The sequence below is a fragment of the Paenibacillus pedocola genome (assembly GCF_031599675.1).
GTDB lineage: Bacteria > Bacillota > Bacilli > Paenibacillales > Paenibacillaceae > Paenibacillus_AQ > Paenibacillus_AQ pedocola.
On record NZ_CP134223.1, the window covers coordinates 922,745 to 1,038,087 of the forward strand.

Sequence of the window (115,343 nt, forward strand, 5' to 3'; positions counted from 1 at the left end):
TAAAAGAACAGCAGACGGCTCCTCGATATGCAGCAGGGAGAGCAGCAGCCCGGAGCGCTGGCGTTCTTCTTTGTCCCGCTGCAGCCTCCGTTCCTGATCCAGGGTATAAAGCACTTCGAAGAGCTGTTCTTTGTTGATCGGCTTGAGCAGGTAATCCACGGCTGAGCTGCGGATGGCTTCCCGGGCATAATTGAATTCAACGAATCCGCTCATCAGCAGTGTGCGGATCTGCGGGTGGCTGGCTTTTAGCCGCTTGATCAGCTCCAGACCGTCGATCTGCGGCATACGGATATCGGTAATGACAACGTCCAGCTGAAGGGAAGGCAGCTCATCCAGCAGATGCTTGCCGTCCGGATAAGTACCGACGACACAAAAGGTGCGGCTCTCTTTGCTGATCATCCGGGCCAGGCCTTCGCGAATCAGAACCTCATCATCTACAATCACAATACGCAGCAATCCGGATATCCCCTTTCCTGACTATATAGTCCAGCTCATATAGTATTATTCCTCAACGCGGGCGTCCGAGAGGTCGTCAATTCTTAGAATAACGCGGGTGCCCCGGCCAGGCTCGCTGTATACACGCAGCCCGAAAGCGCTGCCGTAATGCAGGCGGATCCGCTCATTTACATTGCGCAGGCCGATGCCGAACATTTCACCGTCGGCCCCGTTCATCAGATTATTGTTCAGCAGCCGCAGGGTACTCTCGTCCATGCCTACACCATCATCCTCAACGCAAAATACTTTTTTGCCATCCTCAGTCCAAGCGGTAATATGGATTGAACCCGGACCCTCTTTAGGCTCCAGGCCGTGAAACACGGCGTTCTCGACAATCGGCTGGAAGACCAGCTTAATGACCGGAAGCGGAAGGAATTCCTCCGGCACTTCAATGTTCAGGCTGAATTTATCCGGGAAGCGGATTTGCAGCAGATGCAGATAATTGCGCACATGATCCAGCTCATGCCGGATTGTTACCATTTCATCGCTGCGGACAATCCCGTAACGCATTTGCAGGCCGAGCAGATAAGTCAGCCTGGCCACACGCGGATCGTCACTGCTCTCTGCCAGCATGCGGATGGATTCCAGCGTGTTGTAAATAAAATGCGGGTTGATCTGATTCTGTAGAGCACGCATATCGGCCTTTTGCTTGCGTTTCTCCGTAAGCGATACTTCCTGGAGCAGATCCTTGACCCGGATGATCATCCGGTTGAAGTGGCTGCCGAGCATTCCGATTTCATCGTTATATTTGGGCGAAAGCCAGACATCCAGATTGCCATGCTGCACCTGCTTCATCAGGCGGACCATCGATTTCAGCGGTTTGGTCAGTGCATAGGAAATGAACGTCGCCACAACCAAAGCAAAGGCTACAATCGCCAAAGTCGTCAATATCAGCGTATTTCGGGTCTTCTGCACCGGGGTAAGGATCTTTTCCAGCGGAATTGTAACCATGGTCGTCCACCCGGTTTTCGGTGACACGGTATAGACTGCCAGATAATCCCGGCCCTCCAGGTGAATCTGGAAATGCCCCTCCGGCTGAGCCGTATTCTGCAGCAGCAGGGGGATATCATGCTGCTGCAGAACACGGCTCTGAGAATCTGTATTTAAACTGCCATAGATAAGCTGTCCTTGATCGTCCACAATCAGGGTATTGCCCTGGGTGACGGTATTGACCGGGTCGGCAATGCCTTTGAACAGGCTGATGTCGATATCAAAGACCAGCATACCGATCGGCTTCAGCGTGCTGACCGAGGTGATCGTCCGCAGGACACTGAAGACTTCGCGGTGACCGCCGGCGTTCACCCGGATCGTATGCCGTCCCTGGACAACAGGCGCTACCCCGGCTCCCTTGGTAAGGGTCTGCCACTCGTTCATCCGCTCTGCGGGGAACAGTTCATTAATGCCGGGAGCTCTGTCGTAGAAGACAGAACCGTATTTGTCCACTAAGTATACGGCAATGATCTCGTCTTTCGTATGGTTCAAATAGCTTAGGAACATCGACATGCTGGTGTTCTTATCCCAGTCGGCATACTGCTGCTCCAGATAAAATTGAACATCCGTATTATACAGCGGCAGCGCTGTATTTCTTTTTAAATCAGCAACATACCTGTCTATGGTATCCGAAGCGCTGCCCGCCATCTGCCCGGCACTCTTCGTTCTGCTCTGCAGCACCGAATTATAGGTGGAGCGGGAGGAAAGGTAGCTGACATAAGTAATCGGCAGAGAAAGAAGAAAGACGAATACGACAATCAGCTTGCGCTCCATCGGCAGGTTGGCGAGAAACAGCCATAGTCTGCGCGGGATTCTCAGGATGTATGATACCACGGTAGTATTCCTTTCCGTACATCCCCCTATTTCACGGCCCCGCTGGTTACCCCCTCAAAGATATAACGCTGCAGGAAAAAGTACAGGATGACTGTCGGCAGCAGAATCAGCAGAATTGCGGCACAGATCAGGTTCCATTCGCCCGAATTGACTCCCTGGAAGCGCATGAGAATGGTGGTGACCACGCCAAGGCTTTGTTTGGGCATATAAAGGTAAGGGATGTACATGTCATTGTAGATGCTGATCGTCTTCAGAATCACCAGCGTAGCTGTTGCCGGAGTTAAAAGCGGGAAGATGATCGAACGGTAGATTTTAAACAGGGATGCACCTTCCACCATGGCACTCTCATCGAGGTCAAAGGGAATGTTGCGGATAAACTGCAGGTACAGAATGATCTGGATAACGTCTGCGCCGATGTAGAGCACGATAGGAGCGCCGAGCGTGTTGTAGAGGCCCATGCTTTTGATAATGCCGAAGGTGGCGACCTGTGTGGTAATGCTCGGAATGATAGTGGCTACCAGATAAGCTCCGAATACAACCGGCTTCAGCTTAAAAGAGAAGCGGCCCAGCACGTATGCCACCATTGTGCCAAACAGAATGTTCAGGGTCAATGTAATTATAATGATGACCAGGACATTGCCGAACCCGCTGAGGAGACCTCCGCGCTGGAAGACGGCGGTAAAGTTGTCGAAGTTCAGGAAGCTTTTGGGCAGAGCCATTGAACTGCTGGAGTTGAACTCGTCGGTAGATTTAAAGGCATTAACGATGACCACATAAGGAGGGAAAAGGACGACAAATACCCCGATCAGCAGCGTGAAGTATTTGAAGAAATCTACGAAACGAAATTTGGTATGTGCCATGTTTATTTGTCTCCTCCCCGGTTAAGTACCAGCTGCTGCACCAGCAGCACAATGACGACAAAGAAGAGCAGGATGATGCTCATTGCCGAGGCCAGGCCGTAATTGTTAAAAGCAAATGCCGTATCGACTACTTTCTGCACGTAAGTCTCACTGGCACCGGCAGGGCCGCCTTTCGTCAGCACGAACGGCAGGTCGAAGACTTCAAGCGCGCCAGTTACCGTCAGGAACAGATTCAGCTGGATCACAGGCTTCATATTCGGCAGCGTAATTCTCCATAAGGTCTGGAAGGAGCCTGCGCCGTCGATTGTGGCCGCTTCGTAAATATCTTTCGGAATAGCCTGTAACGAGGCGATGTATATAACCATGTTGTAACCCATAAACCGCCAGAAGCCGGTGGAGGCAAGGGAGTAGTTTACCAGCCCTTCGGTACCGAGCCAGCTGGTCTGGGCCAGGTGGTGCAGCCCGATGTTGTCTAAAAACAGATTCAGTGATCCGTTAGTGGTGTCAAAAACATAGCCGAACATAAAGGCTACAGCGACGCCGTTCATAATGTAAGGCAGGAACAGCATAATCCGGAAGGCATTTTTGCCCCGCAGCTTGCTGCTTAGCACGACGGCGAAGTAAATGGCGACGATATTCTGGACGATCCCCATCACAAAGTAGGCAAAGTTATGGGTGAATACTTTGAAAATATCCGGATTGCTGAATACCTCGCGGTAATTGTCCAGGCCGACCCATGGCTTCTCGGGGCTGTAACCGTCCCAGTTGGTGAAGCTGTAGTAAACAAGCTTAATCGCCGGGTAATAGGTGAACGTTGCCAGCAGCAGCAGCGGAATCAGCAGAAAGGATACAATAATAATGGTCTTCTGTTTGTTATAGGATAATGTTCCGAACATTTCTCAGCCTTCCTTCCGTAAAAAGCTCTCTTTAGATTGACGACAAAATGGATTATCCAGAGAAGGCATAATCCATTTCGCGCCGATGTTTATGCGGAGTTACCGTGCAGCGTGTTTATAGGATCAATAGCCGAGGTCTTTTTTAGCTTTCGCCCATGCTTTGTTCCATTTGTCGAAGACGGTTTGCGGATCTTTAGCCAGGACGAACTCCTGAGCCATAGCCGGCAGGTCGAGCTGTGCTTTGTTGGTGATTTCAGTTACTTTAGCGTCATCCACTGTACCTTCTTGCAGAACTACACCAGTAGCCTGGAATTCTTTAAGCTGCGTCAGATTGGATTCTTTGCCCTTCAGCGGAGAGATGAATCCGGCAAAATCCTCATATCCGGAATCTTCGATCATCCATTTTACGAAGGCTTTGGCAGCGTCTACATTTTTGCTGTTCTTAGCAACAGCATAGAAGAAGTCAGGGCTCAGCGGAGCTGTAAGTGTGCCTGAGTTGTCATAAGGAAGCGGGAAGAAGCCTACATTGTCCGAAGTGGTGCCAGCGCCGATAACCTGGTTGATAACCCAGTTACCCAGGTAATACATGGCGAATTTGCCGGAGGCGATGTCCTTCTTCGATTGTTCCCAGTTGGTGGAGTTGATGTCTTTTTCCAGATAGCCCTTTTCATTCAGCTCTCTAAGCAGGCTGAGCGATTTGCCGTAGCCGTTGTCCATTGTGAAAGGCGTGTCGGTATTCAGCTTCTCATTCGGGAAATCAGGGTTTCCGGCAATAATGCGGGGAACGGAGTATACCCAGTCGTTAAGCGGCCATTTGTCTTTGAAGTTGGAAGCGAGCGGCACTACACCGGCGGCTATCAGCTTTTCGCAGGCAGCGAGGAATTCATCCCAGGTCTTAGGGATTTCGGTGATGCCGGCATCGGCGAAGGCTTTTTTGTTATAGACAATTCCTGTAGTGGAGTTACCGGTAGTAATTCCGTACAGCTGGCCTTCGAAGGATTTGAAGTCTTTAAATGTAATTTTATCGGTGAGGCCGAGATCGTCCAGCGGTGCGAAATATTTTGGCAGATCGGAGTTAGGGATGTTAGGAATGAACATGACGTCGGGAAGCTCGCCGCTGGCCATTCTGACCTTAGCCTGCTGGTTGTAGTCGGTTTGGGAAGCTTCAAATTCAACCTTGATGTTCGGATATTTCTCATTAAAGCGCTTTAAATATTCGTCATACTCTTTGCCGATCATGTCGGTTCTGTTGGTCAGGAAAATGATTTTGCCGCTGATGTCAGATCCGCTGGCTGCTGCTGGTTCAGTGGTTGCTGCTGCGTCGGTGCTCTCTGGCGCTGTTGTTGCTGCAGGCTCATCAGTTGCTGTGGCTGCATTATTATTATTGTTGTTCGAACCACAGCCTGTCAGGGATAGAGAGAAAACCATAATGATAACAAAACATAACGAAAATAACTTGTTTCTCATTGCATTGTCCCCTTTTCGTGTTATTGTTAGCGTTTACATGAACATTATAGCGCGATTTTCCGGATGGATAAATGTATTCAATTATTATTTATTGTCTTTATTTGTTTTCTTTCTAGGATTATAATTGGTATATCACTAACAATATTATAACAAAATACAATGAATCCAAAATGAATGTAATGAAAAGTAAGCGTACACATGCTATTTTGAGGATGCGGCGCAAACCGGTGAATTAGGGTGTAGGCTCACAAAACTTAAGCGTATGCTTCCGGAGCGAGTTTTGTTCGAAGCGACTCATGGATGCATAAGCTCACAAAACTTTAAGCGTATGCTTCCGAAGCGAGTTTTGTTCGAAGCGACTCATGGATGCATAAGCTCACAAAACTTTTAGGAGGACTCATGACTCAATTACAGCTTGATTTGAAGAATTGGGAATTTAGGGCTAGCGGGGATGAAGGATGGCTGCCGGCAGTGGTGCCGGGAACGGTGCATACCGATCTGCTACGCAATGGGCTGATTTCGCAGCCATTTTATGGAAAGAATGAGCATGAGCTGCAATGGATCGATAAGAAGGACTGGGAGTACAGAACGGTTCTGCAGCTGGACGAGGGCTGGCAGAATCTGAATGTTACGGAGCTGACCTTTGCCGGGCTGGATACGTATGCCGATGTGTATGTGAACAATGTGCATGCGCTTTCAGCAGACAATATGTTCCGGGCTTGGACCGTAGATGTCAAAGGTCTGCTGCGGACCGGAGACAATGAGATCCTGGTGAAATTCCGCTCCGTGGTGAAGGAGGATCTGCCGAAGCTGGAACAGCTCGGGTATGACCTGCCCGCACCGAATGACCAGTCTGAGCTGGGCGGTTTAGAGGAAAAGCGGATCAGCGTGTTTGCCCGCAAGGCGCCTTATCATTACGGCTGGGACTGGGGCCCGAGATTTCTGACCAGCGGCATCTGGCGTGAAGCGGTGCTTACGGGACGTAATGCTGCCGCGATTTCGGATGTGTATATCCGTCAGGATGTTATCAAGAAGGAAGAGGCTCGTTTGACGGCAATTGTTGAAGTGGATGCGCCTGAGGTATGGGAAGGAACGCTGCGGATTACAGCAGACGGCCAAGAGTGGACACAGACAGTTACTTTGGATGCCGGCATACAAGCTGTGGAACTGGAGCTGGTGATCGGTCATCCGCGTCTATGGTGGTGTAACGGACTGGGTGCGCCTGAATTAACCTCATTCCAGGTGGAGCTGCTGCAGAACGGTACGGTACAAGATACTGCCGAAGTGACTACCGGCCTCCGGGAAATTAAGCTGATCCGCAAACCTGATGCGAAGGGTGCTTCGTTCCAGTTCGAGCTGAACGGTGTACCGGTGTTCGCAAAGGGTGCGAACCATATTCCAAACGACAGCTTCATCACAGAGGTTACCAGTGACCGCTACCGTCATGAGATTGCCTCAGCCGTAGAGTCGAATATGAACATGCTGCGTGTATGGGGCGGCGGCTTCTATGAGGAGAAGGAATTCTACCGCTTGTGCGATGAATACGGCCTGCTGGTCTGGCAGGACTTCATGTTTGCCTGCAGCATGTATCCGGGGGATGAAGCGTTCCTGGAGAGTGTGCGGAAGGAAGCGGAATATAATGTGAAGCGGCTGCGCAATCATCCGTGCATCGCACTGTGGTGCGGTAACAATGAGATCGACTCCGCCTGGGCCCACTTCGAGGAGAACATGGGCTGGGGCTGGAAGGAAAAGCTCAGTTCTGAGATCCGCGACACGCTATGGGCAGCATACGAAGAGATTTTCCACCGCATTCTGCCGGAGGCGGTAGCAGCCTATCATCCGGGTGTTGATTACTGGCCGTCCTCTCCGCTCCGTGAACGTACTAATAATATAGACCAGCATTCGACGCGGATTACGGGCGAAGGGGACATTCATTATTGGGGCGTATGGCACGGTATTGAACCTTTTGAGAACTATAACGTCAAGGTGGGCCGCTTCATGAGCGAATACGGCTTCCAGTCCTTCCCGGAGCTGAAATCGGTGCTGAGCTATGCGGAGGAAGCTGACATGGAGCTGGAATCGGAAGTGATGCTGGCGCACCAGAAGAACGGTCGCGGGAATCTGCTGATTAAAGAATATATGGACATCTATCTGCCGGAGCCAAAGGATTTCAGCTCATTTCTGTATATGAGCCAGATTCTTCAGGCGGAGGCCATGAGGGTCGCGATTGAAAGCCACCGGAGAAACAAGCCGTACTGCATGGGTACCTTGTACTGGCAGATGAACGACTGCTGGCCCGTAGCTTCCTGGGCAGGGATGGATTACTACGGCCGCTGGAAGGCACTGCAATATACCGCTCGCAAAAGCTTCAAGGATATCCTCCTCTCCATTGAGGAAATGGACGGGGTAAACCTGCAGGTGCATGCAGTATCTGATCTGCGGGAAACGCTGGCCAGTGAGCTGGTGCTCCGGTTGTATGATTTCAGCGGTTCGGTTCTGAAGGAATGGAATCAGTCCGTGCAGCTGGCTGCCGATTCGGCGGCGGTGGTATTCACCGTGCCTGCTGCCGAATTGCTGGAGGGCAATGATCCTAAGCAGGTGGTGCTGGTAGCTTCTTTGCTGGCCGAGGGCTCCCTGCTGGAGCAGAAAGAGCATTACTTCGCTGCGGCTAAAGAGATCAAGCTGAGTCAGCCTGCACTTACAGTGGCTGAGGTTCCGGGCAGCGGCGGCCTAAGCTTCACGGTCAGCAGCGATGTGCTGGCCAGAGGGGTGTATTTGACGGCGGAAGAGGAAGGCATCTTCTCCGACAACTTCTTCGATCTGCTTCCGGGCGAGCCAAAGACGGTGCAATTCTCGCTGCGCGGCAGCGGAGAGCAGGACTTTATCCCGGCTGCACCAAAAGGTCTTGAAGTCCGCTCGATGGCTGATTATGTGAAAGAAGCCTGATACGCCTGGACCGAGGCTGAACAGAGCAGTATGCATCTCTGGGCGAACTAGCGGAAATAGAGGGAAAAATCCCTCTGAATCCGGCCTAGGCGAGGGGATTGGCAGAAATAGAGGGAAAAATCCCTTTGAATCGGGCCTAGGCGTGGGGATTGGCGGAAATAGAGGGGAAAATCCCTCTGAATCCGGCCTGCGCGCGTGGATTGGTGGAAATAGAGGGAAAAATCCCTCTGAATCCGGGCTACACGGGCGAAATGGCGGAAATAGAGGGAATAGTACCTTTGATTTTGGACTGCGCGCGGGAACTGGCGGAATAAGGGGTAGCTGAACAAATTGCACGCTGCCATTAAAGAACATATAACAATATTCAGGAGAGAAGGAACCGGACCATGGCCATTTGGGTACAGGAAGACAAGGGGACATTTCATTTACAGAGTAAGGGTATGAGTTATATTATCGGTCTTTTTAATAACTATCCGATGCACGTGTACTGGGGCAAAAAACTGCGCCATGACAGCAATCTGGAGGGCTTGCCGCATTTGGGGGTGGGCACTGCGCTGGACCGGCTTCCGCAGGAATACCCGCAGTACGGTACTGGGGATTACCGTGTGCCGGCTTATCAGGTCAAGCTGGAGGACGGCACGCGAATTACTGAGCTGCACTATACCGGTTACCGTGTACTGCCGGGCAAGCCGCAGCTTGCCGGACTTCCGTCCGTGTATGTGGAGTCCCCGGAAGAAGCGGATACGCTGGAAATTACGCTGCGCGATGATTACGCGTCGCTGAATGTCATTTTGCGTTATACCGTTTACCGCGACACGGACGTTATTGCCCGCTCGGTAGAATTCGTCAATGACGGCGGGGCGCAGCTCGATCTGCTGCGCGCACTGAGCGCTTCCGTTGATTTTCCGGAGGACAGCCAGTTTGACCTGATCTATCTCTCCGGCGGCTGGTCACGGGAGGCGGACCTGACCCGCAGACGGCTGGAACAGGGCACGACGGCGCTGCAGTCCCGCCGGGGAATGAGCAGCCATCAGCACAACCCGTTCGCCGCACTGGCTAAGCCGGGTACCGACGAGCACCAGGGCGAAGTGTACGGCTTCTCACTGGTCTATAGCGGCGGATTCGCAGCTGAAGCCGAGGTGGATGCCTTCGGACATACCCGTCTGTGCATGGGTCTGAATCCTTTTGATTTCTCCTGGCGTCTGGCTCCGGGCGAACGCTTCCAGACTCCCGAAGTCGTTATGGTCTACTCAAATGAAGGGCTCGGAGGCATGTCGCGGACGTATCACCGCCTGTACCGTACGCGCCTGGTGAGAGGAACATTCCGTGATAAGGAACGGCCAATCCTCGTGAATAACTGGGAAGCGACCTACTTCAATTTCAATGCCGACAAGCTGGTGGATATTGCCGCCGAAGGCTCGAAGCTGGGCATTGAGCTGTTTGTGCTTGATGATGGCTGGTTCGGCAAGCGCGATGCTGACAACTCCTCGCTCGGCGACTGGACCGAGGATCTGCGCAAGCTGCCGGGTGGACTGGCCGATGTGGCGAAGCGGGTCAACGACCTGGGCATGCAGTTCGGCCTTTGGGTAGAGCCGGAAATGATCTCGCCAGATAGCGATTTGTACCGCGCCCATCCGGACTGGTGCCTCCATGTGCCGGGACGCCGCCGCACCGAAGCCCGCTGGCAGCTGGTGCTCGATCTTACGCGCGCAGAAGTGCGCGAGTACGTTTACAATGCACTGAGCAAAATCTTCTCCACGGTGCCGATTGCCTATGTCAAATGGGATATGAACCGCAACCTGACGGAGATAGGTTCGGCTGAACTGCCGGCGGAGCGCCAGGGGGAAACTGCCCACCGTTATGTGCTCGGGCTGTACGAGCTGATTGATCGCCTGACGGCGGACTTCCCGCATATTCTGTTCGAGAGCTGCTCCAGCGGCGGCGGACGTTTCGACCCGGGTATGCTCTACTATATGCCGCAGACCTGGACGAGCGATGACACCGATGCGGCGGAACGCCTGAAGATACAGTACGGCACCAGTCTGGTGTATCCGGTCAGCGCAATGGGCGCGCATGTCTCCGCAGTTCCGAATCATCAGGTCGGCCGCGTTACGCCGCTGTCCTTCCGCGGGGATGTCGCCATGTCCGGCAACTTCGGCTATGAGCTTGACCTGACGAAATTCACCGACGAGGAGAAAGAGCTCGTTAAAGAGCAGGTAGCGAATTACAAGGAAATCCGCAGTCTTGTGCAGCAGGGCAACCTGTACCGTCTGCAAAGCCCATTCGAGGGTAATGAAACGGCTTGGATGTTCGTCTCGGACGATCAGAGCGAAGCATTGGTCTATTACTTCCGGGTCATGGCTGTGCCTTACCCGGCACGCCGGACGCTGAAGCTCCGTGGCCTCAACCCGGACACCGATTATACGGTGCTGGATAGCGGTGAGGTCTTCGGCGGCGACCGGCTGATGCAGGCCGGGCTAGCGCTGCCTGATATCCAGCGCGACTACGTGAGCGGATGCTTCCACCTGAAGGCACAATATAATTAGCATCTCAGGGAATGAGGGAAGCCGGGGAAACCTGGCTTCTTTTATTTTGGACGAGGACAATATGGTGAAATTAAAGGTAGAAGTGCTTTTGATTTCAGCACATGTGGCCAATATGGTGGAATAAGAAGCTTAAGTGTTTTTGAATTTGCTATACGAGGACAATATGGTGAAATCAGAAGCAGAAGTACCTTTGATTTCAGCGCACGCAGGCAATCTGGTCAAATGAAGTGTAAAAGTACTTTTGAATCTGGCGTATGCGGTCAGATGGCGACCGAGCGCTGAAACTACTGGCTTTTATGGGCAAACGGGGACGGTTTTTCCTGATCAATCCACAATAACATAACGGTTAATGTTCGTGTTTGGCGTTACTTTCATGTTAGATTTAGCTTTTTTCTTGCTGGAAATACGATAGTTATGTATAATAGCAATTAATCTCGATGTGATTGTACGATATTCTGTTTTCGAAGGTGGTTTCATGGCAGAACTGGAAAACAGCGAGCAGAAGAAGAAGATGTGCCAGATCTACAATGAGATCTCCAAGGAATTGTTTGGTTTCGGGACGACCTTGCTCCGCGTAACTGTCGATCAGCGGGTCATTACCTTTCACGCCAAGCACCGCAGATCTCCCCGGTCGGCTGCCCTTGAAGGCGAAGCGCCGGAGCTGAAGCAGGAAGTGGATTTTCGGATGTCGATGCTGTTTAAGAAGAGATTCAAGGAAAGACTTGAAGCAGAAATGGGCTTAACGCTTGAGGTTCTGCTCAGGGATTACGATGCACCGACCCAGTGGGCTTTTACGAACATGATACTGGCCGGAGATTGACAATTTAAACATGATATTAGCGGATTTTTGCTTTTGATCTATCTTAAGCGAAGACCGTCCTTTTATAACGGGGTAGCTCTTTTGCTTTGTTTACACAAAGAAAAGTGTTCTTGTTCCTACAAGAATGCTTTTCTTTTTTTTATGAAAAAATAAGGGGAATCAGATGTTTATTACCAACAGGGGGTGCTGCTGATCCGTTTTACGCTGCCGATTGCTTCGATAAGAGACTGACAGAACATGCCGGATTTGCAGGAAGAACGCTGGATTTGTACACATATTAGGACTACATTCGGGAGGTTATTTACTAATGAAAAAGATCATGACTACCGGCCTTGCACTGGCCCTGACTTCAATGCTGGCCGCTTGCGGCGCAAACAATACTGCGACGAACAACACCAGTACTAATAATGCGGCTGCACCGGAAGCTACATCAGCGGGAGAACCGTCAGAGTTGGTGATTTCCACCTGGGGATTCTCGGAAGATTTCTTCAAAGAATCGGTCTATGCGCCGTTTGAGAAAGAGCACAATGTGAAAATTGTGGTGGAAATCGGCAACAACGCCGAGCGCCTGAACAAAATCCGCCAGGGCAGCTCCGATGTGGATGTGGTGTATCTGTCCGACTATTATGCGCAGCAGGCGATTAATGAAGGGCTGTTCGAAACGATCGACAGCAGCAAGATCCCGAATATCCAGAACATTTATGATATCGCCAAAGCGCCGCTGGGTGCAGAATATGGCCCTGCGTATACGATCGGACGACTGGGAATTGCCTATAATCCGGCTCTCACCCAAGGTGACGTAACGACCTGGAGCGATCTGTGGACCAAGTTCGATAAGAACCTGGCGATGCCGGCAATTACAGCTACAGCAGGTCCGATGGTGGTAGATGCGGCCTCTCTTGCAGCAGGTAATGCGGACTTCAATGAAGATACTGCGTTCACAAAGCTGAAAGAGCTGGACAAGAATGTTGTGAAATATTACAGCCAGACCTCCGAGTATGTGAACATGTTCGGCCAGGAGGAAATCGCCGGCGGCCCGATTATGGAAATGTACTTCAAGGATCTGCAGGCTGCTGTGCCTGATGCCAAATTCGTAGCACCATCTGACGGCGCCTATGCCGTAATGAATACTGTTAACGTCGTTAAAGGCAGCGACAATAAAGAGCTTGCCGAAGAGTTCATCAACTGGCAGCTGAGCGAGGAAGTGCAGACAGCATCTGCCAAAGCCAAGGTGGATTCCCCGGTAAACACGAAGGTGGTGCTGACAGCTGAAGAAGCGGCAGGTGTGACTTACGGAACGGATGTTATCAGCAAGCTGCGCAAGCTGGATATGTCGTTCGTGAATGAACACATTACGGAGTGGACCGACCGCTTCAACCGCGAGATTGGCGGCTAAGGATGAAGGGGCGTAAAAAAGTCATTCTGGATGTAGATACCGGAGTGGATGATGCGCTGGCCATTATGCTGGCAGTGACGAGCGGGCAGCTCGACATTGTCGGAATCACCACGGTTAGCGGCAATGTCTCGCTGGAGCAGGCAACCCTCAACACCTGCAAAATTCTCGAACTGCTCGGCGTATCCGGGCAGATTCCGGTCTACCGCGGAGCTGACAAGCCGCTGGTCCGCGATACTATGTTCGAGCATCGCGTACACGGTTCGGATGGTATCGGCGGTGCACTGGGCGATATGCGGATAACGAAGCAGGCAGAAGCAGAGCGGGCAGAAGACTTCATGATCCGCCAGCTACAGGAGCAGCCAGGCGAGATCACGCTGATTATGACTGCGCCGCTAACCAATCTGGCGCGTGCATTGCACAAATGCCCGGAGCTTACGCAGTATGCCGCCGAGGTCATTGTAATGGGCGGCGTCGTACAGGGCTTCGGCAATATTACGCCGACAGCGGAATACAACATGTATGTTGATCCGGAAGCGGCCAAGCTGGTGCTGGCGGCCGGGTTCCCCCGGCTGACGCTGGTCGGGCTGGATGTTACCCGCCGGGCGCTGCTAAGCGCAGATGATATACAGAAGCTGCAGATTCCGGCAATCCGTGAGTATGTGGAGGGAAGCACTGCGGACTACCGCACGCGGTACTTTGAACGAAACGGTGTGCAGGCTTGTGCCCTGCATGACCCGCTGGCAGTTGGCGTGGCGCTGAACCGCGGGTTCGTCACCGCGCACGATTACTATGTAGACGTGGAGACCCGCAGCGAGCTGTGCGACGGCCAGACGGTCTGTGATTTCCAGAACCGGCTGGGTAAGCCTGCGAATGCCGCTGTCTGCCTGGAGGTGGACGCGCCCGCTTTTCTGGAATGCTTCATTAATAGCTTGAACAAGCTTGAACCAAGAGCCTAAGAGCCGAAGAAGGACGGAAGTCATTAGAATGAACAAACGAGCCATATATCTGCTGCTGCCGGGCCTCTTGTTCCTGGCGGCCTTCATGCTGGTCCCGATTACGCTGACCATCGCCTCTACTTTCGTGCAGGACGGGAGGCTGACGCTGGAAGGGTATCTGCATTTTTTCCGCGACGGGTACTTTAACCGCATCCTGCTGACTACGCTTCGGGTAAGTGTTGTGACCACGCTGGTCTGTATGCTGCTCGGGTATCCGGCGGCTTATTATATCTCGCGGACCAGCGCCCGCAAAAAGAGCCTTCTGCTGGCGCTGTCGATCTTTCCGCTGTTGACCAGTCCCGTTGTGCGCTCCTTCAGCTGGATGATTATTCTCGGCAAAAAAGGGCTGATTAATTCCTTTCTGGTCAATACCGGACTGGTCGCGAAGCCCCTGGACATTCTCTATACACCTGCGGCCATGATGATCGGTCTGGTGCATCTGTTCCTGCCGCTGATTATTATCACTCTGCTTGGAGTGATGGAGAATCTGGATCATGAGCTGGTGCGGGCGGCACGCAGTCTGGGTGCTTCCCCGTTTGCCGCGTTCCGCAAAATCACCTTCCCGCTGACGGTGCCGGGGCTGATCATCGGCGGAATTCTGGTCTTCGTCGGCAGCCTCACGGCGTATACCACGCCAGCACTGCTTGGCGGTAAGGAACGGGTAGTATCAACCTTTCTGTATCAGAACGCGATGACGCTGAATGACTGGCAGGCCGCTTCGGTTATCGCTGTCATTATGATTGTTATTACATTTGTGGTGGTGGGGCTGATGAATGCCTGGGCCAACCGCTTAAATCCGAAGGGGTGAGAACATGAAGGAAGGGAACCGCATGCTGTCACTGTACACGCTGCTGGTCTTTATATTTTTGCTGGGTCCGCTCATCATCATTTCCATTACTTCCTTTGAGCCGGGCACCGTCCTGAAATTCCCCCCTGAGGGCTTTTCACTGAAATGGTATCAGAACATCTTCGAGGTCAGCGCATTTATGGAGACCTTCAAGACCTCGATTATCATCTCGCTGCTCGGCAATCTGCTGGCGCTCCTGGTGGGTGTGCCTGCGGCCTACGCGCTGAGCCGTTACCGGTTCCGCGGGCGGGATACGCTGAATGCGATTTTCCTGTCCCCGGTGCTGATTCCCGGCATTGTGCTGGGCTTCACGCTGCTGCGCTATCTGATTGTGGTGTACGGGCTGCCGATTGTCGCCGGACTGCTGATCGGGCATACGGTGATTATGCTGCCTTTTATTATCCGGGTGATCGCTTCGAGTCTGGAGAATTTCGATTTCGCCGTGGAAGAAGCGGCGCAGAGCCTGGGGGCTTCCAGATTGTATACGTTCTTCAAAGTGGTGCTGCCTAATATCCGTTCCGGGATTCTGGCGGCCATTCTGATCGCTTTTCTGGAATCGTTCAACAACGTGGATATATCCGTATTCATGACCGGTCCGGGGATTAGTACCCTGCCGATTCAAATGCTGACCTATGTGCAAAATTACTTCGATCCCACGATTGCCGCGATTTCGGTCATTCTCATGGTGCTGACGGCAGCGCTGATGTTCATCATTGAGCGGCTGATGGGATTCGCTTATTTCACCAAACGATAGCCTATTACATGATACGGAGGCCTAACGCAATGTCACTTTTAAGTCTTGAGCAAGTATCGGTTGCGTATGACAACCGTCTAATACTGGAGGATTTCAATCTGTCGCTGGAAAAGGGGCAGCTCCTCTCGCTGCTCGGCCCCAGCGGCTGCGGCAAAACAACCACGCTGCGGCTGATCGCCGGATTCCTGAATGCGCAAGCGGGCAATTTCATGTTTGGCGGGAAGGACTACACCAAGGTTCCGGTGGAAAAGCGGAATTTCGGTTTCGTGTTCCAGAGCTATGCGCTGTTTCCGCATCTGTCGGTCTATGACAATGTGGCGTTCGGCCTCCGGCTGCGCAAGGTGAAGGAGGCGGAGGTGAAGAAGCGTGTGACCCGGATGCTGGAGACAGTCAGTCTGGGCGGCTTCGAGAAAAGACTTCCGGCTGCCCTCTCCGGCGGACAGCGTCAGCGGGTAGCAATCGCCCGCTCACTCGTCATTGAGCCGGATCTGCTATTGTTCGACGAGCCGCTGAGCAATCTCGATGCCAATCTGCGGGTGAACATGCGGGTAGAAATCCGCCGCATCCAGCAGGAGCTGGGCATCACGACCGTCTATGTCTCCCATGACCAGGAGGAATGCTTCTCGATCTCCGATCAGGTGGCCGTCATGAACAACGGCAAGATTGAGCAGCTCGACAAGCCATCGGCGATCTTCAAATATCCGGCCAGTGAATTTGTGGCCCGGTTTATCGGGTTTGGGAACTTTATTGCTTTTGACGGACGGAATGATGAAGGTTCGGATATTGAGCTCAGCCGCGGTGCGCTGAAGTTCCTGGCGGCGAAACGGCCGGAGGGGCTGGGCAACACCGGATTACTCGGGGCTATCCGCCCTGACGATCTGCAGTTGTTTGCTGCTATGCCTGAGCCTGGTACAACCCGTAACACACTGCCCGGAACAGTGCAGATCAGCACGTATCTCGGCCGCAGCTATCAGTACCAGGTGGAGACGGAACTCGGTGTATTCACCGTTAATCAGGAAATGGAGCAGCCTTTCATTCAAGGACAGCAGGTCACGGTTTATTTTCCAAAAGAGAAGCTGGTGCTGGTGCAGTAGCGCTTCATAAGGAGCAGACATGATGATTACAGATCAACTTATACTGAACGCTAAAGTGTACAACAGTTACTATAAACGATTCGAGACAGCGAATGTTGCCGTCAAGGAAGGGCGTTTTCTCTATGTAGGACCGCTTGGTGCGGAGACATTCATTGCTGCAGAAACGATTGACGCAGAGGGGCAGTATCTGGTGCCCGGGCTAATCGATATCCACCTGCATATTGAGAGCACAATGATTACTCCGGAGACTTTCTCTTACGGCGTCCTGCAGCACGGGGTAACGACCATTGTTCCCGAGCCGCATGAAATGGCTAATGTATTTGGTGTAGAGGGGGTCCATGAGATGATCCGGGCCAGCCGGGACTGTAAGGTGGACATGTTCTACGCGATTCCGAGCTCGGTGCCGGCGACGCCGCTGGAGACAACGGGCGGCTCGATTGAAATTGCCGATATCGATGAGCTGATGGAGACAGAGCAGATGATCTGCCTGGGTGAAGTGATGAATTTCGTCGATGTGATCCGAGATCCGGACTCTAAAAGCAACCAGATCCTCCAGCATGTCCGCAGCAAGTATCCCGGTCTTGTCATTGAAGGCCATACGCCCAAGCTGCTGGACCTGGATCTGCATCAGCTGATCTTTGCCGGGATTGATTCCGATCATACCCATCAGAGCATCGAAGGCCTGACCGCGCGGATCGCAGCCGGGATGTTCATCGAGATCCAGGAGAAATCGATGACCCCGGATGTAGTGGACTATCTGATTAATCATCCGGTCAGCGAGCATTTCTGCTTCGTGACCGATGATGTGATGACCGATTCGCTGGTAGCGACCGGCCATCTGGACCATCTGGTCCGCAAGGCTATCGCTATGGGTATGGCGCCGGAGGACGCGGTCTATGCGGCTACGTTCACGCCAGCCCGGCGGATGAAGCTGGACGACCGCGGCGTGATAGCGCCGAACAAAACCGCCGATTATCTGCTGCTCTCGGACCTCAGCAGCTTCACGATTGAGGCGGTCTACAAGCGGGGCGCCCAGGTCTATGACCGCAAGCAGCCGCTGCCGCAGGCAGAACAGGAGCCGCGGTTTCCGGCTCATTTCTACCAGAGCGTGCAGCTCACGCCGCTAGCGGCCGCTGACTTCGCGGTGCCTGCGGAGCTTGCAGACGGCCGCTATGGTGCCCGCGTGATGATGGTCAACAACGTGTCCACGTTTACCGAAGAGAAGCATGCGGAGGCCGGGGTGAAAGACGGCCTGCTGCAGTGGCGGGAGAGCGGCTTCGGCCTGATCGCCACCTTCGAGCGGTACGGCAAGAACGGCAACCGTGCCTACGGCCTGATCGGCGGCGACACGATTAAGCGCGGCGCAGTTGCAACCACGTATTCGCACGACAATCATAATCTGCTTGTGGTCGGCCATAACGCCGAGGATATGGTGCTTGCTGCCAATACTGTGATTGCCGCGCAAGGCGGCTTCTGCGTCGTCTGCGATGGCGAGGTGCTTGCACTGCTTGAGCTGCCGGTCGGCGGCATTCTGACCGAAGCGCCGCTGGCTGAGACAGCGGAGCGCGTGCTTGCGCTGCGGACAGCGATGGAATCGCTGGGCTATGATCATTACAACCCGATCATGTCGATCAGCACGCATTCCCTGCCGGTCAGCCCGGCGCTGAAGATTACGGACCTTGGACTGATTGATGTCGGCGCAGGCAAGGTCGTGCCGCTGCTGTTCCCGCTTGGGGAAGAATAGAGAGTGATTTAGTGTAACCAAATATGCTGTAGAAAGGGTGTCCGAGAGGGCGCCCTTTTTAATACGGGGATTTACGAGTTCTTATCCTATGGATGTGAATGTATGGATATGAATTCTTGGAGTGATTGTACTTTCTGCAATAGAATGCTCAATATTGGGCTGAAAATCGCATTCTGCTGTATTTCGTGCAATGGAAAATCAAGATTTGGAGGTAAAGAGGCTTCTTTGCTCAATTCTGCTGTACAGAGTGCAGTAGTTTCAGTTTTCCGGTAACGAAAGGGTTCATCTGCTGCAGAAAATGCAATAGAATGCACTATCACCGGTCATTTGTGATGGATTTTTCTCGTCCAAAATGGACGTAATGCAGGGAGGGGACGAGCTATGACAGATAAAGCGATGCAGCGCCAGTTAAAGCATTCAGCAGATGAACGGGATCATTCATGCAGCAGCTACATCATACAGGCGAAGCTTTTCGCTTTTACGATTGACTTGCGTATGACACGACCCTATGATGATAAATAATATAAAAATATAAGCGGACCGTACGAAGAGGAGAGAGCGAGCAGCATGGGGATGGAGATTGAACGCAAGTTTCTGCTGCCGGAATATCCGGAGCAGCTGATTGAGGGAGGACAGCTCAAAGTGCTTACCCGGCACAGTATTGACCAGACGTATCTGGCGATTGAGGACGGGCAGGAGCTGCGGGTGCGCAAAATAACCGATCTGGATTCCGGTGAGGTTACCTTCACACACACCTTCAAGGATGGCAAGGGCATCAGCCGGAAGGAGGTCGAATACGACATCTCCGAAGGTTTATATAACCAGATGATTGAGGCCGTGAAGGCCGTGCCTCTGGTCAAAACCCGCACTACTGCCGTATGGAACGGCACCACGGTCGAAATCGATGTCTACACTCAGCTTGAGCTTACGGTGATCGAGGTTGAATTTGATTCGCTGGAGGAAGCGGAGGGCTTCACCGCCCCTGAATGGTTCGGCGAGGATGTCAGCGTAGCGAAGCAGTACAGCAACAAAACCGTCTGGAAGCAGCTTCAGCATAAGTGAGGCACGGCAGCCGTATTTTTTTCACCAAAGTTGACACGGAAGTAACGGACTTTAACGCTTAAACGTGTTAATATGTAAGATGAACTTAAGAATGAATTCAGTTTACATTCTTAAGTTCACATTCTATATATGGTATTCACGTTCTACACAGGGTAAATAAAGAGGGGTTCAGGAGGATGAGACAGGTATGGAGTATATAAGCACAAGAGGAAATGTGGAAGCTAGAGGCTTTATTGATACAGTTCTGATGGGGCTGGCGGATGACGGCGGGCTGATGGTTCCGGTGCAGATCCCGGTAATTTCCCCGGACACGCTGGAGGAATGGCGGAAGCTTAGCTTCCAGGAGCTGTTTCTGGAGATTTTCTCCCATTATACTAACGATGAAATTCCTTACGATGATCTCAAAGAAATGGTGTACACCAGCTACGGCAATTTCCGTGCGCCGGAGGTGACACCTCTTCATAAAGTGAATGATTCCTTATACGTGCTTGAGCTGTTCCATGGACCTACGTTCGCGTTCAAGGATGTGGCGCTGCAGTTTATGGGCGAGCTGTATTCCTACATTGCCAAGGTGCGGGGCGAGATTATCCATATTCTCGGGGCGACCTCAGGTGATACCGGTGCGGCGGCGATTCAGGGCGTACGCGGCAAAGCAGGCATCAAGATCTGTATCCTGCATCCGCATAATAAGGTGAGCAAGGTACAGGAGCTGCAAATGACGACTGTGGATGACAGCAATGTGCTGAATCTGTCCGTCGAAGGCAACTTCGATGATTGCCAGAAGGTGATCAAGGAGCTGTTCGCGGATCTGGACTTCAAAGGCAAATATCACCTGCGGGCGATCAACTCGATCAACTTCGTGCGTATTCTGGCCCAGACGGTTTATTATTTCTATGCTTACCTGCAAATCGAGAACAGCGGTGGAAAGAAGATCAATATCAGCGTGCCTTCGGGCAACTTCGGCAATATTTTCTCCGGCTTCCTGGCCAAAAAGATGGGGCTGCCGATCAACAAGCTGATCATTGCCACGAATGAAAATAATATCCTCGAACGCTTCGTGCTGACCGGTGAATACAAACCAGGCGGCTTTACGAGCACATACAGCCCTTCGATGGATATCCAGGTGGCGAGTAATTTTGAGCGCTATCTGTATTATTTGCTGGACGAGAATGCGGTCAAGCTCTCGGAGTATATGGCGGGGCTTGCGGCAGAGGGCAAAATTACGGTGGATGGCGAGCTGTTCACTCAGGTGCAGGCTGATTTTGCCGCGCTTGGCGTGAAGAACGAGCAGTGCCTCGAAACAATCAGCAAATATGAGCAGGAATACAGCTATCTGCTTGATCCGCATACAGCCTGCGGGATCGCGGCATATGAGGCTTTTGGCGGACCGGATGAAGTGACGGTTACTTTTGCTACGGCGCACCCTGCGAAGTTCGATGAAGCGATTGCCCTGACCGGGATCAAGCAGGAGTTCCCGGCGCCAATTTCCGCATTGTTCGAGATGCCGCAGCATATGACGGTTGTGGAGCATGACAAGGCGGCGATTGTGCGCGAGCTGCAGGCTTTTTACGGATAACTAGCGCCGGGATGTTCACTGCTTGAACCTGCTTCTGCACCCTATACGAAAGTACACGCAAAAGGCCCCGTTTCTCGAGAAGAACGGAGGCCTTTTTGGTCGTATAGCTGGAGTTAGCCTGTAACTGCGGGGGGCCCGCAGAACATCGTTACTTTTTTCACATAAATAGGCTTGCAGGATTTGTCGTAAATTCTGATTGAAAAGTGGACATACCTATCACGGAATGAGAAAATAGCAGGTAGAGAGCAGCAAAGAAGCGGAAGCGTGTCCGCGGGAAAAGAAGGAACTTATAATCATCCGGCATCAGTCGTATATTTAAAAAAAGGACGGGATCACTCATGACAATTCGTTTCGGGGTCGTAGGCACCAACTGGATTACAGACCGCTTTATTCAAGCCGGGCTGGAGAATGAGGAATTTATTCTGACAGCGGTATATTCCCGTACAGAGGAAAAGGGCCTTGCTTTTGCCGCCAAATACGCGGGAGCCGCCATCTATACCAATCTGGAGGATATGGTGTCCAGCGGAGAAGTGGATGCCGTGTATATCGCAAGTCCCAATTCGATGCATGCTGAGCAGGCGCTGATCTGCATGAATCACGGCAAACATGTGCTGTGCGAAAAACCGGCTGCCTCCAACAGCAGCGAGCTGCAGAAGATGATCGAGGCTGCGCGCAGCAATGATGTGCTTCTAATGGAAGCGATGAAATCGACCTTTATGCCGAATTTCGGCGTAATTAAAGATAATCTTTATAAGCTGGGCAGGGTACGGCGTTATTTCGCCAGTTATTGTCAGTACTCGTCCAGATACGATGCGTACCGGCAGGGAACGGTGCTGAATGCTTTTAACCCGGAATATTCGAACGGCTCACTGATGGATCTGGGGATCTACTGCCTGTATCCGATGGTGGCGCTATTCGGCAAACCGGATTCGGTAAAGGCTACGGGCATTATGCTCTCTTCCGGGGTGGACGGCGAAGGCAGCATGGTGATGCGCTACCCGCATATGGATGCTGTCGTGATGCATTCCAAGATTACCGATTCCTATCTGCCGGCAGAAATTCAGGGGGAGAACGGGACCATGGTGATTGATAAGATCAACCAGCCGTACCAGGTCAAAATCCAATACCGCGACGGAACGGTGGAGGAGCTCACCCTGCCGCAGGTGTTCGAGCCGATGTACTATGAAGCGTATGAGTTTATTAATCTGCTCAAAAACGGACAACGTGAGAGCACTGTCAACAGTCACGCCAATTCCTTGGCGGTAGCAGAGATCATGGAGGAAGCGAGACGGCAGATCGGCCTCCGCTATGCCTCGGATATATAGTGAAATGGGGAGCAGCACTTGAAGACTTTTAAAAAGGTATACATCGAGATTACAAGCGTCTGCAACCTGGCTTGCAGCTTCTGCCCGCCAACCGAGCGGCAGAAGAACTTCATGAAGCCGGATACCTTCAGCACTATTCTTGATGAGATTAAGCCGCACAGTAATCATATCTATCTTCATGTCAAGGGCGAGCCGCTGCTGCATCCGAAGATTGGTGAGCTGCTGGACATTGCAGATGCCAAAGGCTTCAAGGTCAATATCACGACCAACGGAACGCTGATCCATAAGGCGGGGCCGAAAATTATCGGCAAGCCGGCGCTGCGCCAGATGAACTTCTCCCTGCACAGCTTTGACGGGCACGAAGGCTCGGAGAACCGGGAGGGGTATTTGAAGGAGATTATTTCTTTTGTACAGGAAGCTTCGGCGCAAGGGGTCATCATCTCCTTCCGGCTCTGGAATCTGACGGAGGACAACCAGACCAATCTGACGCGGAGCCGCAACCGAGAGACGCTGGCTGTGCTGGAGGAGGCGTTCAATCTGGACTTCAAGATTGAGGAGAAGGTCGTTCCGGGCAGCGGCGTCCGCATTGCGCCGCGTATCTATCTGAACCAGGACCACGAGTTCAAATGGCCGGCACTGCATGAGCCGGAGGATGACGGCAAAGGCTTCTGCCACGCGTTGCGCAGCCAGGCGGCGGTGCTGGTGGACGGCACGGTGGTGCCGTGCTGTCTGGATGGCGAGGGGGTAATCAACCTCGGCAACATCCATGAGCGGCCGTTCTCCGAGATTGTCGAGGGCGAGCGGGCCAACAATCTGTTCTACGGCTTCTCCCGCAGGGAAGCTGTAGAAGAGCTGTGCCGCAAGTGCGGGTACCGGCAGCGGTTCGGTACGTAGGCAGGAGGCAGATGAGGTCGCTGTCAGCAGCAAGGGCAGCCGGGTGAACATTCCAGCAGAGCTGCAGCTGGCAGCAGTCACATTCAGTAGCAACCGTAGTTAATAGCGGAAATAGGTAGAAGAATGAGGTAGCTGATAGTATTCGAAGCCATCTGCAGCCCTGTTTGTAATCGTAAAGCAAACCATAGCAAGCCTCCGCCGGAAGCTTGCTATTTGGCGTATGGTACCTGTAGTTCTCGCGAAAAGACGCATTATCTCAAAATGGCGTAATGAACATTCATAGCTTTGCCCACCCTACCCATCTTATGCTCTAAAAATCCTGCTATAGCCCCTATAACCGCCCGATGAACGCTACCGGATACGTGTAACTGGATTCCGTACAATTAAATTAAGAATATTTTGCCCTGCTGTACGACTAATTGCATTTGCTGCAGTTAAAATTCAACAAAAGCAGGTTTACAGTGGTTTGAGAGAAATATAATTTTAGAAATTGCAACTAAACTACAATTCGGCTAGGCAACGCCTGATTTAACTGTAGAGAATGCAGTTAAATATTGCTGTACGCTTAAACTTCTGATATCCGCAGAAAAGGCGATTGCCAGCACCAGTAAGTACTATAACGGTTTACGTACTAATAGGTTCCTATCTACATTCGCCAATCAAACAAGAGATTATCATACCAGGAGGTGCAGGATGCTGAAATCGTTGCAGGCTATTGAAGCATACCGTGAAGGGGATTATTTGCCTGAGGAGGAGCTTGTGTGGCTGAAATATATTGTTCAGGCTGAAATGCCGATAGTCAATCTGGAGCGCGTGGAATCGCTGCGGGAGCTGGACCATCGGAATCCCGTGCTGGACTATGTGGAACGGAGTCTGCGGCTGCTGGATAGTCTGCCGTTGTCCTACTGGATTAAGGAATTAGCCGAAGAGACGCTGGTCTGGTCGGAGACGGCCAAAGGCGGGACCTCCCGCCAGCGCCGGAAGTGGCAGGAGGAAGGCATTAATTGCTTTGCCCATAATATAGGGTCAGCGCAGCTGTACTGGCAGCATGCCGGAGGCAATGCAGCCGCTGTAGCCTCCGGGCCTCAGGCGGCGCTGCTTAAGGCGGCGGGTGTAGCGCATGCGGAGAAGATTCTGATTGTGCACCGCCTGATTGAAACGCATGGCCTCCTCGGCCAGCAGATCCGCGGCGAGGTTCCGCCAAGTGTTAACCGCCCGCTGGCCGGTTTGGTCGAGGAGGGGCTGCTGACCTCCGACGAGCTGGAGCGGCTGCTGTTTGCGCTGAATCATTGTATCATTGGCGCTGTCTCGCCGGTACTGTGGCAGGAGGTTCGCAGTGAGGTGATGGAGCTGATAGCTGTGATCGCTTCAGGAAGCCTGGATACCCCATTGCCAATGAGGGAGCGGCTGCACCGCATGCGCTCCGGTCCAATCTCCCGGGGTGAGGATTTCGCGGCGGAGTGGAGCAGGCTGGAGCAGGAGGGCATGGATTCCGCATTGCTCGAAGCCATGCATCCGGTAACGTTCTGGTATGTGGAGTCGGCACTGCAGACGTTTTCGCTGGAGCAATTTCTTAAAGTGCTGGCGCTGGCCGCACAGGGCAGCGCCAGCAGCGGCCTGAACCATATCAGCTTTGAAGCCGTCATGAATTCAATCTACTATGACTATAAAGGCGTAAAAAAAATCAACGTATATAAGAAACGGATTATCGAAAAGTATCTGTCTGAGTTTAGCTGGCAGGACATTACCGCCGGAAACAGCACTTCCGGCAATCCCCATCTGATTCACCGGCTGCGGCGGCAGAGACATCTGCCGGATACGGTGTTTTTTGACTTTGAATTCTCCCCCGCAGCAGAGAAGCTGATTGAATTCTGTATTGAGGCCGAGAAGTCAGCGCTATACGAGCGGGCGGTGCTGCTCTTATTCGATTTGTTCGATCTGCGGCGCGACGCATTCGACCGCTTCCATAACGAGGATAGCTACCTGAGCCAGATGAACGATACGGCTGATTATAAGGCTGTTATGCTGGATTATGTCACCGGCAGCAAGGTGCTGGATATCGGCCCAGGCGGCGGTGTGCTGCTTGATCTGATTGAAGAGCGGATGCCCGCTGTCACTCCGGTCGGCATTGATATATCCAGTAATGTAGTGGAAGCGCTGCGCCAGCGTAAACAGCGGGAAGGCCGCCGCTGGGAGGTGCTGCAGGGTGATGCGCTGAACCTGAAGGATTTTGTGGAGACGGGCAGCGTGGATACGGTGATTTTCTCGTCCATTCTGCATGAGCTGTATTCGTATGTGCCGATGAATGGCGTGAAATTTAATCATGAGACGGTAGCCGCAGCGCTGGTAAGCGCGTTTGAGGTACTTGCCGAAGGCGGTAAGATCATTATCCGGGACGGGATCATGACTGAACCGGAGGCATTGCAGCGGAGAATCCGGTTTCTGGAACAGAGCGGACTGGCATGGCTGGAACGGTATGCCGGGGATTTTGCCGGACGCAAAATCCAGTATGAGGTGGTCGGTGAGCAGGAGGTGCTTATGCCTGTTAACGATGCCATGGAATTTCTGTACACCTACACATGGGGTGAGGAAGCTTACGTCCACGAGGTCCAGGAGCAGTTCGGTTATTTTACACCTGAGCAGTATGTGAAGTTTATCAGGGATCATCTGGGAGAGCAGGCGCAGATTGAGGTGTTCCGCCACTATCTGCAGGAAGGCTATACCCTGGCACTTCAGGAACGGGTCGTTATTATGGATGAGCACGGCAATGAGACGGCTTTGCCGGACAGCACCTGCTTCATGGTAATCCGTAAGGCTGGCAGCGCGGCAAGGTAAGGGATTAAAGTATGTAAGGCAAACACCGGCAGCCAAGAAGAGGAGCGGTGTTTGCCTTTTTTGTTAACAGACATGGGTTACCGGGAAACTCTCATTGCCCTCTCACGGATACAGCTGACCCTGCCCGGCCCCCTGCATGGCTCCCAGCGCGGCTCCTTTGCGGAACTCCGAGGGTGAGCATTTCATCGCCTTACGGAACACCTTAATGAAATAGCTGACGTTGTCAAAGCCGACCTCCAGTGCGATGTCCGATATTTTACGTTCACTCTGCTGCAGGAGATCGGCCGCCTGGCGGATACGGTAGGAGTTGATATAATCGACGGGCGTCTTGCGGGTCATGGCTTTGAAGAAGCGGCAGAACTGGCCCTCGCTCATCGGAATCAGTTCGGACAGATCGCGGGTGCGGATCGGTTCCTGATAGTTGTCCTGAATATACAGAATGACCTTCTTCAGCCGGTTGATCTTGGTTGTATCAGCGCTCTCCGACTGGCTGTGGTTCACGGAACGGTCCGGGGTGGCAATCTGCGAGAGCATAATGAGCAAAGTTCCTTTCATAAAGGCCTCGAATCCGGGCATTTTATTAGCATATGCTTCCATCATCCGCTCCAGGTGGTGCAGCAGCTCCTGCTGCCAGGGAACAGCGGGTGTAATGTGCCGGGGAAAGCTCTGGCGCTTCTCCTGAAGCGGAAGAATCACATTCTGCTGGATCGTATCGTACTGGGCGCTGGCCAGAAGGTCAGGGTGGAAGACGAGCGCACAGAACCGGCAAGGGCCTTCCTTCAGGACGTAGGCGGCATGAATATCACCGGATTCGATAAAGACGGCTTCACCTGCGCGGAGCGGAAAATAATCGGTGTCCACCTGAAACAGGATCTCTCCCTCCAGCAGCAAAAAGAACTCGGCCTCCTCATGCCAGTGCGTATCCAGGACATGCGTTCCGGCCGGAAGTTCGATCCAGTAAGCAGCCAGCGGAAACATAACATCACCATGTACGCGGTCTTCTTTGAGCAAACGCTGGGACGTGCGGTCCATTCCTAGGCCTCCTTTAGTTGAAACGTCAAAATAGTGTTATAAACGAGCTATATTTTATTAGTTTTGTTGTTTTATTATCGTTATAATGCAACTATAAACACCAAATTGAAAGGTGGCAAGTGCACACATGAAATTTACAGACGGCCTCTGGCTGGTTCGTGACGGAATCAACATCAATGGCGCAGTACAAAACTATGTAGTAGAAAAAACATCCGAGGGTTTGACAGCAGTCACTCAAACAACTCCAATTACAGGACGCGCAGCTACACTGAACTCAACGCTCCTTACCGTTAAATTCCATTCCCCGCTTCCTGGTGTAGTGGGTGTGAAGATCATTCATAATGACGGCGTGATCGACCGCGGTCCGGCTTTTGAATTGACCAAGGGAACCGGCGACCATGTACAGATTGAAGAAAACGAAGCCCAAACCGTGCTGATCAGCGGCGGACTCCGTGTGGTTATCAATAAAGGCACTCAATGGTCCGTGGATTTCTACCGCGGTGACGAGCGCATTACAGGCAGCGGTTACAAATCAATGGCCTATATCACCGACCAGGACGGCAACACGTTCATGCGTGAGGAGCTGGATATCGGCGTAGGCGAATTCGTGTATGGTCTGGGCGAGCGTTTCACTGCTTTTGTGAAGAACGGCCAAGTCGTTGATATCTGGAATAAAGACGGCGGCACCAGCTCCGAGCAGGCGTACAAGAACATTCCGTTCTATGTAACCAGCAAAGGCTACGGCGTATTTGTGAACCAGCCTGAACTGGTTTCTTATGAAATCGCTTCGGAAAAAGTGAAAAAAGCCCAATTCAGCGTAGCTGGAGAGAGCCTGGAATATTTCGTGATTGAAGGGCCTACGATCAAAGAGGTCATCAGCAAATACACTTCGCTAACCGGCAAGCCTGCCCTTCCGCCGGCATGGACCTTCGGCCTGTGGCTGACCACTTCGTTCACTACAGACTATGATGAAGCAACGGTTAACTCCTTCGTTGAAGGTATGGCTGAACGCGATCTGCCGCTGCATGTCTTCCACTTCGACTGCTTCTGGATGCGTGAATACCAATGGACCGATTTCCAGTGGGACGAGCGCGTATTCCCGGACCCTGTAGGCATGCTGAAACGCCTGAAGGAAAAAGGACTGAAAATCTGCGTCTGGATCAACTCCTATATCGGACAGCGTTCACCGCTGTTTGAAGAAGGCAAGAAGAACGGCTACCTGATCAAAAAAGCCAACGGCGATGTATATCAAACCGATCTATGGCAGGCAGGTATGGGACTCGTAGACTTTACGAACCCTGCGGCTTGTGAATGGTATGCAGGATACCTGCGTGGTCTGGTGGATATGGGCGTAGACAGCTTCAAAACAGACTTCGGCGAACGGATTCCTACAGATGTCGTGTACTTCGACGGCTCCGATCCGCAGAAAATGCATAACTATTACACTCAGCTGTACAATAAAGTGGTCTTTGATGTATTGGAAGAGAAGCTCGGCAAAAATGAAGCAGCTGTCTTCGCACGTTCGGCCACAGCCGGCGGGCAGCAGTTCCCGGTACACTGGGGCGGCGACTGCTACGCAGATTATGAGTCCATGGCAGAAAGCCTGCGCGGCGGCTTGTCGCTCGGTCTGTCCGGCTTCGGCTTCTGGAGCCATGATATCGGCGGCTTCGAAAATACCGCTCCGGCGCATGTCTTCAAACGCTGGCTGGCCTTCGGCCTGCTCTCCAGCCACAGCCGTCTGCACGGCAGCACCTCGTACCGTGTGCCTTGGGCTTACGATGACGAAGCGGTGGATGTTACCCGGTTCTTCACCAAGCTCAAATGCAGCCTGATGCCTTACCTGTATGATGTGGCCGGACAGGCGCATGAACAGGGCTGGGCTTCGATGCGGGCCATGGTCATGGAATTCCCTGAAGATCCTACCTGCGAAGTGCTTGACCGTCAGTACATGCTTGGTGACAAGCTGCTGGTAGCTCCAATCTTCCAGGAAAACGGCGAAGTGAAATACTATCTGCCGGCTGGACGCTGGACTCACCTCCTGAACGGTGAAACGGTAGTGGGCGGATCATGGCGCAAAGAAAAGCATGACTTCTTCAGCCTTCCGCTGTTCGTACGCCAGAACTCGCTGCTGGCCACAGGCAGTGTCGATAACCGTCCGGATTATGATTTTGCTGACGGCGTGAAATTCGGCCTGTACTCCCTGGAAGACGGCGCTACAACAGCTGCAACAGTCCGTGATATCAACGGCGCTCCTGAACTGACAGTGACAGCTGAACGCACAGGCAGCACCGTTAAGGTAACTGCTGAAGGCAGCGGCAAACCGTTCACATTTGCTGTGAAGGATCTGGGTGCTATCGCTTCCGTAGATGGTGCAGAGCAAGCGGATGAAACAACTGTACAAGTTAACGGCGGCAGCAAGACCGTATCGTTCACGATTACATTGAAATAAGTTATACCGTCAGTATCAGACTCTCTAATGGCCGGGGACACATTGTCCCTGGTTCATTAGGGAGTTTTTTTAGAAAAACAAAATATCTATATGAATGCGGATCAGGACAGGAGAATTGATTACTATGATTATTAAAAATAACAACGGAGTGCTCAGCGAAGCGGACTACTCTTCGGCCACGGCGCTGTCCACTGCGGCCAATTATATTATGAATGCGCCGGAGATGTTCACTCATACCTACCGGACATACATCCGCCTGCGGGAAAACGGCAGTTTGACGCTGAAATTCTGGCACAGCAACAGTGTCGATTCCACCTGGGATATGGGGCAGGAGGCCAGCGGCAGCGAACCGGGCGGGGAGTGGAGCATAGAAGCCGCGTACATCGCTGACGGCGGACTTGTGCCGGACGGTGCGGTAGCTCCAGGCTCGCAGGTTCCGGTTACCTTTGCAGGAGAGAACAGCAAGCATGTCGCCGCAGGTGAAATGTTCTGGAGCGACGAGGCCAGCCTGGACTTGCCGGAAGGTCATTATCTGGTCTTTACCTGGACCCTTAGAACAGCCGCGCCGGGCAAGTCCTTCCCGTTCAACGTGGAAGGTATTCTCGTGTCCGCATATGATGCAGACGGCAATCTGGCCGGGCAGGAATCTGCGGATACCTTTGCCGAATCGGACAAGCTGCTGGTCATGCCAAGCTATATCGGATACAAGAAGCAGGTGGCGAAGAAGCTGGTATTCCTGGGGGATTCGATCACACAGGGAGTCCGGACAGAGAAGGATGCCTACAGCTATTGGGCGGCGCGGATCGCCGAAGGTCTGGGGACGGATTACGGACTGTGGAATATCGGTTCAGGCTGGGGCAGAGCTTATGACGTTGCTGCCGACGGGGCGTGGCTGAATAAGGCTAAGCAGGGCGATGAGGTACTGATTGTACTCGGGGTCAACGATCTGGATATCGGCAAGCGCAGTGCAGAGGAACTGCTCGGCGACCTGACGGCGATAATCGGGAAGATTAAAGAGGCGAACACCAACGCAGAGATTATCCTCAGCACCGTGCCGCCGTTCAATTTCGAAGAAGAACGGGAAGTATCCTGGCGTAAGGTGAATGAGACGATTCTCACTAACCCTCCGGCTGGTGTGAACCGTGTGTTCGACATTGCAGCAGTACTGTCTGTACCGGCTCCGGCTGATCACAGGATCAAACCGGAATACATGAGCAATGAGTTTGATCCGCATCCGAACGGGAACGCCGGCAAGGCGGTAGCAGAAGCTTTTCTGGCTTGGTACGGGAAAAATAGATAAAGAACACTACAAGCTTGCTAGGCATACTATGTATTACTTTTAACAGAAGGGTAGTGTGCCTGCAATGGGTATTCAAGTGGGAATGCAGCCGAAAGTGCTGTATCAGGCAGATCAAAATTATGTTCAAACCATGAAATCGGTTAGACATCACTTACACGGTATATGTAGACAACATGTAAACCAATTCGTCCGGGTGCAGACAATTGACGGTCAGGTCGTAACGGGAAGAATTTTGGGCTGTGATAGAGGGATGTTATATTTGGGCGTGCAGAGTCATGGAGGACAACGCGCCTTCTTTGGGGGCAGCGATGAAGCGATTCTAGCCCTGGTGCTTTTCGAATTGCTTGTTATTACTTTATTGTACACGTAATTCCCAGTAGAGCCTGCAATTGCAGGCTCTACTTTTTTAGGCTTACAACACTTAGAATGTTTTAAGAATGATCACCAGCAGAATATAAAGCACCAGGATTGTAGTAGTAGAAGTAATCATACCACCTACATTTGCGCAACCGCTCATTGCTTTACCCCCTTCGCATTATCATCTTACAAACCCATGATATGCACCTTCCCCCATTCGTGTATGGACAATTGCCCCATTTGAAAATTAAAATCGTATAGCCTGTTAAAGCGGGATTTGTGTACGATAGTCCTTGGGTGAGCTGCCGACCTGCTTCTTGAACACTTTACTGAAGTACTTCACATCGTGGAAGCCGACCATTTCCGAGATTTGTGACAGCTTGAGGTTCGGATTCTGCAGCAGCAGCTTAGCTTTATTGATTCTGACGCTGCCGATGTAGTCGGAGAAATTAATGCCGTATTCCTGCTTGAATTTGCGGGAGACGTATTCGCGGCTGACATAGAATCTGCCGGCGACCTCCTGCAGCGACAGGTCGGACTGATAGTTCTGCTCGATATATTTGACGATTTCTGTTAGCGGGTTACGTTCCTTGATCTGCCTTGCCGACAGCTCCTGCGACAGGCGCTGCATCAAGGCGAAGGACCAGTCGCGCCAGGCGAACAGCGAGAAGGAATAGCCATTGGCATAAGGAGCAGGATTGTGCCGGTCGGCCAGCTCCAGTTCAGCCAGAGCACTGTCGGCTTCCCCGCCCAGCGCTTCGCGTACGAGCCGGGAGCGGAACAGCAGGGCATCGGCTTTCCAGGAGCCCAGCATTTCCGGCGTTACCACGCCCCCGCGGCTCAGCTCATCAATCCAGTGCTGGGCTGCAGCGGACAAGGCCTCTGTATTCCCGCTGATAACGGCCATCCTCCAGTCCTCCTGGACATGGGCGAAGATCGCCCTGGAGCCGTCGGCTCCGGCTGCTTGTTCAGCCTTGCTATGCTCTCCGGCAGAGGAAGCGAAGTGGCAATAATCCTCATGCCGGAGCAGATTCCGCCGCATCAGGGCATCCAAAGCTTCCGATCGCTGCTGTGCAAGCTGGCCTGGCAGGCTGCCCGCACTGCTGATCCCAAAATGCATCCGGAACTGCAGCGTCCGGAAGATACCTTGATTGATCCGGCTGATCAGCTCCAGTACCGATTCCTGGACATCCCATAGCAGGATGGCGATTTCCGGCGGCCCTCCCCAGTAGCGGAAAGCGATCCCTTTCTTCTGGGGCTGCAAGAACTCATTGCAAATATTGACGATGGCATAATAGAGCAGCTCGCTGTCTCCGCCGAATCTTTTGAGCAGCTGATTATTGCCCGCATCGGTCTGTACAAGAATTAGCCGGGAGGACCCTGCATTACCGGGAATGACGTTCTCAGCGACAAGCCGGCGGAGGGAGGTCTCAGAAGTAACGGGATCATCAATCAGTGCCGACAGTAGCCGTTCCCCGTAGATCGGTTTGATCTCATTCAGCCGGATGCTCTGCTGCTGCCGGTGGCTGCGTTCTTCTTCCTCTGAGCGCCAGGCGGCAACCGCCTTGGACACGGCTGTATTGATGGCATCCGCCTCAATGGGCTTGAGAATATAGTCGATTCCTCCATGCCGGACCGTCTGGCGTACAAACTCAAAATCATTATGCCCGCTGACTACAATAAACTTCGTATTCCCGGCAAACTCATTCACCCAGGTCATCAGCTCAATGCCGCTCCCCGATTCCATCATCATATCCATGATCACCAGAGCCGGCTTTTGCCCGCGGATCACTTCAATGGCTTCATTGCCGTTTCCCGCTTCCAGAATTTCATCGATCTGATGGGCGTCCCAGTCGACCAGCAGCCGGACCGCCTTTCTGACTCTCGCTTCATCATCCACAATCAGCGCCTTCATATCCGTTCACTCTCCGTTAGTATTTCAATTTCCAGTCTTATCAGGACCCCGCCCTCAGGCAGATTGTCCACTGTCAGCGCAGCGTCATCCCCGCAGACAAGCCGCAGGCGTGCGAGTACATTGCCAAGGCCGATTCCTGCGCCTGGCGCATCCCGCCTGCTGTCACTGCTCTTCACGGCGGTGACGTCGAGCGGAGCAGGCTGCTCCAGCTCCTGCCGGAGCTTTTCTAGTTTTGCCAAAGGGATGACGTTGCCGTTATTCCGAATCATGATTTCCATTCTTCCTGTTGCCAGCCGGGCTGCCGTAATCTCGATTGATCCATCACTGCGCGACAGATTGAAGCCGTGCTTGAAGTAATTTTCAACAATCGGCTGGAGGATCATTTTGGGCATCAGCGCATTCAGCAGCGGCTCCTCCATATCGTAGCGGAAACTGAATTTATTTTCAAAACGCTCCTTTTGCAGCTCGATGTAAGCTTTGACATGCTCCAGTTCATTTTGAATAGTGACAATCTTCTCGTCATTGTACATGCTGTAACGCATCATCTTGGCTAGCGCTGACAGCAGGGCATAGATTTGCGGCACTTTCATCTCAAGGGCAAGCGTACCGATAATCTGCAGGGTGTTGTTGAGAAAATGCGGATTGATTTGCGACTGCAGTGCCCTTAGCTCATTGGTTTTATTGGACAGCTCCAGCCGGTATTCCCGCAAAATCAGATTGTTGATCGTATCCATCATGCTGCGGAAATGCTCGGTCAGCACACCGATCTCATCATTGCCCGCCGGGCTGATCTCCACCTCCAGATTACCGGTCCGTACCTGATTCATGTACCGGGTCAGCTGCTTGATCGGGGCAGTGATCCGGAAAGAGATGAAGATGGTTAGAGCAATAATCATGGTCATTAGGAGGAAGAGGAGCAGCAGGTTGATGCCTGCGGCTTCCTTCGCTTCGCGGAACAGGTAGGACACCGGGATCTGCTTGACCAGCGTCCAGTTCAGGCCGGTGCCTTCCACCTTTTGATAAATGAACACAGACCCGCCTTCCTCAAAATAACCCTGAGCCCCAGCATTCGCAGCAATCTGCTTACTGTACCATGCTGCATTCAGCGGCTTGCCGAGCGAATCGGCATCCTGGCCGTACACCAGTGTACCGTCACTGTCCACTACATAGGTCTTCTCCTGATCCTGCTCATACAGCTGGTCGACAATTTCGGCAAGCGCCGTCAGCTTGACATCAATCGACAGATAGCCGAGTGCTTCCGAAGAAGGAATGAGCTCAATTCTGCGGTGTAAGGTAAAGACCGGCTCAGGCGTGAACTGGATCAAAGGCAGGTTCAGCCCGTAAGCATTGCTGATGTGGGTACTCTGGACACTTACCGGAGAACTGCCAGTAATGTTGGATTCCAGATACGGCATGTTCACCAGCCAGCGCTTGGGCGTTGTGTTATCGGTAATCAGCGTGGCTTTGCCGTCCTTGACACCGTATAAGTATACCTGCGAGATGTCGGGCAGCGAAGTAGAGATGTAACTAAGTGAATTATAGATTGCGATATCGGAAGACAGGTCATCATAACCGGCTTCTAGCAGACGGTAAAAATCCGAATCGGAGTATACGCTCAGCGACAGCCGGTTGACCTCCTGAATCAGGCTGTTAATATTTTTGGAGCCTTGATAGAGCAGGTTTTTGTTCTCGTCCACGGCTCGTGTTCTCAGCGACTGGGTTGTATATGAATAGCTGATATACATCGTCGCCATAATACAAATCAAGGTTGGAAGGAGTAAAAAAAGGATCAGTTTGGTGCGGATATTGTTCCATTTCATCGATTCTTGTCACATCCGATCAATATTTTACACCTGAAAGATCACTTGCGTAGGTGTAAGAGGTCCGCAAAAAAACGGATAATATCTTTAGATCATAAACAAGTGAGTGAGTAAAAGAAAGGGGGGGCCAATTCATGCGAGGTCATAAGTTGTCCCAATTCGGTCAACAGCTTTTTTTCGTTGGTCCGGCAGTTCTGTTTTTCTCTGTAGTCATGATTATTCCATTTCTGATGGGGATGTATTATTCCTTCACCGACTGGAACGGAGTATCGGGAAATGTAAGCTGGGTAGGATTTGATAACTTCAAAAATATTTTCACGAATGACCCTGACTTCTGGTCATCGTTCTGGTTTACCGTTAGATTTACTCTGTTAGGTGTTGTTTTGACCAACGTGGTCGGCTTTTTCCTGGCGTACCTGTTGACGAAACCTCTGAAAACACGCAATATGCTCCGTACGATCTTCTTTATGCCGAATGTTATCGGGGGCTTACTGCTTGGTTTTATATGGCAGTTTATTTTTATCAAAGGTTTTGCCACTCTCGGTGAAACTACAGGCTGGCCGTTCTTTAATCTTCCTTGGCTTGGTGATGCAACGACCGGCTTCTGGGCAATCATCATGGTATTCGTCTGGCAGTCCTCCGGTTATCTGATGGTTATCTACATCGCTTCGCTCAGCAACGTATCCAAGGAAGTGCTTGAAGCTGCTGACATCGACGGCGCCTCGCCGTTCCAGGTGCTCCGCAACATCGTTGTTCCGCTGATTATGCCTGCGGTAACTATCGGCTTGTTCCTGGCCATTTCCTGGTCGTTCAAAATGTTCGACCTTAACCTGTCGCTGACCAAAGGCGGACCGTTTAAATCAACGGAATCTGTAGCGATGAACATTTATAATGAAGCCTTCCTGAACAACCGTTACGGTCTGGGTACGGCAAAAGCGCTGCTGTTCTTTGTAATTGTAGCGGTAATCACGATGATTCAGGTCCGTGTAACGAAGAGCAAGGAGGTTGAGGCTTAATGAATGCAAAGTCAAAAAGCAGATGGAATATCGGGATTGAAGTGCTGATGATCCTGCTTGCCCTGCTCTTCCTCGCTCCGTTTTATTTCCTGCTGGCGAACTCCGTGAAATCATTTGGCGAAATTCTCAGCAATGCGGCAAGCTGGCCGCAGGAATTCATGTGGTCCAACTATTCCAATGCCTGGAAGCTGGCCCGCTTCGGTGAAGCGTTCCGCAACTCCCTCATTGTAACGGTAATCAGTGTCATCCTGATCTCTTTGTTCAGCGCAATGGCTGCGTACCGGATGGTCCGTGCGGATACGAAGTTCAATAAGATCCTGCTGCTGCTGTTCGTGGCGGCAATGGTGGTACCGTTCCAGACCATCATGATTCCGATCCTGAAGGTTGTAAACGTCCTGGGTGTGAACAACTCCATTCCGGGTCTCTTGATCACCAACTTGGGCCTCAGTATTCCGATGGCGATCTTCCTGTTCCACGGGTTCATCAAATCGGTACCGCTTGAAATCGAAGAGGCGGCTACAGTCGACGGCTGTAATCCGATTACGGTGTTCTTCCGGATTGTGCTTCCACTGCTGAAGCCGATGCTGATGACAACCATCGTCCTGAATGCACTTGGGATTTGGAATGACTATCTGCTGCCGTCTCTGATTCTTCAGGCACCTAATCTGCGGACCATTCCACTGGCAACCTTCTCGTTCTTCGGCCAATATACGAAGCAATGGGATATGGCGCTCCCGGCACTTACGATCGGCGTAGCACCTATTGTAATTTTCTATCTGTTCATGCAGCGTTACATTGTTGAGGGAATAGCGGCGGGCTCGGTGAAGGGTTAACCTTCACGGAGTCCACGTTCCAAATAATATTTAGGCAGTTAAACTTATCTAGGGGGAAAATAGAATGATGAAGAAACGTTCTGCAGTGATGATGTCCAGCGTTATGCTGATGTCTGTCGTACTCGCGGCGTGTGGCGGTAACAACAACACCGCTTCAAATAACACACAAAATGGAAGCGCTGGCAACGCTGCTTCCGGAGAAGTGAAAACGGTTAAGATCTTCCAGTTCAAAACCGAAATCGTTGAAGGCCTCAATGAGCTGAAAGTAGAGTTTGAAAAGGAATATCCAAACATCAAGCTGGACATCCAGACTGTCGGCGGCGGAGCAGACTATGCAGCAGCCCTGAAAACCAAATTCGCTTCCGGCGATGCTCCTGATATTTTCAGTAACGGCGGTTATGCCGAAATGAATCTTTGGGCAGACAAGCTGGAGGACCTGTCCGATCAGCCATGGGTTAAGGATCTGATTCCTTTGGCCGCTGAGCCAATGACCAAAGACGGCAAAACCTACGGTATGCCGATGAACCTTGAAGGTATCGGTTTTGTATACAACAAAGACCTGTTCGCAAAAGCAGGTATCACTGAAACTCCAAAAACAATCACCGAGCTGGAAGAGGCTGCCAAAAAACTGCAGGCGATCGATGTTATTCCTTTCGGCAACGCGTATCAGGAATGGTGGCTGCTGGGTATCCAGGGCATCAGCGTAGCTTTTGCGCAACAAGACAATGTGGATGAGTTCATCAGCGGACTGAATGCAGGAACTTCCACAATCGTGGGCAACGAGAAATTTAAGGATTGGAGCAATCTGCTCAACCTGACTGTAAAATACGGACAGAAAAATCCTTTGACTACAGATGCTAATACTCACCTGGCTATGTTCGCTAATGGCGAAACGGCTATGATGCAGGAAGGCAACTGGGCACAGACTCTGGTTGACGGCATCACTCCGGACATGAACATCGGTATGTTCCCTATGCCAATCAACGACGATGCTGCGATGAATGATAAGCTGTCTGTAGGCGTTCCGGCTAACCTGGTCGTTAACAAGGATTCCGGTTCGAAGGAAGAAGCTAAGACTTTCCTGAACTGGCTCGTAACTTCTGACATGGGTAAAGAGTATATCGTGAAAAAATGGAAATTCATCCCTGCCCTGTCCACTATTCCAGCAACACCTGAAGATATCGGTCTTCTTGGTGCTGATGTATGGAACTATGTCAAAGAAGGTAAAGTATACGGACTGCAGGCTTCGAAATTCCCTGATGGTGTGACCCAAGAATTCGCCAGCTCGATTCAGCAGCTGATTGCTGGTAAAGTCGACGAAGCCGGCTGGGAAGCTTCTATGCAAGCGGCTTGGGACAAGCTGAAGAAATAAAGATCCCGTGACCATAAAGAGAGTCCTCTAAAGGACCGGTAATTGGATAAAGTGGATTTGCCAGGGCGCTACCCGTCTAACTCATTATTGATGTGAGGCGGGGGCGCCTTTTTGGTAAGATGGAGCGCATACGGGAAGGGAGAAGGGGAGATGGAAATGCTCAGCTACAGCAATGTTCAAATCGGTGTCGATTATTACCCGGAGCATTGGGAAGAATCCTTATGGGAAGCGGATATGCAATTAATGAAGGAGACCGGAGTGAAAGTGGTCCGGGTGGCCGAGTTCGCCTGGAGCCGGCTGGAGCCTGTCGAAGGAAACTTTGATTTTGCCTGGCTGGACCGGGCGATTGATGCTCTGCACCGCTATGGGCTGCAGGTGGTGATCGGAACACCTACAGCAACACCTCCGCGCTGGCTAACGACAGGATATCCCGATGTGCTGCCGGTATTTGCAGACGGACAGACCTTTCATCCCGGCGTGCGCGGGCACCGCTGTTACAATAGCGGGTCACTGCTGAAATACGGCACGCGGATTGTCAACAAGCTGGCCCGTCATTACAGCAGTCATCCCGCGGTCATCGGCTGGCAGACTGACAATGAATTCGGCATGATTGACTGCCACTGTGACAGATGTAATGAGGCTTTCCGCGACTGGGTGCAGGACAAGTATAAGACGCTCGAACATGTGAATGCAGAATGGGGAACGGTAGTATGGAGCGGGGAATACAGCGACTGGCAGGAGCTGACGGTCCCTTATGGCGGATCTCCGTTCCAGAATCCTTCGCTGCTGCTGGACTTCCAGCGGTTCCAGTGGGATTCGGTGGTGAAGTTCCAGCAGACGCAGATTGATGTGCTGCGTGCGGAGTGTCCGGATCATTTCATCACCCATAACTTCCACAGCTATCCCCAGCGGCTGGATATGTATGCGGTCGGCGCTGGGCTGGATGTGGCATCATTTGACTATTATCCGAATACCTCTCCTAACAAGCAGGCAACGACGCCCTACAGCGGAGCCTTGTCGCTGGATGTGACAAGGGGAATCAAGCGGAAGAATTTCTGGATCATGGAGCAGCTGAGCGGTCCGCCCGGGTGCTGGATGCCGATGTGGCGCACACCGTATCCCGGCTTTATCCGGGCTTATGCCTGGCAGGCCATCGCGCGTGGAGCGGATACCGTGGTCCACTTCCGCTGGAGAAGTGCGGTTGCGGGTGCAGAGCAGTACTGGCATGGCCTGATCGACCACAGCAATGTGCCGGGCCGCAGGTTTGCAGAGTTCGGCCGGCTATGCTATGAAGTAAACGCGTTAGCCGATAAGCTTAAGGGAACGGAGCTTAAGCATGAGGTGGCCATACTTCATTCCCATGAACAGAAGGCGGCGCTGGACATCCAGCCGCAGGCCGAGGGAATGGATTACTACGAGAATATCAAGCAGTATCACCGTGTACTGACCAAGCTGGGTATCGGATGTGATGTTATCCAGGCAGGTGAGCCGCTGGAGAAATATAAGCTGGTCATTGCACCAAGCCTTTATCTGTTAAGTGAGGAGCTGGCTGCGCAGCTTGAAGCTTTTGCTCTTAAGGGCGGTACCTTGATTCTGACAAACCGCAGCGGTGTGAAGAATATCAATAATATTTGTGTGATGCAGCCGCTGCCTGGCATGCTGAGCCGTGCAGCCGGAGTGTGGGTCAAGGAATATGATCCGGTTGGCGGGGATGTGCATATCCTCCTGGACGGGCAGGGCAATACCTTCGAATGCAGCCAGTGGTGCGACCTGCTCACTCCGGTTACCGCAGAGCCCATCGCCTGGTATAACGATGATTTCTATGCGGGAACTGCGGCGATCACGGTCAACAGCTTCGGCAAAGGCCAGGTCTATTACTTCGGGACCCATGCCGGAGAAAATTATTGGTCCATGCTGCTGGCGGGGCTTGCAGACAAGCTTGGCCTGCTGCGCTTTGCTGGTCTGCCGGAGGGCGTCCAGGCTACGGTCCGCAGCGGAGAGAACGGCAGCTTCCTGTTTCTGCTGAATCTCAGCAAGGCAGAGCAGACGGTGAAGCTGGACAAGCCTTATCGCTGTGAGCTGACCGGAGCCGTACGTTCAGGGCCGGTTGTGCTTGCCCCGTACGGCGTAGAGATTCTCGGGACAGAAGGCTGAAGCATCCGGGTAACCGGGATCATGCGGATGGATGGCGTCTTTTATCCGTCATACGTGAGATGAAGGGAATCAGCTTGGCCATCGGCTTGGTATTCAGCCTTGAAGCCTGTATCTGCGGTGTGGTCTGAACTTCGTCCTTCCGCATGAGATCCAGCAAATCATAAACACTTTTGATTTCGCTGATATCGATATCCTTAAGGCTGCCTTCCGGGTCTCCGGGAATTCTAAAGCTCCAGCGTTTGTTTTCCACTTTACTCACTCCTTAAAAGTTTTGATAGCATAGACTTCCTTGAGGTACTTCGCAAAACTCGCTTCGGAAGCTTATTCTTAAAATTAATTTGATTTATATTTTCATCATATTCCATGGACCAGTTCCTGTATAATGAAGGGAAATGATGGAGGGCATCACTGCGGCTGATGGCTGATCCGAGGGGGAGAGGGCGGATGATGGATATTGGACTTCTTAAAGTGTTTCAGGCGGTTGCCGAGGAAGGGAGCATTTCCAAAGCGGCCCAAAGCCTGAATTATGTGCAGTCGAATGTGACGGCGAGAATTCAGCAGCTGGAGCAGGAGCTGAGGACTCCGCTTTTTTACCGGCATAGCCGGGGCATCACCTTGACTTCAGCCGGACAGACGCTCATGGAATATACGGTTAGGATATTTAATCTGCTGGAGGAAGCACAGCAGGCAGTTCTTGATTCGCCGGTTCCGAAGGGAACCATTACGGTTGGCTCCGATACGACTGCTGCCGTACGGCTGCCTGCGATCCTGTCCGCTTACCGCGGCTGTTACCCGGATGTCGAGGTTCATCTGCAGATCGGACGGGCGGCGGATCTGATCGATTCTGTCCTGCAGCATGTGGTACACGGGGCGTTCATGGACGGGCCCGTCGAACATCCGGAGATCGTACAGGAGCTGGTCATCCACGAGCAGCTGGGACTGGTCATTCCAGATACGATCGGTTATCGGGGGCTCTCTTCGATCCATGATAAGACGCTGCTGATACTGAATGCAGAATGCCTCTACCGGGCGAGGCTTGAGGAGTGGCTCAGGGAAGAAGGCTTCCGGCTGGGGAAGGTAATGGAGTTCGGGACCATGGAAGGTTTGCTTGGCTGCGTAAGGGCCGGCATAGGATATGCAGTGCTGCCGGTATCTTATTTCAGACGGATGAATATTACGGAAGGCATCTCCTGCTATCCGTTTCCGGAGCGGTACGCCGAGGTGCCGACAGTATTCATCCGGCGGCGTGATCTGTATATAACGAGTGCTTTCCGGGAGTTCATGGAGGAGCTGAAGGTGCATCTGCCGGAAGCGGTATGCAGGACAGACATTCTGGCGGCTGAAGGCAGGGGAACGGCTAGTAATTAGAGACGGGGCAGGCATTGGGCTCAAACCGTCCACATAAACGAAAACAGCGGCACCCGGGGATTATCACCCGGGTGCCGCTGTTTGTATGTTCTCATGAATTCAGTGCAGCCGCCGGAACTGATCCGGCGTCGTCCCCGACTGCTTGCGGAAGGTGGCCACAAAGTGACTGACATCGCGGAAGCCGACGAGCTGGGAGATCGCTTTTACTGTCAGGTCCGGCTGGCTTACGAGCAGTTCCTTGCTCTTGCGGATGCGTAAGCGGACGAAATAGGCGTAGGGAGATAGCCCGAAGGTCTGCAGGAACAGGCTGTTGAGATACCGGCCTGATACCTCAAGCTGGGAAGCAAGGTCATACAGCCCGATGCGGGGATCACCGTAGTGGCTGTCCATCCATTTCAGGAGCGGCTGCAGCTTGTCTACGTTTCGCGAAATTGCAGTGTTGTTATGCAGCTGTCCGTATTTACTGAGAGTGAGCAGGAAGCGGTAAGCATCGGTGGACACGCCGAGGCTGAACATGTCTGCGGCTGCATCGTACCGGTCAAGCATTTCCTGCAGCATGCGGGTTAGCGGTGCTTCACTTTCCCAGCGGTAGAAAGAATTAGAATGCATACTTAAAGACTCAAGGATGTGCCGGGATGAGCTGCCGCCGAAAGTGAGATAATAGGTGCACCAAGGCTGGGAGGAAAGGGATTCATACCGGTGCGGGGTACCCGGCAGCAGCAGCACACCGCTGCCTTCGGCAAGCGTGAGTTTTTTATTCTCGAAATGAATAATCCCTTCACCCGCAGCCGTCTGCAGCCAGTGATAGACATGATAGCCGTCCGGCCGCGATACCTGTTCCTGTTCCTGATACGGATTGTACCCCATGCTATCCAGAGTGATTGGCAGCTGCTGGCCGCTCTCCTGGGCAAATACAATTCTGCGGGGGGCTGACATTAACAATGAGAAGCACCTCTTTGTAGTACCATATTATTATATCCGATGGCAAAAATTTTATATTTATCGCACTAAGTTTAAAGGTTAAACTAAGAATATACTTATACTATAAAGGAAGTGCGATGTGTGATCAACGATAAATTGCCGAAGATTTGGTATGGTGGAGACTACAACCCCGAGCAATGGGACGCCCCGGTTTGGGCAGAGGATGAACGGATGTTCAAGCTGGCGGGAATCGACGTCGCGACCATTAATGTATTTTCATGGGCCCTTATTCAGCCGTCTGAGGACGTATATGATTTCACCGGACTGGATGAACTGATGGACCGCCTATATAAGAATGGAACCTATGTATGTCTGGCCACAGGCACTGGAGCGCATCCGGCATGGATGGCACACCGCTATCCTGAAGTGACCCGTGTGGATGTACAGGGCAGAAAGCGCAAATTCGGCGGACGCCATAACTCTAATCCGAACAGTCCGGTGTACCGCAAATATGCAGCCAAACTGGCCGGCAAGCTGGCTGAACGCTATAAGGATCATCCAGCTCTGGTGGCCTGGCATATCTCCAATGAATATGGAGGCTATGATTATTCCGAGCAGTCTGCGGCGGCTTTCCGCGTCTGGCTGAAGGAGCGTTACGGCTCACTTGATGCCCTGAACAAAGCCTGGAATACCCGCTTCTGGGGCCATACCTTCTATGACTGGGAAGAAATTGTTGTTCCAAATGAACTGAGTGAAGAGTGGAACGGCAACCGGACTAACTTTCAGGGGATTTCCCTCGACTACCGCCGGTTCATGTCTTACAGCCTGCTGGAGTGTTACAAAATTGAGAAAGAGGCGATCAGGGAGCACAGTAAGGATATTCCGGTAACGACCAACCTGATGGGCTTCTACCCGGAGCTGGATTATTTCGAGTGGGCTAAGCATATGGACATCATCTCATGGGATAATTATCCGGCTCTGGACACTCCGGTCAGCCATACGGCAATGACGCATGATCTGATGCGCGGGCTGAAGAACGGACAGCCGTTCATGCTGATGGAGCAGACGCCGAGCCAGCAGAACTGGATGCCGTACAACTCACTGAAACGTCCCGGTGTGATGCGTCTGTGGAGTTACCAGGCGGTAGCACGCGGTGCGGACACCGTGCTGTTCTTCCAGCTGCGCCGCTCCATCGGTGCCTGTGAGAAGTATCACGGTGCGGTCATTGAGCATGTGGGTCATGAGCATACCCGGGTCTTCCGCGAATGCGCAGAGCTGGGCCGGGAGCTTGAGCTGCTTGGCGACAAGCTGCTGGATGCACGCAGTGCAGCGCAGATCGGCATCATCTATGACTGGGAAAACCGCTGGGCGCTTGATCTGTCGAGTGGTCCTACTGTAGCCCTTGATTATGTAAAAGAAGTGCATAAATATTACAATGCTCTCTATCAGCAGAATATCGAAGCAGACATGATCGGTGTTGAAGAGAACCTGTCCAAGTACAAAATCGTAATCGCACCGGTGTTGTATATGATTAAGCCAGGCTTTGCCGAGAAAGTGGAGGCCTTCGTTAAGGCAGGCGGGACATTCGTGACAACCTTCTTCAGCGGGATCGTCAATGAAAATGATCTGGTTACAGTTGGAGGATATCCGGGTGAGCTGCGCAAGGTGCTTGGCATCTGGGCCGAGGAGATTGATGCGCTGCTGCCGGACATGAGCAATGAAATCGTGATGAACGGGGAGTGGGGTTCGTTAAGCGGAACCTACAAATGCGATCTGCTCTGCGATCTGATCCATTCCGAAGGGGCAGAAGTGCTGGCTCATTACGGTACCGATTTCTACAAGGGCATGCCGGTATTGACTGCGAACAGCTTCGGTGAAGGCAAAGCCTACTATGTAGCATCGAGCCCCGAAGCGGGCTTCCTGCGAAGCTTCCTGGGAAATCTGTGCGAAGAGAACGGCATCGAGCCGCTCGTAAACGCACCGGAAGGAATCGAATCGGTACAGCGTGTGAAAGACGGCGTATCCTACCTGTTCCTGCTGAACCATCACGAAGGCGAGCTGAGCGCAGTCATTGGTGCAGCTGAACGCACCGACCTGCTGACCGGCAAGCGCTTCAGCGGCACCGCTGTTGTTCCGGGCCGCGGCGTACTGATCTTGTCCGATAAGAAATAGAACGCAAATAGCCCAAACCCCGGCAACTCTCCTGAAAGGGAGGGGTGCCGGGGTTTTTTAAAATATAAGAATTTTATATGTTTTACTTAATAAATTATCCTTCTATTTCTCGCAGAAACGGATACCCTCCTAACCAGGACGGCAAAGCCGTTTCTTCTTACAGCTACTCGGTAAAGGAACCGAAATCGGTTATTTTCAAATCATATTTAAAACGGACTACGGAGCGGCTGAATGTATCGTCCCACTGGTCCTGGACCTTTTTCCACACCCGGGGATACTGGATGCTGAGCGCTTCTCCGAAACCGGCTACATCGGCTTTATACTCTTTTTGCAGCTTCTCCATCATCCTCTCCATCATCTTCTCAAGCTTAACTTCGAACATACGGCCTACCTTCTCTGTATATTCTGTTGAGTCGGCATCACTTGAGCTGCTCCAGGTTTCGATCAGCCGGCCTTCCGTCTCGATGGAGACATCAAACGAAATGTCATCCCCGTCGATACGGGCTTTGATTTTGCTTTTCATGTCCTTCATTTCATAGGTCATCGGCTCGTCATCCTGGTCATAGGCTTTGATAGTGCCAGCCTTGCCATTATTGGTCAGCCAGGTTAGGCATTCGGTATCTTCCTGGGACAAGGTGCCGATCCAGTGCCCCGTGTCTCCTTTCACCACAGCAGCTCCGGAAAACTCGGTTTCCCCACCCGCGGTAACGAGGTTCTGCAGAGCATAACTTCGCTTTGCATGCATGAGTGCATCCAGTTCGGACAAAATGACCGGCTTCATCACCTTACTTGTTCTTTTCTGGCCGTGGATCATATCTCTGAGGTGAAAGGAGGGGATTTCATCGGTCCGCTTGGAGACAAGCGTCTCCTCTGCCCTGCCTTGACTGATAAAAACCATAGTGCTGGGGCGGATATCATTATCGCGGAGTACAAAATCCATCAGCTGTTCCATGGATTGCCGCTTCAGCAATTCCGTTGAGACCACAATGACCTTCAGATGATGACCGACGATCGGCCGTTCGTTTCTCAAAGAATATTGACGGAAGACTTCAAGCACGGAATCTCCGGTTCCGGATATGTTGAGATAAGGTGTAGGCTGTGGACCTCCCTGCTGTTTTTCCATGCCTGCGTGTTTCACCGGTACAATCTGGACCGTCGCTGTAACTTTATTCCGTTTAGAGTAGGTAATGTCTTGCGCTTCCAGCTCTTGTTCAGCCTTTGTCAGCTTGCCCGTATCCAGAGCGAGTCCGGTATAAAGTGCCAGGTCCTCAATTTCTTTGCTGCTCCAGCATCCGGACTGTGTCATAGCAAGCAGGAAAAGACAGAGAAGAAGCGGCATTAATCGTCTATACATGCTGCTTCAATCCTTTCGTACGGATGAGCCAGATGACCGAGAGCAGCAGGGGCAGAAGCAGAAACAGGACAATTCCCGCTTTGCCGATCATATCCCCCAGGCTGAACAGCTCGTTAACGGACTTAGGCACCATCGCAGAGATGAAAATGACCGGCACCAGCAGATAAATGACCGCATGAACCTTCAGACGGAAAATTTGGGAGATACCGAGAGAAGCCTGGAAAAAGAAACTGCAGAAGTTGCAGAACATTTGCATCAGCCAGATCACCATTAGCGGAAACTCCATCCGTTCGAATAGAAATCCGGGGATTTCAAAGCTGCGGATCAGATCGATGGTCGGCCAGGTGCTCGTGATCACAGAATCGATAGAGAGTCCGCCTATGACCATAATTACTGTCAACAGATAGAGTCCGATCGGGATGCCGATTCCCACCAGCATTACTTTTATAGCCTGACGGGGCTGCTGCATGAACGCTACAAGCGTCATCACGACCTCACACCCGCTATAGACAAGCACCGTTGACTTCAGGCCGCTGATCACTGGCATAATGCCGCTGCCGAGGACAGGACGCAGGTTGTTAATATCAAAAAGCCGGAGGCTGAACCCGTAGCAGATGAGCAGAATCATGATACTGATCGGAAACACAATCTGAAAGACCCTGGCGATGGCATTGATTCCGCCGTATACGAGATAGGTTCCCACCCAGATGAAAGGCAGGATAATCGCCCAGATTGGAGTGCCTTCCAGCAGGAAGAACAGCGTAACCTCGGCGAGCGAGCGGATCTCAAAGCCTGCGAGAGTTAGAAAATAGATAATCAGCAGCAGGCACAGGAAAGCTCCCGGTATCCGGCCTACGATTTTTCCGGCATACTGGAAAATGGTTTTTCCGGGAAACTGCTGGCTGATCTTCACCATCAGGACAATTACAGCCATCACGATGATCCCCCCGAGCAATACGGACATCCAGGAATCCGGAGTCTTTACAGCTTCGCTTACCCCCCGTGGCAGTGTCAGAATCCCGGCGCCAAGCACTGTGTTATTGAGGAATACCGCTGCTTGTGTAGCAGTGATTTTGTCGTCTGTACGGGTAAACATGATACTGCCTCCTCTCTTAACATGTGTTTACGATTTACGTTTGCTGTCCTGCGTCTTCATCATCGCCGGTCTGCGTTTCATCAGGGTAAGCGGTGCCCGGAAGAACAGGTCCTTCCAGTCCCTTGCCCGAAACGGGGATACAGGCGTCAGGTACGGCACCCCAAAGCTCTTGAGCTTGGTAAGATGGCTGCAGATCAGCAGGAAGAAGAGGATTGTACCGAACATCCCCAGCAGGGCCGCAAATCCCATCCCGACAAAGCGGAGAATCCGCAGCGTTATTCCGGCACTGTACATCGGAATAGAGAAGGAGGAGATCGCGGTGACCGCAACGACAATGACCAGAAAGGGGCTGACGATCCCTGCATTTACGGCGGCATCGCCAATAATGAGACCGCCGACGATACCCATTGCCGGCCCGACCGGTTTAGGCAGCCGGATGCCGGCTTCCCGCAGAATTTCAATCGAGATCTCGAGAATCAGTACTTCGATTACAGACGGAAAGGGGACTCCCTGGCGGGTCTCAATAATGGAGAGTGCCAGCTCCGTCGGGATCAGTCCGGGATGAAAGGAAATGAACGATATATAGAGAGCCGGAGCCATCAGCGCCAGAAAGGAAGCAGCGAAGCGCAGCATCCGCAGAAGCGATCCGGGCAGCCAGCGTTCATAATAGTCTTCCGGAGATTGCAGCAGCATGCTGAAGGTAACCGGAATAATCAGCGCGAAGGGCGTTCCATCCAGCAGAATCGCAATCCGTCCTTCCAGTAGCGCACTGATCACCCTGTCAGGACGTTCGGTGTTCTGGACCTGCTGGAAAGGACTTAGGTAGTTGTCTTCGATTAGCTGCTCGATGTATCCCGATTCTGCAAGAAAATCGATATCCAGCTTGGAGATCCGTGACTCGACTTCCTGAAGCAGCTCCGGATTAACAATATCCTTCATATAAGCGATTGCCAGATCCTTCTGAATCCGGTTGCCGGCCCGGTGAGTTACGATCTCCAGCTGATCACTCCTGCCCTGGCGCCGTAAGATGGAGGTGTTCAAATTTAATGACTCGGAGAAACCCAGCCGGGGCCCGCGCAACAGCGCTTCTGAGACAGGCTCGTCCAGTGACCGGCTGTCTGCTTCCGGCGGCTGGATCAGCAGGCCTTGAGGAAGCCCTTCAATCAGTAGGCCGGCATATCCATACAGGACTGATTGATTGAAGTCCGTCAGATCACTGGCCTCGCTCAGCTGGCTGAACGGCAGCCGCTGTCCGGCTAATCCGGAAGCGGAGAAGGAATCAGTTGTTGCCTCGAACATTAGAAACTGCATGATCTTTAAATTCAGATTTCTATCGTTCTGCATGCCGTCTACATAAATAAGCGCCGCCTGTTTCTGCAGCCTGGTTATAGTAAATTCCTTGAAATGAAGATCAGTGTTCCTTCCGATAGCCGACTTAATAAACTGAAGGTCTGTGGTATAGTTTCCGCTGAAGCTTTGCCGGGCTTGCAGAGGGGGGGACACCGGAGCATCAGATAACCCCTTGCGCTTCTTCCCGCTGCTGCCCGGCGACTCCACCGCCCTGCCGCTGCCTACCAGGGAATACAGTGCTTTATAGAGACGGCTTACAGCTAGAGGAAAGAGAAGTGCAATTCCCGCCTGAAAGAAGACATCCCAGCCGGGGATGTGGGAAATAACGAAAGATAGCAATGAAATCAACCCCAACTTTCTGTATAAATTGCTGTGTACATGAAGTTTTCCAAAGTCTGCTTTCGTTTAGTCATTTCTGTAAAAATAATTGTCCGCAAAAAAACGGATGCGCCTCTTTTCAGGACACATCCGCTTGAATTGGAATATTCAATAAGGGTTATTAACTACCCGAGCCGGCAGCAGCCGAACCGTTGTTGCCTTGGCCGTTGCCGCCTCCGGGGGCTCCACCCCGGCCGCCCCCTCCGAAGCCGCCTGCTCCTAGCGTGATCTTCTCTGCATTGGTGGTGTCTGTCTTCAGCGTGTACTGGATGATATCCTCAGCCTTGAGGTCAGCCAGGCTGATCACCGTTTCCTTCTGCTCACCGTTATCAAAGGTAACGGATACAAACTGGGTATCGCTCTCGACAGTAATATCCGTAGTCTCCCCGGAGAAATTCTGCATCATGCCGCCGCCCGGCATCCCGCCTTGGCGGCCGCCGCCTTGACCTCCCTGAGCGTCTTGGGCAGTACCTTCCGGAGGCTGCCCGTCTTTACCACCCTCCGGCGGAGTTCCCTGGCCTTCCGGTGCAGTGCCGTCGGCGCCATCACCGTTATTTTGCGGCCGTCCAGCAGGCATTTCGGCTGTATAGATCGTGATGGTGCTGCCACTGATGCTTTTGATTTTACCAATATTCATGCCGGCTCTGTTCATACCTCTGTCCCCGGCTCCGGGGGAGGCGGCGGGTTGTGCGGCTGTGCCGTCGCTCTGGGTTTGCGCGGTTTGGCTGTCTGCAGCTGATGAGGACGCTGTATCCGTGTTTGAACTGCAGCCTGCAAGCAGGATGGCTGCGATCAGGCTGCTGGCCATCATATAGGGTACATTCCTTTTCATTTCAATTCTCCTCCTTGATGAACTACACAACTTTCTGCGGACAATATATCAGAGCGTCCTGAATGTCAGCTTAAAGTTTGGTAAATATTTCTGAAAAGATTGACAGAAACAATTGATATATAATGGTTATATAAATTGAACCTGTGATTCTTCTATTTTGGGAATGGCCGTGACTACAGAGAATATTTGGACTTCCGGCCGCTGTTGTCTGCAGATTTCTTGATTTAAACCGCTACTAGCGGTAGAAATCCACAGACTGCTTATGCTTCCGAAGTGAGCTTTCCTACGGAAAGCTTTTAGGCGGACGCTATCGCTCCTACAGTTCCAAAATTCCCCTCCGCCACTTTTCCCTAAATGTATACTTTCAAGTTCAATCTATATAGTGGAGTACAGAGACGAAACCTTCAAGGAAAGAGGCAACACATGACAACCCTACTGGTAACAGGCTACCGTGCGCATGAGCTCGGGATTTTTGACAGCAAGCATCAGGGCATCCCCTATATCAAAAAGGCGCTCGCCGCAAGGCTGATTCCCCTCATTGAAGACGGAGTGGATTGGGTCATTACTCCCGGTCAATACGGTGTAGACCTTTGGGCCTGCGAGGTGGTACTGGAGCTGAAGCGTAAATATCCGCTCCTGAAGCTGGGGATCATTACCGCTCATGCCAACCCGGAAGAGAAGTGGAAAGAGGACAAGCAGAACGAATACCGGGGAATTGTGGCCGGAGCAGATTATTATGGAGCGGTAAGCAATGCCCCTTATGACGGCAGCTGGCAATTCCGGGCCAGAGATGATCTGCTGTTCCGCAAAAGCGATGCCATTCTGCTGTTCTATGATGAGGATGCCGCTGAAGGAAGTGCGAAATATTTTAAGGAACGGGCATTGAAGCTGCATGCGGAGGGCGACTATGGTCTCTATCTGATGTTTGCGGAGGAAATTCAAAATATTGCTGACGAGGAAAACCAGCGTGATTACGAGTGACAAGAAGCAGTGAGTGAAGCGGAGGGGGATGGAAGATGAATTCTGTTCAGGCGGAAGAAGATATATGTTATGTCATTCTGTTAAGCCCCACGCAGCAGGACCGCAGAGATATGGAGATCATCCGCGGGCATGTGCAGCATCTGCAGCAGCTGGAACGCAGCGGCCAGCTGGTGCTGTGCGGGCCGTTTAACGATGCTCCCGGCGGGATGGTAATTATCCGGGCAGAATCCCGGGAAGAGGCAGAGGCGGTTGCGGAGCGTGATCCGTATGTTCTCTCAGGCATCCGCAGCTACGAGCTCCGCACCTGGAGCCTGTCACATGCAGGCAACAGACACATGGGCATAGCCGCGGATTGACGAGAGCTGCTGTTTAAATAAAGCTCTGCAGCGAAGGCGCTTTGCGGATCTTGTAATTCTGCTCATAGGCATAGGCCAGCTTGATCAGCAGCGGCTCCTGATAAGCCTGGGCCGAGAACGTCACCCCGAACGGGGCACCGGCCGAGGTGTAGCCGGAAGGCACGACGATGGAGGGATATCCTGATCTGGAGGTGATCCGTGCTCCAAAGTCGGCCGGGAACAGCAGGGCGTCCAACTGGTGCTCCTTCATGGTGGCGTCGATGCCCTGCTCCTTGCAGAGCTTCAGATCCGTGGCGCGGTCACGCAAGTACTGCGGCTCTGTCAGAGTGCCTGAAGAGGTATATTCGGCATCGATCAGTGTAGCTTGTCCATAGCGCAGCGTCTCTACCGGATGGGCATGGTTGAAGTCAATGATATCCTTAAGGGTTCGTATCTTCGCACCCGGGCCGAGCCGGGCCAGATAAGCGTTAATGGAGGTTTTGAACTCGTTCAGCACTACGGAGGAATATTTGATCTCGCGCGCGGTGCGGATATCGGCAGGGTCGATGATGGTTGCGCCAAGCTCACGCATTCTGTCCACGGAAGCGTTGAACAGTGCCAGCTGTTCTTCTGTTAATTCTTCGAAATAGTAGTCCCGGGGAATGCCGATCCTCGCACCCTGCAGACCGTTCAGATCAAGGAATTCCGTATAGTCCTCATGCAGCCTTCCCTCGCTAGTGCCCATCGCCGCATCACTGCTGTCCCGGCCAAGCATGGCATTCAGCAGGAGTACTGCGTCACGGACAGTTCTACCCATTGGCCCGGCAGTATCCTGCGTGTTCGACAGCGGAAGAATGCCGGAGCGGCTGAGCATGCCTACCGTCGGCTTAATTCCCACAATTGACCCGAGATTGCCGGGATTGAGGATGGAGCCGGAGGTTTCGGTTCCCACCGATACTGTGCAGAAATTACAAGCGACGGCTACTGCGGAGCCGGCACTGGAGCCGCCGGTAGGTGTGGAGATATTGTAAGGGTTCAGCACCTGGCCCCCGCGCGAGCTGTAGCCTGACGGCATGCCATTCGTCATGAAGTTGGCGAATTCCGTCATGTTCGCTTTGCCCATGATGATGGCTCCGGCCTCGCGCAGCTTCGTAACGATAAAGGCATCTTCCCCGGCAAAAGAATCCGCCAAAGCCAGCGATCCCGCACTGGTATGCATTTTATCCCCTGTATTGATATTGTCCTTGAGCAAGACCGGAATGCCATGCATCGGTCCTCTTGGACCCTGCAGCGCACGTTCCACATCCAAAGATTCCGCAATGAACAGCGCATCCGGATTGATCTCCAGCACAGAGTTAATCGTCAGGCCGTTTTTGTCATGATCGGCAATGCGCTCATAATACATGAGAACCAGTTCTTTGGAAGTGATCTCTCCGGCTGCCAGTGCGGCCTGAATTTCCGGAATTGTAGCCTCTACGATTTCAAAACTCATGCGGGTTCACGCTTCTTTCTCTCTTTGGTTTGGCCTTCTCCTTCATCTAACCATAGTTTACCGCGTCTTGATAGAGTTCATTTTGGATTTTTTTTGATAGTTGGCATTCCATATCTGGTGTATAATCCCATGTGAAGCTCACACGGGAGGATTTCATTTTGAATAAATGGGGAAAAGGTTTAATGGTTGTGGTTATGGCGCTTGGTCTGGCTGGCTGCGCGGATGATGGTATTGTCAAGGAGAGCCGTGTTCAAGAACCGGCTATGCCTACAGCAGAGCAGTTAATCGCGAAAATAACAGAAGCCAGTGAAGGGCTTAGCAGCTTTGTGCAGGAGACCCAGTCCTGGCTGAATACAGATATGGCACAAGCTGAAAGTCAGGTGAATCAAACTGTAGAAACGAAGTCAACCACTGAGGTTGTAATGGCCCCCCTGCAGATGCATCAGGTGAGCCAGTTACAGATTTTGGGCAAGGAGGAACAGAAGCTGGAGATATATCTTGTTGAGGGAGGCTATTTTACCTCTATGAACGGCTACTGGCGAAAGATGCCTGAGAGTATGTCTGAGCTAATAATGACGCCTTTGCAGCTGGAGGCAAGCCCCGGACGGCGGATGGAACAGTTTAAGACGATCCTGCCTTATTTATCGGTGACGGAGGAAGGCGGCGACTACGTGCTGAAGGCCCGTGCATCCGGTGAGCAGATGAAGGATTTCACAGCCTATTACAGGTTGCAATATGGCAGCGGAGAGCTGGCAGAGCAGCAGATATCTGCTGTGAAAAGTATGAGCATATTGTACAGCGTGGACAAACAGACCTACTGGCCAACCCGGACAGAAGATGAAATGGTTACTGACGACAGAAGGGGCGGCCAGGGGATGTACTCTAAAGTCAAAAGGAGAACCGATATAGGGAAATATAATACCCTCTCAGAGATTGAGCTTCCGGAGGAGGCCCTGAATGTTCTGCAGTAAACAACGGAGGTTCAAGAAACACAAAATCAGCCAAAAAGCCTGTATGCCGCTAAGGAGTAGTGGTGTCCAGGCTTTTTGGTGGGCAAATATCGGAAATCTAGTCCTGCGCCGGGCGGAAGCCCTCTTCCGCCAGATAATCGTGGGCTTCTTCAAGGGTCTCGAAGGCCATTTCCAGCTGGAGTCCGGCATAGAGATACCATAAGTCTTCTTCGAATCTCAGACTAAGGCTGTTGCCGTCCTCATTCACCCAAATCGTCTCAGCCGAGTCTGCCGCCAGTTTCTTCTTGCGCTTACTTGGGGCAGGCGCTTCCGGAATGTACATGGTCAACGAGGCAATGGATGCCTCAATCAGCTCCCGCAGTCCGGCTTCGGAATAATCGCGGATATTTACAAGACCCTTGTTATCCGTTTCATAGCCCCGCAGCAGCCCTGCGTATACAAAGCCGTTACCGTTAGGATGCAGATGGGAAGCAACGGTTTTTTTGTCATGCCGGCTGCCTTCGTAATGATAGTTCACCCGTCCAAGCGAGACATTCCTCCGCTCAAGCTCTGGATAGGAATCAAATATTGCCAATTTCTGTTCAAAAGTAAGCATATACAGCCTCCGGTTCACGGTTCTTCTAAGGTTAATGTTACGTCGGTGCAAGTGATTATACCACGTTAAAGACCCGCGGGACTACAGCTGCCGCTTCGCCACTGTATTAAGCATGGAGCGGCAAAATCAGCTCGAAGGTGGAGCCTTGGTCGGGACTACTTCCCAGCACCAGGCTTCCGCCCATCGCTTCGGCCAGCAGACGGCTGAATGTTAGGCCCAGCCCCAGGCCGCGAAGCGTGCTCTGCTTGTCGCTGCTGCGGAAGAAAGCTTCGAAGATTCTGCCGCTGATGTCCGAAGGGATGCCCGGCCCGTTATCGGTGACGGTAATTTCAGCATATCCCTGCGGAATTACGGTTAGGCTGATGGTCAGCTGGAGATTTTGTCCAGGCAGTGAAGCCTGTACGCTGTTGTTCAGCAGATTCACGATGATTTGCTGGATGCGCAAGGGGTCTCCCCGCACATAGAGCGGCTTCTCTGGCAGCTGAAGCACCGGTTCATTAACTGACTCACACTGCGTGAGCTTCCACTGGTAGACGATCTCCGCCAGCAGCGGAACGGCATCCAGCCGGTCATGCCGGACGGCCACGATGCCGGCGGTGAGGGCGTTGTAATCCAGCAGATCGGCCACCATGCGCTGCAGCCGGCCCGCTTCCTGCAGGGCGATGTCGAGGAATTCATCGGCTTCATCGCCTTCAACGACACCCTCGCGGACGGCATGAACCAGTCCTTTGATCGAGGTGACCGGTGTTTTCAGCTCATGGGATACTCCGGCCAGCATAACCGCCCGGGACTGCTCGAACTGCTGCAGCTTGCCCGACATCTCCTGAAAGGAGAGCAGCAGCTCGTGAATTTCCCGCTCTTTGGCCCCTGTGTCCAGAATGATATTGTACTCCCCGCTGCTAATCTGTGCTGCTGCGGCAGCTACCCGCTGAATCGGTTTTGCCAGCTTGCTCGATAAGAGGTAGATGGTCAGCCAGCTCAGGATGATCAGGAACAGGATCAGAATGGAGAAGAACGTAATCTCCTCCTGGGGAATATGGCGCAGGGAACGTTTGGACTGAAGCACGATAACCTGCCCCAGGGTTTCGCCGCCTTGCTGAATCTGGGCCACCGCAGCCTTGAACTCTGGACTGCGTGAGCCGGATAGCGTGTCATTGAGCTTATGGTTCATCTCTTCCTGGGTCAAGGCTGGCTCAGAGAAGAGTAGTTTGCCCTCCGGGTCTGTAATAATCACGCACATTTCCTGCGTTAATTTGAAGAAGCGTTTGCGGTCTTCGACCAGCTTAGCCAAGGTTGGGCTGATCTGCATGGTTCCTTCGCTGCTTACGCTGCGGTCGGCAATCTCCTGGGCGAGCAGGGCGGTGGTCTGCATGCGGTTGTTCATCGCCTCCTGCTGAATCCACCAGAAGGTCACCAGTGCGGTGAGCAGAAGCCCGATGCTGATAATAATAAGATAGCGGAGCGTCCAGTAGGAGAGGATGGAGGTGCGTCTCTGCGCCTGCTTCATACGGTCCATAACTGGTACCCGGTCCCGCGCAGTGTGCGGATCTCCCCTTCCTCAGCCGGCCAGTGCGAGAGCGCCTGGCGCAGTCTCTTGATCGACAGGTCGACCGCCCGGTCGCTGCCCTCATAGTCCATCTCCCACACCTGTTCAATCAGCTGGTCTCTGGTGCAGATCTGATTCGGGCGTTCGGCCAGGAACAGCAGGACAGACATATCGCGCGGGCTCAGACTGACCTCGGCGTTATTCAGGAAGACGCTGCGGGCGCTGAAATCGACAAACAGGCTGCCGAAATGGCGTTTGCCGCTGCCATCGGACCACTGGGAAGGGCGGCGCAGCACGGCGTTTACCCGGGCGACGACTTCTTCGGGGATGAATGGCTTGGACATATAGTCGTCGGCACCGCCGTCAAGTCCGGCCAGCCGGTCCTTAATTCCGTCCCGGGCGGTGAGCATGATGACGGGGCAGCTGCTGATTTTGCGGATCTGGCCCAGCAGTTCAAAGCCGTCCATGTTCGGCAGCATAATGTCGAGCAATATAAGAGAAGGAGGCGATGCCTCGAACACTTCAAGTGCGGCTATGCCGTCGGCGGCATGGGTAACCTGGAAGCCGGCTTTTTTAAGATAGGCGCCAAGCACACGGGCAATTGCTGCCTCATCTTCAACAATCAGAATGGATTTCATGGGAAACAAGCCTCCTTTAGCGGACATTTTACCACAGAACACCGGACGGTGCTTTGACTTATTCCCGACATATTGCTTTGTTAGAATGGGAGCTAGCCGGACAAGGCAGAGAAAAATTTCTAGATGGAGGGAATAAGGATGAAGAAGAAAACATGGGTGTGGGCAGCCACGGGCGTCGTAATCGCGGGGGCAATCACAGCATTTACGTTACTGAACAACAGCTTGGGCAATAACGTGGAAATCGAGTCCGTCATTCCTGCACAGGAACAGGGAACGAATAACTCTGGAACGGCGGTAGCGAATGCGGCGGCGGCAACAGGCGCTGCAGTTACAGCAGAACAATTAAACGGTGCCTGGAGTATTGCCGACACTTCGAAAGTATACTGGTCGGTTACGACCTCCAAAGAAACGGTCAACTTCGTAAATGCCTCCGTTCAAGGGACATGGAATGTCAATCTGGATGACACAGCCTCTATGACTGGCGAAGGTTCCATTGAGATGAGTGCGCTGGATTCCGGAGAAGGACAACGGGACGAGCACGTAAAAAGCGCAGATTTCCTGAGTGTAGAAGAGTTCCCGCAGTCGACATTTAAGGTGAGCTCCTTTTCTGAGCTGCCGGCAGAATGGACGGAGGGTACTGCGGTGCCGGTTCAGATGACAGGTACGCTTACCGTAAAAGGAATTGAGAAAGAGGTTACCTTCGATTCGCAGGCGGTGTACAGCGGTGGACAGCTGATGCTGTCGGGAACGACAACCGTAACCTTTGCAGACTTCGGTATGAAGAATCCGCACTCGATCGTGCTGGATACTGAGAATGATCTTGAAGTGCGTCTGGAGCTTGTACTAAGCAAGTAACATAGTGAGCAGGCCAAGTTTCATAAGAAGATCTTCTAACCACCATAAATTAGCTGTTATCGGCAAAACAAGCCCATTCCGTCTATGGAATGGGCTTGTTTTTGTTCTTGGATAAGCGTGCGTAAGCTTGAGCTGTTTGGCGAAAAACCTTCCTCCATATCCCGAAAGAGAGCTTACATACTCACGCCTGTATGGTTTTTTTGTCCACAGTAGAGAGCAGTACACGGAAACCGACTAATGCGTCGATTCCACAGCTGCCCCATCTCCGGCAGTCTGCTTAGCTTTATCCTCCACAGGCGGAATGCTCTTCTTCGGTATACCGTCCAGCCCGTATTCCCAATCATAGGCGTCAAAAATTTTGCGGGCAACGGGCGCGGCGCTGTTGGAACCGAATCCCCCTTCGGGAATAACGACGGCGACGGCCAGCTTGGGATTCTCGCGCGGGGCGAAGGCAATAAACACGCCGTTGTCGGCCAGGTAACTGCTCTTTTTAACCGTATATTGCTGCTGGGAAGTACCGGTTTTACGTGCAAAGTCATAAGGGAAATCCTCAAATGCAGTCACAGAAGTATTCATACCCTTGATGACTTCACGCCAGTATGCTTTATCGAACTTCACTTCGTTCAGCACTTCCCTGCCGAAGGTCTTGACGGTGTTTCCGGCCTGATCTGTGATTTTGCTGACAAGCTGCGGCTTAATCCGGACTCCCTGGTTCGCCAGCGTGGAGGCATACTGGGCCAGCTGCAGCGCCGTGTAACGGCCTTGCTGTCCGAATGACGCAAAGACCAGCGCTGACTGGGCGCTTCCGCTTTTTGCCTCTTTCACATAGTTGATAAGGCCTTTATGCTCATTCGGTAGTCCGCTGCCCGGCCGCTCACCCAGCCCGAACTCCCTCATGTATTTATCCCAGACATTGACTCCTTCAGAGCCGTACTTCTCATAGAGTTTCTTGCCGACCATATCGATCATGAAGACGTTGGAGGACTTCTCTATGGCTTCAGCCGGAGAGTTGAAGAATCCATAGGCATGGCCGCCGGCGTTGCGGACGGTCGTCTCATAACCGGCTCTGCCGAAGGTTGTGCTGCCTTTGTCGGTATAAGTTGTTCGTGTTGTAATGAACCCTTCGTTCAGGCCGATCAATACGGTCAGCGGCTTGATCACTGAACCGAGGAACACAGCGGAATCGAAATTGTGCCCGGACCGTCCGGAGGAAATTGGCGTGACGGTACCGTTCTGATAATTCAGCTGAATCTGGTTATATACCTCTGTAGGCAGAGTGCCTGTAGTCCAAATATTGGTATCATAATCCTCCATGCTGGCCATCGCTACAATATTTCCGGTATCGACTTCCATGGCAACGGCGTAACCGGTCTTGGCATCAGGGTGAACCTTGCCCTGCACCGGATTCCTGTGAACCCACTTGATCTGATCCAGGATCGCCTGCTCCGTCTTCAGCTGAATGTTCTTATCGATGGTGGTCCATACATCATTGCCTTTGACAGGAGGTACAATGGCTTCAATGCCCTCGGCCATATTCTTGGCATTAACACCTACGGTCAGGTAGCCGTTGCGCCCCCGCAGCTCCCGCTGGTACTGCAGCTCCAGCCCGTCAAAGCCGACAAACTCATCACTCCGGTAAGAGAGGCCCGGGTCAGTGTCATTTTTCATGGCTGCCAGAATGTTCTTATAAATATCTAAGCTATCCGCTTTCTTGAAGGTTTTGATATATCCGACCGTCTGTACAGCTACTGTGTCCGGATCATAGTGGCGCTCGTCCTCCTCGCTGACAGTGAGATTCGGATACTTGTCCTTATGCTCCATGAAGTAGGCAATTTCCTCTTTAACCAGACCGCGTTTGATCGGCCGCAGCATGAAGCCCGAGTAGACTTTGGAGTCAAGGTCCATGGCTTTCAGCACGGCATCCTTCGTAATCACTTCATCTTCCGGCACCTTGGCCCCGTATTTGGCGAAATCCGCAGCAAGGTCGGCGGCAAGCTGATTAGCTTTGGCGGTAGCTTCGGGCGACCGTGAGGTTAATTTGGTTTTTTTGTCCGTTACGGTTTCTGTATAGTCAGTGGTCAAGGAGAAATAAAGCGTTTGCACCGAGGTGGAATAGGCTAGCTTTTCTCCGCCCTTTGCCAAAATACTTCCGCGTATCGAAGCAAGCGGCACGTTTTTGGTATCACGGCTCGTTTCAACCTCGGTGAGCGTGGGGCCTTCAACAAATTGTACAATGGCAAGACGGACAATAATAATGCAGAATATAATAAAAGTGCCGAAGAAAAATATATTGATGCGCAGACTAAGCGACGGGTTCGCGCTCTGATCCTCATTCCTGGCATCCGGCCTGAAAATAGATTTCACGTTTAGCCTCCCCGAAAAAAATACATTTTTACTCTATGAAGCTAGTGAACAGTTAATTAGTATGCAATTCATATTTTACCATATAAAACCACAATATGGCATCTCTCGTAAATGTTGAGTGCCGGTCCGGAGGAGCAAAAATGAGGATTGAAGTAGCGGCGGCGATTATCCATAATAAAGAAGGAAAGCTGCTGATCGCCCGGCGGAAACCTGGCAAAGCGCAGGCAGGGCTGTGGGAATTCCCCGGCGGCAAGCTGGAGGCCGGTGAAGATGCCGTAGAGTGTCTGCGCAGAGAGCTGATGGAAGAAATGAGAATCGCCATCCGGCCTTATGAAGCATTCGGAAGCCATGAGCATGATTATGGCAACGTACAGATTACGCTGATAGCCTGGAAGGCGGAGTATCTGGACGGGGAGATTGCGATGAGTGACCATGATGCCTGCAGATGGGTGGAACGGGGCGAGCTGGCGGAATACGACTTTGCCCCGGCGGATATTCCTTTTGTGGAGCGCCTGAGGAAGGAGCTTAGCTGAGGGTAGCCGATTATAGAATGAAAGGCGGCTGATTGATTTTGACCGAGTATTTCAAGCTTGTAAGAGATGGTATTCCGGCGCTGATTGCATCGCAGGGGAAGACCTGTGCCACCAGAATACTGGATACCGGGGAATACATAGAGGCGCTGCGTGCGAAGCTGCGCGAGGAAGCAGAGGAATACTTCCGGGAAGAGCAGGACGGGCATGCGCTAGAGGAGCTGGCAGATATGCTTGAGGTCATCCGGGCATTAGCCGTGATCCATGGCGGAGACAGTGAGATGCTGGAGGCGATCCGTGCCGAGAAGGCAGAGCGCCGCGGCGGATTCAAGGACCGTATTCTGCTGCTTCGGACAGAAGGGGCTGCAGCTGATGTTCAAAAATAAAATGACGATCACCCTAAGCAGTGTTGCTGCCATCATTCCTGTATTGCTGTATATGTATCTCTACCGGGAGATGCCTGATTTTGTACCTATTCATTACAATGGTGAGGTGGCGGACCGGTTTGTGGACAAAGGGAGCTATGAGGTCCTATTAGTGAGTTTATTCGGCTGGTTTAGCTTCGGGTTCATCCGTCTGCTTCAGCTGCTGCTGCGAAGGCTGTTCCTCCGCAGCTATATTGAGAATCTCGCGCTGAACCACCGGATCTGGAATGCCGCTACGCTTCTGGTGACGGTCGGATTTTCTGTAATTAGCGTGTTTGCGCTGCTGGCAATGGTCTAAGCTTAGCGGTGAATCTTTTACACAAGAAGCACAGTTTGATAGAATCAAATAGACTGAAACTATTGCAGGAGGAGACTTTAATGCCAATGGATAACGCTTACAAGGTGAAATGGGGAATTCTCAGCACCGGCTGGATTGCCCACCAGTTCGCAACGGATCTGGCCCATGCCAGTAACGGTATTGCTTACGCTGTCGGATCACGCACCCAGGAAAGCGCGGATGAATTCGCTAAGAATCACGGCATTCCCGTCGCCTATGCTACTTACGAAGAACTGGTGAACGACCCGGAGGTGGATGCCATCTATATCGGGACGCCGCATCCGTTCCATAAAGAGAACGCCCTGCTGGCCCTGCGCGCCGGCAAGGCTGTGCTGTGTGAGAAGCCGTTCACGGTGAACAGCGGGGAGCTGGAAGAAGTCGTGGCCTATGCCCGCGAGCATAAGCTGTTCCTGATGGAGGCCATGTGGAGCCGCTATATCCCGGCTAACGTCAAAGTCAGAGAGTGGATTGCTGCAGGGAAGATTGGGGACGTCCGCCTGGTCCAGGCAGACCTTGGCTTCCGCGCCGACTGGAATCCGGAAAGCCGCCTGCTGAATCCGGCGCTGGGCGGCGGAGCATTGCTGGATGTCGGCATCTATCCGATATCCTTCGCTTCCATGGTTTTAGGGCCTCATCCTGAGTCCGTATCCAGTACGGTACATATCGGTGAGACCGGGGTGGATGAGCATTTCTCACTGCTGTTATCCTATGGCGGCGGAAAAAGCGCTTCGCTTAACGGGGGAATCCGGCTCAAGCTGCTGGAGGAAGCTCATGTATTCGGAACCGAGGGCCATATTATTGTGAAAGGCACGCTGGTGAATCCGCGTGCGGCCGAGCTGTATATCGGCGGTGAACTGGCAGAGACCTTTGAGGATGACCGTGCTTCTGTCGGCTATTCGTTTGAGGCGGAGGAAGTGGGCCGCTGTCTGCAGGCCGGTCTGACGGAAAGTCCGGTTATGACGCTGGATGAATCCGTAGCGATTCTGAAGCTGCTGGATCAGGTCCGGGCACAGTGGGGACTTAAGTATCCTGGCGAACAATAATTAAATGCTTCTGAAGAAACCGGCGGTCCCCAGAGAATATTGTTAACTCTGGGGACCGTCAGTGCATAAGGAGGATGCAGTATGACTTTGAATGCGGATCGATATCAGGGGTGTCTGCATGGGCTGGCGGTAGGGGATGCGCTCGGAACCACGGCCGAATTCAAGGCCCCCGGCACCTTTGCACCGCTGGAGGATATCATAGGGGGCGGCGTCTTCGGCTTGCAGCCGGGACAGTGGACAGATGACACATCCATGGCACTATGCCTGGCGGAAAGCCTGCTCTCAAAGCAGGGATTTGATCCTGCAGACCAGATGCAGCGTTATTTGAAATGGTTCCGTGAGGGGCATCTGAGCAGCACCGGGGAATGCTTTGACATCGGCAATGCTACGCGGGCGGCGCTGCTTCAATATGAAGCGAGCGGAGAGGCCTACAGCGGTTCGGCCGATCCGTTTGCTGCGGGGAATGGCTCGATTATGCGGCTGGCTCCTGTCGTTATGTATTACGCTGCCCATCCGGCGGATGCCATCCGATATGCGGCCAGCAGCTCTAGAACGACACATGCCGCAGCGGAATGTGTCAGCGCCTGCCGCCTGCTGGCCGCTTATATTCTTGCCGGACTGCACGGGTGGAGCAAACAGGAGATGCTGGCCCCGGAGGCCTTCGGCGGCTGGCTGCAGGAGGATCAGCTGACACCGCATATCCTGGGCATTATGAATGGCTCTTACAAGCTTAAGCAACCGCCTGAAATTCAAGGCTCCGGGTACGTGGTGGAATCGCTGGAAGCGGCGCTGTGGGCGTTCCATAACTCCGCCAGCTTTGCCGAAGGTGCGCTGCTCGCTGTCAATCTGGGCAATGACGCCGATACGACCGGGGCGGTCTACGGCCAGATTGCCGGGGCCTTTTACGGATTAAGCGGCATCCCGGAGCACTGGATCTCTATACTTGCGATGCGCGGGCTGATTGCCGACTATGCGGGAAGACTGTATGCGGATGAAACAAGGGACCTTGGGGAAAAGTAGAGGAAATACACCAAGGGAGTGATCTGGATGGCAAGAAGAAACCGGAAATATGCAGTACCGGGAGCAGCACAGGGAATGCAGACCTTCAAAGCGGATGTGATGAGGCGCGAAGGGTATACCGTTGATCCGAACCACCCGGACGATGTGAAATATGAAGTCGCCAAGGAGCTGGGCATCCCCCTGCAGCCGGGCAATAATGGCGGTCTGACTACGGAATCAGCCGGCCATATCGGCGGCAAAATCGGCGGCTCCATGGTCCGTGAAATGATCCGCCTTGCCCAGGAGCAGCTCGCGGAGAAGGGGAATTCTTAGGAGCTTGCAGGGCCTGCGGTGGCAGTTCTTGTTCTGTGGGGGAGCGGTAGTTCAACTGTGATCTGCAGAATCCCGCCTAATCTAACAATTATAAATGTTGTTGTAGACCCAAAAAAGAGCTCCCCGCCACGGGAAGCTCTTTTTGTCATCTATACCGGCTGATCAGCGCGGATTTAACTTCACCTTCGAGCCTTTGCCGCCGGTCTGGAGGCCGGTTTCCTTGACTCCGGCTTCCTTCAGGTCGGTGACCAGCCGTTCAAGCACGGACTTGGCCGCGGCGGCTTCCTTGGCGCTGGAGGCCTGCACAACCAGCTGCACCGGCTTGCCGGAGCGCAGATGCTTGTCCGCCTGGCGCAGCTTCGTCTCGTAATCATGCTCCTCGATATGGGCAGTGAAGCGCAGCTCCTTGACCTTCTCCTTGCTGCCGCTCTTTCCGGCTGCCTGGCCGGGGGATGCCTTGCGTGCCGAAGCAGCTTCCTTCTGCGCGGCAGCCTTTGCTTTGCCTTTAGCCATCAGGCTGCAGGGCGGGGGGCTGCTCATCAGCGAGGTGCAGACCAGATCCGCCCCTTGGGACCGGGCAATCCCCAGTGCCTCCTCTCTGGAGACTATACCGAGCTTCTCGCCTTTTAGTCCGGTGAGCACGACCTCGGATGCTCTTATTTGTTCATTCATGAATACTGCCATTACTATGAAACCTCCTGCTTGAGCCATGATACTGATATCATAACGGGAAGTGGCCTGCTGTTCAATCGGTTAGCAGCTGCAAGTCCTGTATATTAAAAAAGAACCCGGCAGACTCTGCCGGGTTCGGTCTATAAAATAAATTGCATACAAAAAGACGGTATGATATAGTTAAATACGTATCGGTTTTTTAGATCGAAAATCTCATAAGTATTGCATCTTATTTACATCTTAATCTTACCATGGGGATTAAGGGTTTGTCAAACTTTCTTTTTGATCCCGATTAGACTGAAAAGGAGCGTGTTCAGGAGAATGATTAACGCGAATGATTGGCAGCAGGAACAAGACCGGCTGGAGCTGGTTGAAGAAAGGCTGCAGGCGGCAATCAAGGGGTTGGAGCCGGAGGTAACCGGGCTGCACGAGCAGGCGGCGGATATCCGCAAGCGGTTCTGGGAGGAAGTTACGGTCAATACCAGCACCCATGAAGATTTCGAAGAGACCTTCTATAGTATCAGGCAGCAGGAGGCGATGCTGTCTGAACGGGAACGGAGTCACCGGCTTCGGCTGCAGCGCTACAGAAGCATGCAGCGGCTGTTGCCGTCCCCCTATTTCGGACGGATTGATTTTCGTGAGGAGGGCTCCAGCAGCAGTGAGCAAATATTCATCGGTGTAGCCTCATTCGCCGATGACGATGGCATGAGCTTTCTGGTATACGACTGGCGGACGCCTATTGCAAGCATGTACTACGATTATTCCCCCGGGGCAGCTGCTTACGAAACGCCGGGTGGATCAATCACGGGCGAGATGACGTTGAAGCGGCAGTATCAGATCCGCGGCGCACAGCTCCACAATGTGTTCGATACGAGCCTGACGATCGGCGATGAATTGCTTCAACAGGTGCTCGGTAAAGGTGCAGACTCACAAATGAAGAGCATCGTGGCGACGATTCAGAAGGAGCAAAATGCTATTATCCGTGACGACAAGAGCCGTATGCTCATCGTGCAGGGGGCGGCCGGAAGCGGCAAGACGTCCGCTGCGCTGCAGAGGGTAGCTTATCTGCTTTATAAACACCGCGGCCGGATCAGGGCCGATCAGATCGTGCTTTTCTCGCCGAATCCGATGTTTAACAGCTATGTATCCACAGTGCTTCCCGAGCTGGGTGAGGAAAACATGCAGCAGACGACCTTTCAGGAATATCTTGCTCACTGGCTGGGCTCGGCGTTTCGGCTGGAAGACCCGTTCGAGCAGATTGAATATGCCATGAATCCGGAGTCTGCCTCCGGGTATGAAGCACGGATGAGCGGGATGCGGTACAAGGCTTCGGAAGATTTCCTTCAGGCTCTCCAGCACTACGCATTGTGGCTCGGGAATGAAGGTATGTTATTCCGCAGTATCCGTTTCCGGGACCGCGAGCTGATTGCCGCAGAGCAGATGAAATTGCAGTTTTACAGCTACGACCGCTCCATCCGCCTGGCTAACCGAGTTGTACTGCTGCAGGAATGGCTGCTGCGGGAGCTGGCTTCGCTTGAGCTTAAGGAGCAGGAAGAGCCATGGGTTCAGGATGAGCTTGATTATCTCGACAACGAGCAATATGCCGAAGCTTACAGCGCCTTGCTCAAGAAAGTTCAGCGGGAGACCGTCGTCTTTGATTTTACTCAGGAGTACGTGGAGCAATATGGAGACCTTCGCGGACAGGAGCAGGGAGAAGAGAATGTCTTCGACTTCGGCCTTCAGCAAGAAGAACTGCTGCAGCGGATGATCGTGAAGGAACATTTCAAACCGCTGAAACGGGAAATTAAACGGTTCATGTTCGTAGATGTGACTGGGCTCTATAGCCAGTTGTTTGGAGAGGAGGCAGCTTACCGGATGATGACGGATGAGGCCGGGGTGCCTGATCATTGGACTGAAATCTGCAGGCAGACGAAAGAGAAGCTGGAGCGCAGCGAGCTTTTCTATGAGGATGCAACCCCGTTCCTGTATTTAAAAGAACTCTTGGAGGGTGTACGGACGAACACAGTGGTCAGGCATTTGTTTGTCGATGAAGGCCAGGATTATTCGCCGTTCCAATATGCCTATCTCAAACGGCTGTTTCCCCGCGCGCGAATGACCGTGCTGGGCGATTTCGGCCAGGCGATTTTTCCCCAGGCCACGAATCTGCATGAGGCGGATTCCTCGCTGATCCGGCTGCATGGCGAAGAAGACACAAACCTGATCCGGCTTGTCCGGAGCTACCGATCAACACGGGAGATTGTTGAATTTACGAAGTCTATGCTGCCAGGCGAAGAGATCGTGCCGTTCGACAGACACGGCAGTAAGCCGTGTCTCACGCAGACCGGCGGGATCGCCGCGCGGGCGGAACGGATCCTTGAAGATGTCGCAGCACTCCAGGCAGAGGGCTACGACTCCATCGCCATCATTACGAAGACCGCTGCCGAAAGCTGCGAGGCCTATGAAGCATTGAAGGCGCAAAGCCCAGGGGAAATACGGCTTATTACCAAGGAGACTCTTACCTTTGAAAAAGGGACACTGGTTATTCCCGCTTATCTTGCCAAGGGAGTAGAATTCGACGCTGTGCTCATCTATGATGCTTCTTCGCAGACGTATCACAGGGAGAGCGAGCGGAAGCTGTTTTATACCGCATGCACTCGGGCAATGCACCGTTTAATGCTGTACACCACAGCGGACTGGACACCTTATCTCCAGGCAGCGGATGCTTCGTTGTATGATGTAGGTTCTTTGGCACGTATATAATCATTCTCTGCCTTGGAATCCTCAAAGATTTAAGTCCGATGCCGCTCCATCCAGGCCGTTGCCCAGTCGACGAGCGGACGCTGTTCCAGCAGCCGGACCTCAGCGTTGCCGATGCGATGAACCGGAAGCTTCATTTCCTCCTCGTAGGCGGTTCCTAACCGGACAAAATCGCTGTCATCCACGGCCTGGGTGGGGTAGGTGATCCACTCCCGCTTCCCGTCTAGCATAACTGCGCTGCTCTCATAGACCGTTTGTTTGCCGGGGAAGGAAGCGCGGGTCTCCGCTAAATGCAGTGAAGTGTTCTTGTCATGGCCGACACCGACCAGGAGCACGGAGCCGTTCAAGCGGTAGAGCTTATCCAAGGGAGAGCCCTCGCCAAAAATATTGCTCAGATCGTGATTCTCCGTAAGGTAGGACGCATGTTTGCCAACCGCTGCGACAGAACGGGCAGGATGATCCGATCTTTGGGCTCCCGGCCATTTGCGGAGCATTTCGGCGGCAACACCCATGCCAATGGCCGGGGTAACCTCTTTATCATACGCCGGCCAATGCTCCCGGATGACGGGCCACCATTCTGCAGGCGCTTCCCAATGCACACCGGTAGCGGGATCGAGATTCTTCCACGTCTGGGATGGCATCATTAAGGTGCCCTCAGGTCCGACGATTTCCAGAAGGGCCCGGATAAGAGTCTCCGCTCCGCCAACGACAAACCCCAGCTTGCTGAGAGAGGTATGCACAAGCAGGTGCTGTCCTTCTTTGACTCCACAGCTTTTGAATTGACTGATTAACTCTTCCCTGGTAAAAATAGCTCTTGGTTCTTGCTCCATACTCATCTTTACCTCACCTTTCATAGCCTCAAAATATCTATACAAAAAGACAACCCCGCAGCAGTCTGCGGGGTTGTCTTCGGATAGTCTGAAGAACATTGCCCTTCGGTTAATATGATTAGATTATATCATTCAGCTCTGTTACGGATGACAAAAAGTTCATTTTTCAGCATGTTATTTCCAAAGCAAGCTATGGATTGAAACTTTACTTTTTATAAATGTGAAATAAAACTTCCGGGCCGCGCTTGTTTTGATTCGATGCTAAGAGTGCGCAGGAAGAGCAATTTTAACGAAAGCTGATATTAGTGCGAAGAAAAATAAGTTCGGAAAAGATATTTACAATGTAAGCGATATCACATTTTGGACAAGGAGAGGTTTAGTATAATTTATTGTGAATAAATTCATACATCAATTAATCAAAGGAGCGTGGGAAATGATTAAATCCAGGAAAAGAGTTTTCGTACTGCTGCTGTCTGTCTTCCTAATTTTTTCGACCGTATTTCCTGCAAGTGCAGCAACATGGACATTAACGGGAGACACGAATGTTCATGATCCGGCGTACATCAAAGAAGGCAATACCCATTGGGTATTCAGCACAGGCTCCGGGCTTCAGGTACTCTTTTCAACGAATGGTACCAACTATGTCCGCTCATTACCGATTTTCACCTCAGAACCCTCCTGGTGGGATACTTATGTTCCGAATCACGTAGAGCTCGATGTCTGGGCACCGGATATTTTCTATTATAACGGCAAGTATTATTTGTATTATTCAATCTCAACGTTTGGTTCCAGAGTTTCCGCGATTGGACTGGTAACAACCTCATCGATCTCCGGGGGAGTATGGACGGACCAAGGAATGGTTATCAGTTCCACGGATGCCTCCAATTACAATGCCATCGACCCTAATATTACTGCGGATGCCAACGGGAATTTGTGGATGGTCTTCGGTTCCTGGAGTAATGGAATATATGTTACCTCTATCAGCAAAACAACCATGAAGCCGACGGGCAATTCCTACCGGATCGCAACGAAGTCCGGGGGGATTGAGGGAGCGAATCTTGTCTATAACAGCAGCACTGGCTACTACTATTTGTTCGTATCCATCGGAGTGTGCTGTCAGGGCACCAGCAGCACTTACAAGGTTGCAGTCGGCCGGTCAACCAGTGTCCTTGGACCGTATTATGCCAAGGATGGTACGGCGATGAAGGATGGCGGCGCAACAGTAATCGACAGCGGCAACAGCAGCTGGGTGGGGCCGGGCGGCCAGGATGTCTACGGCACGGGTGTGATTGCCCGCCATTCCTATAGTGTTGCGGAGAACGGTGCTCCCAAGCTGCTGATAAGCGATTTGTATTGGGATTCCTCAGGCTGGCCGTACTACAACTGATCCTTTGAACATATCGGCTATCTAGAATGAAGCCGCAAGCTAGAAGTGTTTTTTGCTTCTTTCTGCTTGCGGCTCTTGTGTTATTTATGTCATATTTCATAACATTTAAAGTGTTTTTCTACCTGGATGTCATTTATTCTTACGTATTAGATGTTGACAACTCTATCAATTTATCTATAATGATGTATAAGTAATAGGCGATTATGGATTATCCAGAATGTTAGTCAGATATTATAACATCATCAATAGCTATGAAGGAGTGATCGCTATGATCGCTTCCGCCGGACAATGGAAACAGGATATTCTAAGGATTTACAACGAAATCAATAAGAGGTTATTCAACGCCGGTGTTAAGCAGCAGAAGGTTGATTTTGTCGGAAACAAGATTATTATCTTATCCATTAACAGCCGGGTCCCTGTACTGAAGGTGCTGGATACCCATGATGCTGCGGCCAGCCGCGGGATTAATCTGGTGCTGCATGAAGTGTTCAAGACTCAGATTAAGCAGGCTTTTATGGATGAGTTTCAATTGAATATCAAAGCCGTTCTTAAAGATTATGATGTGGAGACCGAGTATTCCGGTACGATCATAATTTTGGAGAAAGACTTGGAGCATTACCTGAACGTTACGTTGGAACTCTGAAAGTGGGAGAGCCGACCTGCCGTCAGTTTTCAGACATTAGCCCTGGGGCTGTGTCTAAAACTGGCGGCTTTTTGTTTATCAATCCAAATCCGGGAGGGTCCAAAAAAATGAAAACGAAGATTGAAATTGCCGGTGTAAGCAAGTGGTTCCGCCGTGACGGGCAAGAGATCATCGCGATGCAGGAAACGAATCTTACCATTGAAGAGGGCAGGTTTGTCAGTATTATCGGTCCCAGCGGCTGCGGAAAATCCACCCTGTTCAACATCATCGCCGGACTGATGCCTCCATCAACCGGCCGGGTGCTGGCGGATGGAGAGGATATAATCGGGAAAACCGGGCATGTCGGCTACATGCTGCAGAAGGATATGCTGCTGCCCTGGCGGACCATTCTGGACAATATTATTCTCGGGATGGAAATTCGCGGCGTGCCGCGCAAGGAGGCGGTTGCCCGGGCCCAGCCGCTGATGGACCGCTACGGGCTGAAGGGCTTTGGCGGCCATTATCCTGCGGAGCTGTCGGGCGGCATGCGGCAGCGGGCGGCGCTCCTCCGTACACTGCTGTATGACCGGGACATTATTTTGCTGGATGAGCCGTTCGGGGCGCTTGATGCCCAGACCCGGCTGACGATGCAGAACTGGCTGCTGGAGATTTGGGAGGATTTCCGCAAGACGGTGCTGTTTGTTACGCATGACATTGATGAAGCCATCTACCTGTCAGACGACATCTATGTCTTCTCCGGGCGTCCGGGACGGATTATTTCGAAGATTTCTGTGGACATGCCGAGGCCCCGACATCAGGAGGATACCGTATCAGCTTCCTTTATGGAGCTGAAAGCCCATCTGCTTGCTCTGCTGTCAGGGGGCCATGAGGAATCGGCGGCGCATATTTCTTGAGAAACAGTAAGGCCAAGCTAATCAAACTTTGAGGAGGAGAACCGGATGGAGAGTGTGCAAAAGAAAGGGTACGTCATTCACAAGCTGGAGGCGTCCGGGAATAGTGCGCTGAAAACGGAAAAAAGGCAGGCAGAGCCGTTCATTCAGGACGAAGAGGCGCTGGCCCGCCGTAATAAGCGGATCATCAGTCTCGGACGATTGTCTGTAGCAGTCCTTATAGTGCTCTGCTGGGAGCTGTTTACACGGATCGGCTGGATGGATGCTTATTACTGGAGCAGTCCTGTCCGCATTCTGAATACCACGTGGACCCAGATTACAGAAGGGACGCTGCTAGAGGATGTTGCGTATACCTCGAGTTCGACCATTCTTGGGTTCATAGGCGGCACTCTGCTGGGTTCACTGCTCGGCCTTTCCTTCTGGTGGTCGCGCAGATTTGCCGGAATCAGCGAACCCTTCCTGATCCTGCTGAACGCCATGCCCAAGCTGGCGCTGGCACCTGTACTGGTTATACTGCTGGGCATCGGGTTCTTCTCGAAGGTGGCGCTCGCTTTTGCCATGACGGTGGTGGTTGCAGCGCTGTCTGCGCACAGCGGGGTGCAGAGTGTGGACAAGGATATGGAGAAGCTCATGTACTCTCTTGGGGCCAAACGGCATCAGGTTTTTACGAAGGTCGTCATTCCCTGGGCGATGCCCTGGATGATCAGCAGCCTGCGGATTAATATCGCCCTCTCGCTGGCCGGGGCAATTGTCGGAGAATTCATCGCTTCCAGCCACGGGATCGGCCGCATGGTCATTTATGCCGGGACGATTCTCGATATCAATCTTGTCTGGGTGGGCGTTGTGGTCTTATCGGTGCTGTCCATGGTGATGTATACAGGCGTTGTGCTGCTGGAGAAATGGCTGTCTAAAGGGTACGGAATGAAGAAGGTGTAAGGCGGATAGAACGATTTTTAAGAAAAAGGGGAGAAACTACTCATGAACATGAAAAAAGTAAAGCTGTCTGCCGTCCTGACGCTGGTCTCCGCGATAATTCTGCTTTCAGGCTGCGGTTCTAAAAGCAACACCGGTGCCGAAGCCGCTGCCGCCGAAACGGAAGGGCTGAAGAAGTTGGTCATTTCCGAGCCTTTGCACTACACCGGCTATCTGCCGCTTTATGTGGCCCAGCGCGAGGGGTATTTTGCAGAAGAAGGACTGGAGATAGAGATGCTGCAGGCGGCCGGGGGCACACATGTGACTTCGGTGGTCAGCGGAGATGCCTGGGGTGTAATCGGCGGGCCGGAATCGAATGCACTGGCGAATATCGGCAACTCCGACCCGATTGTTTCAGTGAGCAATGTTGTGAACCGTGCAAATGTATATCTGATGGCTAAAAAGGGAACGGCTCCGGTAAGCGCTTCGGATGAAGACCTGAAGGCGTTTCTCCAGGATAAAAAGATAAATGCCGGCCGGCATGGCGGAACACCGAACCTGCTGACCCAATATCTGCTGCTGGAGCTGGGGCTTGATCCGCAGAAGGATGTGCGGCTGCTGGAGCCGGCGGACGGCTCAACCGTGGTGGCAATGGTTCAGCAGGGCGCGGCAGATATAGCCAACGGCGCCGAACCGCAGATCAGCGACGGGATCGATAAAGGCGTATGGGACGAGCCATTTTACAAATTCCATGACCTGGGCGATTATGCATATTCCGTGCTGAGTGTGAAGAAATCCACGCTGGAGAAGGACCCGGAAACGGTCCAGAAGGTGGTTAACGCTGTAGTCAAAGCCCTCAAAACGATTCAAAAGGACAAAGAACTGGCGATGGAGGTGCTGAAGGCGGAGTTCCCGACGCTCTCTGCTGCATCGGCGCAGGCGGCGCTTGACCGGGCTTATGCAGACCAGCTGTGGAGTCCGGACGGAATCATTTCGCAGGAAGCGCTGGATAAAGATATGAACGTCATGATCAAGACCGGGATTTATAAAGGGGAATATACGTATGACGGGCTTGTCGATATGCAGTTTGTAAAGAAGACGGCAGGGAACTGACAGGCGGATGGCCTATTAAACAATGAGGTGACGAGAATGGAATTGACAGCAGATTTAATTATGCCGGAGAAAAGCGCGCTGATCATCGTAGATGTACAGAATGATTACTGCCACCCGGAGGGTGAGCTTGCCGCACGCGGAAATGATGTGGCAGGAGTCAAAGCGATGATGCCGCAGCTGCATGGCCTGATCGCCGCGGCGAGGGCGCATGGGGTTCCGGTTATTTATATCCAGACCTTTCATGAGAAAGCGACCGATTCACCGGTGTGGACCTCGCGTTCCGGGCGCGGTTCGCTCGGAGTCTGCCGCCGTGGGAGCTGGGGGGCTGAATTTTTTGAGATCGCTCCGCTTCCCGAGGATATTGTGGTCAATAAACACCGGTACAGCGCTTTTATCAATACCCGGCTCGATTCCGTCCTGCGCTCGCAGCGGATAGAGACCCTGATCATGACGGGAGTCAGCACCAATGTATGTGTAGAATCGACGGCCCGGGACGGCTTCATGCTGGACTACCACATTGTAATGGTCGAGGATGCCTGCGCGTCCTACTCCCGGGCGGCGCATGAGATGACGCTGGAGAATATGAAGGGTTATTTCGGAGTGGTTGCTTCAGCCGCGGAAGTGGAAGACAACTGGAATATCTGGCATCAGACCGCGCTACAAAACATCCTATGAGTTTCTCGGTCACGACGTCCAGTCGGCCGGCGAACCTTCCGGCGGTTAAGGTGGTCATCTGCCTGGGTGCTTTTCTGTCCAACCTTTCTGCCGGAATGTTTAATATCGCACTTGTCGATATTGCGGATGACCTGCAGATTCCGGTGGCTTCGGCACAGTGGATAGTTAGCATTTATCTGCTTGTTATTTCTGTGCTGCTTCCAGTGATGGGCAGGCTGGGGGATATGCTTGGCCGCCGCAAGGTGCATAACTTGGGCTTACTCGCATTCGCCCTGGGGGCGCTCGGCTGTGCGCTGGCTCCGAATGCTGTGCTGCTCCTGGGGTTTCGGGTAATTCAGGGCATAGGTGCCTCGATGTATCAGGCCACCAATATGGCGCTTATCGTTTCCGTGTTCCCCAAAGAGCAGAGGGGGAGAGCGCTGGGGCTGATGAGCACATTTGTTGCCGCAGGCTCAATGGCAGGTCCGGGGCTCGGCGGCTTCCTAATCCAGTGGTTCTCCTGGGAGAGCAATTTCTGGTTACTGGCCGCTGTCGCAGGTGCAGTAGGTCTGCTCGCTCAAAGGCTGATTCCCCGGGACACGGAAACCGCTGGAGGCAGGCTGGATCCTGGCCGGGCCGTATGGTTTGCCATCGGTCTGTCCTCGCTGATGATCGCTGTCGATCTCGGCGGACGTTCCTCCTTCCTGTCCCTGCCGGTGCTGCTGCTGTTCGCAGCTTCAGCCGGTACGGCAGCTGCTTATGCCGCCCATGTACGCGCGTCCCGACTGGGAAACGGGGGCGGCCACCATCCTATGGAGGATGCCGATGCAGCCGTTCCCGGACGAAAGCTATTTGCTGACCGGAACTTTGCCGCCGGCATTGCCATAACGGTCATCACCTATATGGCGGCATTCGCCGCACAGCTTGCCTTGCCCTCGCTGCTGCGGCTGTCCGGTTCCGAGCCTGCCTGGGTCGGGCTGATCATGATGGGGTATCCGCTGGCGCTGGTAGTGACGGCGCCAGTCAGCGGCAGCTTTGCTGACCGCAAAGGGCCTGCAGGGATTCTGGCCGCAGGGCTTCTGCTTATGAGCGTCACGCTGCTGGCTCTGGCCTTTAGCGCTTCCTTGTTGAGTGCAGTGATGATGGTTCTGCCCGTTGTACTGCTGGGCTGCTCGATGGGGATGATTACCTCGCCCAATACGAGCCTTGTCATGGGACTTGCTGCCAAGCCTCAGCTTGGCATGGTCAGCAGCCTGCTGGCCTTGTCCCGAAATATCGGGATGATGTTCGGCACAGCCGCCGGCGGACTGGTAATAGGGGCCGGAGCTGCCGGGCAAGGCCGGACGTACATGGCGGTGTTTCTTGTCTGTGCGGCGGGTGTGGGGATTTTCTGTGCCTGGCTGCTGTATTCCTTTCGCCGCAGCGGCAACTATATGCAATCTTTCCGCACAGCTGATAAGGAGTAGCTAGCGTGATAACAGTTCTTCAGCAGTTACCGGGAATAATGTCTTCACCATGCTGAGTATGGCTTTGGCATAATCCTGAATTTCCTTCTGGGCGTCATGCTCCAGCCGCTGATGGAGAAAGTGGGCAGCGGATTGCAGCGAAGCTGTCCAATACCAGCGGACATAAAGTCCGTAAGCAGGAAGAAACAGCCTTGCCTGTTCGGCGCAGATGCCGTCCGACAAGGCTGCTTCGTATTTTTGCATGCCGAGTTCGGTGTAGTCCATCAGCTCCTTTGTGTATTTCTCTCCAAGCTCCCAGGAGATCAGGCTGCCGCTGCCCTGCTTGGAATTCTCCGGTGCACTCCGCCACTCCCCGCCCGAAGGCAGATAAAAGGCAGGTTCCTCCGTAATATACCTGCGGCTGGATTCATTCCAGGCCTCCAGACTGTCACCGGTGCCTTCATAATGGGCCGAGCCCACCACATACTTCCACCACTGCCTCGCTACCATCAGCGGAGCATAGATTTCAAACTGGATTACAGCATGCCTAAAGGGTGAAGTATGTCCTTCCCGGGCCAGAAACTGAATCAGCCGGATGTCTTTTTCACTCAGTTCATCTGATTGTTTGGCATAGGAGACCCGCGCCGCATTCACAACGGTCAGATCGCTGCCCATATGATTAACCAGCCGGACATATCCTTTATCGAGCACATTGATTAACATGTAATGACCTCCAATGGATTAAGCTTCTACACTTATTCACCCGTCAGGGTCAAATTCCCTGCAATATCATAATTTGTCACCGTCTATTCAGATTTTGCATGGTATAATTTTCCTGTGCGTTGTTGTGATATGGGATATAGCATAGTGTTTATCCGTGACTGGAGTGATTAAGTATGCTGCTCAGACAAATGGCCGTTGCTTTTTTATTTAATGAAGCGGGGGAAGTGTTATTTCTGCAAAAAAAGTCCGCAAGCCGGTTTCTTGGCGGATATCTGGTCCCTATCGGAGGGCATCTGGAGGACGGGGAATACAATGATCCGAGGCGTGCCTGCATAAGAGAGATTGAAGAAGAGACAGGATTAACGGAGCAGGCGGTCCGCGGCCTGACACTTCGATACATCGTTAACCGGAACAAGGGTGATCAGGAAATCCGTGTACAATACGTGTATATGGGAAGTGTACCTGCAGACAGCGGACTGGTGGAAAGTGAGGAAGGAGAGCTGCTGTGGATAAATAACAGCAAGCTTGCCGAGCTGGAAGTGACCGCGTCTACGAGAGCCATTATGGAGCATTATCTGGAGACAGGAATACATAACAAGCAGATTTATACGGGAACGATGTACCCGCTGCAGGGGGAACCTGCGGTGGGCTGGAATGTGCTTAAAGACTGGGAAGGCAAGTGATGATGGGGAATTAAGTTGTCTACCGGACGATCATCAGAAAATAATGGATAAGGGGCAACCGGAGTGATGGATGAACGTGATACCCGGATTTTGCAGCTGATTTCGCTGATTTCCACCGGGGCTGTGAAATATGTCCGGTCCGCCTTCGCAAGAGAGGCTGTTCCGGTTCTGTATTATGGGGATTCAGGCGCCAATCAGGGCGTGTTCTGTGTGGCGGAGGATGAAGGCTGTGTGATTGCCTACGCGGCATTCAGGAAGTACGATGAGCCGGATGTGCTGCTGGAAGTAATGAAGCAGAAGATTAGCCTTTATTTGCAGGCAAGTGAGCAGCGGGAGATCTGCTTTAATGTATATGGAAGCAATACGGAAATTGTTCAATTTGTGCGGGGGTTAGGCTTCGTGTCCGATTTGGAAGGATATCAGCTGCAGTATGTGAATGACCGGCCGGTTTATGCCGAAGAGGCCTCCTTGCTCCAGGAACAGGGATTTACACCGGATATGCTGGAGCCGTTCATTGCTTTATTTGATACAGCCTACGAGCAGCTGAGCCTTGAGAACGGCTGGAGGACGGATAGATACCGGAGGGAGCCTGAAGTGTTTTTGCGGATGCTGGAGGGGTATGAAGCTTCTGGACAGGTACGCTCATTTTGGCTGCAGGACAGCTTGGCAGGCGCGTATATTACAGATGGCGCGTATATCCGCGATCTTGTCGTTGCCCCAGAATTTCAGAATTGCGGGTATGGCAGGACTATCCTGCAGCGCTGTGTGAATCACATGAGGAGCAGGACGGAAGGAGGTAACATCTATTTACGGGTAGCGGAGAGCAATGTGGGAGCCAAAAGATTTTACGAACGTAATCAGTTTGTTGCTATAGCAAGGTTTGCTGAACATACCTATCGCCGGCAGGAGCAGTAAGCACAATTTAAATAAGGAAGAGCGCCTTATGGATATGAGCAATAGCAGAAGGATTGACTTGATTAAAGATACCGTATATTGCTTTGTTTGTCCTGAAGCGGAGGTGCTGAGCGTAGAGAGCGTACCGATGCATGCAGGGTCCCGGGCCGTTGAGCTGATGCGCAACAAGGTAAGGCTGCAGCGAAAAGCAGGAATAAAGACGGGTCCGGATGCGGCCGAGGAGGTCTCGCTTGTTACGAAACAGGCTACTTTTGTGGAGCGTTCGGCACTTTCGCGGCTGTTCTCACAGGCTGCCAATGTTCCCTTCAGCCTGTCGGGCCAGCCTTTGCATGAAGGGCGAAGCCTGCTGTGCATTGAGGACGTGGACTACCGGACGGATTACGGCAAGCTGGATATAACTGCGCTCCAGGAAAAGGAATTGCGGGCGCTGGCTTATATTCATTACGCCAATCTGGGCTGTACTTGTGACCTGCCCTGGCTGCCGAAGGTGGATGAAGATTACATTGCCAAATGCATCAATGAATGGTGGAGACCTTCCTGGGAGCGTGCCAAGGAGAACCCCGTCTTTGCTGATACGTTCGGGACGGAGATCATCTCCAGGATTGAGGATATTGCCGGACGGATCGTGGAAGACATGGCACCTGTGATTTATGATGAAAGCACCTATACGATGATCCATAATGATCTGAATCCGGGCAACGTTCTGGTGAAGGGCAATAATAAAGTTTATTTCATTGACTGGGAAGAGGCGAGGTACGGTTCGCTGTTCATGGACATCCCCATGCGCTGCGGGAATCTGCAGCAAGCCGGAGATTACCGCAGATATCTTGAATCTCTAGGCTACGGCATTGCGGATCAGCATTTTACCGAACGTTTTGCTGTGGCCTCCCGGTACCTGGGCCTCCGGTTCATGTGCTGGAACTTAGGCGTATGGCAGCAGAATGAACAAGCCAGGAACGGCCTGCTCCAATACATGGAGATGGTAACGCGTCCTTTATTCAGTTAATACAAAAGAAGACCGCGGACAGATAAATATCCGTCTGTGGTCTGCTTTTGATAATATGAACGAATTTTCTTTAGATGATATATGGTGTTGCGTTCATCGTTTCTGCCAGGGCCACAGCTGCTTCCAGCGTCATGCCGGCAAAGGCTTGAGCGTGGAGGAAACGTCCGCTTTTCTTGTCGTCCACAAAGGCGCCGACAGCAATTCCCGGGATGACGCTTTCGACCGGACTGGTGGCATTCGGGCCGCCGAGATCGGTGCGGCACCAGCCCGGATCCGTTAAGCTGAGGATGACATCGGTTCCATCCAGCCGGGAAGCCAAATCTTTAGTGAATTTATCCAGCGCCGCTTTACTGGCCGCATAACCCGCCTGCTCCGGCTCATTTTTAATGCCGCTGGTTGTATTGATGACCCGTCCGAAGCCGCGCCCGATCATCTGAGGAATAAAACGGTTACATATCGTTGCAATAGAAATGAAGTTAATCCGGAAGCTCTGCTCAAAATCCTCCACCGGCGTATTCCAGTAATCGGTTCTGTAGGCAATTTGTACAGCCGCATTATTAAAGACAATATCTACGGGGGTGCCTTTGCCTTCAATTTCATCCAGCATGGCGACCACTTCTTCGTGATTGGCCAGCTCGGCCTGCACACAGTAGACATCAACACCGAGTGCCCGTACCTCTTGTTCCACTTTTGCCGTATGGGCAAGTTCCCTGCTATGGAGAATAAGATTGCAGCCTTGTCCGGCCATAAATAGTGCAGTCTGATAACCGACGCCTCTGCTTGCCCCTGTAATCAGGGCCCATTTGCCTTGTACATTTACCACAAGTATCTCTCCTTATATTGACCGATTAACTGAATATATAAGAATTAATAGCCTTACAAAATCCAGTATTTCAAAAGCAAGTGTAGCACAGTATACGGCACTATGGATCTATCAAAAATAGACTAAATGAGGAAAAGGGGTTTTTGCCATGTCCCAACGTTTCCAGGTTGAGCTGAAAAAGCTAGTCGACAACTCTTACGAGATTGAGATCGGCGAAAAGCTGTTCCCGTCGCTGATCCGTGATTTACAGGAGGGACTTGTGCCGGGTGTGAGCAAATTTGCAATTATTACAGATTCCTCCGTTGAGCCGTTATATGGCCAGCCCCTGCTTGCACTGCTCCGGCAGAACGGTTTTGTAGCTGAGCTGTTTGCGTTTCCGGCCGGGGAGCCATCCAAAACCCGTGAAACCAAGGCGCTTCTGGAGGATCAGCTGCTGAGCCATTCCTACGGACGGGATTGCTGTATCATAGCAGTCGGCGGCGGTGCGGTAACGGATCTGGCCGGCTTCCTGGCCGGGACGTTCGGCCGGGGAGTGCCGAGCCTGAACTATGCAACAACGCTGCTGGCAGCAGCCGATGCTTCCGTTGGCGGCAAAACAGGCGTGAACACGCCGGTCGCCACCAATCTGATCGGTGTATTTCATCAGCCGCGCAAAGTGTACATTGATCTCGCAGCCTGGCGAACGCTCCCTGTCCGTGAGTTCAGAAGCGGTCTGGCGGAGACGATCAAGCATGCCTGTCTGGCTGACGCGAAGTTTTTTGAGTATTTGGAGGATCATATCGGTAAAATCGTTTCACCGGCCGGGGAGCTGATCCTCGACCCTGAGACATGCGAACAGATTGCGCTGCACAACTGCCGGATCAAATACGAAGTAGTGGAGCAGGACGAGCATGAGAGTAATCTGCGGCAGATCCTGAACCTTGGTCATACGGCCGGTAGAGCGCTGGAAGCGGTCAGCGGCTATGCGCTGCTGCATGGGGAAGCCGTTGCGGTCGGTCTGGTGATTCAAGCGAAGCTGGGAGTGAAGCTGGGGTATATGACCGGAGAACAGGCTGAGCGTGTCGCAGCACTGCTGCGAAGAGCGGGACTCCCGACGGAGATTCCGGACGCCATTACAAACCGGATGCTGTTGGACAAAATGTACACAGATAAAAAAGTGCGCAGCGGCCGGATCCGCTTCGTCTTCCAGGACGGCATCGGGGCAATGAAGCGTTTTGCAGATGGTTCCTATTCTACTCCGGTGGAGGAAACGACGATTATGGAGCTGCTGGAAGAGATCCGCGGCTGAGCCTTTTTATCGGGTGAATCCTCCTGCCCTTATCCGGGTAAGTATGAGTAAAGGATAACTGTATAAGCTGAACTAAGTGCCACCCAAAGGTAAAAGCAGCGGAGGGGAAGTTTGGAACTGTAGGAGCGAATGCGTCCGCCTTTAGGTCTGGATTTCTACCGCGATTCGCGGTTGAATTCAGGAAATCCAAACCTAACAGTGGCCGGAAGTCCAAACATTCCCCGCAGTCGCGTACTGCGCCGGAGTGATAAATCTATAGTTTAGCTTATAAAGGAAGGGGATACGACGCATGGGCAACCCGATTAAGGAATTTAAGAACAGTCTCGACGGCCTGAAGCGGTCGCTGGATGGCGTGAAGCAGTCAGTAGACGGCTTGAAGGAACCGGTGGATGAAGTGAAGGCCAACATTCAAGAGACCGTCGATGAGGCGAAGACGCGCTCGGATAGCGTGAAAATGCAATTTAGACGGATGAAGGCCTCGGTGCAGGAGACTAAGGCGGTGCTGGGCGAGGTCAGGGAGACAATTTCGGCAGCTGGTGACGTTCTCTACACACAGAAGCGCCATAGAAGATTGCTCAGCCGGCGGAAGAAAGCGAAAACGATCGGATAAAGGGTGACGCTCCAATCTATAGCGATCAACCATAACGCAGAGAAGCGATTCCCCATAACGGAAGAATCGCTTCTCTGTTTTTTTCGGGATAAATCTGCTGCTGCGGCAGCCAATGATTCAATCAGTAGCTGCTTCTTCGTTGAGATTCACGCTCAGGCTCCCCAATGAATCGACGACAAAGACAGGAACATACTGCTCACCGATCTCTGTCTCTACATAATCGTAGCTGTTTTGATACTGGCCGCTGACGACTGCAGGTCCCGTAATGGAGCCGATATTACCTTGCAGGGAGATATAACGGCCATCAGAGCTGCCGACACTTCTGCCTGCGGAATCCATATAGATTTCGCAGTTCAGAGTGACATTCTCGAACGGGTGAAGCTCCAGCTCGGAAGCGGGGATAAGCGGAGACTCCTGCTGAATTTCAGCAAACTGGTAACTGCCATCCTCACTCAAGCGGTACACTCCAGTCTCGCCAAGCACACCATCCCCGGTATCTGCGTTGGTTACAAGGATTGAGTTATCGTCCGATTGCAGTTCATAGCTGTCTCCGGCAAAGGAGAACAGCAGGGAAATGCCCTCCGGCTTGATTTGATAGGCGGTAAAAGCGGTCCGCCCGTCCTCCTGGCTTCCTATGGCTAACACGACCGGTACTTCGGCCACAGCAGACAGCTCGCCGTCAAAGGCTAGTCCGCTAAGCCGTTCGAAGCCGGGAATGATATCCCCGGTCCTTGTGGAGACAATGCCGTCATCACTCAGATCGGCGTAATACAGCCTGCCGCTGCTGTCCATACCGGCTACAGCGGCTTTTGCACCATAGCGTCCGGAGGCAGTGGCCACATGGATATATCTGCCGGCTTCATCGCCGCCCGGCAGCAGACGGACGGGTTCAGCGGTATTCCAGGCGAGCTGAGCGGCGGCAATCTCGGCTGAGGTATCCTGCAGCTGGGAGAGGCCGCTGTACAGCTGGATGGCCTCGGCATATTCGCCTCCCCGGATCAGCCGGGCAGCGCTTTTCAGCAGCTTCGCTGCGCTGCTGTCGATGAATGACAGCACCTTGGAGGAGTCAGCGTCCAGTGCTGCGGATACGGCGTAAGTGCGGTAGGCGGCAGCATGTCCGGCGAAGGCGGATATATTATCGCCTTCCAGATCCTTGTCCAGAATAACTTGAGCACTGTCCTCCGCCTGCTTCTGCACCCACGGTGCCTGATAGCTATGATTCCTGTACGCTTCTGTCAGCGATAAGGCGCTGTCGAGCATAGCGCCGAAGCTGCCACCAGCGGCCAGAACCTTCAGTCTGGCCGTATCATGCGCCTTGAACCCCGTTGCCAGCAGCTCGTTCTTGGCGTCTGTACCTCCATAATAAGCATCCGGAATCTGCAGCAGATTCCATTTGAACTGATCTCTGTTCTCTTCACTGCCGCTGCCCTTCTGGCTTGCAGCAAGCTCAGCCAGAAACTGGCTTTTAAACTGCCCGAAGCCTGCCGTCAGCTGTACGGAAATGCCTGAATCCTTAGACAGCTGCCGATAATAGGATGCATAGGGCCCTCCGCTGATGAAATACTTGGACTTAAGGCTGAGCAGGGAAGCATAGCTCTCCATAAATTCGGCAAAATCCTTGGTCACAAGCTGATCCGTTACCTTCTTCACCAGCGTGTTTAGGCCGCTGCGGATGGCTGAAATCGGCGCCAGTTCTTCCAGGCGTGCTGCAATTTGCTCCTCTTTATAATGAATGGCCGGGTTGTCCGCTGCTTGGCGGTACAGGTTCTCGGCAGCTATCAGATCCCCGGCGGCATAGAGCCGCTCTGCTTCCTGCACCTCACGGATCTTGTCTCCGATCTGCAGAGCCTTGAGTCCGAGCAGCACCAGCATACATATACACAGAATAATCATAATATTCCGCAGGGATATGGCTTGTTTGAACGTCATAGTATAGTAGCCCCTTTTTCTAAATTAAAGTATGCCTTCAGCTTGCGGCATCCATTTAAAATTCGGGGTCCCAGCGGTACTTGGCTTCCCGCACTTCCGCTACCTTGAGGTCCAGGCCGTTCCACGGCTCATGAGGACTGGCGGAGATCAGCCTGGATAAGCGCAGAAAGCGGTCCTTAGGCAGATCCTGTATGTATCTTCCGATCATCCCGGAGTAGAGCAGCGCATACCGCTTCAAGCGGACGGCAGCCCCGGCAACGCTTATGAGGATGGCTTCGCCTTTGTCCATTTCAAGAATTTGTGTCTCATAATTCTTAACATAACGCAGCGTACGGTCCTTGATCAGCTCGGGACGGACCTTAGCAATCTCGCCGATATATTCAGCGAGCAGCGGCTCGAAATCTCTCAGCAGCAGCTGCTCAAGCTCCAGGTTCATATCTTTGCGCAGCTGAAAGCCGTGCAGCAGGGCGACGCGCTGGCGGGAGATGCGGTCACCGCGCAGCAGGATGGAAATTTCGCGCAGCTTCTCATAAGCCAGCACATCGTTCTCGCGGAGCACGGCGACAGCCTCCTGGCGGTTGATCTCCAGCCCTTCCTTGATGCTGTCGATGTTCCGGCCCAGCAGCTCGTTCAGCGCAAAGAGATTCTCATTCTGCCGGACCTTACGCTGCATATAATAGAGGGCTGCGGCCAGGACAGCTCCTCCTGCACCGCACAGGGCCATCTGCTGCAGGCTCTGGCCAAAGTAGACTGCAGCCAGGGTGAGCAGCACGATGAGCAGCAGGCGGGTATGCATTTTGCGTCCGGCGATGGCCGTGGCCTGCTTCTCGAGCGGAGTTAAGGAAGCGCGGCCGCACTTGCCGCAGCGTTCTTCGCCGAGTGCCGTAAACCGGCCGCAGCGGCGGCAGATCCGCAGCTTATCATAGGCATAACGCGGGACTTTGAACGGCCGGAAGGTCACGGGTCTTTTCTTATTCACGGGTGCCAGTCCCTCCATTCAGTGCGGCGAGCAGCCTCTCGTCGATATCGTCACGGGTAAGCGGCTTCCGCCGCCTTGATGCATAAATTGAGATCTGAATTACGGCATAAAGAAACGTAATTCCGAGAATGACGTATGAAATCATGGAACTCTTCCTTTCACTGGGAAGTATGGCTGCCTTGAAAGGCTGATAGAATGACGATTCTACCCTTGCCGGCAGCTGTCAAGCGGGCACAAAGTTGAAGTTTACAATGTTTAATTATATCATAATGGCATGCTATTTACAGATTTTAGCTAACTGATAACCCCGTCTCTATTACCGAATATAACACAAGAGGAGCCATCTTTATGCTTCGTACACAGCTTTGCCCTAGAACAACTAAGAATATGCTGCAGCGGTTGATCCCTGTACTATTGCTGATTCTGTGCCTTATGGCATCACCCGTTGCATCATTGCGGGCCTCGGCAGCCTCGGCGGCTCCGTCCCGGATTGATGCGGTACTGCTGATTGATGTCAGCAACTCGATGAATAAGAGCGACAAGAACAATATCGCCGGTGAGGCGATGAAGATGTTTATAGATATGCTGTCCGCACAAGGGGACAAAGTCGGGATCGTGGCTTACACCGACAAAGTCCAGCGGGAGAAAGCCTTGCTTGAGATCGGCTCAGCCGGAGACAAGCAGGATTTGAAGGATTTCATCGACGGGCTGGACCGCGGCCCCTATACGGATATTGCCGTCGGTGTGGAAGAAGCCGTCAAAGTGCTGGAGAACGGCAGCGACCCCGGCCATGAGCCGATGATCGTCATGCTGGCCGACGGCAACAATGATCTCAACGAGTCGGGCAGCCGGACCCAGAGCCAGTCTGACCAGGAGCTATCCGCTGCTGTGGATGCCGCCAAGCAGAAAGGCTATCCGATTTATACTATAGGCCTGAATGCTGATGGCAAGCTGAATAAAAACATTCTGGCCGGACTGTCGGATGAGACAGGCGGTAAAGCATTTACTACGGATTCAGCGGATGATCTGCCGCAGATTCTCAGCGAGATTTTTGCCAGCCATTTGAAGTTGAAGGTTGTGCCTGTGCAGTCGATTACGGCGAACGGCAGCTACCAGGATGTAACGATCAATGTGCCAAACAGCAGTGTGCTGGAAGCGAACATCTCCATTATGTCGTCACAGCCGGTGACCGCAAAACTGACTGATCCGTCCGGCAAGGAAGTAGCCATTCCGTCAGATGATGTTCTGCTGTCCAAGTCTTCCAGCTATAGTCTGATCAAGCTGCTCTCGCCGGAGCAGGGTGACTGGAAGCTGCAGGTGAAAGGCGTTCCGAAAGATAAGATCGATATTAATCTCGTATTCAACTATGATCTGGAGCTTAAGATAGATGCGCTGCCGTCCAAGGCGTATAAGAAGGGCGACACTGTTGACATCGTCTCACACCTGTACAGCAACGGTGCTCAGGTAACACTCAGCAATTTGTATCAAGATATGAAGGCGGTACTGCTTGCCACTGATGTTGATACAGGAGCTGTGCAGGAGATTCCGCTGGACAATTCCGGTGCGGAATTCAAAGGCGCTTTTGAGATCAAGGACAGCCATAACTACGAGCTCAAGGTTCGCGCGGAGGAGAGCAGTTTCTACCGTGAGAGCGATGTGCTCAAAATCGATGCCAAGACCGGAGCTGTAAGCACAGCGCCAGCGGCCACAAGCGGACCTGCCGGCGAAGAGCCTCTCCAGGAAAAAGAATCCTCGAATACCCTGTACTTCATCATCGGCGGCATCCTGCTGCTGCTTGCTGCGGCTGTAGTGCTGTGGATGCTGCGTAAGAAGTCGACTCGCGGTTTTGTCGGACAATTGGTTGTGGAGGTACTGGACGGCAACACTGGTGAGAAGACGTATCCGCAATATAAGAAGCTGTCCGGATTCCGGGGCAAATTCACGCTCCATCAGCTGCTGCAGCTTGCGCCTGAACTGAAGGAGAGTGAGAAGCTCGTGTTCACGCCCGGTAAAAATGACCGCCTGCTGCTGCGCAGCGGGGAAGGTATTTCCGTAGAGAAATCAGGACGGGCTGCCGATACCTCGCGCGGGCTGGAACTGAAGAGCGGGGACCGTATTTCGGTGCCGCTGCAAACTGTAGATAAGACCATTCTGCTTGAGTATTTAATATAGAGGGGGAGAACCAATGAAACCGGTAGTAAGAGAGCATATACAGCAACTCGATGTATCACTTGGCGGGGGGATCGTCAGCGACAAAATCAGAGTAGACACGATCGATAACCCGATCCTGATCATCGGACTTGGCGGTACGGGCATCGACGCCCTGCTGCGGCTGAAATACCAGATTAACCGCCGCTTTAAGCTGCCCGAAGATCCGCTCTCCAAGAAGAAGCGCGACAAGCCGGATAACGTGGAATTCCTGGCTTTTGAGACGAATGAGCAGGACCGCGGTAAAAAATACAAAGGCATCGGGCTTGATCCGCAGAATGAGTTCGTGCTGCTGGCTAACGCGGAAATCGGCGGCCTGCTGCAAAACAGAAGTATTCTCGACCCCTACATTACCGAGTGGCTGTCGCCGGAGCTGAGCATTACCGATGGCATGAACGGTGCTGCCGGTGTACGCCAGGCCGGGCGCCTGCTGCTGTTCACCAAGATCAATCAGGTTGTAGGTGCAATTGATAAGAAGATCAAGACGCTATCCGTTGGTACCAGCAAGAAGCTGATGGTGTTCCTGCTTACGGGCTTATCCGGAGGTACGGGAAGCGGAGCTTTTCTGGATATCGCCTATATCGTGCGCGGCATTATTGAACGCGACTACGGTGCGGCAGGCATCGACCGGGTCAACACACTGGGCTATCTGTTCACTCCGGACGTCAATCTGGCGAATAAAAGCCTTAGCGAGCACACCCGCGAATATATCCGCAAGAACGGTTATGCGGCGCTCAAAGAGCTGGATTACTGGATGAACGTGGACAGCCGCGGTGAGCGGTTCCGCCAGCAGTACGGCAATATTCTCACAGTCAATTCACCGCTGCCGCCGTTTAACCTGTGCCATTTGATCTCCGCAACCAATACGGAGGGCAAGCTGCTGGAGAATGCCTATGATTACTGCATGAACGTAACGGCAGAGAATATCACCAACTTTATGGCCAGCGAGGAAAAAGCATCGGGCGAGGAATTCGCCATCCATGACTATATCAGCAACATCCGTACGAACATTGCGCAGATGAACAAGACCTACCCTGCCAATTATGAATACAACATTATCGGGGCTTCGTCGGCCGTGCTGCCGATTGAGGAAATGACCACCTATCTCGCCTACCGCCTGTTCGACAAAATGGACAAGATGTTCCAGCAGGCACCCGGCCAGGAGGATGTGGAGAAGTTCGCGCGCAAGCTTGGGATTGATCTCGATACCATGGTCAAAACCTTCGAATCCCGCGTACCCGAACCGCTGCCCGGCTATCAGAACAGCGAGCGGCTCAGCCACGCCAATGTGATCAAGAACCAGGTCGTGGATATGGACACCGAGCTGGAGCAGAACTTCCTGTCCCGGGCGCGTGAAGAATATATCAAATCCAAAAAACAGCTGCCCGGTGAAATCACCGGACGTTTCAGTGAGGAGCTGGAACGCATCTTCCTGCATCCCGAGCAGGGGCCGTTCTATGTCTCGCGGCTGCTCTATACCGAGAAGGGCTTCTGCATCCTGAAGCTGATCCAGTCCTATATCGAAGCGCTGCGTGAGAGTCTTCTGCGCCTGCCGCGTGATATTGAGACGGCACAGGACAGCGCGGAAGAGAAGCTCGGCGATGCGCGCAGCGCTTTTGTCTCCAAGGAGAAGAAGAAAAACGCTTATATCGAAGCCAAGATCAATGAGTACTGGCTGCATGCCGATGTGGAGCGCACAGAGCAGATGATCCAGTTCTATGAGGACCTGTTTGAGCTGCTGAATGAGGAGAATAACCGGATTTACGGCGTGTTTACGGAGATTCTCAGTGCGCTAAGCTCGATCTTTGAGAAAAACGGGGATATTCTGCTGAGCGGTGAAGAGCAGGCGGATCACAAAGGCAACAAAACCTACTATTGGAATATCGTCAACGTGCCGGATATTTCCGCGACGATCTCCAAGGTGATGGACCAGAAGGATGGCGACGACCTGATCCGTGACTTCACGCGGGAAATGCTTAAGCATTCCGGACGCTGGGTCAGAGAGCAGGAGATCGATATTGTCCGTTCCATCTCCGAGTTCCTGAGCGACAAGTTCGGGGATCTGATTACCCGTTCGATGGAAGATTTCCTGGTGATGAAATACGGCCGCGAGGAGCCGCTGGACAAATTTGTAGAGCGGATTATCGCCGGACGGCTGGATGAGGATGCGGTGCCGATTTTCCATCTCAGCAACAGCTCAGGCAGCCTGCACTTCCCGTCATGGGGCTTCGTGTCCGTGCCGGTCAAAGCGCCGGGCATCCTGAAGGGGATCCGTAATTACCAGAATAACGCACTCGGCAAATCACAGTTTACGGTTAAGGAGAGCGAGGTTAAGAACCGGATTTTCTGGCTCAATACCCGCAACGGGGTGCCGCTCTTCGTCTATACGCCGCTCCGGGTGTTCGAAGAGAATTATGAACGGACGATCCTCGACAAGGAAGGTATCGGCCGCCATCTGGTAATGACCGACAAGAACAACTGGACCTACCTGCCGTCTCCGATTCCGGAGAAGTCATGGGGTGACACCTATGTGAACCCGCGTGTCCGTGAATACAACGCCAGAGTGCGGGCCGATTTCGCCCGGGCACTGAAGAGTGGAGTGATCATCGAAAAGGGCCCTGACGAAAATACGAGCAGCCGTTTCTCGGTCATCTTCACCAAGCCGTTTGATCTGGAGAAGCTGCTGAGCGGATATGATCTGCAGCTGGGCTCGTCCCGCCCGAATCTCGGGGAAGTGAAGAAGGCAGCTGATGAGCTGCGGACGCTGCGTGAGAACGGGCTGGAGCGTGAAGGGGTTAAGGATATTTTCGGGAGCATCAACATGGAGCTGGCCCAGGAGAACCTGATCCGCTCACCGCAGCTGATCACCCGTGTCCGCGAGGAACTGCTCAAATACGACGCCCTGACAGCCAAAGCAGCTGAGCTGGACGCTCTGCTCCGTCAGTATCTCGACGAAGATAAGTGGCTGGACCAGTTCATCGAGGCGCTCTATACCGATACCATAGTCAAAAAAGGCGCACTGTATGTCTATGACCGTGACGAGGAAGAAGAGGCCTGGGAGCCGTTCGCTAATTTAATGAAGGAACGCAGCTATGTGGAATATGCCGTCTACCGCCATTTCCGTGAACTGGATGAGAAGAGCCGAAGTGTGCTGCTGCGTAAAGCGGCGCGCCGCTCAGGGGAAATGACAGCAGCCGAAGATGTAACTCCGCTGCTGTATAAGCTGGAGGGGCTGTATGTTTCCTTCCTGGAGGCACGCGACAGTCTGGAGTATGAGCGGGTGGAGCATGCCAACGGTGACGAGATGTACGGCTTCTACAAGAGTCTGACCGGCAAGCTCGGCAGTATCCGCAGAAAGCTGAAGTAAGCTTATGATCAAAGAAGAAGCACTTTTATATGCGGAACAATACACGGCGCAGGAAGAGGCGCAGCACAGCAAGGGGGATGGGCGCAGCAGCATTCATTACCCTGCGCTGTTCCTGTTCCTCGGCGACAAAGTAACCCCGGCCATCGGCCCGGTGCTGGAACGGTGTGAGCGGAAATGGGACAATGCCGCCGGCGTTCTGGCGCTGCATGCGGCAGCCCATGGAGGCAATGGGCTGAGCAGCGGCAAGGGGCATAGCGGTAAAGGGCAAGATGCTGGCAACGATTATGCCAGAGCTGGCGGCATAGGAGAAGGCGGTAGAGGTTACGCCGGCGTTAGCGGCAATGGCCAAGGCGGAAGAGATCATCCCAGTGTTGGCGGCAAGGGCGAAGATGGTAGAGCTTATGCCGGCGATAGCAGCAAGGAGCGGGTGATGACGATGGCCCTGCCGGACACGGCAGGCCGTGACCCCCGTACGGTTCGCCAAGATGTCTATCGCGAGTTCCACGAAGACAGCAGTTATCTGTCCGGGATGAACCGGACGCTCCGGCGTCTCGGCAACAGCATAGCGGACTACGGGCGGCTGTATTCGTCCTTTGACGTTATCCATCTCTCCATCATTACGCGGGTCGATGACCCGCTTAATGTGCTGCTGCCGGAAGTTGCCCTGCTGGCCCGCGCGGTGCTCGGACAATCGTTCAAGTCGGTGCAGACCGACCTGTACGTGCTGATCAATGAGCGGGAGCAGGGGGACAACTTCGGATATTCCAGCTCGGTAGGGCTGGCTTTTCTGCGTGAGCTGGACGGAATGCAGCTGCCCGGTTACACCTTTAATGCTCCGCTTCTGGTTACCGAGGAAGGGCTGTCCATTCCGGTAACCCATGGTCCATCTGCGCTGTTTGATCTCGTCTACCTGCTCTCGGATAAAAACGAGCGCGGCATGATGTCTGCGGGCGGCATGGAAGACAACTATGAGATTATCGCACATATCAGTCTGCTCAAGAACCGTGTGAGGCCATCGGCGGACCAGGCCGCCGGACACGGCGGCTACAACAATATGACGTTCAAGAGCGGCATCCGCGGCAGCACAGGCAGAGAAGGGTACGCTTCCGCAGGCTTCTCTGCGGTGCGCAGGCCGAGCAAACCGATTGCCTTAGCGGTGCTGTACCATGCTTTTCATTACCTTGCGACAGAGCTGCGTGGCGGGGGCAGCAGCTGGAGTCTGCGCGAGCGGCAGGCCCTGCTTGGTCTTACGCCCGAAGCGCTGCGCGAACGGGCCGCCGGCTTCTTGCCGGAGGAGGCCGGAATCGCTGAGATGACCGGGCTGATGAGCCATGGCCGCCCGTCCTTCAGCGAGCTGAAGCCGCTGACGCTGCGCGAGGCGGAAGAGCTGCTGTTCGGGGGAGGTGGCGAGGCGTATTTCCGCAGCAACTTTGCGGATGTATCCGCCGCGCGGGCTGCGGCCCTTGACCCTGCCCGCGAGTGGGCCGCCGTGCTGGCGGCTCAGGAGCAGTCCGCTGCGCCGGTGACGTTCTACCAGCTGGCGGAATGGACGGCCGAGCAGGGCGAGGCCGGAGGCAGCGTGCTGAACGCGCTGCGCCAGCACATGGGCGGTCTCCGCTCGGCAATTGCCTCCGCCGAGGAGGAGCTGGAGCGGCTCTACAGTGAGACTGTAGACCGCCAGCCCTTCCAGCGGGTACCGCTGCTTGATAAGCGGACCGTGCGCAATTTCATTCATTATTTATTTGAGAGTATATACAGCAGGAAATACGAGATTCTGCGTCTTAGGCTGGAACTGAGCTTAGCTGCACGTTATGACGCTGCGCTGGAGCAGCTGCATACGGAGAGCAAAGCGAAGGTACAGACGATGGACGCATTGGAAGAAGAACTGCGCAGCCTTGCACTGGCCAGCACCCTGCGGTCGAGCGAAGCGGTAGACCAGAATATCATGGAGTATTACCGCACCGTGACCGCGGAAGTCATGCAGGATATTCAGACCCGGCGCGGTCCGGGTATCTTTGCAAGCGACCGGTTCATGGGCAGCATCTCGGAGCTGCTCCGCCAGGGCGGCGCCGCTGTCGTCCGCCGCCTGATCGACGTATGCAGGAGAGAGCTGCTGACGGCAGAGCCGTTCGCACTGCCCTTCGAAGAGGAGCTGCTGCGGCGGGCGAATGTTGCAGCTGCGTATGAGAACCGCGAGATTGTCTCTAAGGAGGAGTTGTTCAAGCGGTTGTATCTCAGCCTGGAGGATGGGGCAAGCATCAATGTCCGCCTGTTCGAATACACGCAGGAGCACCGCCATGAAGAGAAATACTTCTTCGGCGACAGCACCTCCGAATTTCTGCGTTATGCTCTGACTGCCGACGAGACGACCCGGATCTACCGGCTGGGTGTTGTCCATGAGCAGCGCAGAAGCGGAGTCGAGAAGCTGAACCTGATGGGCGGCTTCCATCTGGAGGATCTGCTCTATTACCGCAACGGCAAGGTCTATTATGAAACCTATGTCCAGAACGGTTATCGGCTGCACGGCGTGGATGAGGAGCAGCTGCCTGTGCTTCGATGAGTAAGGCAGAGGAAGCATGAGGACGAAGCACAAGTAAACTTATTTTAGGGCAGGGCCGGGGGAAGCCCCTGCCCTTCTGCTTCCATTGCAGAAAGTACAATAGAATAGAGCCATAAACCCTTAATGGAGGTTTCTATTGCATTTTGTACAGCAGAATCAGGCCAATCTCGTTTTTTAGAGTGTTTATTCTGTTTTCTATTGTAGAGAATGCAGTAGAATTGAATCTGAACCATTCTACTTATGCATTCTGTTGCACTAAATACAGCAGAATTGCTTTTGCCAGTTTCTCCGCCGCCGCTTCCGCTAAGCAATTGACGTCAAAGAGCATGACTGGCTGGCTGCACTCCGGCAGCAGTACGATTATATATTCTAAGTTTCTTCCGGAAAGGATGAGTATCGATGCAGCGAAAAATCAATCTGCTCTTATTGTGCTTCAGCCTGCTGGGCGGCGGAGTGGCTTTTGTCCTCGGCGAGCTGCTGCTCGGCCGCAGGCCTTATGATCTGCCGTCAATTCTGATTATCGCCATCTATTTCGCCATTGTGGCCCTTGGCGTCGGACTAGGCGCCCTGCTTGCCGAGATGATCTCGCCGAGACTGAACGGCTTATCATGGAAGCAGCGTTATCTTGGCATGTCGTGGAAGCTGCTGCCGCTGACGGTGGTGCTGCTGTTTGGTGTCGGTGCGCTGACAGAGTTTGTGTATGAGCTGAACTTCGGCGGTGTGAAACCGGTCAAGAATGTCGTCATGGTTATCGACGACTCTGGCAGCATGCAGCAAAGCGATCCGGGTAACAGCCGGTACGCAGCGGCCGAGGCACTTGTGCAGCAGATGGACAAGGATAACCAGGTGGCTGTAGTGACCTTTAGCCAGGATGCATCAGTCGTTCAGCCGCTGATCTCACTCAAAAGTCCCGAAAACCGCGAGAAGGTATCGGCAGTAATCCGCAGTCTGCAGACGACAGATGGCGGAACGAATATCAGCGGCGCCCTCAATGAGGCGATGAACGTGATTAACAGTGAAGGCGAGACCAGCCGCGGAGCCATGGTAATCATGCTGTCCGACGGCTTCAGCGAGTTTGATACATCCAGAGAGCTGAACGAATATGTGAGCCGCGGGATTGCCGTGAACACCATCGGTCTTGCGCTGGATGACCAGTCCGGTTCCCGCCTGCTGCAGGATATTGCCTCCGTTACAGGCGGGCAGTACTACGATGTTACAGATGCGGACCGGCTGGGCGATGTGTTCCAGCAGATTTATGACCGGCTGGGTGACCGTACCCTGCTGACCGAACGCAGTGATGCTACAGCGGACAGCCCTTATTACGCTGTTGTGCGGATCTTGGCGCTGATTCTGATCGGCACCGCGCTCGGCATCGGACTTGGCATTGTGTTCGATAACCGACATCTGGCCAAAAGCTTCGGGTTCGGCGGCTGGGTTGCCGGCCTATGTGCCGGGCTGATTCTCGAATTCGGACTCAGCGGACAATCCTTCGGTGATGCGCTGGTCCGCCTGATTGCTCTGCTGGTGCTGGCGGCAATCATCTCACTGTTTACCTATGTGGTTCCGGTAGGCGAAGGCCGCCTGTCCCGCAGGGGAAGAAGAGAAGCAGCCGCTGCTGCGCCATCTTCGTCAGAGGGTTTCCATTCGCCCCGCAGAAACCGGGGCAGTAAGGGCTTTTAACCGGAGTTTAGAATGTGAAGGGAGATTACAGACATGACGTACGCCGAAGAAAATGCCTCCGCACCGGCAATTACCGATGTGACTGCCCGGGTGGAGGACCGGTTCTGTACGCTTAGATGGCGCTGGCCGGACGGCGTACAGGCGGTCTATATCCATAAGGCATCAGCAGAAATGCCGGGTCACGGAGAGTTTCCGCCTTCCGGCATGAAGCTGTACACCCGCGAGGAGTATAAGGCTAACAACGGATACCGGGACCGGATGGATGACATCGGCCTGATTGTCTATACCATATATGCCCGGCATGAAGGCAACGGGGAGATTGTGCTGGTGCGCCAGCGGGACGGTGCTAATCAAACAACTGTCAGCGCTGGCAAGGCAAGGATTTATTACTCCATAGTCCAGAAAAAAGCGTTATTCGGCAAACAAAAAACAGTACATATGACGATTACCGCGGAAACGCCGGTGCCGAAGGATGTACTCTGCTACGTCAAAAAAAGAGGCGGCAATCCGGCCTCCAGGGAGGACGGGATCCTCTTCCATTTCGTGCAGGATTTTGCTGCCGGACGGAATACGCTCCCGCCGATTGAGATCGGCAAAGAGGACTTTGTACGGATCTTTTTCACTGACGGCCGCAAGTACGGACTGTATTATGAGCTGGCGCCGGAGTAGGCCGGGGCAGAAGGCTCCTGGTGAGCGCATTTAAGCGACCCGGTTGAGCTATCAAAACTTAAGTTTATGCTTCCGTAGCGAGTTTTGTCCGGAGCATTTCAATGGAGGTTACGCTCACAAAACTTTAAGGAGGATGAGAGATGTCTTTTTTCAGCCGCTTTATGAAGAAAAACCAGCCGCAGCCGCGGCCGCTTTTTTATGATATTGTGTGCCCTTACTGCTTCACGAAGTTTCAGCCGGAGGATGTGGTCTTCCGGGCGATGCACAGCCGTGAAGACGATGAGAATTATGCGCTGGGCGAAGATGATGCGCTGAACAAATACCGTGAGCGCTTCGGCCTCGATACGGTGGATGATATGGAAGCGATTCTGAATCCGGCGGATATCCCGGAAGAATATCACCATTACACCGACCATGTGCTGACCGGTATTACCGACCGTTACGGGGTGCTGACGCGCAGACGGCTCTGCCCGGCCTGCCATAATGAACTGCCTGTAACCGCGGGCAAGGTGCCGAGCAATATCATTTCGATTATCGGTGCTTCCCAGGTCGGGAAGTCGGTCTACATGACCTCGCTGATCCATACGCTGCAGCATACGACGGCCGGGCATTTTGACGCGGCCTGCATGCCGCTGAATGCCGAGATCAGCCGCAAGTTCCGCACGCTGTACGAAGAACCGCTGTTCGAACGCGGCGATCTGCTGGCCTCGACCCAGAAGGAAAAGATGCAGGAGCCGTTTATTTTCCAGTTTGTGTTCAAGGATGAGAGCAAGCCGCCGCTGACGCTCGTGTTCTTCGATGTGGCCGGTGAAGGTATGGTCGATCAGGACTATCTGGGGCTGCACGGCCAGCATATCAAGAACTCCGCAGGAATCCTGTTCATGGTCGATCCGCTGCAGATCCGCTCCATCCGCGAGAAGATCCGCATTAATTACGGGGACCGACCCGGTGAATGGGTCTCGCAGTATGACGAGCCGCGCGATGTGGTGCTGACGATGTTCGGCGATTTCATCGCCTATCAGGAGAAGAGCAAAACGGATATTCCGACGGCGGTTGTCCTGGCCAAAAGCGACATGCTGCATTCGCTTAAGGATGAGGATGGCGACTACATTAAATCCAACAGCAATGTGTTCAACAACTACGTGCACCGCAAGACGCTGAATCTGGATGAATTCCACAACATTGACGGAGAGATCCGCCGTTTTATCGAGAAGGTGGACCGTCCGTTTAAGGATACGATGGATGTGTATTTTGCGAATACCGGTTATTTCGCCGTTTCTGCCCTGGGCAGCAATCCGGTGAACCAGAGAATTGAGGGTGTGGTCAGCCCGATTCGTGTGGACGAGCCGTTTATCTGGCTGCTGCACAAGCTGAACTATATTGAGGGGAGCGACGGGCCGTGAACAGATTTTCAGGGTCCAGGATTACCCAGCAGATGTATACCCGTGAACGGCGCGGGGTTTACCGGGCAACCGAGGGCTTCGATACAATAGCCAAGTCAGAGAGTCTCGACAATAATTTTGTCAAAAAAATGCTGCATCCCTTCTGCCTCTATGATGCTCCGGCGGAGCTCACGGCACGCGGCGAAAAGAATGAGGACATGTATCCGGCTGCGCTGCATCTGTTCCATACGGAAGCGAACGAGACGGTCATCGGGCAAAGCCGCTATCTTGCGGCTGATTTTACCGGGCAGCGCAGCGCTTTTTTTGCCCATAACTTTATCGTTCCCCCGATTCGCTCGGAGGAGATTGTGGAGCATTATGGAGATTGGCTGCATGCGGACTTTGCCGGAAGCTATGAAGGAGAACCCGGGGGAACGCTGCCGGAACTGGAGGACATTCCTGTAACTCCTCGTGAAGGGCGGACGGAGCCGCTGGCGGTACTGCGGTCGCTTGGGTTTGGTGAAGAGCCATTCAAGGCGCTGCTGCAGGCGGTCATGCTCTCGGTGGCAGGGAAGAAAAAAATATACATCGCCCTGGACGTGCCGGTCACTGAGCTCTCGCGGCGTGCTGCCGAACTGACGGAAGTCATCTTCAGTGTGCTCCCGTATGATTTCCGCCGCAGGCTGGGCGTGATTACGTATGCAAGTGAGCCGCAGAACCGGAAGTTTATTCACCTGACTTTTGTGGAGAAGGGCTCGCTGCGCCCGGGGGACCGGAATATCGAGAAGGATTACGTGTTTGATCTGGTCTCCGGCCGGATTATGAATGCTGATTTCGGCGGGACGCCGCAGCCTTTTGCCGAACTGGCCTGGAAGACGCTGAGCCAAAAGGGGAGCCTTGAGGACTTTGCCCGTTTTGCCGATGCGCTGCTGCTGGGCGAAGGGGTGGAACGCAAGCTTCAGCTTGCTCTATACAATGAGCTGGCGGTATTTTATGAGATTGAGCAGGGCAATGAGCCGCTGTATACCGGGAACAAACACGCGGTGCTGGCAGGATTGCTGTCCTATCTGAAGCCGGAGGGCGCCCTTGCGTCGCGGGTTCGGCTGAACGATATGTTCCTGGAGCGGTTCGACCGCGAATATGATGTGATCCGTCAAAGAGGCATTCCCCAGCCGGAGATTATGGAGCAGTTTAAGGAGTATTTTGCGCTGCAGGGCCATCATTACCGGGGGAAGATCGTCGATTACTTCATTAACGGCATGTACAATTGTACGACTGCAGGCCGGGAGGATGTGCTGGCAGCGGCGTATAGCATTATCGAGAGCAATGATGAGCTGAGTGAGGCTTTCTTCCAGAAAGTGCTGGGACAGGCTGTGTTCCGCAAAGCATTATTGGAGCCCTACATGGAATCGAGGCTGGCTGCAGCGGTGAAACCGGCGGATGTGCTGCGCTTTGCCGCCCACTGGGGCCGGTTTCTGCCGGAGATGCTTCAGCAGGCTTTTGTCCGTGACGGTGCCAAGGAATATCTGCTGGAGAAGCTGCAGCATGACGATAATCCGGTTGGGGCTGTAGCGGCAATTCATGAATTTGTCGAGAAGGCGGAAAAAGAACGGCGCAGAGGCAGCGGCCTCTACCCCGAGGCACTGTCGCTACTCCAGGAGCTGGCGGCTGCCGCCGACCGTTCCCTGCTGAACCGGGTGTCGCTCGAGGAGCTGACACAGGAACAGCTGCTGGATATTTCGTTCCTGCGCTACCGGGATACGGGAGAGTGGCAGCCGCCGCTGGATGCCATCAATAAGCGCAAGGCCAATGCGCTCCGGGCCGCCTACCGCTGGTTCGGTGAGGAGAATCCGGATGAGGACATCTTTGCCGGGCTGGCCCCAAGAGAGCTGGATGACGTGCAGCTGCTCGGGCGCCGCTGGCTGAAGGAGGCTCGCAGTGTAGAGCCGTTTGACCGGCTGCCGCTGGCCTTCTATCACAGCAGTGAACGCGAGGGCGGACCGCTGGATTATGATGCGCTGCTGGAGCTGGTCGCACGCAAGGCGGGCGGGGATAAAGAGGCGGTGTACCGCTTTTTCGCCTGGTCACAGGGCAGCCGGTTGTTCACCGTTTCGAATAAGAAGCTGTGGCCGGGGTACCGCAGAGCGATTCTGAAATATTTCCAGAACAGTGACCGCGAAGCGTTCAAGAACCGGGAATTCCGCAAAACCTATGCCGCCTCCGCAGGACCGGCGCTGCAAAATGTCTATAATGATGCCCGCGCCAAGCTGGCTTCGCCGCTGGCGCGGTGGATCAGCCGCAGCCGATTTCAACTCCTGATCACCGGCTTCGTGCTGGGGATCACGGTGATTGCGGTAATCATCGCCATCAGCCTGCTGCGGCCGGACCCTGCAGACAATGCGCTGCCGGAGAGTAGTGCCGGAGCAGGCGGCAGCCAGCCGCCTGTCACTGTAACACTCAGCGGCAGCGGGGCAGCGGCGGGCAGCCGGCTGGTGTTCACCTTCGCCGATGCGGCGGAGTGCTCCGCCTTCAAACCGGCGGAGATTGGGGTTATGTCCGGCGGGGACGTAACGGACACGTACAAGGTCACGGCGACGGCAGGCACTTGCCTCGTGCCTTCGCCTTCGCCGGAGCCGGACGCCGCCGCTGCTGACGGCGGCGCGTCAGCGGCGGCGAGCGATGCAGCCGCCGGAACGGATGGCGGCGCAGCGGGTAACGCCAGCGCCGGAACGGATGGCGGCGCGGCGGGTAACGCCAGCGCCGGAACGGATGGCGGCGCGGCGGATTACGCCAGCGCCGGAACGGATGGCGGCGCGGCGGGTAACGTTAGCGCCGGAACGGATGGCGGCGCAGCGGATAACGCCAGCGCCGGAACAGACAGCGGGGACCAGGGCGTCTCGTCCCCGCCGTCAACGGGTCAGGCCGGCGCAGCGGCTTACCAGGTCACGGTTGACCTGGAACCGGGGGCTGAGCTGGCCCCGGGCAGCATGATTGTCGCCGGTGACTACAAGCTGATTGTCCAGTCTGCCCCGGACACCGCACCTGTTCCGTCACCGACCGTTCAGCCGTCCGATGCCGCTGAGGCAACGCCTGATGCTGATGCTAATGCTGAGACTGGCGTTAATGCCGACGGTAGAGCTAATACTGCTAACGACACTAACACTTCGGAAAATGCTAATGCTACTAACGGTACTAATTGAACTAACGTAAGTTACGGAGCCAACGTATTTACGGAACCGGCATTACTAACGTTACGGAGTCAGCAGACACTGCGGCGCACCGAGTAACAAGAGTAAGTAAAGTTACGCAGAACTACATCCTGAACAGCACATGTTGCCGCAAATAATAGGGCAGGTGCGTTCAGGATTTTTTTCTGCCAATTAGTTGGATTTCCTCCCGCTAACACCTGCTGAAAAGGGGGACATCCACAACTAGTTGGAAATAATCCCGCTAATTATCTTCTTTTCTGCCGTCTATGCTCGAAACAGCCTAATATAGTGGAGGAATTCCGCTTAGTTCCCCTAATAAGTCTGTTTTCGCAGGATTAGCGGTAGTTTTTCCAACTAATAGGATTCCTTTTGTGATTCTCATAGAATCTGAAACGTAGGCACACTGTACATAGAGCAAAACCAGATACAGTCTGCAGTCATCGCACTCACGGCAAGCCGGAGGAGTATTGAAGCACCTTTTCTATAGACATACAGGGGAATACTAGATATGATTATGAATATTAAAATTTCATAGGGTTTTGAAAAAGGTGCGGATCTATCTCCATTGATAGAACCGCTTAAAAGGGAAGGCCGGTGGAAGTCCGGCGCGGTCCCGCCACTGTGATGCGGAGCAACTCCTGCTTGAAGCCACTGTCCAGCTGATAATACGGACGGGAAGGCCGGGAGAAGCGATGAAGCATAAGCCAGGAGACCTGCCTTTTTCGCGAACGTTTCTATTCTTCGTGGGGTAAGAATGCGGAACATATGCAGATGGACGGTGGCTTTTAGGAGCATTATTAGCCTCGGCCCTGAATTTGTATGCTTCCCGGACCGCCCTGTTAAGGGCGGTTTTTTTGTGAGGAAACGATCACCTGAGAGCGATACGCAGTATTGCTGCTTTGGAAGCATGGGCTCGCTGAGACGGCGAATCCGTTTCTTTTTGTTAAAGGCCATACCAAATTTTTGATGAAAAGAGGTTAACGATGAAGACGAAGTTCCCCGCCAAGTTCGTAAGACTAGGCCTGGCTTTATTGCTGGTCATCTCGATTATAGGAGCTGCTATTGTTCCTTCCGGGCAAGCGGCAGCCGCGGCCGGATCCTCCCCGGCTGTTCTGGGTACGGATACGGTTACAGATTCGGTGTATGCATCGGAGGACTCTGCTGCCAATCTACTTAGCCTAGCCGCAGTTCCGGCGGCAGCGGGCCAAATTAGCGCGACAGAAGCCACTTACAAGACTGCCGAATATATTCTTGGCAGCGGTGTGACGTCTGAATGGCAAGCCATCGGACTTGCCCAGGCTGGCTACAGGGTGCCGGACAGCTATGTCCAGTCCCTGACTCAGCAAGTGCAGACTGCCGGCGGCAGGTTTGCAAGCGTCACTGAGTATGCACGTATTGTGCTGGCGGTGAAGGCTGTAGGTGCTGATCCGGCGGATTTTGCCGGTAACGGTTCAACGGCAGGCTACAATCTGCTCGAACGTATCTATAACAATGAGAAGATCAGCGGCCAGACGCTGAACTATCCTGTGTATGCGCTGCTGGCACTGGATTCCGGGAATTATACCATTCCGGGTGATGCCAAGTGGACCAAGGCGGCGCTCTTGACCGAAATTCTATCCAAGCAAAATGCAGACGGCGGCTTTGCCCTGAATTCAGGTGCAAGCGAGCCGGATATAACGGCGATGGCCTTAACAGCCCTGTCCGCATACAAAAGCGACCCGGCGGTAGCGACAGCCGGACAAAAAGCGGTAGCCTGGCTCTCGTCAGCACAGGACAGTAAAGGCGGCTATAGCGATAACAGCGAAAGCGCCGCCCAGGTCATCATCGGGCTGACCTCTTTTGGGATTGACCCTGCGGGCGCCCAGTTTACCAAAAACGGAGCGGATCTGGTCGGAAGACTGCTGAGCTTCCAAACCTCATCCGGCGGATTCATTCATAACAGTGGCGGCAGCATTAACCCGTTTGCAACCGAGCAGGGACTGCAGGCGCTGGTCGCTTATAAACTGTTCAGCGGCGGCAGTAACGGCAAGCTGTACGATTTTACAAAACCTGCGGCGCAGAACCCGCTGGTGTATGTACCGCTGGTCATTGAAGGGCCACAGGGTACATTGGGCCAGGGAAATGCTTATGCAGCGAACGCGCTCGAAGCGCTGGAGAAAGTGGCGGCCCAGAACGGGCTGGCGCTTAAGAATCCTTCCGGCAGCTATGTTACGGGGATCGGCAATGTATTCGCCGGAACCTACGGCGGCTGGGACGGCTGGATGTATGCGGTGGTCCGCGGCGGACAGTGGATGAATCCCGATGTAGGGATGAAGGACTTCAAGCTGAAGGACTCGGACCGGGTAGTCGTTTATTACGCGGGCAGCGATACACAGCTTGTGGAATCCGTTACCTTATCCAAGGCGCAGCCTGGGGAAGAGGAGCCTTTTACCGTCACGGTTAATCAGATTAAATGGGTCTGGGATAACACAACCTTTACGTCCAGCCCGGTAATCTCAAAGGCAGCCGGGGTAGAGGTCGCGATCGGGAATCAGAAGGCTGTTACGGATAAAGACGGCAAGGCCGAATTCACCGCAGGGGTAGCGGCAGGCGATTATACGCTGACTGTTACCGGTTATGTGGCCGGGACTGCGCCAAAAGTTGCAAAATACACGCAGGCTATAACGGTAGTCTCAAAAAATGTATCCGCCTATCTGGCGGTTGAAGGACCCGATGGAACAGTTGCGGAGGGTTCGCTGAAAGCAGCCAACGTGCTGGCGGCATTGAAGAAGCTGACGGCTTCGCAGAATATTCCGCTGCAAATTACGGATTCTGCCTATGGCAGCTACGTCTCCGGCATTGCCGGAATTGCGAACGGAACCCGTGATGCCTACTGGAATTTTGTTGTTTTACGCAGCGGGGAATGGATCTACCCAAGTGTAGGCATGGATGATTTTGAACTGCAGGCAGCCGATAAGGTGCTTATCTACTTTGGCGGAACAAATACGCAGGTAATCAACAAGATCGAGACTTCCCCGCTGCAGCCGAAGCCGGGTGAGCCGTTCACAATTAAGGTTACGCAGAAAAAGTGGGTATGGAACAATACCACTTATACCAGTGATCCGGTGGTTTCGCCTGCGGCAGGTGTACAGGTTACTCTTGCCGGTACAACCTTAACTACGGACAGCCAAGGTCAAGCTGTTGTGGAAAAAGGGCTCTCCAGCAAAGTATACACAGTCACTGTAACCGGTTATGTCGTAGGTGCGGCTCCCAAAGTTGCCCGCTACACCCAGTCACTGAAGGTGGCTCCGGGCAATGTTTCGGCCCATCTGTCTATTGAAGGGCCGCAGGGTCCACTGGCCGAAGGCACGCTTGATGCCTATAATGCATTTGATGCGCTGCAGCAGCTCGCTGCTTCCGGCGGTATTCCGCTGCAAAGCACAGAGTCTTCCTATGGCATTTTTGTATGGGGCATCGGCGGAATAGAGAATGGAGCTTACAGTCCTAACGATTATTGGGGCTTCGCGGTGTCACGCGGCGGGGCGTGGATGTATCCAGATGTAGGCTTGAATGATTTTGTACTGCAGACATCTGACAAGGTGCTTGTCTACTATACCGGAGCTAACACGCAGGTGGTCAATTCGCTGGCCGTTTCGCCTGCGCAGCCGAAGCCGGGTGAGCCGTTCACCGTTACGGTTGAACAGAAGAAATGGGTATGGAATAACACGACCTATACTTCAGACCCGGTAACTACCAAGGCAGCGGGTGTGCAGGTCAGTGTTGGTGAAACGACGGTAACAACCGATGCGGAGGGTGTGGCGTCCTTCAAGCAGGGTCTGCCTGCCGGTTCCTATACGCTGGCAGTGACAGGGTATGTAGAAGGCCAGGCGCCTCACATCGCCCGCTACACGCAGCCGTTAATGGTGAGTGCGCCTGTTCAGGCCTCGGCGACGATTTCTGTCATTGGTGACAGTGTGAAGGGAACGATTCTGTCCAGCACCACAGTCATCCTGAATGACGGGGAAACCGCCTATAGCCTGCTGGTCCGCCAGCTTGGAAGCAAGGTGGTCAGCAGCGGTACAGGTAGTGACATCTACATCCGGTCCATCGACGGTCTGGGTGAAGGAGACCGCGGGCCGGAAAGCGGATGGATGTACTCCGTAAATGGAGAGTTTCCAAATTACAGTGCAGCAAGTTACAAGCTAAGCAATGGCGATACAGTGGCTTGGCGTTATACCGTCAAGAATGGAGACTTAGGGGGTACCGTTAGCGGTTCAGGCAGTACAGGTACAATTACAGGCGTTGATATTACTGCAGACAACACGCTCCCATTGAATCAGGTAGGCCAGACAACAGTTGTATCGGGTACTGTCATGACTGCAGCAGAAGCAGCGGCGCTTAAGCAGCAGCTGGCAGCCAATATAGTCTCCCTGAATCAGGATGTGAATCCGGGTGCAGCAGCTTCCTTAAAGGACAGCGGCAGTGAAGTGCAGCTGCAGCTGCCTGCCGGTGCCGTGTCCGGCACGGTGAAAATCAGTGTGCGGGAGAGCAGCGCAACCCGTCCTGAGCTGGTATCGGGAATGTATGATTTCAAGCCTGACGGCACGAAATTCCTGAAAACAGCGGATTTACTGATCAAGATTCCTGTTACCGCAGCTAATCCGGCCAATCTGGCCCTGGCCTGGCTGGATGAAAGCACAGGCAACTGGATACCGGTTCCTGCGTCACTTGACCTCAAGACGGGGATCATGACCGGTAAGGTCAGCCACTTTACAACTTATGCGGTCGTGGACCGCAGCAAATTTGAGCCGAAGCAGGCCCAGCTGAACAGCGATATTACCGCTACTGCTAAAATGGTTATGGCCGCCGGAGAACTCAGTGACTGGCAGGCGCTTGGCCTGGCCCGTTCCGGCCACACCGTACCGGCCGGCTATCTGAGCGGGCTGAAAGAGCAGCTTGCCGCTAGCCAGGGCGAGTTCCGCAAAGTTACGGATTATGAGCGCCTGGTACTGGCCGTGGCCGCTGCCGGAGGCAATCCGCAGAGCTTTGGCGGCTACAATCTGATTGAGAAAATTTATAACAATGACAAGATGGCCAGCCAGGGCAGCAACGGTTTGATTTTTGGCCTGATTGCCCTGGACAGCGGCACCTACAGTGTTCCGGCAGGTGCGCTGTGGACCAAAGAACGGCTGATCCAGTCCATTCTGGAACTGCAAAGCAAGGATGGCGGCTTCCCGCTGACTGCCGGCGGAACCGATGATGTGGATCTTACAGCGATGGCAGTAACCGCACTCTCCTCCCATACTGAGCAGGCGGCAGTACAGACTGCGCTAGATAAAGCGGTCACGTGGCTGTCGCAGCAGCAGCTGGAAAACGGCGGCTATAAGCTGTCCGGAGTAGAGAACAGTGAGAGCACCGCACAGGTGATTATTGCTCTAAGTGCAGCGGGTGTCGGTCCGGGAGATGCACGCTTCATCCAAGCGAAGGGCGGACTGCTCAGCCATCTGGCCTCATTCAGACAAGCGGACGGTGGTTATGCCCATGCCGCCGGCCAGCCGGAGAATAGTCTGGCTACCGAACAGGCGCTGCTGGCCCTGACTGCCTATAGCCGCTTCCTGACGGGAGACAGCAAATTATTCAGTATTTCACCGGCAGCTGTCAGCAGTACCGTATTCACAGACGAGAGCCGCATTTCTTCGTGGGCGCTGGATTCCGTTCATGCTGCCTATGATCAAGGATTGATGAAGGGCGTCAGTGAAACCAGCCTGGTCTTCGCGCCGAAGCAGCAGATTACCCGCGCCGAATTCGCAGCCCTTCTGCTAAGACTGTTGAATCAGACACCGTCCGCAGCCGCTTCGGCACCGGTGTTCAATGATGTGAAGCCGGGGGCATGGTATTATGGAGCAGTGCTGAAGGCCAAGGAGCTGGGCATTATCAGCGGTGTAACCGATACTGTGTTTAATCCGGACGGAGCTATTACCCGCCAGGATATGGCAGTCATGATCTCCAGAGCCTTCAAGCTGGAGACCAGTGCTGCAGCTCCAGTCCAGGCCGTAGCCTTCACGGATGAGAGCTGGATCAGCAGCTATGCGCTGTCCGCTGTACGTACCCTCTCTGAACAGGGCTACATGACCGGCTTTAACGGAGCTTTTGATCCGGCGGCTACGGTAACGCGGGAAATGGCCGCGGTCGTAGCGGTAAGATTGCCATAATAAAAGATTACGTAAGAGGGCAGATTTACAGCCCGTTTTAAGATAGAATAATAACAGACATATTGGATAGGGATGGAACGGGGGAGCAGCAGGAAGCCCTCGTTCTTTCCCTTTTTTACGGAGGTGTGAACGTTAATGTCGAAATCAGCCATATACAGGTTGTTATATCCGATGCTCATCCTGCTGGCGGCGCTGCTGTTCGCAGGCTGCGCCGCGGAGCGGCCTGCCGCCGTTCCTGACGGCGGCGGCAATGCCGTCGCAACGGCTGCGGTGCAGGAACCGCAGCCGGAAGCCACAGCCCCGCCGTCTGCTCCGGCGGGCACAAGCGCTTCGCCGTCTCCCGCTGCGGAGACGGCTGCTCCTGGAGGCGCGGCTGTTGCCGCCGCGCCAACCGCCGTTCCTGCCGCCGCTGGAACGGCCCCGCGGGCTTCGGCGCCGCCAGAGACAGGCGCCGGCGCAGCCACGGCCGCAGCGGGCGCGAAGCCCGCTGCGGCAAGCCCTTCTGCCGGTGTGAAGCCACCGGCAGCCACCGCGACCGCGCGGCCGGCAGCCACGCCGCAGGCCGCGGCAGCAGCTTCTGCAGCTGCTGAGCCTGCCGCAGAGGCCGCCACAGCGGTCATCTCCATTACGGGAGATGAGGAGCATGGTGTGATTTTGGCGCCTGCCGCTTATGAAATCAAGGAAGGCGAGAGTGCGCTGGAGCTGCTGAAGCGGATTACCCGCGCAGCCAAAATCCAGATGGAATATCAGGGCGCCAAGGCTTTCGCCTATGTTGAAGGCATAGACAATCTCTATGAATTCGACCATGGGGCGGAGAGCGGCTGGATGTATAAGGTTAATGGAGCTTTCCCGGATAAAGGTGCGGGAAGCTATACGGTTAACCCCGGCGATACCATTGAGTGGCTGTATACGCTGGATCTCGGCAAAGACCTGGGAGCCAAAGCGCCATGAGCAGCGGCTTCCGCGCCATGCATCCGGCGGTCGCGCTGCTCTATTACGGCGGGCTGATGCTGTTCGCCGCGCTGCTGTTTCATCCGCTGTTCCTCGTAACAGAGATTGCAGGTCTCGCGGGCCTTCTGCTGCTGCAGGGACAGGGAAGGCAGCTGCTGCGCGGGCTGCCCTTCTATCTGCTGATGGCCGGTTCCGTGGCTGTGCTGAACCCTTTGTTTTCCCACAGGGGAGCGCATATCCTATTCTACTTTTGGGATCAGCCGGTCACGCTGGAGGCTGTGCTGTACGGGCTGATGATGATGCTCGTGCTGCTCACGATTTTTATCGTATTCATCTCTTACAATTACACGGTAACGACAGATAAATTTATGTATTTATTCGCTGCGGCTGCGCCCAAAACAGCCCTGCTGACGCTGATGGCACTCCGGTTCGTACCCTTGTTCCAAAGAAGGCTGCGGCAGATTACCCTCATCCAGCGCCTCCGGGGCATAGATGCGGGTCAAGGCAGCCTGCGCAAAAGAATGCAGGACGGCATGACGCTGCTGAAAGTGCTGCTGACCTGGTCGCTGGAGGAAGCGCTCCAGACCGGCGATTCGATGAAGGCACGCGGCTATGGCATCCGCAAACGCAGTGCATACAGTATCTTTAAGCTGGACCGGCTGGATAAAGGAGTATTACTGCTGCTTGCGGTCAGCGGTATAATTCCGCTGCTCTGCTGGCTCCAGGGATACGGAATCTTGGAGATTTATCCGCGTATGAAGCCTATGGAGTTCGGCGGGGGCGAAGCGGTGATGTATATCAGCTTCTGCCTGTTCGTGCTGACACCCCTGGGTTTGGAAGGAAAGGAGAAATGGTTATGGAGATCATCACGGCGGAGCGTTTATCCTTCCGTTATCCGGAAGAAGACCGGGACTCGCTCCATGAGCTCTCATTCACAGTAGAAGAAGGGGAGTTCGTTGTGCTGCTGGGCCCGTCGGGCGGCGGAAAAACAACGCTGCTGCGCCATCTGAAGCGTGAGCTTACCCCCGTGGGCACAGGTAGCGGTATGATCCGTTATAAGGGGCAGCCGCTGGCGGAGCTGCCGGCGGATAAGGCTGCCGGGGATATCGGGATGGTCTTTCAGAACCCGGATGCGCAGATTGTAATGGACACGGTCTGGCATGAACTGGCCTTCGCGATGGAGAACCTGGGCTATCCGCCTTCTGTCATGCGGAGCAGACTGGCGGAGATGGCCGGGCTGTTCGGTCTGGAGCCGCTGCTGTACAAATCGGTGCATGAGCTCTCCGGAGGCCAGAAGCAGCTGCTAAATCTGGCCTCCGTGCTGCTGCTTCAACCGAAGCTGCTGCTGCTGGATGAGCCGACCTCGCAGCTGGATCCTGTCGCGGCACGCGAGTTCATTCAGACCCTGCACAGGCTGAATGAGGAAATGTCGATGACCATCATTATCAGTGAGCACCGCCTGGAAGAGGTCCTGCCGCTGGCAGACCGTGTCCTGCTGCTGGAAGACGGTGTGCTGCAGGCTTCGGGCAGTCCCCGCGAGTTCGTGCGGGGAGCCGGAGACGCGCGGCAGGCTGCGCGCCGGGCCTACTTGCCGACTGCATCACGGCTGTTCCTTGCCTTGTCACCGGAGGAGGAGCTGCCGCTGGAAACCATTCCGCTGACGGTCCGCGAAGGCAAACGCTGGCTGCAGGCCTATGCGGCCAACGGACAGGAGGCACTTGCCGCTGGTACCCTGAAGCATACCGCAGCAGTAGGCCAAGAACGTTCCTCTGTACCGGCTGCACCGCTGCTCGGCGCGAGGGAAGTCACCTTCCGCTATGAGAAGGATGGGCCGGAGGTGCTGCGCAAGCTGAACCTGTCACTGCATCAAGGCGAGCTGCTGGCTATCCTGGGCGGCAACGGTGCAGGCAAGTCCACCCTGCTGCAGGTACTGAGCGGTCTGGCAAAGCCGCAACGAGGTAAGGTAGACCTCGCCAAAGGGGTAACTACCGGATACCTGGCCCAGAATCCGCTGCTGTATTTCAGCTTTGACACCGTTATAGAGGAGCTGAGGCATATGGCCTCTGTTGCCGGTTTAGATAACGAAACGGCACAACCGGAGATTGACCGGCTGCTGGAGGTATTTCAGCTTCAGCAGGTGCTGGAGAGCCATCCGCATGATCTTAGCGGCGGCCAGCAGCAGAAGCTGGCGCTGGCGATGATCATGCTGCTGAAGCCGGCGGTGCTGCTGCTGGACGAGCCGACCAAGGGTCTGGACCCTGTTGCCAAGTCCCGGTTTGCGGGCTTGCTCGGGCAGCTGCTGGATCAGGGGATCAGTATTGGGATAGTGACGCATGATGTAGAGTTTGCCGCACGGTACGCGTCCCGTTGCGCACTCTTGTTTGACGGGAGCATTACCACAGAGGGCAGGCCGTCAGAGTTTTTCAGCAGCAATTATTTCTATACTACGGCGGTAAACCGCATGGTCCGGGATATCCTTCCGCGGGCATTGACCATAGAGGATGTGATGGCCGCTTGGCACGTTTCCGCATTCCGCTTATAATTGCCATAGTCCTTTTCATCGCCGGCCTGGCGCTTACGGCAGCATTGAAGGACCGTCATTATATGCTGCTCAGCCTTGTGCTGCTTCTCGCTGCGCTGCTGCCGGTTTTTATCCGCCTGGAACGGCGGCCGCTGGAGTCCAGGGAGCTGGTGCTGCTCGCCGTACTGTCGGCTATTGCAGCGGTCAGCCGGATTCCGTTCGCTGCGCTGCCCAGTGTGAAGCCTGTGTCGGCGATCGTGATTATGTCGGCCTATGTATTTGGAGCAGAAGCAGGCTTCATCATCGGGGCTGTGGCCGCGCTTGTTTCTAATATTTATTTCGGGCAGGGTCCCTGGACACCTTGGCAGATGTTTGCCTGGGGGATGGTTGGCCTTAGTGCAGGCTGGCTGCGGAATGCCTGGTGGATGAAGAAACGCAGCGGTATGCTGATCTTCGGCTTTGTATGGGGGTTCTTATTCGGCTGGATCATGAATATCTGGTATATCATCAGTCTTCCGGACGCGTTCAGCTGGGGACTTGTGGCCGCTGCATATGCCTCCAGCTTTTATTTTGATTTAGCGCATGCGTTGTCCAATGTCTTTTTCCTTGCCATACTTGCCGGAGGGTGGACCAAAGTGCTGGAGCGTTTCCGCAAAAAGTACGGCTTGCTGCAGGAATAGCGGGTTTACATTGTGTAAAGTTGAATTGGCGAAAATTAAAATTGATTATTCGACAAATTTTTCAATAAAGTATCATTTTTCGACCTTTTTCGCCGATAAATAGAATACAGCAAGTAGGGAAAAGGCGGGAACAAGGACGATGAGAGATCTAAAAGTGAAATATAAAATGGCTGTGCTTGCGGCTGTTGCAGTAATCATGGTGATCGGTATCGGGATGAATGGTATTCTGTTCACTAACAAATTAGCTGACCGGTCACAAGAGACTTACAATCTGAATCTGGTTCCTATTCATATGGTTACAGAGATACGCGCCAATAACCGGGCCATCGAGTCCTTTCTGCTGGAAGATTTGCTTACGAAAGAGGCGGACAAGAGCCAGGGGCTCACTGCCGGGATTCAGGAGAAGATTAAGCAGAATAATGAACTGATGAACCAGCTGAAATCCATCGACTTTAAGGATACTGAAGTCAGCAACAAAATTAATGAATATATGTCTCTTCTTGAGGATTACCGGGCACAGCGCGATAATATTATTCAGCTTGCCAATAAGAACCTCAATGAAGAGGGATATCAGGTTTTCTCGGGCAGTACGTTCAGCGGGTCCCGGACGAAGATGGTGGGCCTTCTGGATGATGCGTCAGCACTGCTTCTGGCGGATGCCAAAACGCATAATGAGCTCACGTTAAAGAATGCACAGACCTCCTCGACGGTAAGCAGCATACTTATTACCGCAGCCTGGGTATTATGCATTGTAATCAGCATCGTCATCACCCGCTTGATTACGAAGCCGCTCAAAGAACTGCAGGCGCTTATGCGGCGTGCCGAAGAGGGAGATCTGACTGTAACGGCAGCATACCAGTCTAAGGATGAAATCGGCCAGATCAATACTTCATTCAACAGTATGCTCGATAGCTTGAAGCGAATGATGCAGGGTGTTTCAGAGAGCGCAGAGGTGCTGTCAGCTTCCTCCCAGGAAATGAGTGCAAGTGCCGAGCAGACGGGACGCGCTTCCCGGCTGATTGCTGAGACCTCAAGTGAGATAGCCGCAGGCTTCGAAACCCAGGTGAACAGCATTGACCGCACGGCGTTATCTGTGCTGACGATGTCGGAGGACATAGCCGCTGTTGAGCGCAGCAGTAACGAAATGGCGGACCTTATGGCCGGTGCAGCAGTTTCAACGGATCATGGTGCTGCGGCTGTAGATAGAATTATCAGACAAATGAAAGATATTAATGCCAGTGTATCCGCCACTCAGTCCATTGTCCGCAATCTGGGCAGTTTATCCGCAGAGATCAACACCATTATTACTACCATCAATGAAATTGCCGCCCAGACCAATCTGCTCTCACTGAATGCGTCGATTGAAGCATCCAGAGCCGGTGAGCATGGCCTTGGTTTTGCCGTGGTTGCCGGTGAGATCCGCAAGCTGGCCGAGGCAACCGGCAGAAGCTCGCTGCAGATTACAGAGATTATTACCGACATTCAGCAGCAGACCGGCAGTGCCGTGGAGTCCATGGAACTTGGCTCTGAGCTTGTAGCGCTTGGAGTGGAGCAGAGCGGAGTGGTCTCCCAGGCATTTGCCAAAATTCAGGCTTCCATAAAGGCTGCCGCCTTGCAGACAGAAGGAATCAGGGGTGCGGTCGGCCAAGTCTCACAAGAGTCGCGGGCCGTATCAGAGGCGATGGAGCAGGTAAGTGATATTTCCCGTAAAGGTGTGGAAGAAGTTCAGGATACCAGTGCTGCCAGTGAGGAGCAGCTGTCGGCGATGGAAGAAATGATGGCTTCGGCGCAGTACCTAGCGACATTAGCAGAGGATTTGCAGAAAGAAATGGCGCGGTTCAAGCTCTAACATATCTCTAATAAAACAAGACCCTGGAACGATTAGATTCCAGGGTCTTGTTTGTTATGTTGCAGCAAAGATTAGTTAACTGCCGGAGTCAACAGGCCGCCGTTGGCCAGATAGTAGGTCTGGCCGCCAAGCCAGCTGTTGGCGCTTGCGGAAGCATCATAATAAATGTCGTATCCGTTATCCTTGATATTGGAGAAGTCGGTAACGCTGCTGATCAGCGCACTTAAGTAGGAGTCGCCAGTGACATTCCAGGTGCTGTTAGCATCCAGTGTGAGCGAAGCAAACTTCGCCGTATTCGCATTATCAATCGCACCGCTCAGGGAGCTACCGTTCGATAGAACTACCGCAACGCTGCTGATGCTGTCAGCGGTCACATCACCGGTCAGCGGCTGGGCATTGGCATTCAGCGTCACGCTTGCGCCGTTTGCGCCGGGGGTGCCCCATTGATCTGCAGCTGCATTCAGTAGGATTCCTGAGGCAGCGGTTAAACCTGCATTCTTCAAGTTAATCACAGCCTCGGTATTGGTAGCATAGAACAATGGTCCGGCATAAGCAGCAAGCGAGCCGCCAGTCATATTGAAGGTGCTGGTACCGACCTCGGCATCACCGGAGAGGCTCTGATAGAGCATTACGCCGCTCTTTTTAGCTCCCGACAGGTTGGTATTGTTCAAGGTGATGGAATTTTTGCCTTCAATTACGGCTGCCTCTGATCCGGTTGCGGTGAGCAAAGCATTGGTAACTGTAATGTTGCCGGTAGAGTAAATCCCTGGGGAGTCGGTGCCGGTTGTATTCATGGTGCCTCCGGTAACATTGACTGTTCCATTGCCGCGGTCTGTAGCGATGCTGGCAGAGTGTATGCCCGATGTAGTGATATTGGTGTTCGTAGCATTAACTGTACCGGAATAGGTTGCATCCAGTCCCCGTGAAGAATCAGCAGTGGTGTTGATCGTTACGCCGGATACATTGACCGTGGAGCCTGCACCCGTTGCAAATACGGCATTTGAACCGGTGGCTGCTGTTGAAATCGTGGAATCATTCAGCGTAATGGTGCTGCCTGCAGTTGCCAGGAGTGCTGCGTTCAGTCCGTAAAAGTTGCTGTTGTCCTCGGAGGAAGTATTCCCCGTCTTGTTCAGGGTCACACCGTTTAGGGTCAAGCTGCCGCTGTCCGTTACTTTAACGGCCGAGGCACCCATCGCTGTGGCGGAAATGGTATCGCCTGTTTTGGCTGCTGTACTGCCGCTTAGCAAATAGGTTGCACTGCCGAGGCTGCTGGCATCAACCGTGCTGTCTGTACTGCTGCCTGTACCCGTTGGAGGTGTTCCTTCAGGCGGAGTGCCTGTCTTACCGTCTGTAGACACGGATTCACCGCTGGAAGTCAGGCTGACCGTTTTCGTGGTCTTGTCATAGCTCGCGCTCAATCCGACGGCTTCGGATATGGCTCTTGCCGGCAGATAGACAGTGCCGTTATAGATGAAAGGCTCTACCGTTGCACCCGTAGCATCCTTAAGGGCGGTTTCCTGGCCGTTCAGCTTCACGATAATATCATCATAGGTAACGGCGATCTGTTTTTGAATCGTGTCGGCGTAAGCGGACATGGACATAGCCAGTGAGGCGGTTACTGCGGCTCCAACGACAAAACCCTTTATCGTGCTTTTTTTACTCATTCTCAATCTCATCCTTTACAAGTGGTATTGGTACTGCTATGTAGAACCCTATTTCTGTGCTGTGAATGTCTACATTGTAGAACCTTAAACTGAAAGGGATCTGAGACTGCGCTGAATGTTGGTTGAATATGGGCTGAATGTTTGTTGAAAATGAAGGAAACTGCGCTAGAGCACAAAAAAGCAGCCCGCTCCGGTCAAATTACCGGAAGCGGGCCGCTTAATGGAAGAAAGATCGTATGCCTGTCTTAGGAATACCAGCCCCATACGAAGATGAAGAGGGTACCGAAGATGGTTACCAGCCCTACGAACAAGGCATAAGCAATGTTGAGATAAAGTTCTTTTTTGGTATCTGCCGATTCCCCGATGTGCATGAACACAAAGAGCTGCAGGGATGCCTGGATAAGCGCAGTGATGAGCAGAACCGTCATATTAGCCGTTTGGGAGAGGTCTCCATAGATCACGATCAGCGCTGCGGCAGAAAGGACCAGAGAGGCCAGATAACCCATAACATGGCGAATTGGAAACAGTTGCTTTATCATATCACATCAGTCCTTTCAGGTAGACAAAGCTGAAGATAAAGATCCAGACAACGTCTAAGAAATGCCAGAACAGTGAGAAGATAAAGGCTTTATTGGCAGTAGCCGGAGTAATTCCCTGCCGCCACAGCTGGATCATGATCCCTGCTCCCCACAGGAAGCCGAAGCTGACGTGGGCACCGTGGGTTCCGAGCAGTACGAAGAGACTGGACAGGAAACCGCTGGTCTGGAGTGTGGCGCCTTCATGGACATAGGTGAAGAATTCATCGATCTCAATGCCGATAAAGCCAAGACCCATCAGGAGCGTGATGCCCATAAAGAACATCATTGCTTTCTTGTAGCCGTGCCGCATAGCATGAATGGCGAGGCCGATTGTGAACGAGCTTGTAAGCAGCAGGAAGGTTTCAATCAGCACCGGGCCGATTTCAAACAGCTCTTTGCCGCTTGGACCGTTGGCAAAGCGGTTAACCATTACGAAGTATACGGTAAACAGTGTAGCGAAGAGCGGTATTTCAGCCCCGAGAAAAACCCAAAAGCCGAAGATTTTATTACTGTTCTCTTCTGTTGAATATTCCAGCGGCTTGGACGCATCTATTTTCATACAGTCTCACCCCGCAATTTCTTTTCAGTAGCAATAACTTCTTCAGCCGGTACGTAGAAGCCGTGATCCCGGTCAAAGGACATTGCCGCCAGCATAATGATTACGCCGACTCCGGCAACGATCGCTGGAATCCACATGCTGAATACGAGGAAGAAGCCCAGGAAGAAGAAGATGACACCCAGGATAAACGGCTTCCCGGTATTGTTCGGCAAGTGAATCTTAGTGATTTTATCCTCGAACAGCGGCACATTATCCTGCTTGGCTGCCCAGAAGGCATCGCGGGTTTTTACGTTTGGCACTATTGCGAAGTTGTAAGCCGGAATCGGACTTGGTGTAGCCCATTCCAGGGTACGTCCATCCCAAGGATCGCTTGTTGTATCTCTTGGCATGTAGCGTGTACTCCAGTAAATGTTGTAGACCAGGATAACAAAGCCGATTGCGAGACCTACTGCTCCGGCGAAGGACAGCATATTCAGCGGACCGAAGCCACTCTCCTCTGAATAGGTGTACATACGGCGGGTCATTCCCATCAGTCCCAGGAAGAAGAGCGGGAAGAAGGTCACGTTAAAGGAAATAATAATCCACCAGAAAGCATGTTTGCCCAGGCGTTCATTAAGACGGAAGCCGAATACTTTCGGGAACCAGTAATGGAACCCGGCGATAACCGCAAACACTGCGCCTGGAATCAGAACGTAGTGGAAATGGGCTACCAGGAACATGGTATTGTGATACTGGTAATCCGCACTGGCCATCGCCAGCATAACGCCGGTTACCCCGCCGATTGTGAAGATCGGAATGAAGGCCAGGGTGTATAACATCGGTGTCGTGAAGGTGATTCGCCCTTTACGCAGGGTGAACAGCCAGTTGAATATTTTGACCCCGGTTGGTACGGCAATCGCCATCGTAGTGATGGAGAAGAAGCTGTTGACCATAACGCCTTGACCCATGGTGTAGAAATGGTGAGCCCAAACCAGGAAGGACAAAAGCGAGATGATGACCATACTGAATACCATTGAGGTATAGCCGTACAGGTTCTTTTTGGAGAAGGTGGCGATAATTTCACTGTAAATCCCGAATGCCGGCAAAATTACAATGTAAACCTCCGGATGTCCCCAAACCCAGAACAGGTTAGCCCAGAGCATATCCATCCCGCCGTTGGCCATCGTGAAGAATTGTGAGCCGAACAGACGGTCAAACATCATCAGGGCAAGTGCTACGGTCAGCACCGGGAAGGCGAAGACGATAATGACGTTGGTGATCAGTACGGACCAGGTGAACATCGGCATTTTCATCAGCGTCATGCCTGGTGCGCGCATTTTGAGAATGGTAACAATGAAGTTAACCCCTGTAATCAGTGTTCCGATACCGGAAATCTGTAGTGCAAGGGAGTAGTAGTTGTTACCAACAGTCGGGCTGAATTCCAGACTCGCCAGCGGGAAGTACGCGGACCAGCCTGCATCCGGTGATCCCCCGATAA

General features: G+C 53.3%; 91 protein-coding genes and 1 riboswitch (2 of these 92 running past the window's edge). Of the genes, 60 read left to right on the forward strand and 31 right to left on the reverse strand.

What is annotated here, in order from left to right; all coding sequences use genetic code 11:
• From QU597_RS04005 to QU597_RS04025, 5 genes are all read right to left on the reverse strand, one after another.
• Positions 1 to 456, reverse strand: the 5' portion of a protein-coding gene (locus QU597_RS04005) for a response regulator (protein WP_310831470.1). 1,041 nt of this gene lie to the left of the window's left edge; only the first 456 of its 1,497 coding nucleotides appear in the window; its start codon is at positions 454 to 456; its stop codon lies off the left edge, out of view.
• Positions 457 to 501: 45 nt separating this feature from the next.
• Positions 502 to 2,319, reverse strand: a complete 1,818-nt coding sequence (locus QU597_RS04010) for a cache domain-containing sensor histidine kinase (RefSeq protein ID WP_310831471.1) — start codon at positions 2,317 to 2,319, stop codon at positions 502 to 504.
• Between the two features lie 26 nt (positions 2,320 to 2,345).
• Positions 2,346 to 3,179, reverse strand: coding sequence for a carbohydrate ABC transporter permease (locus QU597_RS04015; protein WP_310831472.1), 834 nt, complete (start codon positions 3,177 to 3,179; stop codon positions 2,346 to 2,348).
• Between the two features lie 2 nt (positions 3,180 to 3,181).
• A complete protein-coding gene (locus tag QU597_RS04020) occupies positions 3,182 to 4,075 on the reverse strand; it encodes a carbohydrate ABC transporter permease (protein ID WP_310831473.1) in 894 nt (297 codons plus the stop codon).
• Positions 4,076 to 4,198: 123 nt separating this feature from the next.
• Entirely contained in the window at positions 4,199 to 5,542 is a 1,344-nt protein-coding gene (locus QU597_RS04025; protein WP_310831474.1) for an ABC transporter substrate-binding protein, read from the reverse strand.
• Positions 5,543 to 5,941: 399 nt separating this feature from the next.
• Here QU597_RS04025 and QU597_RS04030 point away from each other — a divergent pair, with 399 nt between their 5' ends.
• The 15 genes from QU597_RS04030 (at position 5,942) to QU597_RS04100 (ending at position 26,376) form a co-directional block, all read left to right on the forward strand.
• On the forward strand, positions 5,942 to 8,488 hold the full coding sequence (locus tag QU597_RS04030) for a beta-mannosidase (RefSeq protein ID WP_310831475.1): 2,547 nt from the start codon (positions 5,942 to 5,944) through the stop codon (positions 8,486 to 8,488).
• 386 nt (positions 8,489 to 8,874) lie between these two features.
• Positions 8,875 to 11,034 carry an alpha-galactosidase gene (locus QU597_RS04035; protein WP_310831476.1) on the forward strand — a complete coding sequence of 720 codons (2,160 nt, stop codon included), beginning with the start codon at positions 8,875 to 8,877 and terminating at the stop codon, positions 11,032 to 11,034.
• 475 nt (positions 11,035 to 11,509) lie between these two features.
• Entirely contained in the window at positions 11,510 to 11,854 is a 345-nt protein-coding gene (locus QU597_RS04040) for a DUF2294 domain-containing protein (protein WP_310831477.1), read from the forward strand.
• Between the two features lie 307 nt (positions 11,855 to 12,161).
• A complete protein-coding gene (locus QU597_RS04045) occupies positions 12,162 to 13,250 on the forward strand; it encodes an ABC transporter substrate-binding protein (RefSeq protein WP_310831478.1) in 1,089 nt (362 codons plus the stop codon).
• A gap of 2 nt (positions 13,251 to 13,252) precedes the next feature.
• Positions 13,253 to 14,206: a nucleoside hydrolase gene (locus tag QU597_RS04050; RefSeq protein WP_310831479.1), complete on the forward strand. Its 954-nt coding sequence runs from the start codon at positions 13,253 to 13,255 to the stop codon at positions 14,204 to 14,206.
• Between the two features lie 28 nt (positions 14,207 to 14,234).
• Positions 14,235 to 15,053, forward strand: coding sequence for an ABC transporter permease (locus tag QU597_RS04055; protein ID WP_310831480.1), 819 nt, complete (start codon positions 14,235 to 14,237; stop codon positions 15,051 to 15,053).
• Positions 15,054 to 15,057: 4 nt separating this feature from the next.
• Positions 15,058 to 15,846, forward strand: coding sequence for an ABC transporter permease (locus tag QU597_RS04060; RefSeq protein ID WP_310831481.1), 789 nt, complete (start codon positions 15,058 to 15,060; stop codon positions 15,844 to 15,846).
• A gap of 29 nt (positions 15,847 to 15,875) precedes the next feature.
• Positions 15,876 to 16,940, forward strand: coding sequence for an ABC transporter ATP-binding protein (locus QU597_RS04065; protein ID WP_310831482.1), 1,065 nt, complete (start codon positions 15,876 to 15,878; stop codon positions 16,938 to 16,940).
• Positions 16,941 to 16,962: 22 nt separating this feature from the next.
• Entirely contained in the window at positions 16,963 to 18,684 is a 1,722-nt protein-coding gene (locus tag QU597_RS04070) for an adenine deaminase (RefSeq protein WP_310833220.1), read from the forward strand.
• Between the two features lie 381 nt (positions 18,685 to 19,065).
• Complete coding sequence (locus tag QU597_RS04075) at positions 19,066 to 19,206, forward strand: hypothetical protein (RefSeq protein ID WP_310831483.1); 141 nt, start codon at positions 19,066 to 19,068, stop codon at positions 19,204 to 19,206.
• A 45-nt stretch (positions 19,207 to 19,251) separates the two neighbouring features.
• Positions 19,252 to 19,746, forward strand: coding sequence for a CYTH domain-containing protein (locus tag QU597_RS04080; RefSeq protein ID WP_310831484.1), 495 nt, complete (start codon positions 19,252 to 19,254; stop codon positions 19,744 to 19,746).
• 187 nt (positions 19,747 to 19,933) lie between these two features.
• A complete protein-coding gene (thrC, locus tag QU597_RS04085; RefSeq protein WP_310831485.1) occupies positions 19,934 to 21,322 on the forward strand; it encodes a threonine synthase in 1,389 nt (462 codons plus the stop codon).
• 338 nt (positions 21,323 to 21,660) lie between these two features.
• Positions 21,661 to 22,647: a Gfo/Idh/MocA family protein gene (locus QU597_RS04090; RefSeq protein ID WP_310831486.1), complete on the forward strand. Its 987-nt coding sequence runs from the start codon at positions 21,661 to 21,663 to the stop codon at positions 22,645 to 22,647.
• Between the two features lie 18 nt (positions 22,648 to 22,665).
• A complete protein-coding gene (locus QU597_RS04095; protein WP_206103246.1) occupies positions 22,666 to 23,541 on the forward strand; it encodes a radical SAM/SPASM domain-containing protein in 876 nt (291 codons plus the stop codon).
• Positions 23,542 to 24,234: 693 nt separating this feature from the next.
• Complete coding sequence (locus QU597_RS04100) at positions 24,235 to 26,376, forward strand: class I SAM-dependent methyltransferase (protein ID WP_310831487.1); 2,142 nt, start codon at positions 24,235 to 24,237, stop codon at positions 26,374 to 26,376.
• Positions 26,377 to 26,478: 102 nt separating this feature from the next.
• Here QU597_RS04100 and QU597_RS04105 read toward each other — a convergent pair whose 3' ends face one another.
• Positions 26,479 to 27,408 carry an AraC family transcriptional regulator gene (locus QU597_RS04105; RefSeq protein WP_310831488.1) on the reverse strand — a complete coding sequence of 310 codons (930 nt, stop codon included), beginning with the start codon at positions 27,406 to 27,408 and terminating at the stop codon, positions 26,479 to 26,481.
• Positions 27,409 to 27,535: 127 nt separating this feature from the next.
• Here QU597_RS04105 and yicI point away from each other — a divergent pair, with 127 nt between their 5' ends.
• From yicI to QU597_RS04120, 3 genes are all read left to right on the forward strand, one after another.
• Positions 27,536 to 29,857 (forward strand): alpha-xylosidase, encoded by a 2,322-nt coding sequence (gene yicI, locus QU597_RS04110; RefSeq protein WP_310831489.1) that lies wholly within the window; start codon positions 27,536 to 27,538, stop codon positions 29,855 to 29,857.
• A gap of 124 nt (positions 29,858 to 29,981) precedes the next feature.
• Entirely contained in the window at positions 29,982 to 31,157 is a 1,176-nt protein-coding gene (locus QU597_RS04115) for an SGNH/GDSL hydrolase family protein (RefSeq protein WP_310831490.1), read from the forward strand.
• A 64-nt stretch (positions 31,158 to 31,221) separates the two neighbouring features.
• Positions 31,222 to 31,527: a hypothetical protein gene (locus tag QU597_RS04120; RefSeq protein ID WP_310831491.1), complete on the forward strand. Its 306-nt coding sequence runs from the start codon at positions 31,222 to 31,224 to the stop codon at positions 31,525 to 31,527.
• Between the two features lie 51 nt (positions 31,528 to 31,578).
• Here the strand turns inward: QU597_RS04120 and QU597_RS04125 are convergent, their stop codons facing one another.
• From QU597_RS04125 to QU597_RS04135, 3 genes are all read right to left on the reverse strand, one after another.
• The gene (locus QU597_RS04125; RefSeq protein WP_209444101.1) at positions 31,579 to 31,674 is read right to left on the reverse strand and encodes a YjcZ family sporulation protein; all 96 of its coding nucleotides are present in this window, start codon (positions 31,672 to 31,674) and stop codon (positions 31,579 to 31,581) included.
• A 105-nt stretch (positions 31,675 to 31,779) separates the two neighbouring features.
• Entirely contained in the window at positions 31,780 to 33,429 is a 1,650-nt protein-coding gene (locus QU597_RS04130) for a helix-turn-helix domain-containing protein (RefSeq protein ID WP_310831492.1), read from the reverse strand.
• Positions 33,426 to 35,249 carry a sensor histidine kinase gene (locus tag QU597_RS04135; RefSeq protein ID WP_310831493.1) on the reverse strand — a complete coding sequence of 608 codons (1,824 nt, stop codon included), beginning with the start codon at positions 35,247 to 35,249 and terminating at the stop codon, positions 33,426 to 33,428. Before QU597_RS04135 ends, QU597_RS04130 begins: the two co-directional genes overlap by 4 nt.
• Before the next feature lie 134 nt (positions 35,250 to 35,383).
• On the opposite strand from QU597_RS04135, the gene QU597_RS04140 reads away from it, so the two are divergent.
• The 4 genes from QU597_RS04140 (at position 35,384) to QU597_RS04155 (ending at position 40,624) form a co-directional block, all read left to right on the forward strand.
• A complete protein-coding gene (locus QU597_RS04140; protein ID WP_310831494.1) occupies positions 35,384 to 36,265 on the forward strand; it encodes a carbohydrate ABC transporter permease in 882 nt (293 codons plus the stop codon).
• Positions 36,265 to 37,098, forward strand: coding sequence for a carbohydrate ABC transporter permease (locus QU597_RS04145; protein ID WP_310831495.1), 834 nt, complete (start codon positions 36,265 to 36,267; stop codon positions 37,096 to 37,098). The genes QU597_RS04140 and QU597_RS04145 overlap by 1 nt, the downstream gene beginning before the upstream one ends.
• Before the next feature lie 64 nt (positions 37,099 to 37,162).
• Positions 37,163 to 38,470, forward strand: coding sequence for an ABC transporter substrate-binding protein (locus QU597_RS04150; RefSeq protein WP_310831496.1), 1,308 nt, complete (start codon positions 37,163 to 37,165; stop codon positions 38,468 to 38,470).
• A gap of 150 nt (positions 38,471 to 38,620) precedes the next feature.
• On the forward strand, positions 38,621 to 40,624 hold the full coding sequence (locus tag QU597_RS04155; RefSeq protein WP_310831497.1) for a beta-galactosidase: 2,004 nt from the start codon (positions 38,621 to 38,623) through the stop codon (positions 40,622 to 40,624).
• A gap of 19 nt (positions 40,625 to 40,643) precedes the next feature.
• Here the strand turns inward: QU597_RS04155 and QU597_RS04160 are convergent, their stop codons facing one another.
• Positions 40,644 to 40,874 (reverse strand): hypothetical protein, encoded by a 231-nt coding sequence (locus tag QU597_RS04160; RefSeq protein WP_310831498.1) that lies wholly within the window; start codon positions 40,872 to 40,874, stop codon positions 40,644 to 40,646.
• 194 nt (positions 40,875 to 41,068) lie between these two features.
• On the opposite strand from QU597_RS04160, the gene QU597_RS04165 reads away from it, so the two are divergent.
• Positions 41,069 to 41,992 carry a LysR family transcriptional regulator gene (locus QU597_RS04165; protein WP_310831499.1) on the forward strand — a complete coding sequence of 308 codons (924 nt, stop codon included), beginning with the start codon at positions 41,069 to 41,071 and terminating at the stop codon, positions 41,990 to 41,992.
• Positions 41,993 to 42,091: 99 nt separating this feature from the next.
• On the opposite strand, the gene QU597_RS04170 is transcribed toward QU597_RS04165, so the two are convergent.
• Positions 42,092 to 42,928: an AraC family transcriptional regulator gene (locus QU597_RS04170; RefSeq protein ID WP_310833221.1), complete on the reverse strand. Its 837-nt coding sequence runs from the start codon at positions 42,926 to 42,928 to the stop codon at positions 42,092 to 42,094.
• A 126-nt stretch (positions 42,929 to 43,054) separates the two neighbouring features.
• Between QU597_RS04170 and QU597_RS04175 the strand changes: the two genes are divergently transcribed.
• Entirely contained in the window at positions 43,055 to 45,085 is a 2,031-nt protein-coding gene (locus tag QU597_RS04175) for a beta-galactosidase (RefSeq protein WP_310831500.1), read from the forward strand.
• Positions 45,086 to 45,248: 163 nt separating this feature from the next.
• On the opposite strand, the gene QU597_RS04180 is transcribed toward QU597_RS04175, so the two are convergent.
• The 4 genes from QU597_RS04180 to QU597_RS04195 all read right to left on the reverse strand — a co-directional run bounded on the left by QU597_RS04180 (position 45,249) and on the right by QU597_RS04195 (position 50,095).
• Positions 45,249 to 46,439, reverse strand: a complete 1,191-nt coding sequence (locus tag QU597_RS04180; protein ID WP_310831501.1) for a Ger(x)C family spore germination protein — start codon at positions 46,437 to 46,439, stop codon at positions 45,249 to 45,251.
• The gene (locus QU597_RS04185; RefSeq protein WP_310831502.1) at positions 46,432 to 47,535 is read right to left on the reverse strand and encodes a GerAB/ArcD/ProY family transporter; all 1,104 of its coding nucleotides are present in this window, start codon (positions 47,533 to 47,535) and stop codon (positions 46,432 to 46,434) included. Before QU597_RS04185 ends, QU597_RS04180 begins: the two co-directional genes overlap by 8 nt.
• 27 nt (positions 47,536 to 47,562) lie before the next feature.
• Positions 47,563 to 49,224, reverse strand: a complete 1,662-nt coding sequence (locus QU597_RS04190; RefSeq protein WP_310831503.1) for a spore germination protein — start codon at positions 49,222 to 49,224, stop codon at positions 47,563 to 47,565.
• A gap of 160 nt (positions 49,225 to 49,384) precedes the next feature.
• The gene (locus QU597_RS04195; RefSeq protein ID WP_310831504.1) at positions 49,385 to 50,095 is read right to left on the reverse strand and encodes a hypothetical protein; all 711 of its coding nucleotides are present in this window, start codon (positions 50,093 to 50,095) and stop codon (positions 49,385 to 49,387) included.
• A gap of 423 nt (positions 50,096 to 50,518) precedes the next feature.
• On the opposite strand from QU597_RS04195, the gene QU597_RS04200 reads away from it, so the two are divergent.
• Both QU597_RS04200 and QU597_RS04205 read left to right on the forward strand, forming a co-directional pair.
• Positions 50,519 to 51,076 (forward strand): SLOG family protein, encoded by a 558-nt coding sequence (locus QU597_RS04200; RefSeq protein ID WP_310831505.1) that lies wholly within the window; start codon positions 50,519 to 50,521, stop codon positions 51,074 to 51,076.
• A gap of 35 nt (positions 51,077 to 51,111) precedes the next feature.
• Positions 51,112 to 51,432 carry a YciI family protein gene (locus QU597_RS04205; protein WP_310831506.1) on the forward strand — a complete coding sequence of 107 codons (321 nt, stop codon included), beginning with the start codon at positions 51,112 to 51,114 and terminating at the stop codon, positions 51,430 to 51,432.
• Positions 51,433 to 51,445: 13 nt separating this feature from the next.
• On the opposite strand, the gene QU597_RS04210 is transcribed toward QU597_RS04205, so the two are convergent.
• Positions 51,446 to 52,903, reverse strand: coding sequence for an amidase family protein (locus QU597_RS04210; protein ID WP_310831507.1), 1,458 nt, complete (start codon positions 52,901 to 52,903; stop codon positions 51,446 to 51,448).
• A 158-nt stretch (positions 52,904 to 53,061) separates the two neighbouring features.
• Here QU597_RS04210 and QU597_RS04215 point away from each other — a divergent pair, with 158 nt between their 5' ends.
• Complete coding sequence (locus tag QU597_RS04215) at positions 53,062 to 53,874, forward strand: DUF6612 family protein (RefSeq protein ID WP_310831508.1); 813 nt, start codon at positions 53,062 to 53,064, stop codon at positions 53,872 to 53,874.
• Between the two features lie 97 nt (positions 53,875 to 53,971).
• On the opposite strand, the gene QU597_RS04220 is transcribed toward QU597_RS04215, so the two are convergent.
• The 3 genes from QU597_RS04220 to QU597_RS04230 all read right to left on the reverse strand — a co-directional run bounded on the left by QU597_RS04220 (position 53,972) and on the right by QU597_RS04230 (position 56,653).
• Positions 53,972 to 54,469, reverse strand: coding sequence for a hypothetical protein (locus QU597_RS04220; RefSeq protein ID WP_310831509.1), 498 nt, complete (start codon positions 54,467 to 54,469; stop codon positions 53,972 to 53,974).
• A gap of 106 nt (positions 54,470 to 54,575) precedes the next feature.
• Complete coding sequence (locus QU597_RS04225) at positions 54,576 to 55,985, reverse strand: sensor histidine kinase (RefSeq protein WP_310831510.1); 1,410 nt, start codon at positions 55,983 to 55,985, stop codon at positions 54,576 to 54,578.
• Positions 55,973 to 56,653: a response regulator transcription factor gene (locus QU597_RS04230; protein WP_054938900.1), complete on the reverse strand. Its 681-nt coding sequence runs from the start codon at positions 56,651 to 56,653 to the stop codon at positions 55,973 to 55,975. Before QU597_RS04230 ends, QU597_RS04225 begins: the two co-directional genes overlap by 13 nt.
• A 138-nt stretch (positions 56,654 to 56,791) precedes the next feature.
• Here QU597_RS04230 and QU597_RS04235 point away from each other — a divergent pair, with 138 nt between their 5' ends.
• Positions 56,792 to 57,508, forward strand: a complete 717-nt coding sequence (locus QU597_RS04235) for a YceI family protein (RefSeq protein WP_310831513.1) — start codon at positions 56,792 to 56,794, stop codon at positions 57,506 to 57,508.
• Between the two features lie 234 nt (positions 57,509 to 57,742).
• Here the strand turns inward: QU597_RS04235 and QU597_RS04240 are convergent, their stop codons facing one another.
• On the reverse strand, positions 57,743 to 59,872 hold the full coding sequence (locus QU597_RS04240; protein WP_310831514.1) for a peptidoglycan D,D-transpeptidase FtsI family protein: 2,130 nt from the start codon (positions 59,870 to 59,872) through the stop codon (positions 57,743 to 57,745).
• Between the two features lie 140 nt (positions 59,873 to 60,012).
• Here QU597_RS04240 and mutT point away from each other — a divergent pair, with 140 nt between their 5' ends.
• The 6 genes from mutT (at position 60,013) to QU597_RS04270 (ending at position 63,539) form a co-directional block, all read left to right on the forward strand.
• Positions 60,013 to 60,405 carry an 8-oxo-dGTP diphosphatase MutT gene (gene mutT / locus QU597_RS04245; RefSeq protein WP_310831515.1) on the forward strand — a complete coding sequence of 131 codons (393 nt, stop codon included), beginning with the start codon at positions 60,013 to 60,015 and terminating at the stop codon, positions 60,403 to 60,405.
• A gap of 38 nt (positions 60,406 to 60,443) precedes the next feature.
• On the forward strand, positions 60,444 to 60,788 hold the full coding sequence (locus tag QU597_RS04250) for a nucleoside triphosphate pyrophosphohydrolase (RefSeq protein WP_310831516.1): 345 nt from the start codon (positions 60,444 to 60,446) through the stop codon (positions 60,786 to 60,788).
• A complete protein-coding gene (locus QU597_RS04255) occupies positions 60,775 to 61,125 on the forward strand; it encodes a DUF1648 domain-containing protein (protein WP_310831517.1) in 351 nt (116 codons plus the stop codon). Before QU597_RS04250 ends, QU597_RS04255 begins: the two co-directional genes overlap by 14 nt.
• 80 nt (positions 61,126 to 61,205) lie before the next feature.
• Positions 61,206 to 62,207, forward strand: a complete 1,002-nt coding sequence (locus QU597_RS04260) for a Gfo/Idh/MocA family protein (protein ID WP_370656229.1) — start codon at positions 61,206 to 61,208, stop codon at positions 62,205 to 62,207.
• Between the two features lie 81 nt (positions 62,208 to 62,288).
• Positions 62,289 to 63,227, forward strand: a complete 939-nt coding sequence (locus tag QU597_RS04265; protein ID WP_310831518.1) for an ADP-ribosylglycohydrolase family protein — start codon at positions 62,289 to 62,291, stop codon at positions 63,225 to 63,227.
• A gap of 27 nt (positions 63,228 to 63,254) precedes the next feature.
• The gene (locus QU597_RS04270; protein ID WP_206103277.1) at positions 63,255 to 63,539 is read left to right on the forward strand and encodes an alpha/beta-type small acid-soluble spore protein; all 285 of its coding nucleotides are present in this window, start codon (positions 63,255 to 63,257) and stop codon (positions 63,537 to 63,539) included.
• A 162-nt stretch (positions 63,540 to 63,701) separates the two neighbouring features.
• Here the strand turns inward: QU597_RS04270 and infC are convergent, their stop codons facing one another.
• Positions 63,702 to 64,223 carry a translation initiation factor IF-3 gene (gene infC / locus QU597_RS04275; RefSeq protein WP_310831519.1) on the reverse strand — a complete coding sequence of 174 codons (522 nt, stop codon included), beginning with the start codon at positions 64,221 to 64,223 and terminating at the stop codon, positions 63,702 to 63,704.
• Between the two features lie 309 nt (positions 64,224 to 64,532).
• On the opposite strand from infC, the gene helD reads away from it, so the two are divergent.
• Positions 64,533 to 66,971: an RNA polymerase recycling motor HelD gene (gene helD / locus QU597_RS04280; protein WP_310831520.1), complete on the forward strand. Its 2,439-nt coding sequence runs from the start codon at positions 64,533 to 64,535 to the stop codon at positions 66,969 to 66,971.
• Positions 66,972 to 67,000: 29 nt separating this feature from the next.
• On the opposite strand, the gene QU597_RS04285 is transcribed toward helD, so the two are convergent.
• A complete protein-coding gene (locus QU597_RS04285) occupies positions 67,001 to 67,804 on the reverse strand; it encodes an AAC(3) family N-acetyltransferase (protein WP_310831521.1) in 804 nt (267 codons plus the stop codon).
• A 427-nt stretch (positions 67,805 to 68,231) separates the two neighbouring features.
• Here QU597_RS04285 and QU597_RS04290 point away from each other — a divergent pair, with 427 nt between their 5' ends.
• From QU597_RS04290 to QU597_RS04320, 7 genes are all read left to right on the forward strand, one after another.
• Positions 68,232 to 69,185 carry a family 43 glycosylhydrolase gene (locus QU597_RS04290; RefSeq protein ID WP_310831522.1) on the forward strand — a complete coding sequence of 318 codons (954 nt, stop codon included), beginning with the start codon at positions 68,232 to 68,234 and terminating at the stop codon, positions 69,183 to 69,185.
• Between the two features lie 217 nt (positions 69,186 to 69,402).
• Complete coding sequence (locus QU597_RS04295; protein ID WP_310831523.1) at positions 69,403 to 69,828, forward strand: Na-translocating system protein MpsC family protein; 426 nt, start codon at positions 69,403 to 69,405, stop codon at positions 69,826 to 69,828.
• Between the two features lie 107 nt (positions 69,829 to 69,935).
• On the forward strand, positions 69,936 to 70,721 hold the full coding sequence (locus tag QU597_RS04300; RefSeq protein ID WP_310831524.1) for an ABC transporter ATP-binding protein: 786 nt from the start codon (positions 69,936 to 69,938) through the stop codon (positions 70,719 to 70,721).
• Positions 70,722 to 70,766: 45 nt separating this feature from the next.
• Entirely contained in the window at positions 70,767 to 71,654 is an 888-nt protein-coding gene (locus QU597_RS04305) for an ABC transporter permease (RefSeq protein WP_310831525.1), read from the forward strand.
• 48 nt (positions 71,655 to 71,702) lie between these two features.
• On the forward strand, positions 71,703 to 72,743 hold the full coding sequence (locus tag QU597_RS04310; RefSeq protein ID WP_370656251.1) for an ABC transporter substrate-binding protein: 1,041 nt from the start codon (positions 71,703 to 71,705) through the stop codon (positions 72,741 to 72,743).
• A gap of 36 nt (positions 72,744 to 72,779) precedes the next feature.
• Positions 72,780 to 73,418, forward strand: a complete 639-nt coding sequence (locus QU597_RS04315; protein WP_054938917.1) for a cysteine hydrolase family protein — start codon at positions 72,780 to 72,782, stop codon at positions 73,416 to 73,418.
• Positions 73,419 to 73,468: 50 nt separating this feature from the next.
• Entirely contained in the window at positions 73,469 to 74,863 is a 1,395-nt protein-coding gene (locus QU597_RS04320) for an MFS transporter (protein ID WP_310831528.1), read from the forward strand.
• Here QU597_RS04320 and thyX read toward each other — a convergent pair whose 3' ends face one another.
• A complete protein-coding gene (gene thyX, locus QU597_RS04325; RefSeq protein WP_310831529.1) occupies positions 74,864 to 75,565 on the reverse strand; it encodes an FAD-dependent thymidylate synthase in 702 nt (233 codons plus the stop codon).
• Positions 75,566 to 75,738: 173 nt separating this feature from the next.
• Between thyX and QU597_RS04330 the strand changes: the two genes are divergently transcribed.
• The 3 genes from QU597_RS04330 (at position 75,739) to QU597_RS04340 (ending at position 78,169) form a co-directional block, all read left to right on the forward strand.
• On the forward strand, positions 75,739 to 76,248 hold the full coding sequence (locus QU597_RS04330) for an NUDIX hydrolase (RefSeq protein ID WP_310831530.1): 510 nt from the start codon (positions 75,739 to 75,741) through the stop codon (positions 76,246 to 76,248).
• Positions 76,249 to 76,314: 66 nt separating this feature from the next.
• Positions 76,315 to 77,163: a GNAT family N-acetyltransferase gene (locus tag QU597_RS04335; protein ID WP_310831532.1), complete on the forward strand. Its 849-nt coding sequence runs from the start codon at positions 76,315 to 76,317 to the stop codon at positions 77,161 to 77,163.
• Between the two features lie 28 nt (positions 77,164 to 77,191).
• Positions 77,192 to 78,169: a phosphotransferase gene (locus tag QU597_RS04340; protein ID WP_310831533.1), complete on the forward strand. Its 978-nt coding sequence runs from the start codon at positions 77,192 to 77,194 to the stop codon at positions 78,167 to 78,169.
• 70 nt (positions 78,170 to 78,239) lie between these two features.
• Here the strand turns inward: QU597_RS04340 and QU597_RS04345 are convergent, their stop codons facing one another.
• Complete coding sequence (locus QU597_RS04345) at positions 78,240 to 78,992, reverse strand: SDR family NAD(P)-dependent oxidoreductase (protein WP_310831534.1); 753 nt, start codon at positions 78,990 to 78,992, stop codon at positions 78,240 to 78,242.
• A 148-nt stretch (positions 78,993 to 79,140) separates the two neighbouring features.
• On the opposite strand from QU597_RS04345, the gene aroB reads away from it, so the two are divergent.
• Together aroB and QU597_RS04355 are read left to right on the forward strand one after the other, a co-directional pair.
• The gene (gene aroB, locus QU597_RS04350; RefSeq protein WP_310831535.1) at positions 79,141 to 80,280 is read left to right on the forward strand and encodes a 3-dehydroquinate synthase; all 1,140 of its coding nucleotides are present in this window, start codon (positions 79,141 to 79,143) and stop codon (positions 80,278 to 80,280) included.
• A gap of 289 nt (positions 80,281 to 80,569) precedes the next feature.
• Complete coding sequence (locus tag QU597_RS04355) at positions 80,570 to 80,890, forward strand: DUF6468 domain-containing protein (protein WP_310831536.1); 321 nt, start codon at positions 80,570 to 80,572, stop codon at positions 80,888 to 80,890.
• 117 nt (positions 80,891 to 81,007) lie between these two features.
• On the opposite strand, the gene QU597_RS04360 is transcribed toward QU597_RS04355, so the two are convergent.
• Genes QU597_RS04360 through QU597_RS04370 form a run of 3 tightly spaced genes read right to left on the reverse strand, consistent with a single transcriptional unit; the run spans position 81,008 to position 83,943 of the window.
• On the reverse strand, positions 81,008 to 82,819 hold the full coding sequence (locus QU597_RS04360) for a hypothetical protein (protein ID WP_310831537.1): 1,812 nt from the start codon (positions 82,817 to 82,819) through the stop codon (positions 81,008 to 81,010).
• Between the two features lie 55 nt (positions 82,820 to 82,874).
• Positions 82,875 to 83,798 (reverse strand): hypothetical protein, encoded by a 924-nt coding sequence (locus QU597_RS04365; RefSeq protein WP_310831539.1) that lies wholly within the window; start codon positions 83,796 to 83,798, stop codon positions 82,875 to 82,877.
• Positions 83,791 to 83,943: a hypothetical protein gene (locus QU597_RS04370; RefSeq protein WP_236335942.1), complete on the reverse strand. Its 153-nt coding sequence runs from the start codon at positions 83,941 to 83,943 to the stop codon at positions 83,791 to 83,793. Before QU597_RS04370 ends, QU597_RS04365 begins: the two co-directional genes overlap by 8 nt.
• A 287-nt stretch (positions 83,944 to 84,230) precedes the next feature.
• Between QU597_RS04370 and QU597_RS04375 the strand changes: the two genes are divergently transcribed.
• From QU597_RS04375 to QU597_RS04435, 13 genes are all read left to right on the forward strand, one after another.
• Positions 84,231 to 85,970 carry a vWA domain-containing protein gene (locus QU597_RS04375; protein WP_310833223.1) on the forward strand — a complete coding sequence of 580 codons (1,740 nt, stop codon included), beginning with the start codon at positions 84,231 to 84,233 and terminating at the stop codon, positions 85,968 to 85,970.
• A gap of 13 nt (positions 85,971 to 85,983) precedes the next feature.
• Complete coding sequence (locus QU597_RS04380) at positions 85,984 to 89,373, forward strand: tubulin-like doman-containing protein (protein WP_310831540.1); 3,390 nt, start codon at positions 85,984 to 85,986, stop codon at positions 89,371 to 89,373.
• A 4-nt stretch (positions 89,374 to 89,377) separates the two neighbouring features.
• Positions 89,378 to 91,933, forward strand: coding sequence for a transcription initiation factor TFIID (locus QU597_RS04385; protein ID WP_310831541.1), 2,556 nt, complete (start codon positions 89,378 to 89,380; stop codon positions 91,931 to 91,933).
• A gap of 399 nt (positions 91,934 to 92,332) precedes the next feature.
• The gene (locus tag QU597_RS04390; RefSeq protein ID WP_310831542.1) at positions 92,333 to 93,613 is read left to right on the forward strand and encodes a vWA domain-containing protein; all 1,281 of its coding nucleotides are present in this window, start codon (positions 92,333 to 92,335) and stop codon (positions 93,611 to 93,613) included.
• A 33-nt stretch (positions 93,614 to 93,646) separates the two neighbouring features.
• Positions 93,647 to 94,282 (forward strand): beta-mannanase, encoded by a 636-nt coding sequence (locus QU597_RS04395; RefSeq protein WP_310831543.1) that lies wholly within the window; start codon positions 93,647 to 93,649, stop codon positions 94,280 to 94,282.
• Positions 94,283 to 94,422: 140 nt separating this feature from the next.
• On the forward strand, positions 94,423 to 95,685 hold the full coding sequence (locus tag QU597_RS04400; RefSeq protein WP_236335952.1) for a hypothetical protein: 1,263 nt from the start codon (positions 94,423 to 94,425) through the stop codon (positions 95,683 to 95,685).
• Positions 95,682 to 98,864: a GAP1-N2 domain-containing protein gene (locus QU597_RS04405; protein WP_310831544.1), complete on the forward strand. Its 3,183-nt coding sequence runs from the start codon at positions 95,682 to 95,684 to the stop codon at positions 98,862 to 98,864. Before QU597_RS04400 ends, QU597_RS04405 begins: the two co-directional genes overlap by 4 nt.
• Positions 98,865 to 99,402: 538 nt before the next feature.
• Positions 99,403 to 99,608, forward strand: a riboswitch (cobalamin riboswitch).
• Between the two features lie 248 nt (positions 99,609 to 99,856).
• Positions 99,857 to 105,064 (forward strand): S-layer homology domain-containing protein, encoded by a 5,208-nt coding sequence (locus QU597_RS04410; RefSeq protein ID WP_310831545.1) that lies wholly within the window; start codon positions 99,857 to 99,859, stop codon positions 105,062 to 105,064.
• A 135-nt stretch (positions 105,065 to 105,199) separates the two neighbouring features.
• Positions 105,200 to 106,015, forward strand: coding sequence for a DUF4430 domain-containing protein (locus tag QU597_RS04415; RefSeq protein WP_310831546.1), 816 nt, complete (start codon positions 105,200 to 105,202; stop codon positions 106,013 to 106,015).
• Entirely contained in the window at positions 106,012 to 106,956 is a 945-nt protein-coding gene (locus QU597_RS04420) for an energy-coupling factor transporter transmembrane component T (RefSeq protein ID WP_310831547.1), read from the forward strand. Before QU597_RS04415 ends, QU597_RS04420 begins: the two co-directional genes overlap by 4 nt.
• Positions 106,872 to 108,557 carry an ABC transporter ATP-binding protein gene (locus tag QU597_RS04425; RefSeq protein WP_310831548.1) on the forward strand — a complete coding sequence of 562 codons (1,686 nt, stop codon included), beginning with the start codon at positions 106,872 to 106,874 and terminating at the stop codon, positions 108,555 to 108,557. The genes QU597_RS04420 and QU597_RS04425 overlap by 85 nt, the downstream gene beginning before the upstream one ends.
• Positions 108,530 to 109,216, forward strand: a complete 687-nt coding sequence (locus QU597_RS04430) for an ECF transporter S component (RefSeq protein WP_310831549.1) — start codon at positions 108,530 to 108,532, stop codon at positions 109,214 to 109,216. The genes QU597_RS04425 and QU597_RS04430 overlap by 28 nt, the downstream gene beginning before the upstream one ends.
• 139 nt (positions 109,217 to 109,355) lie before the next feature.
• A complete protein-coding gene (locus QU597_RS04435) occupies positions 109,356 to 111,065 on the forward strand; it encodes a methyl-accepting chemotaxis protein (protein ID WP_310831550.1) in 1,710 nt (569 codons plus the stop codon).
• A 71-nt stretch (positions 111,066 to 111,136) separates the two neighbouring features.
• Here the strand turns inward: QU597_RS04435 and QU597_RS04440 are convergent, their stop codons facing one another.
• The 4 genes from QU597_RS04440 to qoxB form a co-directional block, all read right to left on the reverse strand.
• A complete protein-coding gene (locus QU597_RS04440) occupies positions 111,137 to 112,729 on the reverse strand; it encodes a stalk domain-containing protein (RefSeq protein ID WP_310831551.1) in 1,593 nt (530 codons plus the stop codon).
• A 245-nt stretch (positions 112,730 to 112,974) separates the two neighbouring features.
• Positions 112,975 to 113,268 (reverse strand): cytochrome aa3 quinol oxidase subunit IV, encoded by a 294-nt coding sequence (gene qoxD / locus QU597_RS04445; RefSeq protein ID WP_054938939.1) that lies wholly within the window; start codon positions 113,266 to 113,268, stop codon positions 112,975 to 112,977.
• 1 nt (position 113,269) lies between these two features.
• The gene (gene qoxC / locus QU597_RS04450; RefSeq protein ID WP_310831552.1) at positions 113,270 to 113,866 is read right to left on the reverse strand and encodes a cytochrome aa3 quinol oxidase subunit III; all 597 of its coding nucleotides are present in this window, start codon (positions 113,864 to 113,866) and stop codon (positions 113,270 to 113,272) included.
• Positions 113,863 to 115,343 carry the 3' portion of a cytochrome aa3 quinol oxidase subunit I gene (gene qoxB / locus QU597_RS04455; protein WP_310831553.1) on the reverse strand. The gene runs 463 nt beyond the window's last position, so only the last 1,481 of its 1,944 coding nucleotides appear in the window; the start codon falls outside the window, past its right edge; its stop codon occupies positions 113,863 to 113,865. Before qoxB ends, qoxC begins: the two co-directional genes overlap by 4 nt.

Bases quoted from the DNA above. Each gene is read 5' to 3' on its own strand.
- QU597_RS04140 (WP_310831494.1), top strand. From the start codon at position 35,384: ATGCGAGGTCATAAGTTGTCCCAATTCGGTCAACAGCTTTTTTTCGTT.
- QU597_RS04330 (WP_310831530.1), top strand. From the start codon at position 75,739: ATGCTGCTCAGACAAATGGCCGTTGCTTTTTTATTTAATGAAGCGGGG.
- QU597_RS04265 (WP_310831518.1), top strand. From the start codon at position 62,289: ATGACTTTGAATGCGGATCGATATCAGGGGTGTCTGCATGGGCTGGCG.
- QU597_RS04185 (WP_310831502.1), bottom strand. From the start codon at position 47,535: ATGTTTACCCGTACAGACGACAAAATCACTGCTACACAAGCAGCGGTA.
- QU597_RS04440 (WP_310831551.1), bottom strand. From the start codon at position 112,729: ATGAGTAAAAAAAGCACGATAAAGGGTTTTGTCGTTGGAGCCGCAGTA.
- QU597_RS04260 (WP_370656229.1), top strand. From the start codon at position 61,206: ATGCCAATGGATAACGCTTACAAGGTGAAATGGGGAATTCTCAGCACC.
- QU597_RS04400 (WP_236335952.1), top strand. From the start codon at position 94,423: ATGTCTTTTTTCAGCCGCTTTATGAAGAAAAACCAGCCGCAGCCGCGG.
- QU597_RS04395 (WP_310831543.1), top strand. From the start codon at position 93,647: ATGACGTACGCCGAAGAAAATGCCTCCGCACCGGCAATTACCGATGTG.
- QU597_RS04130 (WP_310831492.1), bottom strand. From the start codon at position 33,429: ATGAAGGCGCTGATTGTGGATGATGAAGCGAGAGTCAGAAAGGCGGTC.
- QU597_RS04425 (WP_310831548.1), top strand. From the start codon at position 106,872: ATGGAGATCATCACGGCGGAGCGTTTATCCTTCCGTTATCCGGAAGAA.
- QU597_RS04220 (WP_310831509.1), bottom strand. From the start codon at position 54,469: ATGCTTACTTTTGAACAGAAATTGGCAATATTTGATTCCTATCCAGAG.
- QU597_RS04225 (WP_310831510.1), bottom strand. From the start codon at position 55,985: ATGGACCGTATGAAGCAGGCGCAGAGACGCACCTCCATCCTCTCCTAC.
- QU597_RS04295 (WP_310831523.1), top strand. From the start codon at position 69,403: ATGTTAGTCAGATATTATAACATCATCAATAGCTATGAAGGAGTGATC.
- infC (WP_310831519.1), bottom strand. From the start codon at position 64,223: ATGGCAGTATTCATGAATGAACAAATAAGAGCATCCGAGGTCGTGCTC.
- QU597_RS04385 (WP_310831541.1), top strand. From the start codon at position 89,378: ATGATCAAAGAAGAAGCACTTTTATATGCGGAACAATACACGGCGCAG.
- qoxC (WP_310831552.1), bottom strand. From the start codon at position 113,866: ATGAAAATAGATGCGTCCAAGCCGCTGGAATATTCAACAGAAGAGAAC.
- QU597_RS04235 (WP_310831513.1), top strand. From the start codon at position 56,792: ATGAAGAAGAAAACATGGGTGTGGGCAGCCACGGGCGTCGTAATCGCG.
- qoxD (WP_054938939.1), bottom strand. From the start codon at position 113,268: ATGATAAAGCAACTGTTTCCAATTCGCCATGTTATGGGTTATCTGGCC.
- QU597_RS04435 (WP_310831550.1), top strand. From the start codon at position 109,356: ATGAGAGATCTAAAAGTGAAATATAAAATGGCTGTGCTTGCGGCTGTT.
- QU597_RS04310 (WP_370656251.1), top strand. From the start codon at position 71,703: ATGAAAAAAGTAAAGCTGTCTGCCGTCCTGACGCTGGTCTCCGCGATA.
- QU597_RS04155 (WP_310831497.1), top strand. From the start codon at position 38,621: ATGGAAATGCTCAGCTACAGCAATGTTCAAATCGGTGTCGATTATTAC.
- QU597_RS04200 (WP_310831505.1), top strand. From the start codon at position 50,519: ATGACAACCCTACTGGTAACAGGCTACCGTGCGCATGAGCTCGGGATT.
- QU597_RS04355 (WP_310831536.1), top strand. From the start codon at position 80,570: ATGGGCAACCCGATTAAGGAATTTAAGAACAGTCTCGACGGCCTGAAG.
- QU597_RS04315 (WP_054938917.1), top strand. From the start codon at position 72,780: ATGGAATTGACAGCAGATTTAATTATGCCGGAGAAAAGCGCGCTGATC.
- QU597_RS04360 (WP_310831537.1), bottom strand. From the start codon at position 82,819: ATGACGTTCAAACAAGCCATATCCCTGCGGAATATTATGATTATTCTG.
- QU597_RS04015 (WP_310831472.1), bottom strand. From the start codon at position 3,179: ATGGCACATACCAAATTTCGTTTCGTAGATTTCTTCAAATACTTCACG.
- QU597_RS04180 (WP_310831501.1), bottom strand. From the start codon at position 46,439: ATGTATAGACGATTAATGCCGCTTCTTCTCTGTCTTTTCCTGCTTGCT.
- QU597_RS04050 (WP_310831479.1), top strand. From the start codon at position 13,253: ATGAAGGGGCGTAAAAAAGTCATTCTGGATGTAGATACCGGAGTGGAT.
- QU597_RS04290 (WP_310831522.1), top strand. From the start codon at position 68,232: ATGATTAAATCCAGGAAAAGAGTTTTCGTACTGCTGCTGTCTGTCTTC.
- QU597_RS04205 (WP_310831506.1), top strand. From the start codon at position 51,112: ATGAATTCTGTTCAGGCGGAAGAAGATATATGTTATGTCATTCTGTTA.
- QU597_RS04230 (WP_054938900.1), bottom strand. From the start codon at position 56,653: ATGAAATCCATTCTGATTGTTGAAGATGAGGCAGCAATTGCCCGTGTG.
- QU597_RS04030 (WP_310831475.1), top strand. From the start codon at position 5,942: ATGACTCAATTACAGCTTGATTTGAAGAATTGGGAATTTAGGGCTAGC.
- aroB (WP_310831535.1), top strand. From the start codon at position 79,141: ATGTCCCAACGTTTCCAGGTTGAGCTGAAAAAGCTAGTCGACAACTCT.
- QU597_RS04195 (WP_310831504.1), bottom strand. From the start codon at position 50,095: ATGAAAAGGAATGTACCCTATATGATGGCCAGCAGCCTGATCGCAGCC.
- QU597_RS04255 (WP_310831517.1), top strand. From the start codon at position 60,775: ATGTTCAAAAATAAAATGACGATCACCCTAAGCAGTGTTGCTGCCATC.
- QU597_RS04410 (WP_310831545.1), top strand. From the start codon at position 99,857: ATGAAGACGAAGTTCCCCGCCAAGTTCGTAAGACTAGGCCTGGCTTTA.
- QU597_RS04045 (WP_310831478.1), top strand. From the start codon at position 12,162: ATGAAAAAGATCATGACTACCGGCCTTGCACTGGCCCTGACTTCAATG.
- QU597_RS04170 (WP_310833221.1), bottom strand. From the start codon at position 42,928: ATGTCAGCCCCCCGCAGAATTGTATTTGCCCAGGAGAGCGGCCAGCAG.
- QU597_RS04300 (WP_310831524.1), top strand. From the start codon at position 69,936: ATGAAAACGAAGATTGAAATTGCCGGTGTAAGCAAGTGGTTCCGCCGT.
- QU597_RS04125 (WP_209444101.1), bottom strand. From the start codon at position 31,674: ATGAGCGGTTGCGCAAATGTAGGTGGTATGATTACTTCTACTACTACA.
- QU597_RS04120 (WP_310831491.1), top strand. From the start codon at position 31,222: ATGGGTATTCAAGTGGGAATGCAGCCGAAAGTGCTGTATCAGGCAGAT.
- QU597_RS04305 (WP_310831525.1), top strand. From the start codon at position 70,767: ATGGAGAGTGTGCAAAAGAAAGGGTACGTCATTCACAAGCTGGAGGCG.
- thyX (WP_310831529.1), bottom strand. From the start codon at position 75,565: ATGTTAATCAATGTGCTCGATAAAGGATATGTCCGGCTGGTTAATCAT.
- QU597_RS04040 (WP_310831477.1), top strand. From the start codon at position 11,510: ATGGCAGAACTGGAAAACAGCGAGCAGAAGAAGAAGATGTGCCAGATC.
- QU597_RS04025 (WP_310831474.1), bottom strand. From the start codon at position 5,542: ATGAGAAACAAGTTATTTTCGTTATGTTTTGTTATCATTATGGTTTTC.
- thrC (WP_310831485.1), top strand. From the start codon at position 19,934: ATGGAGTATATAAGCACAAGAGGAAATGTGGAAGCTAGAGGCTTTATT.
- QU597_RS04390 (WP_310831542.1), top strand. From the start codon at position 92,333: ATGCAGCGAAAAATCAATCTGCTCTTATTGTGCTTCAGCCTGCTGGGC.
- QU597_RS04420 (WP_310831547.1), top strand. From the start codon at position 106,012: ATGAGCAGCGGCTTCCGCGCCATGCATCCGGCGGTCGCGCTGCTCTAT.
- QU597_RS04285 (WP_310831521.1), bottom strand. From the start codon at position 67,804: ATGAGTATGGAGCAAGAACCAAGAGCTATTTTTACCAGGGAAGAGTTA.
- QU597_RS04165 (WP_310831499.1), top strand. From the start codon at position 41,069: ATGATGGATATTGGACTTCTTAAAGTGTTTCAGGCGGTTGCCGAGGAA.
- QU597_RS04100 (WP_310831487.1), top strand. From the start codon at position 24,235: ATGCTGAAATCGTTGCAGGCTATTGAAGCATACCGTGAAGGGGATTAT.
- QU597_RS04070 (WP_310833220.1), top strand. From the start codon at position 16,963: ATGATTACAGATCAACTTATACTGAACGCTAAAGTGTACAACAGTTAC.
- QU597_RS04210 (WP_310831507.1), bottom strand. From the start codon at position 52,903: ATGAGTTTTGAAATCGTAGAGGCTACAATTCCGGAAATTCAGGCCGCA.
- QU597_RS04340 (WP_310831533.1), top strand. From the start codon at position 77,192: ATGGATATGAGCAATAGCAGAAGGATTGACTTGATTAAAGATACCGTA.
- QU597_RS04055 (WP_310831480.1), top strand. From the start codon at position 14,235: ATGAACAAACGAGCCATATATCTGCTGCTGCCGGGCCTCTTGTTCCTG.
- QU597_RS04135 (WP_310831493.1), bottom strand. From the start codon at position 35,249: ATGAAATGGAACAATATCCGCACCAAACTGATCCTTTTTTTACTCCTT.
- QU597_RS04415 (WP_310831546.1), top strand. From the start codon at position 105,200: ATGTCGAAATCAGCCATATACAGGTTGTTATATCCGATGCTCATCCTG.
- yicI (WP_310831489.1), top strand. From the start codon at position 27,536: ATGAAATTTACAGACGGCCTCTGGCTGGTTCGTGACGGAATCAACATC.
- QU597_RS04370 (WP_236335942.1), bottom strand. From the start codon at position 83,943: ATGATTTCATACGTCATTCTCGGAATTACGTTTCTTTATGCCGTAATT.
- QU597_RS04145 (WP_310831495.1), top strand. From the start codon at position 36,265: ATGAATGCAAAGTCAAAAAGCAGATGGAATATCGGGATTGAAGTGCTG.
- QU597_RS04375 (WP_310833223.1), top strand. From the start codon at position 84,231: ATGGCATCACCCGTTGCATCATTGCGGGCCTCGGCAGCCTCGGCGGCT.
- mutT (WP_310831515.1), top strand. From the start codon at position 60,013: ATGAGGATTGAAGTAGCGGCGGCGATTATCCATAATAAAGAAGGAAAG.
- QU597_RS04035 (WP_310831476.1), top strand. From the start codon at position 8,875: ATGGCCATTTGGGTACAGGAAGACAAGGGGACATTTCATTTACAGAGT.
- QU597_RS04115 (WP_310831490.1), top strand. From the start codon at position 29,982: ATGATTATTAAAAATAACAACGGAGTGCTCAGCGAAGCGGACTACTCT.
- QU597_RS04020 (WP_310831473.1), bottom strand. From the start codon at position 4,075: ATGTTCGGAACATTATCCTATAACAAACAGAAGACCATTATTATTGTA.
- QU597_RS04105 (WP_310831488.1), bottom strand. From the start codon at position 27,408: ATGGACCGCACGTCCCAGCGTTTGCTCAAAGAAGACCGCGTACATGGT.
- QU597_RS04065 (WP_310831482.1), top strand. From the start codon at position 15,876: ATGTCACTTTTAAGTCTTGAGCAAGTATCGGTTGCGTATGACAACCGT.
- QU597_RS04270 (WP_206103277.1), top strand. From the start codon at position 63,255: ATGGCAAGAAGAAACCGGAAATATGCAGTACCGGGAGCAGCACAGGGA.
- QU597_RS04380 (WP_310831540.1), top strand. From the start codon at position 85,984: ATGAAACCGGTAGTAAGAGAGCATATACAGCAACTCGATGTATCACTT.
- QU597_RS04090 (WP_310831486.1), top strand. From the start codon at position 21,661: ATGACAATTCGTTTCGGGGTCGTAGGCACCAACTGGATTACAGACCGC.
- QU597_RS04335 (WP_310831532.1), top strand. From the start codon at position 76,315: ATGGATGAACGTGATACCCGGATTTTGCAGCTGATTTCGCTGATTTCC.
- QU597_RS04150 (WP_310831496.1), top strand. From the start codon at position 37,163: ATGATGAAGAAACGTTCTGCAGTGATGATGTCCAGCGTTATGCTGATG.
- QU597_RS04075 (WP_310831483.1), top strand. From the start codon at position 19,066: ATGACAGATAAAGCGATGCAGCGCCAGTTAAAGCATTCAGCAGATGAA.
- helD (WP_310831520.1), top strand. From the start codon at position 64,533: ATGATTAACGCGAATGATTGGCAGCAGGAACAAGACCGGCTGGAGCTG.
- QU597_RS04060 (WP_310831481.1), top strand. From the start codon at position 15,058: ATGAAGGAAGGGAACCGCATGCTGTCACTGTACACGCTGCTGGTCTTT.
- QU597_RS04080 (WP_310831484.1), top strand. From the start codon at position 19,252: ATGGGGATGGAGATTGAACGCAAGTTTCTGCTGCCGGAATATCCGGAG.